The following is a 115,343-nucleotide window of genomic DNA, read 5'->3' as shown; positions in this document are numbered from 1 at the left end:
GGCACGTCGGGCATGGCGTCGAGCAGGATCTCGCGCATCCGCCGCTCATTGGCGCCGTTGAGATAGGCATTCATGAAACAGACGGCGATCGCGGCGACGCCCCGCTTCTTCAGGATGCGGGCGACCTCGCGGGCGCCGTCCTCGTCGAGCGGCTCGACGATCGTGCCGGCGGAATCGACGCGCTCATGCACGGTGAGGCGGTCGCGGCGCGGCACATAGGGCGGCACCACGTCCTTGTAGACGTCCCAAAGGTCTTCCTTGTTGGCGCGGCGGATCTCGATCACGTCGCGGAAGCCGTGGGTGCCCACCACCGCGGTGCGTGGCAGGCGGCGGGTGATCAGCGCATTGGTGGCGACCGTAGTGCCGTGGGAGAACAGCGCCACCTTGGTGAGGTCGATGCCGGCCTTGGCGACGCCACCCATGATCCCGTCGATGGGATCGCGGGTCGAGGAGGTCTTCTCGATCCGGATGAGGCCGGTCGCCTCGTCCATGATGCAGATGTCGGTGAAGGTCCCACCCACATCCACGGCCACACGGAGATTCTGCACGGTGCCGATCCCTCTGTTCCTGCCTGCCCGCTCACGCCCCGACAGGGGCCCGCACAGCCGCCACCGGCGGCCGGGCGCGAGCCCGGACCCCGGCGAGGCGCGGTGCGCAACGCGGTATCGGAGATGTCTGGAACCGGATTAAACGAGGTTTCCCGACGGGACTCTTGACGCTCAGCGCAGGAATTCTTGCGCCTCAGGGCATTTCGCGCCTGCAATAACGGCGGTGCAGAAAACTGATCGAAAAAAGGGCAGGAGAGGTGTCGCAGCCGGACCGCTCCGGTGACGAAGGCGTTCCGGGGAAGCGGCTCGCAAAGAAAAGGCCCGCCCTTTCAGGCAAGCCAGTTCGAGGCGCGTGGCCTCGGGGGAAATGTCGTTCCGGGCGGCCCGAGGAGGATGCCGTCCGTCACTCCCGGCCCGCGGCGCGGGCGTCGCTCGGGGTGCAGCCGAAGCGGGCGCGGTAATTGCGGCTGAACTGGGCCTGGTCGCCGAAGCCCCATTCATAGGCGATCTGCGAAATGGCCTTGCGGCAGGCCGGGTCGCGCAGCATGGCGTCGCAGGCGAACAGGCGCTGGTTGCGGATATAGGCGCAGACAGTCGTGCCCTCGGCCTCGAAGATCTGGTGCAGATAGCGCAGCGAGATGCCGCAGCCATCCGCCACCATCTGCGGCACGAGGCGGGTGTCGCCGAGCCGGGTGCGGATGAACTGCTCGCAGCGGTGCAGATGGGCGTTGCGCACCGAGGAGGAGTTGGAGCCCAGCACCCGCTCGTCGGATTCCACCGCCATCGCCAGCAGGTCGACGAGCTGCCGGCCCATCAGCGCGCGGGCGGCCTCGTCCATCTCCTCCAGCCGGGCGCCGGTGAGGCGCAGCATGTCGACGAACAGCGCGCCGACGCTTCGGGTGGCGTCGAATTGCAGGGTGGCGAGGCGTTCCGGCGAGCCGAGGCGCGCGCGCAGGACCGCGCTCGGGATCTTCAGCACCCACAGCGAGGCGGCGTCGCGGTGGCTGAACTCATAAGGAAGGTGGCTGCGCTCGATGAGGAAGGCGCCGGGCCGGCAGCACACGTCGCGACCGTCCTGCTCGAAGCGGATCTCGGCGAGCTCCGGCACGGTGATGAGGTAGCTTTCCTCGCGCTCGCCGACCAGATGGTGTTCGCTGCGGCGGTAGAGCAGCCCCTCGCACACATTGCGCGACACCGCGACCGGGCCGAGCGACCAGGTTTCCAGCGAGCCGGAGAAGGCCGAGCCGGGGCCGAAGCGCAGATCGAGGGGGAAATAGGTCTTCGAGACGGCGTCCTGCCAGAACGCGCGGCGGGCGACCGGCGCCGCATGGCCGGTGGAGTAGCTGGCACGCATGTCACGCTCTCCCTATCGATGGAAACGACGCCGCTGTAGCGCATGAAGGCACGTCATCCGGGGCGGGGCATTTCCGGCGGCCCCGGAGGCAGGGAACGGGCGCTCCCAGGACCGGGGAGCGCCGGGTCGTTTCCGCGAGCGTCCCTCGCGGCCGGCCGTCGCGTCGCGGAAGGCCCCTTCGCCACCCGACGATAGCGGCTCGCGGCCGTGCTGCCCAGCGACGTGCCGCGCCTCACGCCATCCACGGCTTCAGCGCGGCCTTGAGGGCCATGGCGAGCTCGGCCGCGTTCGGGGTGTCGGAATGGATGCAGATGGTGCTCGCTTCCATCGGGAAGGTGGTGCCCGCGATGGTGGTGGCCTGCTTCGCGCCCATCACCTTCACCGCGCGGCGGGTGACCTCTTCCGGGTCGCGCCAGTCATGGGTGCGGGTGATGATGAGCCGGCCCTCGGCATCATAATCGAGGTCGGCATAATATTCCGACATGAAGCCGAGGCCGCGCGCGGTGTAGACCTCCTCGTGCAGCGTGCCGGCCATGCCGATCACCGGCAGGTCGTAGACGACGGCGGCGTCGGCGATCGCCTCCGCCACCTCCGGCCGGCGCATCGCCGCGCCATAGAGCGCACCGTGCGGCTTCAAATGGTTGAGCTTCAGCCCGGCGGCATCGAGGAAGCCCTTCAGCGCGCCGATCTGGTAGAGCACGCAGGCGGCGAGCTCCTCGCGGCCCATCGCCATGTCGCGCCGGCCGAAGCCCTGCAGGTCCGGGAAGGAGGGGTGGGCGCCGACCGCGACGCCGTGTTCCTTGGCGAGCCGAACGGTCTGCGCCATCACCGCCGGGTCGGAGGCATGGAAGCCGCAGGCGACGTTGCCGATGTCGATATGCGGCATGATCCCGGCATCGTCGCCGCAGCGATAGAGCCCGTAGCCCTCGCCCATGTCGCAATTGATGACGACGCCCATTCGCGTTTTCTCCCGGCTGAACCGTCACGGAGCGTGGCGAGGCGGGCCGGGCGGCGTCAAATCGTATTAAGCGGCCTTCGATATCTCAATTTTCGATAGCCTCCTCCAGCGCCCGCCTCCGCGCCTCCGCGCCCGCCGCGCGGCCCGCTCCGACGCCGGCAACGGCGAAGCGCAGGAAGTCGCGGAAGGCCCCGGTCGCCGGCGAGGGTGCGGCATCGCGCCGCCAGGCGAGGCCCACATCCATGCTCGGCACCTCGTCCTCCAGCACCCGCGTCTCCAGCCGCTGGCCCTCCAGCGACCAGGGCCGGTAGACGAGATCGGACAGGATGGTGACGCCCATGCCGCCCGCCACCATGGAGCGGACGGCCTCCACCGAGGAGGTGCGGAAGATCTCGTGCGGCTCGGTGCCTGCAAGGCTCCAGTAGCGCAGCGCGGTGTGGCGGGCCTCGTCGACGGTGAGCATCACATAGGGGTAGGTCGCGACGTCGGCCAGCGTCACGCTCTCGGCGCGGATGAGGGGATGGTCGGGCGCGGTCCACAGCCGGCGCGAGGAGCGCAGCAGGGTCTCGCTGGCGAGGTTGTCGCCATCCTGCAGATTGGACACGAGAATCACCGCCACATCGAGCGCCCGGTCGACCAGCGCCCGCTCCACCACGTCGCGCGGCGCCTCGAACAGCTCCAGCGTCACGCCCGGGAAGCTGGCCTTGAAGCGCACCAGATGGCGCGGCAGGAAATAGCCGGCCACGGTGTAGGTGGTGCCGACGCGCACCGTGCCGGTGATCGGCTCGGCGCTGCCGCGCACGCCCCGCACCGCATCCTCGACGGCGGCGAGGATCTGACGCCCCTGCAGCAGGAAGCGCCCGCCCTCCAGCGTCACCGCGACGCCCGAGGTGGTGCGCTCCAGAAGCCGGGTGCCGACCATCGCCTCGAGCTGCTGGATCGCGGCGGTGACGGCGGATTGCGAGACGTTCAGCTCCACCGCCGCCTGGCTGATGCGCCCGGTCTCCGCCGCGGCGACGAAATAGCGGATCTGTTTCAGCGAGATCGACACGGCATCAGGCTCCCGGAGCGCGCGGGGCGGCAACCCGGCGCGTCCCGATACCGTCATGCTATCTGATTTTTCGATGTCCCGGATTGCTTAATGCTATTTCTCAGCGCGAGGCGCATTTGCAACTCTCGCGGCGACGCAGATGAGAGGGAAGCCCATCATGACGGTGAAGACGATCCAGGCGCCGCTTCCGGGCACCTTCTACCGGGCTTCCGGTCCCGACGAGCCGGTCTTCAAGTCCGAGGGCGACGCGGTCGCGATCGGCGACACCATCGGGCTGATCGAGGTGATGAAGTCCTTCACCCCGGTCATCGCCGAGGAGGCCGGCACGCTCGTCGCGTTCCATGTCGAGAACGAGGACGCGGTGATGGCCGGTCAGGCCCTCTACGACCTCGACGCCTGACCATGGCGATCCAAAGCCTGTTCATCGCCAATCGCGGCGAGATCGCGGTGCGCATCATCCGCGCCGCCCGTGCGCTCGGCATCCGCACCGTGCAGGCGGTCAGCGCGGCCGACGGCGACATGCTCGCCGCCCGCCTCGCCGATGCCGTCGTGCCGGTCGGCCCTGCCCATGCCAGCAAGTCCTATCTCAACAAGGAGGCGATGGTCCGCGCGGCGGTGGAGAGCGGCTGCGACGCGGTGCATCCCGGCTATGGCTTCCTCTCCGAGAACGCCGATTTCGCCGCCATGGTGGAGGCAGCGGGGCTTATCTTCGTCGGCCCCGCGCCCGAGACGATCCGGCGGATGGGCGACAAGGCGCAGGCCCGCCGCGAGGCCGAGGCCGCTGGCGTTCCCACCGTTCCCGGCACCGACGGCGTCGTCTCCGACCTCGCCGCCGCGCAGGCCGAAGCCGAGCGCATCGGCTGGCCGGTGATGATCAAGGCCGCGGCGGGCGGGGGCGGGCGCGGCATCCGCGTCGCCCGCGACGCCGCGGAGCTCGCCACCCTGTTCCCGCAGGCCAGCGGGGAGGCCCGCGCCGCCTTCGGTGATGGCGGGCTCTATCTGGAGCGCTTCATCGCCCGCGCCCGCCATGTCGAGGTGCAGGTGCTGGGCGACGGCGTGCGCGCCATCCATCTCTATGAGCGCGAATGCTCGCTGCAACGGCGGCGCCAGAAGGTGTGGGAGGAGGCGCCCGCCGCCTGCCTCACGCCCGACCAGCGCGAGGCGCTCTGCGCCTCGGCGGTGCGGCTCGCCGAGCGGGTCGGCTATCGCGGCGCCGGCACGCTGGAATATCTGTTCGACGGCGAGACCGGGGAGTTCTTCTTCATCGAGATGAACACCCGCATCCAGGTCGAGCATCCGGTGACCGAGATGGTGACGGGCATCGACCTCGTGCAGCAGATGATCCGCATCTGCGGCGGGGAGACGCTGGCGCTGGCGCAGGAGGATATCCGGCTCGACGGCCACGCCATCGAGGTGCGGATCTGCGCCGAGGACCCGGACGCCGATTTCCGTCCCTCGCCGGGCACCATCACCGCGCTGGCTGTGCCGGAGGGCGACGGGTTGCGCTTCGACACCATGCTCTTTGCCGGCTATCAGGTTCCGCCCTTCTATGATTCGCTGCTCGGCAAGCTGATCGTCCATGCCCCGACCCGCGCGGCGGCGATCGCGGCGCTGGCCGGCGCGCTGGAAGGGCTCAAGGTGGAGGGGCTGCCCACCACCACGCCGCTGCACAGCGCGCTTGCCGCCGATCCTGAGGTCCAGGCCGGCACCGTGCACACGCGCTGGCTGGAGGGGTGGCTGGAAGGCCGCGCCGCCGGCGCGTCCTCTCCTTCCGCATCGCCCGTCGTTCCCTCTCCGGCCTGAGGAGCCCGCCATGAAGACCCGCTATTCCTTCGGCGGCGACGAGCACGTCTTCGTCGAGATCGACGAGGAGATGTCGCTGGAGGCGTTCTTCAAGAGCCTCTCCATGACCAATGCGGTGCGCGAGGCGAAGATCGCCGGCGTGACCGAAATCTGCCCGGCCAATGCCTCGTTCCAGATCAAGTTCGACCCGGACGTGATCGCCCCCAACGACATGATGGCGGAGCTGAAGGGCTTCGAGGCGGCGGCGGAGAGCGCGGAGAAGACGATCTCCACCCGGATCATCGACATTCCGGTGCTCTATGACGATCCCTGGACCCGCGAGACGCTGATGCGCTTCCGCGAGCGGCACCAGGATCCCTCCGCCACCGATCTCGAATATGCCGCGCGGGTGAACGACTTCCCCGATGTCGACGCCTTCATCGCGGCGCACGCCGCCGCGCCGTGGTTCGTCTCCATGGTCGGCTTCGTCGCCGGGCTGCCCTTCACCTACCAGCTCGTCGAGCGCGAAAAGCAGATCGAGGTGCCGAAATATCTGCGCCCGCGCACCGACACGCCGCGCCTCACGGTCGGCCATGGCGGCTGCTTCGGCTGCATCTATTCGGTGCGCGGTGCCGGCGGCTACCAGATGTTCGGGGTCACCCCGATGCCGATCTACGATCCGAAGGGCGAGATCGGCTACCTGAAGAAGCTGATGCTGTTCCGGCCGGGCGACATCATCAAGTTCCGCGCCATCGACCGCGCGGAATATGACGACACCGTCGCCGCCATCGACGCCGGGAGGTTCGTGCCGCGCATCGCGGAGGCCTCTTTCTCGCTCGATGATTTCACCGCCGACCCCGCCGGCACCAACGCCAAGCTCCTGGAGACGCTCGATGCCTGAGGCGGCCCGCTCCTTCAAGGTCGTGAAGCCAGGCCTCGCCACCACGGTGCAGGACCTCGGCCGGCCCGGCTATTACCATCTCGGCCTGCCCATCTCCGGCGCCATGGACCGCCTCGCCCTGATCGCGGCCAACCGGCTGGTGGGCAATGAAGACGGCGCGGCGGCGCTGGAGGCGGTGTTCCTCGGTCCCGAGCTGACCTTCGCCGCCGACGCGCTGGTCGCGGTGACCGGCGCCGACCTGCCGCCGAAGGTGGACGGCGTCGAGCAGCCGGGCTGGACCGCGTTCACGGTGGCCGCCGGGCAGACGCTCTCCTTCGGCTTCCTGAAGGGCGGCGCGCGCGCCTATGTCGCCATCGCCGGCGGCATCGACGTGCCGGAGGTGCTCGGCTCGCGCTCGACCTACGCGCTCGGCGCGCTGGGCGGTTTCGAGGGGCGGGCCCTGAAGGCGGGCGACGTGGTGCCGCTCGGCACCGCGAACGGGACCGGCCGCGAGGGCGCATCCATCCCCCCCGCCGCGCGCCGTCCGGTGGCGAACGAGATCCGGGTGCTGCCGGGGCTCTACTGGCACCGCATCACGGAAAGCGCGCAGGACGGCTTCTTCGAGGACACGTGGAAGGTCGCCCCCGAAGCGGACCGGATCGGCTACCGCTTCCGCGGCGGGCGCAAGCTCGACTTCGTGCCGCGCGAGCAGCCATTCGGCGCCGGCTCGGACCCCTCCAACATCGTCGACAGCTGCTATCCCTATGGCTCGATCCAGGTGCCCGGCGGCACCGAGCCGATCGTGCTGCACCGGGACGCGGTGTCGGGCGGGGGGTATTTCATGATCGGCGCGGTGATCTCCGCCGACATGGACCTGATCGGCCAGCTTCAGCCGCACCAGGCCGTACGCTTCGCCGCGGTGACGATGGAGGACGCCCTCAAGGCCCGGCACGACGAGACCGCGCGGCTGAAGGCGACGGTTCCGGCCTGATTCAGCCTGCTCGCAGCGCCTCCGCCTCCCGGCCGTCCGCCTCGTCCATCTCGGTGAAGATGCGCGCGAAGGCGGAGATATCGGCGAAATAGGCCGGCTTGATCTTCTCGATCTTGCTGGAATCGATGACGAGATAGGCGGTGCCGGCCCGCGCCAGCACCGCCTGCTTCACCGGCACCTCGTGGAAGTTCGAGCAGGTGACGCCATTCTGCGCGTGCACGCCGCCGGCGGAGAGGAAGGCCTTGCCGATGCCGACACGTTCGAGGCTTCGCAGCGCCTCCTCGCTGGAGAAGGTCTGGGAGGAGGCGTGGAACAGGCCGCCGAGCAGGATCAGGCTGGTATTGGGCCGCATCGCCACCCGCGCCGCGATGTTCATCGCATAGGTGATGACGGTGAGCCGCCCGGTGGTGGGCAGATGCTCGATCATCGCCGGCGTGGTGGTCCCGCAATCGATGAAGACGGTGTCGTCCGGCTCCACGAGCCGCGCCGCCGCGCGCCCGGCCAGCCTCTTGGCCTCGGCATGGGCATCGGCCTCGGCGTCGAGCCGGTAGGTGGTGGCGCGCTCCCCGCCGGCCGGCAGGATGTAGCCCCCCAGATAGCTGAACAGATGCGCCGATGAGGCGAGGTCGCGGCGCACCGTCATCTCCGAGACGCCGAGATGCTCGGCGGCGTCGCGCAGATGCAGCACGCCGGCGGCGCGCAGTCGCTCGTCGAGCTGTCGGATGCGTTCGGACTTCTTCACGGCATTCCCCGGTCTGCCCGTCTTCCATCTCCTGGCGGCCTTGACTCGTCAAGGTGCTTATGAAACGGTCGTCACAAATAATGTGAAGATTATAACATACCAACGCCAAATCCCGCAGGTAGTTGACGACATGACGGACACGGAACAGGTCGGCTCCCGCGATCCGCGCGAGCTTGCGCGGTTCATCGACCATACGGTGCTGAAGGCCGAAGCCTCGCGGGCCGAGGTGGCGCGCTATTGCCAGGAGGCGCGGGCCAACGGCTTCGCCTCGGTCTGCGTGAACGCGGTCCATGCCGGATTCGTGGCGGAGCAGCTCGCCGGCAGCGGGGTGAAGACCTGCGTGGTGGTGGGCTTCCCGCTGGGTGCCAGCGGCGCGGCCGCGAAGGCGGACGAGGCCGCGCTGGCGATCGCGGCCGGCGCGCAGGAAATCGACATGGTGATCGACATCGGTGCGCTGATCGAGGGCGACCTCACCCGGTGCCGCGCCGATCTCGATGCGGTGCGCGCGGCGACGCGAGGGGCGGTGCTGAAGGTCATCATCGAGGCCTGCCTGCTCGACGATGCGCAGAAGGAGACCGCCTGCCGCCTCGCGAAGGAGGCCGGCGCCGATTTCGTGAAGACGTCGACCGGTTTTTCCACCGGCGGCGCCACCCTTGCCGACATCGCGTTGATGCGCCGGGTGGTCGGCCCCGCAATGGGGGTCAAGGCCTCGGGCGGCGTGCGCACCGCCGAGGCCGCCTTCGCCTTTCTCGATGCGGGCGCCACCCGCATCGGCGCCAGCGCCAGCCTCGCCATCGTCGGTGCCGGCAAGATCACGTCCGGCAAGACCACGTCCGGCGACACCGCGCCGGCGGCGGCCGGCGGCTACTGAGCTACGCCTTTCTACGCCTGCACATACAAGCAACGCCTGCAAGCACAAGAATGTCTGGGAGGACATCATGAGAAAGACACTGCTCGCCCTTGCCACGGGCCTCTCGCTCTTCGCCGGCCTGCCCGCGATGGCCGACGGCGTGGTCGACACCAGCCAGCTCCGCAAGGACATCACCTCGGCGGCGACGGGCAAGAAGTTCTCCATCGCCACCGTGGTGAAGGTCGACGGCATCGCCTGGTTCGACCGCATGCGCGACGGGGTCAAGCAGTTCGGCACCGACACCGGCATGGATGTCTGGCAGGTCGGCCCCAGCCAGGCGGACGCGGCCGCGCAGGTGCAGCTTGTCGAGAACCTGATCGCGCAGGGGGTCGATGCCATCTGCATCGTGCCGTTCTCGGTGGAGGCGGTGGAGCCGGTGCTCAAGAAGGCGCGCGACCGCGGCATCGTGGTGATCGCGCATGAGGCTTCGAACCTCAAGAACGCCGACTATGTGCTGGAAGCGTTCGACAACAAGGCCTATGGCGCCAAGCTGATGGAAGTGCTCGGCAAGCAGACCGGCGGCAAGGGCAAATACCTCGCCACGGTGGGCAGCCTCACCTCGCAGTCGCAGAACGAGTGGATCGACGGCGCGATCGCCTACCAGAAGGAACACTTCCCGGGCATGGCGCTCGCCACCCAGCGCCTCGAGACCTATGACGACGCCAACACCGACTACAACCGCCTGTCCGAGGCCCTGACCACCTATCCTGAGGTCAATGGCATCATCGGCGGCCCGATGCCGACCTCGGCCGGCGCCGGTCGCCTGATCGCCGAGCGCGGGCTGAAGGGCAAGGTGTTCTTCTCCGGCACCGGCCTGCCCTCCGTCGCCGGCAAGTACCTGCAGGACGGCGATATCCAGTACATCCAGTTCTGGGATCCCGCCGTTGCCGGCTACGCCATGAACGAACTCGCCGTGCTCGCCCTCACCGGCAAGACGGACGAGATCAAGGCCGGCCTCAATCTCGGGCTGAAGGGCTATGAGAAGCTCACCACCCCGGCCGGCGCCGCGCCGAACCTGCTCTATGGCCAGGGCTGGGTCGGCGTGACCAAGGACAATATGGATCAGTACAAGTTCTGAGGCCGGCGGCACGGCTTCGGGCCGTGCCGTCCGTTCCGACGGTTGCGGTCCTTTGCTGCCCGCTTCGTCCATTGACATCATCTCGGACGGCCATGGGCCGGTCCGGGGTCTTTGGAGGAAGAGCCGGCAATCCCGACTGCCGATCCGGTCGGGATGGTGGCTGGAGGGTGAGGCAGCTCCCTCTCCCCGCGTTGAACGCGACCGTTGCCGCGTTCAACGTCTGGGAATGCCCATGACGGATATATCCCTCATGGGGAAGCGGGACAGGGTGAGGGGGCTTCAATGGCTCAACAGCCGCTTTCCCCCTCACCTACCCGCTTCGCGGACTACCTCTCCTTCGATGTGGGATTTATCCGACATCGACTTTCCAAAAGATCGAGCACGGCAACGGTCGCGTTCGATGCGGGGAGAGGAAGAAGGGGCGGACGTCCATCGGCTCCTTATCTCCCTTGCCGTCTCCATCCCTTTCACGAAGCCCATCCCATGGCCGAACCCCTGATCGAACTGCGCGGCGTCACCAAGCGCTTTCCCGGCATGACGGCGCTGGACGCGATCGACTTCCGCATCGCGCCGGCCGAGATCCTGTGCCTCGCCGGTGAGAACGGCTCGGGCAAGTCGACGCTCATCAAGATCGTCTCGGGCGTCTATGCCTATGACGAGGGCGAATTGCTGATCGACGGCGCGCCGGTCTCCGGCTTCTCGCCGCGCGCGGCCATCGCCGCCGGGGTGCAGGTGATCTATCAGGATTTCTCGCTGTTCCCGAGCCTGACCGTGGCCGAGAACCTCGCCATGGGCCGGCTGCTGAGCGAGAACCGCCGCCTCGTCGCTCCCGCCGAATGCCAGCGCCTCGGCGCCGAGGCGCTGGCCCGGCTGGATGTGACGATGGACCTCGACGCCCGCGTCGGCTCGCTCTCCACTGCCGACCGGCAGATCGTCGCCATCGCCCGCGCTTTGATGAGCCGCACCCGCCTGCTGATCATGGACGAGCCGACCACCGCGCTCACCGGTCGCGAGGTCGAGCGGCTCTTCGCCATCGTCCGCGAGATCAAGGCCAAGGGCATCGCGGTGCTGTTCGTCAGCCACAAGATGCGGGAAATGCTGGAGATCTCCGAGCGCATCTGCGTGTTCCGCAACGGCCGCAAGGTCGAGGAAGGCCCGACCGCCGAATTCACCGAAGGCCGCATTACCCGCGCCATGACCGGGCAGGACATCGGGCAGGAGCGCTATGTCTGGTCCGGCGACATCGCGGCCGAACCGCGCCTGTCGGTGCGCGCGCTCGGCGTCGGCGAACGTGTGCACGACGTCTCCTTCGATCTGCGCGCCGGCGAGATCGTCGGCTTGTCCGGCCTGCTCGGCTCCGGGCGCACCGAACTCGCGCTCGCCCTGTTCGGCATGGAGCCCGGTCATCGCGGCGAGGTGCGGATGGACGGCGCGCCGCTGAAGCTGGAAACCGTGCAGCAGGCGGTCGAGGCCGGCATCGCCTATGTGCCGGAGGACCGCCTCTCCGAAGGCCTGTTCATGACCCAGTCCATCGCCCGCAACATGGTGGCCAGCGCCATCGACCGGGTGACGCACGGCCCCTTCCTCTCTGACGGCGAGGCGACCGCGCTCGCCGAGCGCACCGTCGCCGACATGCGCATCGCGACCACGGATGTCGACAAGCAGGTCGGCAAGCTGTCGGGCGGCAACCAGCAGCGCGTCATCATCGGCCGCTGGCTGCTGACCGGCCCGCGGGTGCTGATCCTGAACGGGCCGACGGTGGGCGTCGACATCGGCTCCAAGGCCGAGATCCACCGCCGCATCCGCGACCTCGCGGTGAAGGACGGGCTCGCCGTGCTGATGATCTCCGACGACGTGCCGGAACTGCTGCAGAACTGCAACCGCATCCTCCTGATGCATCGCGGCGCGATCGAGGCCGATCTCGACCCGCGCGGCCTCGAGGAGGACGACATCCACACCCGCCTGAAGACGCTGCGCTGATGGATCGCCTCAAGACACTCCTGCGCCGCTCGGAAACGGCGGTCTTCGTCATCGTCGTCCTGATCATGGTGCTGATCGGCGCGATCAACCCCGCATTCTGGCAGGCCGACAACCTGTTCAACCTGCTGCGCGCCAACGTCATCATCGGCATCATGGCGCTGAGCGTGCTCACCGTGATGATCTCGGGCGGCATCGACGTGTCGTTTCCAGCCTTCGCGGCGGCGGCGATGTATCTCACCGTGCTCGCCATGGAGGCCACCGGCTATCAGGGCGTCGTGCTGCCCTTCATCGGCGCGACGCTGATCGGGCTGGTGTGCGGGCTGTTCAACGCGGTCTTCATTTCCACCTTCCGCATGATCCCGCTGATCGTCACGCTGGGCTCGGCCTCGGTGGTGCGCGGGCTGCTGCTCGGCCTTGTCGGCACCTCGATCGTCAATATCGACCGCATGCCGCCGGCCCTCATCGCCTTCGGCCGTTCCAGCCTCGACATCGGCGGGGCGAAGCTTTCCGCGATGGTGTTCGTCTATCTCGGGCTCGCCGTGCTGGTATGGCTGTTCCTCACCCGCACCATGACGGGGCGCTCCATCTTCGCCTATGGCGACGACGCGGAATCGGCCAAGCGCGTCGGCTTCAACACGCGGCGCACGGTCTATGTCGCCTATGGCCTCGCCGGCGCGCTGGCGGGCTTCGCCGGGCTGCTGCATTCCTCGATGATCTGGCTCGCCAATCCGCGCGATTTCGTCGGCTACGAGCTGGACGTGATCGCGGCGGTGGTGCTGGGCGGGGCGTCCATCTTCGGCGGGCGCGGCTCGGTGCTGGGCACCGTGCTCGGCGTGTTCCTGCTGGTGCTCATCAAGAACAGCCTCATCATCATGCGCATCGACAACACCTGGCAGGGCGTGGTGGTCGGCTGCGTCATCGTGCTCGCGACCGCGCTCACCGCCTGGCGCGACCGCAAGGCCGCGGCATGAGGGGGAAGGACACCATGGACAAGCGTCTCGACCTCTCGCGCTTCATCAGCCGCGACAACAACATCCTCCAGCTTCTGGTCATCACCGCGCTGATCTTCGCGCTGATGAGCTGGCTGGAGCCCAACAAGTTCCTGCGCTACTACAATTTCGAGTCCATCAGCTTCATCTTTCCCGAGCTCGGCATCGTCGCCATCGCGATGATGCTGGCCATGCTCACCGGCGGTATCGACCTCTCGGTGATCGGCATCGCCAATCTTGCCGGCATCCTCGCCGGGGTGTTCTTCACCCGCATCTATCCCGGCGACCCGTCTGCCGGCATGGCGGGGGAGATCGCCCGCGTCGCGGCGGGCGTGATGCTGGCGCTGGGGGTCGGGCTGATCGCCGGCACGCTGAACGGGCTGCTGATCGCGAAAGGGCGGATCACGCCCATCCTCGCCACGCTCGGCACCGGGCAGATGTTCACCGGCCTGTGCATGGTGCTGACCGGCGGCCCCGCCATCGTCGGCTTCCCGGCCTATTGGGGACTGATCGGAAACGGCAAGCTGTTCGGAATCGCGGTGCCGCTGCTGCTGTTCCTCGCAGTGGCGGTGCTGATCGCGGTGATGCTGACGAAGACGCCCTTCGGCCTCAACCTCTTCCTCATCGGCACCAATCCGCGCGCCGCGGTGTTCGCCGGGCTGAAGACCGAGCGGATGGTGCTCTGGTCCTACATGCTCAGCGGCACGCTGGCGGCGCTGGCCGGCATCGTGCTCTCCGGCCGCACCAATGCGGCGAAGTCCGACTACGGAAACTCGTATCTGCTGCAGGCGGTGCTCATCTGCGTGCTCGGCGGCACCAATCCGGCGGGCGGGCGCGGCACCGTGCTTGGCATCGCGATCGCGGTGATCGCCCTGATGCTGCTGGCCTCCGGCTTCCAGATGATGCGGTTCTCCAACCACCTCATCGACTTCATCTGGGGCGGCTTCCTGCTGCTCGTCATGGTGCTGAACGCCTTCAGGAACCGCGAATGACCCTCATCCATCTCGACCCGCGCGCCTTCGGCGAGAGCGAGACCCTCTTCGTCGAGCATGAGGGCCTCACCGCCACGCTGTGGCGCTATCCCACCGGTGTCGAGGCGGTGCGCCTCGCCAATGAGCGCGGCGCGCTGGTGGTGCTGCCTTTTCTCGGCCAGATGATCTGGTCGGCGGCCTTCGACGGCGTCGACCTCACCATGCAGAGCATCTTCAAGGCGCCGCGCAAGGTGCGCACCATCGCCGAAACCTATGGGTGCTTCGCCTTCCATTCCGGCCTGCTGCGCAACGGCGTGCCGGGGCCGACAGACACCCACCCGGCCCATGGCGAAATGCCCTGCGCGGCGATGGATTCCGCCGGCATCGAGGCGGGAACGGACGGGCGCGGGCCCTATCTGCGCCTGTTCGGGACTTACGAATACGCCATGGGCTTCGGGGCCCACTACATGGCGCGCCCCAGCGTGACGCTCTACGCCGGCTTGGCCCGTTTCGACATGGGAATCGAGGTGGAGAATCTCTCCGCCGGCGACGACATGGACCTGATGTACATGGCGCATGTGAACTACGCTTTCGTCGAGGGCGGCGAGATCCTTCAGCCGGCGCCCTTCGATGCCGCGCACACCCAGGTGCGGCGCGCGGTGCCGGCCCATGTGACGCCGAACCCGGACTATCTCGCCCGCATCGCGGCCCTCGCCGCCGACCCTTCGGGCGCCCGCATCGTCCGCCGGGCGGACGGCTATGATCCCGAGCAGGTGTTCTACCTGCACGGCCTCGCCACCGACGATGAGGGGGCGACCACGCTGATGCTGCGCCGGCCGGAGGGCGACGCTTTCCTCGCGCGCTACCGGCCGGCCGCGTTCCCGCACACGGTGCGCTGGATCCTCGCCGGCCACGACCAGTCGGTCTGCGCCTTCGCGCTGCCCTCGACCTGCGAGCCGGAGGGCTACGCCGCCGAGAAGGCCAAGGGCAACGTCATCCGCCTGCCGGCCGGGGCGTGCTCGCGTTTTTTCGTGGAGCTCGGCCATCTCGATGCGGCCGAATGCGCGGCGCTGGCGGGCGGCAACTGAACCCGGAACAGGGGCGAAGGGGAGAAAACGGGATGTCGAAGATCGCCGTCGTCGGGTCCAACATGATGGACCTCATCACCTATGTGGACCACATGCCGCTGCGCGGCGAGACGGTGGAAGCGCCGAGCTTCGAGATGGGCCACGGCGGCAAGGGCGCCAATCAGGCGATCGCCGCAGCCCGTCTCGGCTCAAAGGTGGCGATGGTCACCCGCGTGGGGGACGACACCTTCGCCGATGCCACCCTCGCCAATTTCCAGCGCAACGGCATCGACGTCGCCCATGTCATCCGCACGCCGGGCCTGCCGTCCGGGGTGGCTCCGATCTTCGTCGAGCCGTCGGGCGAGAATTCGATCCTCATCGTCAAGGGCGCCAATGCAGCGCTCTCGCCCGCCGACGTGGACGCCGCCGCTGATCTCATCCGGGGCTGCGCGCTGATCCTGATGCAGCTCGAGATACCGGTGGAAACGGTCTACCACACGGTGCGCCGGGCACGGGAATGGGGCGTGCCGACCCTGCTGGTGCCGGCCCCCGCGCTGCCGGACCTCGATGTCGCGCAGCTCGCCGACCTCGCCTTCCTTACCCCCAACGAAACCGAGCTCGCCACCCTCACCGGCCTGCAGGTGGAGAGCGAGGCGCAGGCCGAGGCGGCCGCCAAGGCTCTGGTCGGGCGGGGTATCGGCACGGTGATCGTGACCATGGGCGGGCGCGGAGCGCTGCTGGTGACGGACGGGGAGGTCCGCCGCATCGAGCCGGTGAAGGTCGAGCCGGTCGACACCACCGGGGCGGGGGACGCCTTCATCGGCGCCTTCGCGCATTTCGTCACGAGCGGCCTGCCGGTGCCCGAGGCGCTGGGCGAGGCCGGCAGATATGCGGCCGATTCCATCACCCGCCGCGGCACCCAGCGCTCCTACGCCACCGCCGCCGAATTCCGCTCGCGCTTTCCGGGCTGAGCGGGCCGAACGCGGGCTTCAGATGCCTGTCTGGTCGCCGATGCCTGAGCGGTGTTCAGACACGCCTATCCTGTGGGCCGTTCCGATGGCCGCGGATTACAGCGTCCGGAGAACGTCGCCGGCGAGGCGGGCAACGACGTCCACATGCCTTCGCGCCTGCGCGCGCGCCGCGTCCGCGTCACCCGCGCGGATGGCGCCGACGAGGTCGCGCATCTCGCCGATGGCGGCGGCATGGCGGTCGGGTGTCGCGATGGTCATGCCGCGCAGATGGTTGATGCGGGCATTGAGCGAGCGCACCACCTCCCACGCCACCGGCTTGCCGGCGACCCGGAACAGTCCTTCGTAGAAATCCGTGGTCGCCTTCAGCACCATCCGCGCGCCGAGCGAGCGGAAGGCCGCGTCGATCCGGTCGATGGCGGCGTCTAGTTCCGCGAGGTCCTGCACCGTTGCCCGGCCGGCGCAGGCATGGGCAGCCTCGCCTTCCAGAAGGGCGCGGATCTCGTAGATCTGGGCGGCCTGCGCGGCATTCGGCCGGGCGACGGCGGGGCCGTGCTGAGGAATGGTCTCGACCAGCCCCTCCGCTTCCAGATGGCGCAGCACCTCGCGCACCACGCTGCGGCTGACTCCGAGCCTTTCGCACAGTGTCCGCTCCACAAGGCGTTCGCCGGGCTTGAAGCGGAAATCGAGAATGGCGTCGCGCATCTTCTCCAGCGTGAGCGCGCGCAGCGTGGTGACGCTGCGCTCGACCTTCATTTCTGCCGCCGATTCCCGAGCTACTTCCAGCGCCGATGCGGCTGCGGGTGCAGGCGGGTTCCTCGTCTCCATCACCGACATCGCTTTCCCTCCCCCGAACGTTTGGACCCGATGCCGATTCAAAGCAATTGACGGCAGTCTCTTATGGTATACCATCTTATCATAATATTACTCGATGGCCCAGTGGGGTCTCCCGCCCGGACGGAACGGACATGTCGCTTCAGCTTCGCAAGGTCGTCACCTACACCGAGACGACGTTCATTGAGGGTGGCCGCCCCGCGCCGACGCCGCTGCGCCTGTTCGCGGCTGCCGCGGTGCTGAAGAACCCTTGGGCCGGACGCGGCTTCGTCGAGGACCTGAAGCCGGAGATCCATGCCGTGGCACCACGGCTCGGTGCCGAGCTGACGCAGGAGATCCTGAATCTCGCCGGTTCGGGCGAGGCGGTGGAAGCCTATGGCAAGGCGGCGGTGGTCGGGACTTCCGGCGAGGTCGAGCATGCCTCGGCGCTGATCCACACGCTGCGCTTCGGCAACCACTATCGCAAGGCGGTCGGCGCCAGGAGCTACCTCGCCTTCACCAACACCCGCGGCGGCCCGGATTGCCCGATCGTGATTCCACTGATGGACAAGCTCGACGAGGGCCGGCGCTCGCACTACCTCACCATCCAGTTCTCGATCCTCGATGCCCCGGCGCCGGACGAGATCGTGGTCGCGCTCGGCGCTTCCATCGGCGGACGGCCGCACCACCGCATCGGCGACCGCTACCAGGACCTCGAGGAACTCGGCAGCACCCAGGGTCTCGATGCGGCACAAGGTTCCGAGGTTTCACATGGCTGAGCCGGCGGAGAGCGTGCCCCATCTCGCCGGGGCCGGTCTGGTGGTGCATGGCGGTCGCGATGGCGCCCCGGTTCATACCCGTTTCCGCCGTGCCGGCGCGGGCTTGCCGGTGGTGCTGATCCACGGCGTCGGCATGGCGGGCGAGGCGTGGGAGCCACAGATCGCGGCGCTCAGGACCCGCTTCGACGTCATCGCCATCGACATGCTGGGCCATGGAGGTTCCAGCCTGCCGGCGACGGATGCCCGGCTTTCGGACTATGCGGATCAGGTGATCGCGGTGCTCGACGCGCTTGGCTTGCCGGCGGCCGCGGTGATCGGCCATTCCATGGGCGCGCTGGTGGCGCTGGAGACGGCGCTTGCTTATCCGGCCCGCGTCCTCGGCGTTGCTGCGCTGAACGCCGTGTTCTGCCGCACGCAGGAACAGCGCGACGCCGTGCTCGCCCGTGCCGATGCGCTGGCGGCAGAGAATGCGCAGGCGCAGGCTGCCTCTCGCACCGCCTCCCATGATGCTGCCATTGCCCGCTGGTTCGGCGAGCCGGTTCCCGCTTCGCTCGACGCTGCCGCCGCGCAGGTCCGCCGCCTGCTCGCAGCCGGCGATCCGGTCGGCTATGCCCGGACCTATCGCCTGTTCGCGACCTCCGACGACGCCCATGGCGAGCGTCTGTCTAGCCTTGCCGTCCCGGCGCTGTTCCTGACCGCCGAGGACGATCCGAACTCGACGCCGGCGATGTCGGCGGCGATGGCCGCGATCGCGCCGCAAGGGCGCTGCGAGGTGATCGCCGGCGCCCGCCACATGATGAACCTCACCGCGCCGGACGAGGTGACCGGCCGGCTGGTGCGATTCCTCGACGGGCTCAGCGGGGCTTCGGGGGAACGGGCGGCGGCGCTGATCGCCGCCTTCGACACCCGTGCCTTCCGGCAGGCGCTGGGTTCCTTCCTCACCGGCGTCACGGTCGTCACGACCCGGCAGGCCGACGGCGAGCCGCGCGGCTTCACCGCGAACTCCTTTTCCTCCGTCTCGCTCGATCCGCCGCTGGTGCTGGTCTGCCTCGCCAGGACCGCGTCGAGCTTCGAGACCTTCACCGCCGCCGGGCATTTCGCGGTCAGCGTGCTGTCTGCGGTGCAGCGGGACGTCTCCGCGCTGTTCGCTTCCAAGCAGCCGGACAAATTCGCCCAGAGCCGCTGGCATGAAGGCCCCGCCGGCAGCCCCGTGATCGACGGCGCGGCCGCCTGGTTCGACTGCCGCCGGCACAGCATTGTCGAGGCCGGCGACCATGTCATCCTGATCGGTGAGGTGGCGGGCTTCGGCGCGAGCGCGGCGGCGCCTCTCGGCTATTGCCGCGGCGCCTATGTCGATCTCGCCCTGTCGCAGGAGGTGGTCGCCGCGCGCGACGAGCCGGCCAAGGTCGGCGCGATCCTGGAGCGGAACGGGGCCGTGCTGCTGGTCGAGAACGCGGGCGGCCTGTTCGATCTGCCGACCGGCAGCCGGCTGGAGCCGCAGGACAATCCCCGCAGTCTGCGTGCCGCGCTGGACCGCCTCGGCGCGCCCGCGCGGCTCGACTTCCTGTTCGCGGTGTTCGAGACCCCGAATGCCGGGCACGGCGCGGTGTCGATCTATTATCGCGGCGTGCTCGAAGGCGAGCCCGCGGCGGGTTGCGGGGCGCGGCTGGTGACGTTCGACGCCATACCCTGGTCCCGCCTGCCGGACGAGGCGGTGCGCTCCATGCTGGGGCGCTATGTGCGCGAGCGCAGCGAGGACGCCTTCGGCCTTTATGTCGGCGACACCGAGCGCGGCACCATCCACCCGGTCGGGCGGATGCGCTGACGACGCCTCTCAATCTCTTCCCGGCGCGACACGACAGGATTGCGACTGATGAAATTCTCGCTCTTCGTCCATATGGAGCGCGCCGATCCGGCCATCCCGCACCGGCGACTGTTCGACGAACTGGAAGAGCTGGCGCTGATGGCGGAGGACGGCGGCTTCGAGACGGTGTGGATCGGCGAGCATCACGCGATGGAGTTCACCATCGCGCCGAATCCCTTCATCCAGCTCGCGCATCTTGCCGCCCGCACCTCGCGCATCCGGCTCGGCACCGGCAATGTGGTGGCGCCGTTCTGGCATCCGCTGCGGCTCGCCGGCGAGGCGGCGATGACGGACGTCGCCTCCAATGGCCGGCTCGATCTCGGCATCGCGCGCGGGGCCTATGTGTTCGAATATGAGCGCATGCTGCCCGGCCTCGATGCGCTACAGGCCGGTCAGCGCATGCGCGAGATCATTCCGGCGCTGAAGCGGTTGTGGGAGGGCGACTATGCCCATGAGGGCGCATTCTGGTCGTTCCCCGTCTCCACCGCTTCGCCCAAGCCGGTGCAGAAAGGGGGCGTGCCGATCTGGGTGGCGGCGCGCGATCCGGCGAGCCACGATTTCGCGGTGGCCCAGGGCTGCAACGTGCAGGTGACGCCGCTCGCGGCCGGCGACGGCGAGGTGGTGAACCTGATGGCGCGTTTCGATGCGGCGGTCGCCGGTCATCCCGAGATCCCGCGTCCGCAGATCATGCTGCTCCAGCACGCCTATGTCGCCGACAGCGAGGCCGAGGCCGAGGCGATCACCGACGAGCTGTCCTATTTCTACGCCATGTTCGGCGCGTGGTTCGCCAATAAGCGGCCGATCCGGCAGGCGATCATGGACCCGCTCACGCCGGACGAGCGCGCGGCGCTGCCGAACTGTGCTCCAGAGGTGATCCGGCGCAATCTCGTCATCGGCCAGCCGGACGAGGTGATCGCGCGGCTGAAGGGCTATGAGGCGCTGGGCTTCGACCAGTTCTCGCTGTGGATCGACGGCGGGCGCGACCATGCGCGCAAGAAGAAGGCGCTCGACCTCTTCATCCGTCACGTCATGCCGGCCTTCGGCTGAAGGGAGGGGAGCATGGCAACGCTGCGCGACGATTTCCGGCTCTATATCGACGGCGCCTTCGTCGAAGGGGAAGGCCGTTTCGAGAGTATCGACCCCTCCACCGGCGCGCCCTGGGCACGGATGCCGGCGGCCGGCGTGCACGATGTCGAGCGGGCGGTGCAGGCGGCGCACCGGGCCTTCGGCGACCCGGCCTGGGCAGGGCTTACCGCGACCGCGCGCGGCAAGCTGCTGATCCGGCTCGGCGACCTCGTCGCCGCGCATGCGCAGGAACTGGCCGAGCTGGAGACCCGCGACACCGGCAAGATCATCCGGGAAACCCGCGCGCAGATCGGCTATGTCGCGGAATATTATCGGTATTTCGGCGGCCTGGCGGATAAGGTCGAAGGCGCGCACCTGCCCGTCGACAAGCCGGACATGGAAGCCTGGCTGCGCCGCGAGCCGATCGGCGTGGTGGCGGCGGTGGTGCCGTGGAATTCGCAGCTTTTCCTCTCGGCGGTAAAGCTCGGTCCGGCGCTGGCGGCGGGTTGCACCGTGGTGCTGAAGGCCTCCGAGGACGGGCCGGCACCCTTGCTGGCCTTCGCCCGGCTGGTGCGTGAAGCTGGCTTTCCGCCCGGCGTCGTCAACATTGTCACCGGCTTCGGCGAGAAGTGCGGGCGCACGCTCACCGCCCATCCGCTGGTCGCCCGCGTCGCCTTCACCGGGGGCCCGTCGACCGCGCGTCACGTGGTGCGCAACACCGCCGAGAATCTCGCTTTCACAACGCTGGAACTGGGCGGCAAGTCGCCGGTGCTGGTGTTCGACGACGCCGATCTCGAGAGTGCCGCGAACGCCATCGTCGCGGGTATCTTCGCAGCCTCGGGGCAGAGCTGCGTCGCCGGTTCGCGGCTGCTGGTCCAGAAGGGCGTGCACAAGGCGTTGCTCGGTGTGCTCAAGGACAAGGCCGAGCGCATCCGCATCGGCGATCCGCAGGATCCGGCAAGCGAAATGGGTCCGCTCGCGACGCAGCGCCAGCTTGCGCATATCGAAACGGTGGTGGCCGCCAGCATCGAAGCCGGCGCGCGGCTGGTGACCGGCGGCCGACGACCCGAGAAGCTGGCCGAGGGGCTGGCGGCCGGCAGCTATTACGCCCCCACCATTCTCGCCTGCGCCGGCAATGAGCTGCCTTGCGCGGCGGAGGAACTGTTCGGCCCGGTACTCAGCGTCATGCCTTTCACCGATGAAGCGGATGCGGTGGTGAAGGCCAATGACAGCCGGTTCGGGCTTGCCTCGGGTGTGTTCACCCGCGACCTCACCCGTGCCCACCGGCTGATCCGGCGCCTGCGGGCCGGCATCGTGTGGGTGAACACCTATCGCGCGGTCTCGCCCATCGTGCCGTTTGGCGGCTATGGCGAATCCGGCCTCGGGCGTGAGGGCGGGCTCGAATCGATCCGCGACTACACCCGCACAAAGTCGGTCTGGATCCGCACCTCGGACGAGCCGATCGCCGATCCCTTCGTGATGCGCTGAACAGGCAGGACCGATGATCTACGAGATGCGTACCTACCGGCTGAAGACCGGAACCGTGCCGACCTATGTCAAGCTCGTCGCGGAGGAGGGCATCGCCATCCAGAAGGGCCATCTCGGCCAGCTTGTCGGCTATTTCTTCTCGGATATCGGATCGCTCAACGAGATCGTCCACATCTGGGCCTATTCCGGCCTCGATGACCGTGCCGAACGCCGGGCGGCGCTGAACGCCGATCCGGCCTGGCTTGCCTTCCTGCCGAAGATCCAGGCGCTGATCGAGACGATGGAGAACAAGATCCTGCTGCCGACGGCGTTCTCCCCGCTCGCCTGACGGGCGGGGCTGCCGTCATCTTTCGCCGAGATATCGGAACAGGGTCGTCTTCCACCAGTCGGAGTGGGTCGCGTCGAGCAGGGCGATGTCGACGTCGCGGCGCAGCGGGCTGCCCAGTGGCAGCGCGATGCCGTAATTCTGCGGATCGAAAACCACGTCGAGCATGTCGGCCGAGGTGGAAAACTGCTGCAGCACGATCCAGGCCAGCAAGGGCTTGTCATAGACGAACGCGTCGATCCGCTTGTCCTGCATCGCTTTCAGCCCGTCCTGCGCCGTGGCGAAGCCCTGGAAGCGAATGCGCTCGGCGGTGAGGTATTCGACCGTGGCCGAGCCGTTCACCGCTCCCACCCGCACGCGGGAGAGGTCGGCGGCGCTGTTCACCAGTCCCTGCAGTTGGCGCGTGGTGAGCGCGGAGGTGACGCCGGCGGTGAACACCGCGAGCGCGATGACCGAGACCACCATCCACACGATCGCGACGGCCCGGCCGGCCATTGTGGTGGGGGCGACGTGGCCGGTGCTGGCCTGGGTCATCGCTTCGGCGGACCACCAGATGCCGGCGCCGATTCCTTTCCCGGCCGCACCCTTGAAATGATCGTTGCGGTTGCGTTCGAACAGCCAGACCAGCACTCCGACGAGCAGCGCGAGACCGATCAGCGCGCCAACCGCCTGCAGGAAGCCGAACGAGACCAGGGTGTGGACCAGCAGTTCCCACATCGAGGGCGCGGCCAGCGGCACGGCGATGCCGAGCCCGGTCGCGTAGAAGGGCTGGCTGAAATCGACGATCCGCGCCCGCGGAGAGGTGATGGTGATCGCCGCGACGGCCGCGTCATATGTCCCGGCCGCCGTCTGATCAATCAGCGCCTTGACGGTCGGCTCCTCGACCAGCCGATAGTCGAGGTTGAGCTGGCCGGCGATGCGCTTCCACAGATCGATGCTGATGCCGCTCCAGGTGCCGTCCTTGCCCTTCATCGCGAAGGGCGGTGCCTCCTTGGTCGCCACCACGAGCGTGCGGCCCGGCGGTGCCGGGACCGCGGGCGCGTCCTCGGCGTGGAGCGGGAGGGTGAGGGCGAACAGAGCAAGGATGAGGGCTACGAGACGCATGCGCCGCATCCTGCCATTACCGCATGGCGAGGCAAGCGATGTCCTGTGCTGCAGTGCGGGGATCAACAGCCGGCGGCGTCAGGCACCGGCCGGCCGGAAATCATCCTCGATATAGGCGTCGAGAATGGCTTCGAAATCCCGGTCTCCGGCAAAGCCCAGCGCATGGGCGCGCGCCGCGGTGAAGTTCCGCGGCCATCCGCCGACGACGCGGGCGACCGCAGGATCGGGCCGGCGCCGGATCAGGTTGACGGCAGCATCCCCCGCCCGGCGGCGCAGCGCCTCGATCTCGTCGCCGATCGTCACCGACACGCCCGGCATGTTGAGGCTGCGTCGGGCGCCGAGCGGCGCCGTATCGAGGCTCGCGGCATGGACGAGGTAGCCCACCGCCGCGCGGGGCGAGGCGATCCAGACCCGCAGATCGTCGTCGACCGGCAGATCCGCCTCAAGCCCGTTCAGCGGCTCGCGGATGATGCCGGAGATGAAGCCGGACAGCGCGGCATTCGGGCGGCCGGGCCGCACGCAGATCGTCGGCAGCCGGATCGCCACGCCGTCCAGAAATCCCTTGCGGCTGTAATCGGCCAGCAGCAGCTCGGCGATGACCTTCTGCACGCCGTAGCTGGAGGCCGGCGCGGTGAGATAGTCGTCGTCCACCACCTCCGGGAAAGGCGCCCCGAATACCGCGAGCGAGGACGTATAGACAAGGCGCGGCACATAGCCCGGCACGGCCCGGATCGCTTCGTACAGCGCACGCGTACCGTCGAGATTGATCCGGTAGCCCTCCTCGAAGCGCGCTTCGGCCTCGCCAGAGACGATGGAGGCGAGGTGAAAGATGATGTCGGGTCGGGTCGCTATCAGGCGCTCGCCACCGCCGGGGGCCGCGTAATCGCTCGCCAGCACCTCGACGGGGAAGGGCATAGCTGCCGGCGGCGTCGTTTCCACCACATCGTGCAGCACGGCACCCGTGATGGGCACGCCGCTGATCGTGCCTTGCTCTGCGAGATGATCGAGCAGCTTGCGCCCGATCATGCCGGCGGCGCCGAGGATGAGGATCTTCATCGCGGATGGCTCCAGATGTGGGGGCGGGGTGAACGTTCGGGTCCGTGAGGAAGCGCGCCGGAACCAGCACGCTCTGCGGGAACAGGGTGAGAAGCGCAAGCACGATGCGCGGCGCCATGAGGAACGGCCGCACCCTCTCGATGGCGAGCGCAAGGCCGACCTCGTTTCCCTCTTGTGGATCCGGGTGCGCCGTCGAGGGCGCGCCCGAACGGTGGCGTCACTCGATGATGTTGAAGTCCTTCAGATACTCGTCGGACAGTTCGATCCCGAGACCCGGCAGGTCGTCGTCGAGCTGGAGGAAGCCGTTCTCCGGCTGCGGATCGCCCTTGAAGATGTAATAGAAGAGCTCGTTGCCGACCTCGACGTCGTGCACGGGGAAGAACTCGGCCATCGGCGAGGCCAGTGTCGACATGGTGAGATGATAGTTGTGCATCTGGCCGGCATGCGGGATGATCGGGATTGAATAGGCTTCCGCCAGCGCATTGATCTTGCGCGCCGCGGTGAGGCCGCCGACCCGGTTGGTGTCGTACTGGATGACGTCGACGGCACGCTGGTCGACGAGCTGCTGGAATCCGGCCAGCGTGAACTCGTGCTCGCCGCCCGAGATCGGCAGCACGCCAAGCTTCCGCAGCTCCTTGTAGCCCTCGATGTCGTCGGCGATCACCGGCTCCTCGAGCCAGCGGATGTTGAAGGGTTCCAGCAGGCGGAGCATCCGCTTGGCATATTCGAAGGTCCAGCCCATGTAGCATTCGCACATGAGATCGCGGTCGGGGCCGATTACGTCGCGCACGGTGCGCACCAGCTCCAGGTTCTTCTTCATGCCCTCGGGCCCGTCCTGCGGACCCCAGCCGAAGCGCATCTTCACGGACTGGAAGCCCTGGTCGACATAGGACTGGGCCTCCCGTGCCAGTGCATCGAGCGGCTGGCCGTAGAGCTTCGAGGCATAGCAGCGGATCTTGTCTTTGGTCCGCCCGCCGAGCAGCTTGAAGACCGGCTTGCCGACCTCCTTGCCCATCAAGTCCCAGATGGCGATGTCGATGGCGCTCATCGCGGTCATGCCGATGCCCTTGCGGCCCCAGGCATGGGTCCGGCGGTACATCTTCTGCCAGATATATTCGGTATCGAACGGATCCTCGCCGATGACCAGAGCCGCATAATATTCGTCGATCGCCGACTTGGTGACACGGGGAGCAAGCGCCGCATTGCCGATGCCGACCGTGCCGTCCTCGGTCTCGATCTCGCAGACCAGCCAGCCATGGAAGCGGAAACTGCCCATGTTGTCGCCGCGCTCGAACAGCAGGTCGGCGGCGTTGGTGCAGAAATTGCGCGCGGGAGGGACGATCTTGCCCTTCCACTCGAAAACGCGGGTGCGGACGTTCTTGATCTTCATGACAGACACGCGGGTGCTGGCGTTTCAGGGAGGTGTTCAGGCAGCGTCGCGGCGCGATTGCGCCATCGCGCAGAGGATGTTGAAGGCGGCCTGGGTGGCGCCGACATTGGCCTTGCCCTCGCCATAGATGTCGAAGGCGGTGCCGTGAGCCGGGGTGGCGATGGGAATCGGAAAGCCGCCATGCACGGTCACGCCGCGCGAGAAGCCCATGAGCTTCATCGCGATCTGGCCCTGGTCGTGATACATGGTCACGATCGCATCGACATCCTTGGCCCGCAGGAAGATGGTGTCGGCCGGATACATGCCGATCACCGGGTAGCCTTGTGACTGGGCGGCTTCGACCGCGGGTCCGATCACGTCGATCTCTTCCCGCCCGAAGCTGCCATTGTCGCCATTGTGCGGGTTGAGGCCGCACACCGCGATGCGCGGCTCGGCGATGCCGGCCTTGGCGAGCGTGGTGCTGGCAAGGCGAATGGCCCCGAGGATCTTCTGCTCGGTGATGAGGCCGGAAACGTCCTTCAGCGGCACATGGCTGGTGACGCGGCTGGTCCAGAGGCCATCCAGCGTGTTCAGCTCGCCGAACGGACCATTCGGCTGAAGGAGTTCGGCGAACCAGTGGGTCTCGTCGGGATGTGCCAGGCCCGCCATGTGCATGGAGTGCTTGTTCAGCGGCGCGAAACACACGGCGTCGGTAACGCCTTCGACGGTGAGTTCGATGGCCTTCTGCAGCGTGTCGAGCGCATAGCGTCCGCCATTGGCGGTCGAGACCGCGCGCTCGAACGGGGCCTCGCCGCCGCCGCGATAGTCCCACAGGACAGGCGTGCCGGAGGTAAAGTCGCGGGAGCGCGGATTGTCGGTCAGGGTGTAGTCGAAGCGCTGGCCGGCGATCCGCATGCCCTCTTCGAGTTCGGAACGGTCGGCGATGATGAGGAAGTCGGCACGCTCGCGGTTCGCCGCATCGCCGAGAAGACGCGCGACCAGTTCGGGGCCGATGCCGGCGGGATCGCCGAGGACGATGGCGAGGCGGGGCTTCATGGAAGTCTCCTTCAGACGGGGACGCGGCGAGCGCTCATCCAGCCGATGAGGCGTGAGAGGAGCGGCCAGAGGGCGAGGGCGAAGGCGAGCGTGGTCAGGGTGCCGGCGATGGCCGTGCTCCAGAAGATGCCGAGCGAGCCGTTCGACAGGATCATCGACTGGCGGAAGGCATCCTCGGCCTTGTCGCCGAGCACCATGGCAAGGACCAGCGGCGCGATCGGATAGTCGAGCTTTTTGAAGACATAGCCGACGACGCCGAAGATGAGCGCCAGCACCACGTCGAACATGCTGTTTGAAACGGTGTACGCGCCGGTGAGGCACACCACGACGATCAGCGGGCCGATGATCGAGAAGGGCACGCGCAGGATCGCCGAGAACAACGGCACCGTGGCGAGCACCAGGATCACTGCGACGACGTTGGCGAGATACATCGAGGCAATCAGGCCCCAGACGAAGTCGTGCTGCTCGGTGAACAGCATCGGACCGGGCTGGAGGCCCCAGATCATCAGGCCGCCCATCATCACCGCCGCGGTGGCGGAGCCGGGCACGCCGAGGGCCAGCATGGGCAGCAGCGCCGAGACGCCGGCGGAGTGATCCGCCGCCTCCGGCGAGATGATCCCCTCGGGCTCGCCGGAGCCGAAGCGTTCCGGCCTGCGGGAGAAGCGGCGCGCGACGCCATAGGACATAAAGGAGGCTGCGGTCGGGCCGCCGGGCGTGATGCCCATCCAGCAGCCGATCAATGTGGAGCGAACGAGGGCGAGCCAGTAGCGCGGCATGCCGGCCATGGTGCGGAAGACGGTGGCGAGGTCGATCTTGGCGTGGATGCCGTCGAATTTCAGGCCCTGCTCGACCGTGATCAGGATTTCCCCGATGCCGAACAGTCCGATCACCGCGACGAGGAACGTCACGCCCTTCACGAGCGGGTCGTAGCCGAAGGTGAGCCGCATTTCGCCCGACACCGTGTCCATGCCGACCGCCGCCAGCGACAGCCCGATCAGCAGCGCGGCCGCGGTCTTCAGCGGATGGCCGCTGCCCATGCCGATGAAGCTGCAGAAGGCGAGGAGGTAGACGGCGAAATATTCCGGCGAGGAGAAGCGCAGTGCGATGCCGGCGATGGAGTTGGCCAGCAGCGTGACGAGCACCACCCCGACCAGCGCGCCGAAGCCGGCGGCGCTGAAGGCCGTCGCCAGCGCTTCGGTCGGCTTGCCCGCCTTCGCCATGGGATAGCCGTCGAAGGTCGTGGCGACGGACGAGGGCTCGCCGGGGATGTTGAACAGGATCGAGGTGGTCGATCCGCCGAACAGCGCGCCCCAATACATGGAGGAGAGCAGGATGATCGCGCTCACCGGGTCCATCGAGAAGGTGAGCGGCAGCAGCAGCGAGACGCCGTTCGGCGCGCCGAGGCCGGGCAGTACTCCCACCAGGATGCCCAGAAGCACGCCGCCGATCATGAGGGCGACGTGATAGGTGCTGAGCGCGGTCTGGAAGCCGACGAGGAGCGAGGCGAAATCAGACATGGCCAGCGATCCTCAATAGATGCCGAGCATGCTCTCGATCGGTCCCTTTGCCAGTGGCACGCGGAACCAGATCTCGAACACCAGGAAGAACACCGCCATCACCACCGCAGCGAGGGCGATCGAGCGCAGCCAGCTGAAATCGCCATGCCGGCGCATCATGTAGGCGAGATAGACGAAGGAGGGGACGTAGCAGCCCAGCCACGGCATCAGTGCGACCAGCGCCGCGGTCGGCAGGAAGACGGCAAGGCTAGCGCGCAGCTCGGTGGCCGATACGAAGCTTTCGCTCCGGTCCATCCGCAGCGACTGGATGAAGATGCCGGTGCTGACCGCGATCAGCAGAAGGCCGATGCGGAATGGGAAATAGCCCGCGCCGGGCCCCGCCTCGCCCCAGCCGATGTCGTGGCCGAGACTTTCGGTGGCGACGATGCCGCCGAAGATGGCGACCGCTACCGCGGTGCCGAGTTCAATCGATCGCCGTCGAGCCAGCATGGTCGAGCGTCCGGTGATGATGCGGGAAAAGAAAGACGCGGACCAAGGGCCCGCGCCGGGCGAGGAGGATACGGGAACGGGCGTTCCGGCCGACGGAGTGACGGGAGACAGGCGTCAGTTCACCAGCCAGCCATCTTCCGCGAACTGGGCGCGGTTCTTGGTCTCGTCCTGCTTGATCGCATCGGCGAAAGCCGGCCCGGTGACGAAGGCCTCGCTCTGCGAGGTGCGCGCCAGCCAATCCTTCCATTCCGGGGTCTGGCGGACCTTGTCCATCACCGCCGCATAGAAGGCGACCTGCTCATCGCTGGTGCCCTTGGGCAGCCAGACGGTACGCGGCATCTGGTACGTATCGAGCGGAATGCCGGCCTCGACGCAGGTCGGGATGTCGGCCCAGGACTTGCCGTCGGCGACCGGCTCCTTGTAGGCGAGGCGCTTGGAGGAGAAGACGCAGAGCGGACGCACCTTGCCGGCCTTCCACTGACCCACATTCTCCTGCGGGTTGTTGGTGTTGGCCTCGACATGAGCGCCGGCGAGCTGCACCGCCGCCTCGCCGCCCGACTTGAAGGGCACATAGGTGAACTTCACGCCCGTGGCTTTCTCCAGCCGGCGGACGAGGATCTGGTCGGTGTCCTTGGACTGGCTGCCGGCGACCTTCATGCCGCCATTCTGCTTGCGGGCGGATTCGATGAATTCCGCCGCTGTCTGATACGGCGCCTCGCTGTTGGTCCACAGGATGAACTCGTCCACGGCCATGCTGGCGACCGGACGAAGGTCGCTGGAGGCGTAGCCCATCTTGGTCACGAGCGGCAGCAGCCATTCATTGTTGGTGCCGAAGACCACCTTGGTCGGGTCGCCATCGGCGCCCTTGCCGTAGACGAAGGCTTCCGAGCCCGCGCCACCGCCCTTGTTCGAGACGATGACCGGCACCGCCATCAGCTCGTGCTTCTGGATGATGGATTGAACGAGGCGGGCGAACTGGTCGGTACCGCCGCCGGGGCCGGAGGCGACCACGAATTCGACGGGGCGGTTCGGCTGCCAGTCGGCGGATGCGGACGTGGCGGTGAATCCGGCGCCGAGGGCACCGAGCGAAGCGACGGCAAGAGCCGCCGCGACCGGGGAACGCATGGCAATCTCCTTGGATGGTTTCCTCAGGCAACGGTCTTTGCGCCGTCATGTGAGGCACTGTGGCGGGGGTCGTCCAACTTGTCAACTGGATCGGTCACCAGTCCAGTAGACCAGAGGTTATGAATGGCTTAGGCTGATGACATCGCGACCATGTGCTAGATGGTCGGTATCGCAGGCGGTCGGCCGTCAGGGGCGGCGCATCGTCGAACAGATCGGGACGCGCCGGATGCTTCAGAACTTGCCGGATCTCAAACAGCATCTGTCCAAGCGCACCATGCGCGAGCAGATCGCCGAGCGCCTTGCCGGGATGATCCAGTCAGGGCTGCTCAAGATCGGCGACGAATTGCCGAGCGAACGGGAGATTGCCCAGATGCTCGACGTCAGCCGCGAGACCGTGCGCGGCGCGGTGCAGATGCTCGCGGCCATCGGCATGGTGGAAATTTCGCAGGGCGCGCGCACCCGCATCATCGGCACGGAAGGTTTCGGCCGTTCCACATTGCCTGACGCCGCCGAACTCTCCCGCTACGGTGCGGAGGATGTCTACCGCGCACGCTTGCTGATCGAGGTTTTTGTCGTGCGGTCGGCGACGCAACATATCGACGCCGATACGCGGTACCGCCTGCACAGGCTCGTCGAAGCGCAGGCGGAGATGACCGAGGATCCCATCCGCTTCCTGATTTCGGATGCCGAATTCCATCAGCTCATCTTTCGCGCCGGCCGCAACTTGTTGCTGGCGCATTTCCTCGACGAGGCCTATGGCTTCGCCCTCACCTGCCGTCGTCAGGCCCTGCTGGAGCCGGGCGCGGTGGGGCGCAGCGTGGAGGACCATCGCCTCATCGTGAGCGCGTTCGACGCGCGTGATCCGGATGCGGCCGCTGCCGCGATGGAGCGGCACATCACCCGGGTGCACGAAACCACCCTGCAGGTGCTGGAGGCCTAAGCGCCCGGCATCCGTCCCGGCGGCGTGCGGCTGGGCCATCACAGGACCTCCGCCACACGGGAAGCATCCGCCTTCGCTCCGAAGAACGCGGCGTCCTGCTGGACGCGCAACGAGAGCAGCTCGGAGCCGGCTGCGATCTCGATATCGCCGAACGTGATGGCCTGCCCGCGTGCCACGTCGCGGGCGAGCCGGCAATTGGCGGCGAGGTAGAACGGGGCCGGCGTCTGTGCACTGAGCGGTGCGCCGGGGAGCAGTTCGGCCTGCGTGCCTTCGATCGTGTGGTGGTGCCCGCCCATGGCAAGCATGCTGCCGGCCCTGAGATCGTCGGTTGCCCTTGCGATGAGATCAAGATGCGGGCACGGAGCAATCCCCCCACTGGAGGCGCCGAGCAGCGCGGCCTCCAACACGCTGGTCGCGGCCTCGATGCCGAGCAGGTGGCGCGGCAGGTAGACCATGGCGGTTGAGCCGTCGCGGCTGATCGGATGGCCTTTCTCGGAAAGCATGTCCCAGCTCTCCCCGTCGGTGCAGCGCACCAGCACGAAGACGCCGCCGGCAAAGCTCGCCTCGTCGGGCGCACGCAGGCAGTGGAACACGTCGAGGCGTCGCGTGCCCTCGATCAGGCCGCCTTGCGAGCGCTCCGCCAGCAGGCTGGGTACTTCCGGAATACGGGCGATCGGAGCATGCAGATCCGGCTGGTCGGGGTGAAAACCGGTGGCGTTGCCGACGACCAGCAACTCGCACAGATCCGGCACGGCTCGCTGCGGTAGGGCCGCAGCCGCCGCCGCGCGGGCTCGCACGATCTCCGCCGCCGGGCGATCGCCGAGCGCCCAGCACGACGCGAAGTCGGGCGCCGGGATGGTGCGGCCATTGCTGCTCAGCGCTCCCGTCTGCGCGTCGAACACGAAATCATACTCGCTCGCCTTTCCCGCCGCGACGATCTCCAGCCCGAGTGTCTCGGCCCAGCTGATAAGGCCGATGAGCAGGCTCGGCTGATCGCCGTCGACGGGCGTCACGACCCGACCGCGTTCGGCGGCAAGCCGGGCGAGGCCAGGCCCGACCACGCTGTCCACCTCCTTCGAGACGAGCGCGACATGACGGTCGGCTTCGATGGCGAGCCTGGCATGGCGGGCGCCAGCTTCCGGATGGCCGGTAGCCTCGACCACGACCTCGACCGGAAGGTCGAGAACGAGAGAAAGATCGGCGGCGGCAATGAAGTCGCCGGCAGCGAACGCGGCCCGCGCCTCGACTGCGCTGGTGCAGATGCGGATGCGGCGTGGCTCCACCCCGACCGCGCGGAACGCTGCCGCCGCGATCTCCGCGTCACGATCCACGGCGACACGCGCACGCATTTTCGGCACGCGAAGCCCTTGCGCGAGGAAGCTGCGCCCGAAGCCGCCTGTTCCGACGATGCAGGTTTCGACCGGGGGGCGATCGGCAGCAAAATAGCGATGGAGGTTCATGCGGCGCTCCCGATCACCCCCGAGGGGCGATGGATGGGGTGGTGAAAAGAGATGGCAGACATTGCCATGTGCTGGTCAGAAATCGCGAGTAATTGAATGCAATTTATCGCGGAGTAAGAAGCCGACACGGAATTGCCGGCAATAGGGTTTTTCCCACTTCGTTGCATCTCCGATCCAGCAAGGTGCTTTGCAGCGATTTACCAGGTTTGAATGTCGAGTATCGCGCTGCGGACTTATGGGTGGGCGTCGGAAATCACCATATCAGCGGTTGGCGTGGATGGGATGTAAGTGTCTATGATTTATTAGTATTATTCTCATTGTGGATAGATGCGTCCATCGCAACGGGTTCCGGATTTCAGGATCCCAAACGCTCCATGAGCTGATCATGACGGGCTCTTGTGATGGACGTTATCCCTGGGCGTCGCTGCCGGGGATGAAACAGCGTTCTTTATGATCTTCCCATATTGCATGTAATCTTCCGCGTTCGTCAATGGGCTAGACCGAGATTGGCCGATGTGAGATTATTGTTGCATGCAATTTTATGATCCCGCTCCGGTTGATGTTACATGTGGAGCCTCCGAAGGAGGTGTCGGCGTCCGGGGCCGGCGCGCTATGTTCGTGGTCGAGCGGCTGCGCGACATGATCATTGCCGGCGACCTCGCCGCGGGCGCGCGCATCTCCGAGCGCATGGTGACCGAGAAACTCAACGTCACCCGTACGCCGTTGCGCGAAGCGCTGAAGATTCTGGAGGCAGAGGGCCTGGTGCGCATCGTCCCCAATCGGGGAGCCGAGGTCGTCATGCTCTCGCTGGCGGAGGTCGAGGCGGCGATCGAGGTTCTGGTCGGGCTGGAGAGCGTCGCTGCAGAGCTCGCCTGTCTACGCGGCACCGAAGCAGAGTTCGCGGCTATCGAGGAGCGGCATCGGGGCATGGTTGCGCATCAGCAGGCCGGGGACCTGATGGGATATTTCCATCTCAATCAGGAGATTCATCAGCTCATTGTCGACTGCGCGCACAATGAGGCGCTGTCGCGCGTCTACCGTACCGAGTCCGCTCGGATCCGTCGCTACCGCTTTGCCGGCAATCGATTGGCTGAACGCTGGAAGAGGGCCATTGTCGAGCACGAACAGATGCTTGACGCCCTGCAGCATCGCGAAGGGGCGGTGCTGCGTGAGATTTTGCGCAGCCATCACATGAATGGCTGGCGCGTGACCCGAGAGATCCTCGCCGCTACGACAGGCCCGGATAGCTGACCGCGAAACTCAACTCCGGATCCTCGTGCAGGTCCCAATAGTCCTCCCAGATCTGCCGGGTGATGGGGCCGACCTGCCCGCCGCCGACCTGTTTGCCATCGAGCGCCGTGACCGGCATGATACCGGCGGCGGTGGTGCAGAAGAAGATCTCGTCGCAGCGATAGGCGAGGTCTACCGGCACATGCTCAAGCCGGGTTTCGATCCCGCGGGTGGCGGCGATCTCCATAACCGTCCTGCGGGTGACGCCTTCCAGCACGCCGCGCTCCGGCGTGTAGAGAACGCCATCCTTCACCAGCACGACATTGTAGCCGGCGCCTTCGGTGATGTTTCCGTCGCCATCGGTCAGGATCGGGTAGATGGCATCGCGATCCAGCGCCTCCATGAGGCCGCGGGTGAAATCACCCCATTGCAGGTTCTTCACCGTGGGATCGAAGGCGCCCGGCGGCGTGCGCCGGACGGTGCGGGTGATGATGGCCGGCACGCCGGTGCGCTGCATGTGCGGCGGCACCACCCAGACATAGGGCGAGATGAACATGTACAGATTGTTCGTCAGCTCTTCCGGCCGATTACCGCGCACCTGCTTCAGGCCGCGCGTGAGGGTTATGAACACGAAGGCATCCCGGATGCCGCTCTTCGCCGCCATCTCCACCAGCGTGGCATGCAGGCTGGTGCGATCGAGCGGGCAGCGCAGGCGCAGCTTCGCGCAGCTTCGTTCGAAGCGGTCGAGATGGTCATCCAGCCGGAAGAACCGCCCGTTCCAGATCGCGGGCACATCATAGGTGAGATCGGAACGCAGGAAGCCCTGATCCATCAATGGAATGCGGGCCTCGTGGAGCGGCACCATCTCCCCCGCGACCCAGGCAATGCCCTCGGCAAAAGCGTTGCTGCTCGCCTTCAATGCGGCGAGACGGTCCTCATAGCCGGCAAAGACGGCTTCCATGCTGCTCACGACGGGCTCCTGATGGGTATGCCTGTCTCGGCTGGGCCGAGGCGGTGAAAACGATGGACGGTGGCGGTTACGCCGCGCTTGCGCACGGCATCTTACTCAGTCTTCGGAGATGGTCACGGCCATGCTGGCATCCCAGCCGATATCGACACTGGCGCCCGGCGCGAGCAGTTCGATGCCGGGTCGGGAAGGAACGCGTACCGTCAGAACGCCATCGGTTCCGGGGAGACGGATGCGGTAGCGCAGCGTTCCGGTCGTGAACACCGCCTCCTCCACGACACCCAGGAAATGGTTGTCGCGACCCCGCGCCTCGGCGCCGACAAGAATGTTCTCGGGGCGCAGGCACACCGCGCGGCGCTCGCTCACCCGGCTTGGCGCCAGTGCCCTCAAAATCAGCCCCCCGGCGGTGCGCACCCTGACCTCCTGGCCGTCGCGCCCAAGAAGTTCGGCGACGGGAAGCAGGCTCGCCTCGCCGAGGAAGCTCGCGACGAAGTGGGTGCAGGGCATCTCGTAGAGCTGACGCGGCGTGCCGATCTGCTCCAGCATGCCGCCGCGCATCACGGCGAGCCGGTCGGCCAGGAAGGCGGCCTCCTGCTGGTCGTGGGTCACATAGAGGACGGTGGCGCCGAAAGCGCGCTGGAAACGCTTGATCTCGTCCTGCATCTCCTCGCGCAGGTTCTTGTCGAGCGCGCCGAGCGGCTCGTCCATCAGCAACAGCCCGGGATCGTAGACGGCGGCGCGGGCGAGAGCGACGCGCTGCTGCTGGCCGCCGGAGAGTTGCGCCGGCCGACGTTCCCCCAGCGCCTCGAGGCGCACCATGGCGAGCGCTTTCTTCACCCGTTCGCCGATCTCGGCTTTGCCGCAGCCGCGCATCTTGAGAGGGAAGCCGATGTTCTCGGCCACGCTTATGTGAGGGAACAGCGCGTAGTTCTGGAATACCATGCCGATATTCCGGCGATAGGGCGGCACCGCGACGATGTTGGTGCCGTCGATCCGCACCGCGCCGTAGGTCGGCGGGACGAAACCGGCGAGAATGCCGAGCAGCGTCGACTTGCCCGAGCCCGATGGCCCGATCAGGGCGAAGAGTTCGCCCGGTGCGATCTTGAGCGAGGTCTCGTGCAGCACGGTGAGCTCGCCGTAATCCTTGCTCACCCGGTCGAACTCGACCCGGGCGCCGCGCGAGGACGGCCGATCCATTGCGGCACCGTGGGGATGGGAAGCGGAAAGCGCGTTCATCCGGTCACTCCCTCGCGGTGCCGGCCATGCGTCGCCGGGCACTGGCCCCTGCGAGCACGGCAAGGCACAGCAGGCCGATGGTCACGGTGAGGATGACCACGGTCGCGGCGGCGATGATCGGGGTCATCTGGAAATTGAGCTGCTCCCACAGCAGCCGCGGCACCGTGCGCGTGGTGGGGCTGGTGAGGAACATGGCGAGGATCAGTTCGTCGAAGGAGAAGGTCAGCGCGAAGATGAAGCCGACGATCACGCCGGGACGGATCATGGGAAGCGTCACATGGCGGAAGGTGCGCCATGGATTGGCGCCGAGCGTCATCGCTGCGAGCTCGAAGGTGGGGGCATAACTGCGCAGGGCCGCGGAGACGGTGATGAAGACCAGCGGGATCGTGACCACGGCATGGGCCGCCACGATGCCGGGATAGCTGCCGACCAGCCCGACCTTCGCCAGCAGCGGGAACAGGCCGATGGCGAGAACGATCTGCGGCAGCACCAGCGGCGCGATCATCAGCGCGGCCAGCGTCCGGCGGAACGGCATGCTTCCACGCACCACGGCGAGCGCCGCCATGACACCGAGCACGGTCGCGAGCAGCGCTGCGGGCACGCCGATCTTCAGGCTGTTGAGAATGGCGAGCTGGTAGTCGGTGCTGTCGGCGAAGCTTTCATACCAGCGCAGCGAGAAGCCGGAGGGCGGGAAGCGCAAGAAGGTGTCGCTGGAAAAAGACAGCGGCACGATCACCAGCGTCGGCAGAACCAGATAGATGAGCACCAGCACGGCGAAAGCGACGATGCCCGCCGACAGGATCCGCCAGAGCGGCGTGCTGGCGACCCGGCTCATCGCGCCTCTCCCGCGCCGGCCAGCCGACGATTCAGCCGCTCATAGAGCATGAAGAGCAGGCAGGTGAGCACCAGCAGCAGCGTGGCGAGCGCCGAGGCGAGGGGCCAGTCGAGCAGCCGCGAGACCTGTTGCTCGATAGCGACCGCGATCATCTGGCTCGATCCGCCGAGCAGCGCCGGGGTGATGTAGAAGCCGAGCGTCGAGATGAAGACCAGCACGCACCCCGCGCCGACGCCCGGCATGGACAGTGGCAGATAGACGTGCAGGAACTGCCGCCATGGATTCGCACCGAGAATGGCGGCGGCGCGCAGCACGCTCGCGTCGATGCCGCGCATCGCGCTGAGCAGCGGCAGGATCATGAAGGGCAGCATGATCTGCACCATCGCGACATGGGTGCCGATGTCGGTATTGGTCAGTCGAAGCGGACGGTCGATCAGACCGAGTGCCAGCATCATTTCGTTCAGCACGCCTCGCCGCTGCAGCAGCACGAGCCACGCATAGGAGCGGATGACGGCGCTGGTCCAGAACGGCACCAGCACAAACACCATGCCGATGACGAGCCAGCGGCCCTGCGCCCGGCTGATGAGGAAGGCGACGGGATAGCTCAGAACGAGCGCAGCAAGGGTGACGATGGCGGCCGTCTGGAAGGTGTAGGTGAGGGCATTGCGCAGCGCGCTGTCGCCGGCAAGGCGCACATAGCTGTCGAACGGACCCGCGGGCGCGGTAAAGCTCTGGCCGAGCACGACAAGCAGGGGCAGCAGGAAGAACAGCGCGAGCATCGCCAGCGGCAGGGCAAGCAGCAGCAGGCCACCCTTGGCCGGCGACCACGCCGCCGCGCGCTGGCGGGGAGCGGCAAGGCCCGGCGCGGGTGCCGAAGCGCCTGCAACCTTTCCCGCCATGCTCGCCTTGCTCATCCGACCAGCCACTTGTTGAATCGGCCGAAGAGTTCGTCGCCGTGCTCGGCCCAGTAGGCGACATTCTGAAGAACGGCGGTCTTCCCGTTCTCGGGCGAATTGGGCAGCAGCGCCTTGGTCTTGGCGTCGAGCAGCGCGAACGCTTCAGGATTGGTCGGACCATACGGGATGTGCTGGGCGAACACCGCCTGGTTCTTCGCCTCGACCAGATTGGCGAGGAACTCCATCGCCCGCTTCTTGTTCTTGACCCCCTTGGGCACGATGAAGGCGTCGCAGGTGAAGATGCACTGGTCGAATGTGTAGTCGATCGGAGCGCCGTCATTCTTGGGCTTGAACAGGCGTCCGTTCCACGAGGTGCCGACATCGACCTCGCCGGAGGTGAGCAATTGCGCGCTCTGGGCGCCGGAGGTCCACCATGTGAGGTGCGGCTTGATCCTGTCGAGCGAGGCGAAGACCGCGTCGAGGTCGAGCGGATAGAGCTTATCGGGCGCGATGCCGGCCCCGAGCGCGGCGATCTCCATGGTCTGCGGCGCCAGCTTCCACAGGCTGCGCTGGCCGGGCTTGGCGGCTTCGTTGAAGAATTCGGCCCAGCCTTTCGGGCGTGTTTCCGGCGTGAAGGACTGTGTGTTCCAGCCCATCACCGTGCCGGCGACGTCGGAGACGATGTAGTGCTCGTTGGCGGCCCAGCCTTCGAGCGCCTTGCGATCGACGATGTCGTAGTCGATCGGCTCCAGCAGTCCCATCTTGGCGAGCACGGCGGCCTCGGCGAAGTCGATATTCACGGCATCGACGTCCACCGCATTGGCATCGACCATCGCCTTGATGCGCGCGGTGTCCATATAGGGCGCACCGAGGATCTTGGTGCCGGTCTTCGCGGTGAAGGTGTCGAAATAGGCCGCCTTGTACGCTTCCTCGAGGGCTCCACCGGAGTTCGGCACGGTCATGGTGTCGCTGGCTGCGCGCACGATGCCGGGCATGCCCAGGCTCGCCGCCGCTGTTGCGGCCGCCGTGCCGGCAAGAAAACGGCGACGGGAGAGGCCGGAGCCACGAAAGTCGGTCATGATGTGCGTCCTGCGCTCGATCGGGGGAGGGAGACGGCACGCGGCTCGGTTCGGCGCCGGGCCGCCTCGGCAAGGGAGGCACTGCGCAATAGGCCGTTCCACGCCGGCCGGCGGGATCACCCGCGCAGGTTTTCGCGGAAGGTGCGGCCGGTATAGTCCTTGCGGTAGATGCCGCGGCGCTGCAGCTCCGGCACCACCGATTTGACGAAGGAGGTGTAGCCGCTCGGGGTCAGCGAGGGCACGATCACGAAGCCGTCGCAGGCCTCGGATTCGAACAGGTCCTGCATCCGATCGGCGATCATTTCCGGCGTGCCGATGAGCTGGGGCGTCAGCTCACTGATACCGAATTCGCGGCCGGCATCGCGCAGGGTCAGGTTCTTCTTCTGGCTGCCGCGCAGGATGTTGTCGAACACACCGCGCGAACCCTGGTTGATGTCCATGTCCACCAGCGGCTTGTCGAGCGGATAGCCGGAGAGGTCGATGCCCATGGCGTTGGAAATCTCGGCGACGCCGAGTTCCGGGCTGACCAGGGAGTTGAGATACTCGGCCTTTTCCTTTGCGATGCTCTCCGTTTCGCCGACGATGATGTCGACCGCGGGAAGCACAGCGCAGTGGTTGGGCGGACGGTCATGCTGGTCCATCCGGGACTTGATGTCCTGGTAGAAGGTCTGCATTTCCGCCTTGTCATGCTGCAGAGTGAAGAGCACCTCGGCCCAGCGGCCGGCGAAGGCGCGGCCCCGTTCGGAGGAGCCCGCCTGCATCAGCACCGGGCTGGTCTGCGGGGAGCGGGGCGTCTGCAGCGGGCCGCGGCTCTTGACCCACTTGCCCTCGAAATTCACGTAGCGGACCTTGTCGGGGTCGGCCCAGATGCCATTCTTCCGGTCGAGGATCAGCGCGTCCTCGTCCCAGCTGCGCCACAGCGCCTGACAGGCCTCGATCACCTCCTCGGCGTGATCGTAGCGCAGGCCGCGCTCCATCAGCCGGTCCATCCCGAAATTCTGTGCCTCGCGATCATTGGCGGAGGTCACGACATTCCACGCCGCCCGACCGCCGCTGACATGGTCCAGAGTCGCGAAGGCACGGGCGATGTGGAACGGGTGGTAGAAGGCCGTCGACATGGTGGCGGCGAGGCCGAGGTGCCGGGTGACGCGCGCCATGGAGGCCAGCAACTGGAGAGGCTCCAGCAGGAACATCTGTCCCGGCTGGCGCAGATTAGCGGCGAAGTTTCCGCCGAAGCTGTCGAACAGCGTCAGCACGTCGACGAAGAACAGGCCGTCAACCTTCCCCTCTTCGAGAATGCGGGCGATGTTTTCGTAGCGACGCGGATCGAGCGCGTCGATGGCGTCGCTCTCGTCGTGGCGCCAGCTGCCATTGTGGTGCCAATTGGGCCCGGCAATGCAGAACCCGATGAAATGCATCTGCCTCGGCACCGTCGATCACCTCGATACTGGGCACACCCGTCCATCAACGAACAGGTCCGATCAGGCCCTGTCCGCCGCAGGATGGAGCATGCAAACGTCTCTATGGCGTGGACGTTAGTGCTGGATAAATCGATTATCAATCCCAAAATTGTTGCACCGCGCATAAGAATGCATATTTAAACATCGACGCCTATAATTTGAGCATTCCTGTGCCGGCTGCTTAGCAATTCGGCCGCTTGAGTTTCGGAAGCGGCCATGTTCGGTTGTCGTCAGGCTGAGGCAAGCGACGCGGATGTCGTGAAGTGGAGGTGGCGAAAGGTGCGGGGGTCTCGCCAGGCCTCAACGAAGGATCATCGCCGAGTTTCGATCCATTCCGGCAGGTAGCAGCGCAGATAGGCTGTCACGGCAAGAACGGCTTCGTGGACGGCTGCATCGTCGATGCGGCGGTTCTGGCTATAGGACAATGCCCAGATACCGTCCGCGATCGCCACTGACGTTGCGAGTTTTCCGACCCAGTCGCGCACCGGCGGCATCAGGAAGTACCGGTCGAACAGCTCGGCGCGTGTCTGCGAGGCCGCCAGCGTTCCGGCCATGTCGCGTTCCCGCACTTCGGCGCTGATGCTGGCGCCGAGAAACAGTCGCATCAGAGGCAGGTGGGCGTTGTAGAAGTCCGCCAGCGTGCGTATCCGCCAGGCGATCAGGTCCTGCCAGCGTGCCGGGGCGAAGGGCGGAGCTTCGCGCGAACGCTCGACGAGGCGCTCGAGATAGTCTTCGGCCAGCGCTACCAGCGCCGCCTCCTTGTTGGGAAAGAAATGGTAGATCGAAGCGGGCGGCACATTGGCCCGCTCGGCGATCTGGTAGAGTCCCACCTCGCTGACATCGTGTTCCTCGAGTAGCGAATCCGTTGCGTCGATCAGGGCGCGGAGACGGATCTGCCCGCGACGCCGGCGCACGGGCGCCTTTGCGGGGCTGTCCGTGTGAGTTGTCTCTTCCTCGGAGGCCTGGCGGGATATGGATGGGCGCTCGCTCATGCAGACCCTTTTCTTGCGGTAGTCGGAGAGAGGCTAGCGTGCCGCGAGGGGCGTGTGCAATTGCGTTGGCACTGCTCGCATAGGCGATTGATAATCGATAAATCTATCATTATCGTGAGTGCGCATTCTGGGTCATGCCGCCGAAAATGCTGCGCCCGCCGCCATCCTTGTCGGCGCGGCCGTCTCCGTTGATCGCATCCCGAGGTGTTCGTCGATGAGCTGGACCAATCTGCGCAACAGCGAACTGAAGGAGCGCGCCGCCCGGGTCATTCCCGGCGGCATGTACGGGCATGAGTCGACCGCCCTGTTGCCATCGGATTTTCCGCAGTTCTTCCAACGGGCTGAGGGCAGTCGCCTCTGGGATGTCGATGGCAATGAATATATCGACTTCATGTGCGCCTATGGGCCGAATCTGCTTGGCTATCGCGATCCGGAGGTCGAGGCGGCGGTCCAGGCGCAGATGGAGCGCGGCGACACGCTGACCGGTCCGTCCGATGTGATGGTCACGCTGGCGGAGCAGTTGGTCGGGATGCTCAGCCACGCCGAGTGGGCGATGTTCTGCAAGAACGGGACGGATGCCACCTCGATGGCGACGGTGGTGGCGCGCGCTCATACCGGCAAGCGCAAGATCCTTGTCGGCAGGGGAGTCTATCACGGCGCGGCACCGTGGTGTACGCCGGGCCCCGCCGGCATATTGTCGGAGGATCGCGGCCATATCGTCTATTACCGCGACCAGGATCCGCAAAGCCTTGCGGACGCCGTCAAGGCGCATGCCGGTGACATCGCCGCGGTGTTCGCCACGCCCTTCCGCCACGAAACCTTCCGCGACCAGTCCGAGCCGGATCCGACCTTCGCCCGGGAAGCACGCCGCCTGTGCGACATCGAGGGCGCCGTTCTGGTGCTGGACGAGGTACGCGCGGCTTTCCGCCTTTCCCGGGACGGTGCGTGGGCGGCGTTCGGGGTTCGGCCGGACCTGACCTCGATCGGCAAGGTCATCGGAAATGGCCAGCCGATTTCGGCGCTGGTCGGGGCGGAAAATATGCGGAACGCAGCCTCCAGCATTTTCGTCACCGGCTCGTTCTGGTTTTCCGCTGTGCCCATGGCGGCGGCGGTTGCCACGTTGAAGATCATCCGCGAGAGCGACTATCTCGAGCGTTTGGAGCGCATGGGGCAGCTGCTGCGCGAAGGGCTGGCGGCACAAGCCGTGGCGCACGGCTTCGGCCTGCGCCAGACGGGGCCTGTGACCATGCCGCAGATCTTCTTCGCGGATGACCCGGAGATGCGGCTCGGCTATTTCTGGACGGCGGCGGCGGTGAGGCGGGGCGTCTACCTCCACCCCTACCACAATATGTTCATGAATGCCGCGTTGAGCGAGGCCGATATTGCGCAGGTCCTGCAGGCCACTGACGAGGCCTTCGATCTGCTCAAGGCGCAGGATCGTACGCAGCTCCCACTTGAACACCCGCCGGTTCGCGGCCGGCTGGAACGGGCAGCGCTGCTCTCGGCCTGAGCCGAGAGGAAGTCGCCTCATGCTCCCATGCGGGTGTCGGCGCTGATCACCGCAACCCGCTGGCGATTCATGACGGCGTGAGGCCGTGGAGATCGGGGGCGCGAAAAGCGGCAAGCCCGGCGCCTTCCAGCGTCCGGGCGAAGGAAAGAGCCCGTGCATCGGCGAACGGGCGCCCGATGAGCTGAAGCCCGATCGGCAATCCTCGCCGCGACAGAGCGATCGGAACCGACGCAGCACACAAATCGAGCATGTTGACGTAGCGGCCGAAGTGGCCGAGCACCAGACTTGCCTGGTCGATGTCCGCGATCGGTGGAGGTAGAATCGGCATGCCCGGCATCACCAGCAGGTCGAACGGCGCGAAGGCATCGAGAAAGGCCGCCTGCCATTCCCGCTTGAACCAACGCAGTTCCGCGATCTCGTCGGCGGAGATGTCGCGCCCGGCGTTGATCCGCCCGCGAATCTCCGGCGCGACGCTGGTGGTGGAATCCTCGGTGATCGCGCTCAAATTCGCATAGCTTTCCGCCGACATCAGCCGGCCTGCCTTCAGGCACATGAGCGTGAGGGGAGCGGGTGGGGCGATGCGCTCGACAGGACCGAACCGGCTGCCCAGTCGTTCCAGCATTTCGGCGAAGTGCTGGCGCACCTCGTCATCAAGATCTGCAAAGGCGGGATCGTCCAGCGTAGCAAGACGTACCGAAGTGAGGCCCTCCTCGGCACGGCTGCTGAACGGGTCGCAGGCGTGCGGGGAACTCAGCGGATCGCTCGCGTCGGGCCCGGCCAGCGCCTCGGCGACCGCGCGCAGGTCTCGAACGCTGCGTGCCAGCGTGCCGACGGTGTCATGCGAAGGCGACAAATAGCGTGTGCCGCCACGCCCGATCAGCCCGGGCGTCGACTTGTGACCGAACAATCCGCAAAAGGCCGCGGGAATGCGAACCGAACCTCCTGTATCCGTAACCAGCGCAAGCGGCACCATGCCGCTCGCCACGGCCACGGCCGAGCCGCTGCTCGAACCGCCGGGCGCGCGATGGATGTCGAGATCATAAGGGTTCCAGGGCGTTCCGAGCACGGAATTGGTGCCCCAGCCGCCATAGGCGAACTCCACGGTGTGTGTTTTGCCGACAATCACCGCTCCAGCGTCCTCCAGCAGCCGGACAGCCGTGGCAGAGGTTTCCGCACGATGGCCGGAATAGCTCAAGGAGCCCGCGCCGGTGCGGTAACCCTGAATGTCGAACAGATCCTTGACCGCTACAGGAACGCCATGCAGCGGGCCGCGCAGACGACCGGCTTCCCGTTCGGCGTCGCGTTCGGCCGCCATCGCCATCGCCCGCTCGTCGAGGCGCAGGACAAAGGCATGCAGCTGACCGTCGAGACGATCGATCCGGGCAAGGCTTTGCGCGACGGCTTCGCGACTGGTCAGTTTGCCCTGCGCGATCTGTTGGCCGATTTCAATCGCGTCCATTCGGGTGGCATGACGGTGCATGTTTCTGGCCAGGTTCTTTAGCGAGAGGTCGAAAGTATCGATTCAGTCACGGCGCGGCGTCTGCCTTCACGTTTCGTGCCAGCCGCGGGCCAGTATCCGCAGCAGTTCTTCCGGAAGATCTTCACGGGGTCATCCGGGCCGAACCCGTCCATCACCAGCGCGGAGCGGGGACTCTGCTGGTCCCCTGCCTCGGTAAGGCATGCCGTGCATTAGGATGTTGTGGCGGCTCCACAGGGCGAAGGGAGCGCAGGCCGGCCGCGTAGAAGGTCACCAGCGCGGCGAGGACCGGGCAGGGCTCCATCGCGTTCATACTCGATCGGCAGGGCCTTGCGCCATGCGACGCTCCCTGCGACCTGCCAGCGAGTTGCGGCTGCTTTCCGAACGGCCTCGCGGCGCCGTTGAATGTCACTGTTGCCAACCGAGGGCAGCACCGCTTCTCCACGGCAGCGCATTGACCCTTCGGTTCCGAGCTCTCGATAGCTTGTCTGAACCACACCGTTGGCCGTTTCCGGATGCCGCTCCAGTCGCTTGAATCTGGAGCATTTTCCCGCTGACCGGGCCGTCCATGCCTGATGGAAAGGGGCTCTAGGAGGCCGGCTTGATGCTGCCGCTCAAGCCCAACGGCTTCAGGCGGGGCGCCCAGCTGGTCATCGCAGCCTCGGCGGCTGCCTGCATCTGCGGGCCCATCGGACAGGCCCGCCGCTGCACGGTGTCGACGTGCAGCATCATGTGCTCGCCCGTCGCCAGACATGCTGCTGTCGTCGCGTTGACCATATATTGATAGATGTGCAACCGAATGGCGTCGTGACTGATCATGTCGGTGTACACCCGGAAATGCGTGCCGACCTCACATTCTCGCAGATTACGAAGATGTCCTTCGACCGAGAAAAAGCTGAACCCGCCAAGGCGATATTCTTCGGTGAACCCAAAAAATCGAAGAAAACGTTCTCCGGCGTCAGAAAAATCTTGTAATATTGCCATTCGGTCATGTGCCCATTGTAGTCGATCCATGACGCATCGACTTGGCCCTCGAGCGTGAGCAGCGCCGTCTCCTGCGGCCGGTCGTCTTCACAAAGACCTTCGAACGTCGCGCACGGCATGTCAGTCGAGCCCGACCAAATCGGCATCGGCGTCGATGAATGCGCCCGGCGCCACATTGATCCGGGCAACGACCCCCGCCGTTTCGGCGAGGATGGACTGCTCCATCTTCATCGATTCCATGACAGCGACGAGGTCGCCCGGCGCGATGTTCTGGCCCTCGCACACGCAGAGTTCCAGAACGGTGCCGGCAAGCGGGGCCTTGATACCGATACGATAGGCTGGCGGATCATCAAATGCGCTGCTCATCTCCGCGTCGGATGTGCCGGGAAGGGTGGCGATCCGGCCTCGGCTGCGATCCATCGCAGCGGCGGCATCGCTGAGCGCGTCGATGTGCTCATCGATCCATCGTGTATGGACGGCAAAACCTGCGGCGTCGCCCGACGCAAACTCTTTTTGGGACAGGATCGCCCGGTGCAATGGCGCCAGCGTTGCAACGCCTTCGATCTGGAATTCGCCGAGCGCGCGTCGCGCTCGCGTCAGCGCTTCAATTCGATCGCGGCCATGGACGATGATTTTGCCGATCAGGGAGTCGTAATAAGGCGGCACGGTATCGCCGGCTTCATAGCCGAAATCCAAGCGCACGCCGGGACCCCCAGGCAGGGCAAGCCTCGAGATCCGGCCGGGTCTTGGCCTGAAGTCCGAATAGGGGTCTTCGGCGTTGATGCGAAACTCGACGGCGTGGCCGCGCAGCCTCGGAGCCGTCGACGGTAGATGCTCGCCCATCGCTATGCGGAACATTTCGCGGATGAGATCGAAACCAGCGATCTCCTCGGTAACAGGATGCTCGACCTGGATGCGGGTATTCACCTCAAGGAAGAAGATATCGCCCTCTGCCGTGAGCAGGAACTCGCAGGTTGCCGCGCCGCAATAGCCGACGTCCTGCAGAATGGCTGTCGACGCCGCCGCCAGTCGCTCGTTGTGAATGGTGGTCAGGAAGGGGGCAGGCGCTTCTTCGATGATCTTCTGCTGCCGGCGCTGCAGCGTGCAGTCGCGGGTCGAGACGATGAGGACATGGCCGTGCCGGTCGGCCAGACACTGGGTTTCGATGTGGCGGGCATTCTCCAGATAACGTTCAATGAAGCATTCCGGTCGCCCGAAGGCGATCTGGGCCTCGCGCTCGGCTGCGGCGAGCTGGGAAGGCAACTCGCTTTCGTGCCGAACGATCCGCATCCCGCGCCCGCCGCCGCCGTTCTGCGCCTTGACGATAACGGGTAGTCCGTGCGCGGCGATGAATTGGCGTGCTGTATCCAGGGTGAGCGCGCCATCATCGAGCGAAGGAAGCAGCGGAGCGCCGACGCGTCGTGCAATGGCGCGTGCCGCCACCTTGTCGCCAAGCCGGGCGATTGCATCGGCCGAAGGGCCTATCCAGATGAGATCGGAGGCGGTGACGGCGGCAGCGAAGCTCTCGTTCTCCGACAACAGGCCATAGCCGGGGTGCACCGCGTCCGCGCCGGCCTGGCGCGCGATATCGAGGATTGCGGCCTGATTCAGATAGGTCTCGATCGGAGAGGTGCCCTTCAGGCGGTGCACCTCATCGGCCAATCTTGCATGCAGGGCGGTCCTATCGGCATCCGAGGCGATGGCGATGGGCGATAGGCCGGCGTCGCGGCAGGCGCGAATGATCCGGACGGCGATCTCGCCACGATTGGCGATCAAAACCTTCTTCATGAGCCAATTCCGTTCCGTTCAGCGATCGGCCAATGCGACGGCTGAAGGTTGCCAGGTGAGGTAGGCTGTGGTGTCAGCGTTAGGCGGGCGCCATTTGCTGCACTCAACTCTCAGACGTTTTCCATCCGCCGTGCTCACCGTCACCAGCGAGCGACTGCCCAGAAACCGCACATTGTCGATCGTCACCGGTATGCCGGGGGTCGGGATGTCCGAACGATCCGGCGCGGTAACAAGTTCGACGTCCTCCGGGCGCACGATCAATACTCGCTCGCCCGATCCGCCAGGAACGGTCATGCCGGCCGGGAGGGGCACCGCTCCATAGGAGGTGATCGCTACCAACGCGCCCTTTTCGCACGAGCGAAGTTCCACTACATCGATAAGATTGGCTTCACCCAGGAATTCGGCGACGAAACGCGAGGTTGGGTGGAAATAGAGTTCGTCCGGCGTCGCATATTGGAGGATCTCTCCATGGTTCATGATCGCGATGCGATCGGACAGAATGAAGGCTTCCTCCTGATCATGCGTCACATATACGGCGGTGATGCCGGTGCGCTGTTGTATGTCGCGCAGGTCGGCGCCGAGTTGCTGGCGCAGGCGCCTGTCGAGCGCACCCATTGGCTCATCGAGCAGCAGCAGTGAGGGCCGATAAGCGATGGCGCGACCAATGGCGACACGCTGCTGCTGCCCGCCGCTCAGTTCGCCGACCGCGCGCCCCGCGAAGGCCGGAAGCTCGATGAGATCGAGGATTTCCTTAACGCGCGCGGTTCGGTCGGTTGCGGACCACTTGTGGACACGGAGCGGATATTCGATGTTTTCCGCTACGCTCATCGTAGGAAACAGAGCGTAGCTCTGGAAGACGAAGCCGATATTGCGCTCTTGGACCGATACGCGCGTCACGTCTCTCGTCCCGATAAACACGCGTCCCGAGGTCGGGGTGATCAGGCCCGCAATCGTGCGCAGCAAAGTCGTCTTGCCGGAACCGGACGGTCCGAGGAGCGTGCAGAAGCTGCCGCCGGCTATGTGAAGGTCGCTTGGTTTCAGGCCGACCCAGCCATTGGGAAAGGTCAGGCCCAACCCCTGAATTGCGATGCCGTTCGACTGGATGTCACCGGAGCTCAAATCCTCAATCCCTTGAAGAAGGTGATGCCTGCCGAGCGTGGCCGCACCTCGGCCGCCCAGGAGCTTTGCCCGATGGCAAGGCATCCTAAGCGTGGCATCAGCTTTTTTGCAAGACAGGCGTCATAAAAAATACTCGCGCCGATTGCGATTTCATTTTTTTTCGTTACGCTTGTCTTATAACGATGATGGGCCTCCCGATCGGGAACTTCGGAGACTTCGATATGCAGCGCGCATCCAAGTCCGTCCTTGCGTTTGCCGTTACCCTCTGCTCCCACTTTGTTTTCGCTCCGCTCGCGATAGCCGATGTCCTTCCCCCGGATGTAAAGGCCAAGGCCAAAGGCGAAGTCGTCTGGTACGATGGATCGGGGGGAGCCACCACCCGGGCTCGCGATGAAGCGATCTTCAAGGGGTTCTCGGCGGAAACCGGTGTGACGCTTCGTACCGACTTCAGTCCTGATCTCACAAAGTTCTTCGCGGCCATGGATAGCGGCGCCCCGATTCCATGGAGTTTCGTGGAATTCGCAACCAAGAGCGATTTCGTCCGTGCTCGCGAAGCCGGTTATCTTGAGAAGCTTGACCCGAGCATTGTTAAGGTCTCCGATCTCGGAAATGGTGCGTATGACGATTATGGCGTCGATGTCATGCGCTACGGAATCGTTTTTACCTATAATACGGAAAAATTTAGTGGTGAAGGCGCACCAAAGACGGTACGAGACCTTTACGATTTGAAGAAATTTCCGGGAAAGCGCTGCCTTTTCAAATATCCACAATATGGCGGCGTGCTGGAATCTGCGCTTATCGCCGATGGGGCGGATCGAAACAAGCTCTATCCCCTCGATTTGGACCGCGCCTTCAAGAAGCTCGACAGCATAAAGTCGGATGTCATCTGGTGGTCCAATGGGGATGATGCGATCCGTCTGATTTCGAGCGGCGAATGTTCGATGGGCATCGCCTGGAGCGGTCGCGTCTACAGCGCAGTGAAAAACGACAAGGCGCCATTGGCTATCAACTGGAAGGATTCGCTCTACGCACAGGCGGTTTATGCCGTGCCGAAGGGCGCTCCGAACGCGGCTGCCGGGCAGGCCCTGATCGCTTACAATATCGGCGATCTTGAAGGGCAAAAGAAGCTCGTTCGCGCCATTACCTATGCCACTGATATCAAGGCACTGAAACTGTCCGACTATGGTGAGGGGCTCGGGCCGTGGATCGTAGCAGGCGACAATGCTGCCGATGCGATTCAGGAAGATGCCGATTATTATACCAAGCACATCTCCGACGTAATTGATCGCTTCAATCGGTGGGTTGCCTTGAACTGAGGAAGGAGCCAATCATGCCGCGTATCGTGGATCATGATGAAAGACGTCGTCAGATTTGCGATGCGTTGCTGGATGTCACTGCGGAGGTAGGGGTTGCTTCGGCAACCATCCGCGGTGTCGCCGAGCGGTCGGGCTGGTCCACGGGTGTGATCGGGCATTTCTTCAAAAACAGGAAGGATCTTCTTCTTGGTGGTCTGAGGCGTGCGGCCGAAATACACTCGGAACACAATACGCGTATGCTCTCCACGCTCGAAGGACTTCAGGCGCTCGAATCGATACTGGAAGGTGCTATGCCGCTCGACCGGCGGCGCCTCGCGATGTGCCGGATCTTCTTCTTCTTCTACGCCGAGGCCATGTGCGATGAGCAGCTCCGGCTGGAAATCGAGAGTTACCTTGTCGGATGGCGCAGGTCAGTGGCTCGCGCCATTCGGCAGGCGCAGGAAAAGGGGGATCTCCAGCCCCATCTCGACGCCCGCTCGATCTCGGCCGATCTGATCGGGCTCGTGGAGGGGTTGGCGACCCACGCCATGCTCGACCCGTCAGCCTTGGCGCGGCTTCAAGAATTTTCGCCGATCCGCTTCTGGGTCCGACGTCTGGCGCTGCCTTCCGAGGCCGCGCGCGATGATGCCATTTCCGATCCTGTCCATCAGGTGGTCGCCTGACCGCCGACACGCCGTTTTGAAGAGAGTTCCCATGCCAGATCTCGCCCCGCCCGCTCCGGGCTGGACGGTCTCGTCCATCCTTGGCGACTACGGACCGCAGGCGTTTCATCAGAACGACAAGCTCGCCATCGTGTGGGAGCATGGCTCGCGGACGTATGGCACGTTGCGGGACCGCGCTCTGCGCCTTGCCGGTGCCTTGCGCCAGCATGGGCTGGCCACGGGCGATCGGGTGGCGAGCCTCCTTTATAATCGCGGCGAGATCCTCGAACTTTATTGTGCCTGCGCTTATGCCGGCCTCACCTTTGTGCCCGTGAGCTTTCGGCTGACAGCGAGCGAGATCGCCTCGATTCTCGGCGACTGCACGCCGAAGATCGTGTTCACCGAGCCGGAACTCGGTCGGACGCTCGACGACGCACTGGCGCTGGCTGACGCGGTGCCCAGGATCGTCACGCTGGAGGCCACAGCCGAAGGTGAGGCCTATGACGCCCTCTGCACGCATGGGGCGCGGCTTGCCGAACCGGTCGCTAACGACATTCAGATGATCCTCTATACGTCCGGCACGACAGGCAGGCCTAAGGGCGTTGCCATGCGTTCGCTCGCGGTCATGTGGTGCGCTTGGCAACAGATCGCGCAGTTCCGCAATCTCGATTCATCGTCGGTCATGCTGCTGAACGCGCCAATGTACAATACGGCCGCGATGAATGAGAGTTCGATCCCGACGCTGCTTGTCGGTGGCACCGTCGCGATATTGCCCAGCCGCAGCTGGAGCCCGGAGCGGTTGGCCGGCTTCATCAAGGCGTGGGGCGTGACTCACGCGCTGATGTTTCCATCCATGTTCCGTCCGCTCATCCAGGCAGACGAGGCCAACCGGTTGCCGCTCGATACATTGAAGCTCTGGTACACCGGCGGAGAGAATTGTCCTCCGGCGCTGATGAGCGAGGTTCGTCGACGCTGGCCGCATGTCGAGCTGCTGATTTCCTACGGTTCCACCGAGACCGGCGTGCCCGTGCTTATCCGCGGCGAGGATATTGAAAAGCATCCCGGCTCGGTCGGACGTTGCTTGCCGGGCCAGGCGGTTCGCGTCCTTGGCACCGATGGCCGCGAAGTCCCGCCCGGTGAGGTCGGCGAGATCTGGATGGCGGGTCCGTCCGTGATCAGCCATTACTGGAATGCACCGCAGCTCGACGCCGAAACCATTTCCCAGGGTTGGTTCAAGATCGGGGATCTTGGCCGGATGGACGATGATGGCTGGTTCTACATTGTGGGCCGCAGCAAGGACCTGATCATTTCGAAAGGGCAGAACATCTACCCGGCCGAGATCGAGAACGTCATGCGCCAGCACCCGTCTGTCCTGGAGATCGCCGTCGTCGGTGTTCCCGATCCCGAATTCGGCGAGACGGTTTGCGCCGCCGTCATCCTTCGCGAGGAGCTTCCGGCAACGCAGGAAGAGATCATGCATTTCGTGCTGTCGCGGCTCGCCTCCTACAAGAAGCCCCGCCACATGGTGTTCCTGAAGAGTTTTCCGGTCCGCAACGGCACGAAGATCGACAAGAAGGAACTGGCGAGCCAGTGCATCGACCTCCTTGGTCTTGAAAGCACGGCGGCGTGAGAGGTTTCCCATGACACCCCATCCCGAATGGACGCCACTGCTCGAAGAACTCGAGAGGCGGCGCGACGTTGCTTTTGCTTCAGGCGGTCCGCAGCGCATCGCTCGCGAGCATCGCTATAATCGTTCGACGGCGCGCGAGCGTATTCACAAGCTGGTCGACGACGGCAGTTTCCTCGAGATCGGCACTTTCGTGACGACCCCGACCGAGGATGGCTCGCTGCTCGCCTCGACTTTCGTTTGCGGACTTGCGGAGATCGGTGGTCGACCGGTGGCGATCGGCGCTGAGGATTTCTGCGTCGAGGGCGGCGGTACCGGCGTGCACCTTGCCCGCTACAAGGGAGGCTGGGGCGGATTCATCGAGGAATTCGCCTATGGCTACCGCATCCCGCTGGTATTGTTGATAAATGGCGTGGGTGGATCGGTGCTGTTGCAGGATGCCATCGGCTATCCTGAGCTTCAGTCCGCGAACCCTACCTTTCCGGTGTTCGATCTCATGGAGCGGGTGCCGGTACTCACCGCCGTGCTCGGGCCGACGGCGGGGAGCTCGGCGGCCCGCGCCCACGTCGCGCATTTCTCGGTGATGACGAAGGACAATGGCTGCCTGTTCGCTGGCGGCCCGCCCGTGGTCAAGCAGGCACTGGGGCTGGAGATCGACAAATTCGCCCTTGGTGGAGTCGATGTGCAGGTGCGCGCCTCCGGTCTGATCAACAATCAGGCCGCAAACGAGGACGAGGCTCTGGCGTCAATCCGTACCATGCTCGCTTATCTGCCGGATCATGTCGGCGCCCGGCCAGCGGTCCGCGCCGAGTGGATCGCCAACGATCAGGCCGATATTCTCGGCATCGTCCCACCAAGCCCGCGGCGCACCTATGACGTCCATGCCTTGATCCGCTGCATGGTCGATCAGGACAGCTTCTTCGAGATCGCACCGGACTTCGGGCGCTCGGTGCGCACCGGTCTGGCCCGCATCGAGGGGCATGTCGTCGGGATGCTGGCGTCCGACAACCGCTTCCTCGCCGGCTCACTCGATGTGCCATCGTCGCTCAAGCAGACACAGTTCGTCGAACTCTGCGATCGCTTCCACATTCCGATCGTTTACCTGGTAGATGTGCCCGGCTTCCTCGTTGGGCCAAAAGCGGAGGAGGCGGGCGTACTGAAGTTCGGTGCCCAGGCGCTGCGGGCGATCCAGAAGGCGAAAGTGCCCGTCTACACCGTGCAGGTGCGTCGGTCCTACGGCCTCGGCGGAGTCGCCACCGGCAGCACCGACCCCATGAGCCTGCGGTTGATCTGGCCGAGCGCGGCGTGGGGTGACATGCCGATCGAGGGGGGCGTCGAGGCCGCGTTTCGCCGCGAACTCGAAGCAGTGGCACCCGAGGAGCGGGCTGCACTGAAGGAGGCGCTCACCAAGCGCTTCGAGGCGCAGACCTCGATCTGGCGGGCCGTGGAGAATTTCGCGGTCGAGGAGATGGTCGACCCCCGTGACAGCCGCCGCTATCTCGCCCGGCTGATCCGACTTTTCTATCGGCGTCCGCTGTCCGGTCCTGCGGCATGAACAGAGCTGGCACCATAGGCAGTTCCAGGCAAATCGCCGTCTGGGCGGCCGCGGGCAGGGTGCTGACCTATCTTGCGCTTCTTCTGCCGGCGACCGTCGTTCTCGTTCTGTGCGTGGGCTGGCCGCTCTGGAACATCGTGCTGCGGAGCCTCAACGAAAAGGGACGTGTGGCGATCCCTGATCAGCTCTATTGGGGGCACTATCAGGCAATCCTGCATGATGATCTGCTGCGCCAGGTGGTGCTGCATAGTCTGATGCTGTCTGCGATGGCCACCATTGCGACGGTGATGCTGGCTTTCCCGTCCGCCTATCTGATTTCCCGTCTGAGCAAGACGTTGTCCTCGCTGGTCATGGTGGTGATTCTGGCGCCCTTCTGGGTATCCATCATCATCCGCCTGTTCGCCTTCACAACCATTCTTGGCCAGCAGGGCATCATCAACTCGGCGCTGAGCGCGTTGGGCTTCGAGCCGCTGCCCCTGCTTTACAATACCTTTGCGACCGTGGTCGGGATGGTGGCGTATCTGCTCCCCTATCTCATCCTCATCCTCGTGTCGTCGATGATCTCCATCGACATGTCCCTCCTGACCGCGGCGCGCACCATGGGTGCCTCCGAGCGGATGGTCTTCGTCGACATCTATTTCCCACAGGTGCGCCCGGCCTTGCTTGGTGGCAGCGTGCTTGTGTTTGTGCTTGGCCTGAGCTTCTTCCTCACCCCGGTCATTCTCGGTGGTCCTCACGACCTCACCATCCCGGTCTTCATCCAGCAGCAGGTGCTGGCTTTCCAGTGGGGTAAGGCTGCCGCGATGGGCGTAGTCCTGCTCGCCGTATCGGTGCTTGGTTATCTCGTTGCGCTGAAGATCGATGGCAAAGGCCTGCTCGCACCCCCGCAGCAGGGCACACGCGGGACGGCCGCGCGCGAGCCCGTGACCATAACCCCTGCGACAGTCTGCTGCGCTCTCATCCTGGCCTTCTCCATTCTGCTGCTTCTGCTGCCGCTGCTTGTGGTGGTCCCTACCTCCTTCACCGAAACCACGCAGATTCGCTTTCCTCCGGTCGGGTTCAGCCTGAAATGGTATGTCGAGGTATTCACGTCCGAATTGTGGATCAGTGCGTTCTGGAAGAGCGTACGCGTCGGCATTGCCACGGCCATCGTCGCCACCGTGTGCGGTATCTCGCTGGCCCGTATCGCGACGCGCACGTATTTGCCTTTGCCAAAGCTGATCATCCAGGTGCTCTCGATCACTCCTCTGGTGGTGCCTGTCATCCTGCTGGGCATCGGCATCTATGACGTGCAGGGCCGGCTCGGACTGCTCGGCACTGATATCGGGCTTGCCATCGCCCATGCCGCCCTGTGCCTGCCACTCACCTTCCTGGTGATGGCAAACGCACTCAACGCCATAGACATATCGACCGAGCAGGCGGCCTGGACCATGGGCGCAAGCGGCGCGCGCACCTTTCGCACCGTCGTGCTGCCCAGCATGGTGCCGGCGCTGGTGGGCGCCATGCTCATCTCATTCGTGACCTCGTGGGACGAGGCGGTCCTCGCATTGTTCCAAACGCAGTTCGACAAGACCCTTCCGGTTGCCATCTACGGGATGTTGCGCAGCGGCATCACCCCCGCGGTTTCGGCAGTGGCCACCATAGTGACGGTGCCGGTTCTACTCGGCTCGGCCGTCATCGCCGCGCGCGCGCTTGCTGGGCGCCGTAAACAGAAGACGGGATGATCATGACGTCCACCCACCGCTTCCCCCGCGGGTCGGCCTGCATCGTTGGCGCCTTCGAGTCGCCGCGTCGCAAGGCGCCCGGCATTCACCCGTACCAAATCCATGCCGAGGTCATTGCCGAGGCCTTGTCGGATGCCGGGTTGACCGTCGCCGATGTCGACGGTTTCGCCACAGCGGCCTCGTTCCCGTCTGAGGCCGGCTGGCAGATGAACGCCCTTGAGGTTGCCGAGTATGTTGGACTGCGGCCCGGCTGGATCGACAGCACTGACATCGGCGGTGCTTCGACGCTTAGTCACGTCGGCCACGCCATGGCCGCCATCGCGGCAGGCCTCTGTGAAGTCGTGGTCATCAGCTATGCCTCTTCCGGTCGATCCTGGCCGTTGCCGGCTCCGGACTTCAACACCGGCCCCACCGGTCCGGGCCAGTTTGAAGTGCCCTATGGCATGTCGACCATCTCCGCCTATGCGTTGGCGGCGACGCGGTACATGCACGATTTCGGCCTGAAACCGGAGGAACTGGCGCAGATCGCTGTGCAGGCCCGCACTTATGCCGGCCGCAATCCGCACGCCATGTATCGGGATCCACTCACCGTGGACGCTGTCCTCGCCTCGCCAATGATCTCCTCCCCGCTGCACCGCCTCGACTGCTGCGTGGTCAGTGATTCCGGTGGCGCAATCGTGGTGACTTCGCGTGAGCGGGCGCGGGACACCCGGCGTTCCGGCCCCGCGGTGCTCGGTTTCGGCGAAGCGGCCGGCCAGATGCAGATGAACCAGATGGTCGACATGACCACGACTGCGGCGGCGCATTCCGGCAGACGCGCCTTCGCAAGCGCCGGGCTCGGCCCTCAGGATATTCGCGTCGCGCAGATTTACGACAGTTTCACCATAACCGTGGCCCTGACCCTCGAGGCGCTGGGTTTCGTACCGCGCGGCGAGGTTGGAGCCTTCATCGCCAGCGGTGGCATCGGCCCGGACGGACGCCTGCCGATCAACACTGATGGCGGCGGGCTGTCCTCCAATCATTCCGGCCGACGCGGCATGTATGCCGTAATCGAGGGGGTGCGTCAGCTACGCGGCGAAAGCCCGGGCTTCCAGCTTGCTTCTCCGGAACTTTGTCTGGTGAACGGGACGGGAGGCTGGCTGTCGGCCACGGCCACCCTCATCCTCGGAGAGGCATGATGATCGAAATGAACGCGATTCTTCCGGTGAAGGATGCACTGACGACCCCATGGTTCGAGGCCGCAGAACAGGAGCGCCTGCTGATTCAGCGTGATCCGACGACGGGCAAGGTTCAGATGTATCCGCGTGCTCGCATCGCCGGCGCGCCCGAGCGCGAGCCGGAATGGGTTCAGGCTTCCGGCCGCGCGACCCTTTATTCCTTCACGGTGGTGCAGCGCTCGCTGCACCCACAATTTGCCGGCTTGGAACCCTTCGTGATCGCGATGGTCGATCTCGAGGAGGGCGCGCGACTGACCAGCTGGATTGTCGACGTACCGCTCGAACAGTTGCGTTGCGACATGCTCTTGAGAGTTGTGTTCCGGGAGATCCATGCGGGACTGACGATGCCGTGCTTCACCGGGGCGTGAAATGCAAGTGACGTTCGACGATATCGTGGTCGGGGCGGAATATGTCTCGGCCGGCCGCACCATCACAGAGGCCGACATTGTCGGGTTTGCTGGACTGAGTGGAGACTTCAACCCGCTTCACATGGACGAGCAGTGGGTGCGCGCCAACACCCATTATCCCGGACGCATCGCGCATGGCCTGCTTGTTCACGCTATCGGCGAGGGATTGGCATGCAAGGAGATGATGAGCTGGAAGATCCTGGCCTTCGTCGAAACGCAGCGCCGGATGCTGTTGCCTGTCCTTGTGGGGGATCGTCTCTGCCAGACCTACAGAATCACCGCCAAGACTGCCAGCCGCAAGGATTCGTCTCGTGGTATTGTTGAGGTGGAGGTCGCGATACTCAATCAGAACGGTAAAATAGTGCAGTCCGGCTACAATAAATATCTGATCGGAGGAAAACCGTGATGCGTGGCCTGACGGATCGGGTATTCATCGTCACCGGAGCTGCGCAGGGCATCGGTGAAGCGACCGCCCGACGGCTGAATGAAGAGGGTGCCATCGTCGCTCTTGCCGACCGCAACCGCGTGGGCATCGAAGCGCTTGCCGACGAGCTGTCGGCGGCCGGTGGCCGGGCGATTGGCGTGACGCTCGACGTTTCCAGCCGCGACGAATGGATGGCCGGCGTTGGAACAGTGCTTGGTCGCTTCGGACGGATCGACGGTCTCGTCAATAATGCGGGAGTTACACGCGATCGCTCTCTCTTGAAGATGACCGACGAGGATTGGGACCTCGTGATCGATGTCAATCTCAAGAGCGCGTGGCTTGGTTGCCAGAACGTCATTCCGGCCATGACGGCGACCGGTGGTTCGATCGTGAATCTGTCGTCGGAATCGCGCTGGGGTGCGTTCGGACAAGCCAATTATGCTTCGGCGAAGGCCGGGCTGGTCGGGTTGACGCGTACGGTTGCCGTGGAGCATGCACGTCACAACATCAGGTGCAACGCGGTGGCGCCCGGTGCCACCTCGACACCTATGGTGGAAGCTGTGCCGGCCCAGATCCGGCAGGGCTGGCTCGACGCCATTCCCCTCCGACGCGAGGCAGAGCCATCGGAGATCGCCGCCGCCATCGTTTATCTCCTGTCCGGCGATGCGAGCTACGTTACCGGACAGATCCTCGGCGTAAACGGGGGCTCGGCGTTGTGAAAGGCTGGGGTTCTGCTGCGTTGCGTGCGAGCCGTTCGGGATCAATGGCAGCCGTGGGGCGGGGAAGACTTTAATCTCACGCTGACGCAATGTTGGCTGACGAGCGGGCCGCAGCACCCTTTCCCGACATGCGCTGAGGTGAAGTAACTGCCAAGGCGATCCGTTTCGCTCCGCTCGTTGTCGCTCGCGGCTCATTCTCGTCGCGCTGGGCCTGCGTTCTAACCCCACCGGCTGCGCGGCGCGGCCGGTCGGGCGACCGGATTGCCCGATGCGTCCATCACCTTGTATTTCGGCCATTCGCTGGCCCAGGTAAGATCGTTGATCCAGGCCATGAAGGTTGCTGGAGAATAGTGATAGACTTGCCCGTTCAAGGGCAGACGGTCGGCTGCAGGCATGGAGACGTCCCAGGCTTGAGACTGCGCGACGGTCGACCACCAGGGCACCAGCGCCGGGTCGACACCGATCTGCTGAAGTGTGGCCGAGGTTGTTGCATCCGGCGTGCGTGCCCATTCGCTCTGATAGAGCAGGGCTGGCCGCGCCGGCGAGCCGACAACGTTCCAACCGGTCTGATCGGTGATCGCCTGGAAGTCGACAGAAGCGAGCGCGGGGGAGAACACCTCGACCCGCATGCCATGCGTCAATATTCCGGCACCGTCGCGGCGGATCACGCCCGCCTTGCCGAGATAGTCGCCGAGGATCATCTGGATCGGCATCTGGCTTGCCGCCTCATAGGCTTGGCGACTTTGCGAAATCGCCAGGTCGCCCTGCTCCAGTGCATTCAGGAAAGCGCTCAGCGAGATCTGGTCGAGCTGATAGGACTCGGTGAGGGTAGGGCGCGCAAGGCCGCCGGGAGGCCGGCTGAATTCGGCGGCGGGCATTCCCGCCAGAGTGGCATTCATGGCGCCGGTCGCCGGGGGAAAAGCGAGGTCGCACTCCTTGCGGCGGATGATCAGCCGGTTCAGCCATTCGGGATTGGCGTCGGAGATATCCGTGAAGGTCAGGTCGGCTGGACGCAGCAGGTGCATGACCAGCGAATAGACCGTGGTCGGCTCGACGTCGTAGTCGATGCGGCCACCCGGCTGGGGCGTTGCCGCCGGGGGCGTGGTCCCGAGCAGGGGAGCGAGCAGATTGGCGAGGCCACTGACATCGGGCGTGTGGTAGACGTCGTGGCGTACCAGCACGAAACCCATATCCACGGCATTGGCGGGTGTGCGGGGAAACCGTGCTGCGACGATCTCGCCGTTGGCGAGCGCATAGACGGGCGAGTCGGCGTCGAGCTGGTAGGTCGTTGGCGAGGAGGCGGCGCCGTGAATGCCGCCGGCTGTTGCGATCCGGGCGTTCACATTGGCCGCGGTCTCGTGAAAGAAATATTCGCGCAGTGGCGTCGTTCCGCTCGCAGCACGATAATCGCGGATGGGAGCATTGGTGTGGGCATGCCCGGTGTCGAAGTCGAACGGCCACCACCACCAGTCCCACATCTCCCGCGCAAAGCGGTGCCAGTCGAACAGCGGGCCGGGGCAATCGTGGTCATGGAGTGTCGTGCTCGTGAAGGAACTGCTCGCGGTATCAAAACGAGTGAATCCCTGATGGATGTTGCCGCTGAAGCCGTGACCGTGAAATCCGCGATAGACCTTGAAGAACCACAGCCATGCCTTGTTGAGGGCGACGCAGCGCTCCTGCAGCTTCGGCGTGTTGGCGCCGCCCGGGTGGGTGCCCATCATCATCGCGTTGTGCGTGAACCCCCATCCCGGCACGTCTGAATTGGCGGGAACGGCGGCGAGCAGATAATTCGCATCGAAGCTGGCCTCTTGGCCGGCCGTGAAATCGGTGGCCAAGAAAGTGTGCGCCCCGCCCGGAATGGTCAGAAGTTCGCGGACCAGCGTGTCCTTGATGGCATCGACGTTTTCGTCGGCCATCACGATGCGGCGGAAGGTGGCCGCATCGTTTATCGTGGCGGAGCGCTGGACATGGGGCAGCAGCGGGATATTGCGCGGCACCAAGAAGGCTTCCGCCATGTAGCGGGCCAGCAGCGCCCAGGATCGGTATTGCAATTCGTTGAACAACATTCCGGCGGGCACCGCGGCATCACGCTTTGGACCGTTGTAGGTTGCGGTCGGGAACCAGGCCGCGATGATCTCGCTGGGTATGTCGGCGACCTGTCGGAGGACGAAATATTTGCGTCCCGTCAGATCGTTGGCGTCGGTCGAGAGCTGTTCCCAGGCGAAGGAGCGGGGAGGATTGGGAAGGGTGTATCCGGTCCGGTCGTCGCGGTGACCGGTCTCCACGCCCAGCGCCCACTGGTTCACGAACGTCGCATGGCCGGTCATGTCGGGATAATTGACGAGCGGCGTTATCGTCCCGTCCCCCCAGATCGCGACCTGCGGTCCCACCGTGCTAGGACCCGAATAGGCGGTGACCCAGGATTCCGCCTTGTTGCGCGAGGGCCAACCATCCGTCTCGTGAACGACGATGGAGAAAACCTCGCTGATCCCAGGGAAGCGGTTGGCATAACCGGCCGAACTCGTGATCCGCCGCAACGGCAGCCGGGCACTGGTCATGTCGTCCCAGTAAGTCGAATCGAGACGATTTTTCAGGGGCCTTACGACAATCGCGATTTGGGTCATGGAACCTGCCCTATATTGGCACTGCCCCAGAAAACGATATGGCGACTTCTTTATCGGATCAGTATGTGGTAAAAAATCCACGGAGACAATATTTGCAATTTACCTATCGTAAGCTTATTAATGGAATCCGTGCCGTCTTCTCTGCCATCAGAAAATATACTTCGAAACAAAATATTGAAATATGATGGCATTTGTGATTGTCGTATATCTTGAAAAGATGAAATAAAAATAATATCTATAACTGAAATATATATGATGTGTCGCCTATATACTAATATGATATATTGAATTATTCGTCTAAATTACATTGGATCGATGCATATATTCTCCCATTTCGCTGGGGATCCGTCATGGCTGGGACGCTGGCAAGCGTGCTCCGCGACGAGTTGGTAGAGTTTCTGGCGCCTCTCGCCGCGGTCGGTGACACGGCATCCTACGCCAGGATGTTGCGCGCCCTCGGACATATGCCCGCGCTCGCCACGGATGGGGGTCTTCAGGCAGCGCTTGCTCAGGTGGCGAGCGCGATCACACAGCTACAGGGCCTTGATCCCGCTACCCTCGATACGTGGGACGGCGCGGTAAAGGCACTTGCCGTCGCCGAGCAGGCCATTGCGGGCTTTCAGGCGGCAGAGCGTGCGATCACCGATCCGACGCTGGCAGCACAGGCCGAGAGTCTCGGGCTGGAAATCGCCAACCGCCTCGTGAGTGTCTATCTGCGGCGGCGAGCCCCGCGCCTGCATCGTATCGCAGCACTGCTGACGCTCATCGAGGTTCTGGAAATCACCGCACCATCCGCGCTCGAGTTGGCGGGCGGACAGGTCACACGCACGCCCTGGGCCGACGACACGTTCCATTTCGAGCGTCTGGACGGGCTCATGTCACACCCGTGGGCGACGTTGGGCGAGGTCTATTTCCCGAACGGCATGGCGCAGGCCGCCGATGCCCACCGTTCCGCAGCGCTTTTGTTTCCTCTCCTCGTTCACGTGGCGGACGTGATCGGTCTCCGGGTTCGGCAGGATCTGCGCGCACTCGATCCGCCATCGCCCGGTGCGACGCCACCCGAAGATATCGACACCCAGGATCACGCCGACGTCGAGGGTCCCGACGACGTGCAGCCTGCGCCGCTCGACGATCCCGCCGTGTTCCTGCGCCGCAACCTTCCTCGACTGATCCTGATGCTCCCCGGAGCGGACGGCATCGGCCGGATCGGCTTCAGCATCGTGGCATCGGCAACGGAGCATGAGGGCGGGATCGCGGGCCTTATCTTCGGCGCCGCCGGTGCCTTCGCCTGGAATGAGACGCGTGGCGGCTGGAACCTGGAGGCTGCGACGACCGGCGACCTGCCGGTGTTCGTGGTGGGGCCCGACGGCCTCCAACTGCTGGACCCTGCCGCTGCAGGTGCAGGTGCGACGGGCCATATCGGGGCCGCGAGAGCCCGTGGCGCCGAGCCGGCATTTCAGCTCGGCGAATCCGGCGGTAGTCGCATCGAGGTGGGCGATCTGCGGGTTCAGTTCGACTTTGCCCTTTCGCCGACGCAGCAGCGCATCGGCTTCACCGCCAAGGCGGAACATGCCCGTCTCGTGCTCTCGGGCGAGAGCGACGGTTTCCTCGGCGAAGTCCTGCCGCAGGGTGGCGCGCAGGTCGAGTGTGACCTCGCGCTCACCTTCTGGAGCGATGGTGGTCTCGACATCGGCGTCAGTGTGCAGGGAACGCCGCCGTCGGGCGTGGTGCCGGTGGGCAGGTCCATCGGTCCGCTGCTGATCCAGTCGATCACCCGCGACTTCCGCAGCGCCGACACCGCAACGGGTTCGGGCCTCACCTTTGGCCTCGGCGTCAATCTGAGCGTGAAGCTCGGCCCGGTGACCGCAGCTATCGCCGGCCCCGGCGTCGCTGTCGATGTGCTGTGGTCGCTCAAGGATCCCGCTCGCTCGAAGAATCTGGGCGTGCTGCACATCGAAAGGCCGGGCCTGCGTGCGCCCGCCGGCGTAGGGCTCGACATCGATGCGGCGGGTCTCGTGACCGGCGGCGGCTTCCTGTTCCACGACGAGGCGCAATCGCTTTATTTCGGCGACCTGCGGCTCTCCCTGCAGGGCCGGCTGACGCTGAAGGCGTTCGGCCTCATCACCACATCCGCACCCGATGGCGCCCCCGGATTCTCGCTCCTCGTCTTCGTTACCGTCGAGGGGTTCACTCCGGTCCAGCTTGGGATGGGTTTCAAGCTCACGGGCGTGGGGGGCATGCTTGGTGTGCACCGTACCTTCGACGAGGCAGCGATCCGTCAGGGTCTGGCGGCCGACACGCTGGCGGCGCTGCTGTTCCCTCGTGATCCGGCGGCGAATGGCCCCGCCGTGGTGGCGGCGCTGTCGGCAGCCTTCCCGTTCCAGCGCGGCCACTATCTTCTTGGGCTGCTGGTGCAGATTGGCTGGCCGACGCCGACCCTCGTGACGGCCAGTCTCGCGCTCGTCCTGGAGGTGGGTGCGCGCACCCGCCTTCTGGCGCTCGGTCGCATCAGCTGCCTGCTGCCCGAGGCCGACAATGATCTGGTGCGACTGAATCTCGATGCTGTAGGGGTGCTCGACTTCGACGAGGGCACGGTCTCCATTGACGCCGTGCTGGTGGATTCCCGTCTCGCCCACCGGTTCCCCCTCACCGGCAGCATGGCGTTGCGCGCTCGGCTGAAAGCCGGCCCCGGGTCCAGTTTCGTGATGGCGATCGGTGGCCTCAACCAGCGTTTCGCGCCGCCGGAAGGACTGCCGGACCTGCCGAGGATCACCATCGCCCTCAGTTCGGGAGACAATCCGCGGCTGACCTGCGAGGCCTATTTCGCGGTCACCGCCAATACGGTGCAGTTCGGCGCGTGTGCCTCGCTTTATGCGGCGGCGTATGGCTTCAGCATCGAAGGCGATGTGGGTTTCGACGTGCTGATCCAGCTGGTTCCCATCCACTTCATCGCCGACTTCCACGCCTCGGTGCAGCTGAAGCATGGCTCTACCAACCTCTTCAAGCTCTCGGTCGACGGCACGCTGGAGGGTCCGCTGCCGCTGCTGATGAGCGGCAAGGCCTCGTTCGAGATCTTCTGGTGCGACTTCACCATTCGCATCGACCAGACGCTCGTCGCCGGCGATCTGCCATTGCTTTCCGCGGCCATCGACGTCATCTCCGAGCTCAAGCGGGTGTTGGTCGCGGCCGAAAGCTGGGCCACCGAAGGCGGTCAGGGGGCTCATGGCGTGGCGCTACGGAAGGCGTCCGCCGACGGACTGACGCTTGATCCGGGCGGCCGGCTGGTCATGCGCCAGCTGACGGTCCCGCTGAATGCCGGACGCGACATCGATCTGTTCGGCGGGGTGCCGGTCGCAGGCGCACGGAACTTCCAGCTCGCCGGGGCCATCAATGGCGATCCTCAGGATCTGCAACCTGTCATGGACCAGTTCTCGCCGGCGCAGTTCTTTGCCATGAGCGATGACGAGAAGCTCGCCGCGCCTTCCTACGAGATGATGCAGGCGGGCGTTGTATTCGGTGACGCTGTCACCTTCGATGCCAACGAGATCGTCGGCGGACCGCTGACCTACGACACCGTCACATTTGACGATGAGGCCGCCCCGCCCCTGCCCGACCGTCTTCCGTATGCGCTGAGTCCGGATCGGCTGGCGAGCCTGGCCATGAGCGGTGCGGCCGGTCGAGCCGCACCGCGCCGTACCGGACGGGCACGCTTCGCTAATGAAGGCGCTGGGCCGGCCGTAACGGTGCTGTTGGTGCACTGGACGGTGGTTCCTCTTGCCGACGGCGAGGCGCATCCCGTCGCCCCGGATCGGACGTGGACCGAATTGCGCGGCGAGGTCGCGAAACTCAATGTCGGGCGCGCGATGTGGCAGCTGACGCCCGACTACGAGCTGGCGGCCTGAGGAGAGGAGGGCGACGTGCCGGACACGCAAGCCAACCTCAGCTTCCTTCCTTGGGTACGACAGGGCGTAGCAGCCGGCCTTTCCACTGCAGATAATCTCGGTGCCGCTCAGGCCGGTATGGCGAGTGTGGAATTCACCCTCACCCTCAACGCCGAACCGCCTTTGACAGTGGTTTCGCAACTGAGAGGGCCGGCTGATGTAACGGGCATCGACGTCCATCAGGTGATCCGGATGGAGCCGCGACCCTACAGCACGGATTTCGAACCCAACCACTTCGCCAGCGTCGAATTCGACCGTCCGGATTTTCCCTGGCTGTTCACGCCCCTGAAGCCAGGCGATCGCTCGCGGTTGCGGCCGTGGCTCTGTCTCGTCGTAGTGATGCGCCGCGACGGCGTGAGCCTGACACCTCCGGGCACCGGGCCGTTGCCCGAATTGCACATCGGCGGAACGGCTTCTCCCGCGGATGAACTGCCGGATCTCGCGGATGCCTGGGCCTGGGCGCATGCTCAAGCAGCGACGGGCGCGAGCACGCGAGAGGCGGTCAGCGGGGCCCTGAATGGCGGTTCGGAACTCTCGCTCTCCCGACTGCTCTGCTCGCGCCGGTTGCAGGCCAACACGGACTATTTCGCCTGTGTCGTTCCCACCTTCGAGGTCGGTCGCAAGGCCGGCCTCGGCCTGCCCGTGACCAGCTCCGATCTGACGGCCGCGAATGGAAGTCTTGCCCCGGCGTGGTCGCTCACTCCTCAACCGCCGACGGACGTCGTGCTGCCGGTTTACCACTCATGGAGTTTCCGTACTGGCGCGGAAGGAGACTTCGAAGCCCTGGCCAGGCGCCTGATCCCTCGGTTGCCGCCTGATGGGCTTGGCATGCGGGCCGTGGAGATCGCCCATCCCGGATTTGCCCTGCCCGCCGGTTTTCCGATGTCAGTCCTGGTGGACGTACCGGGGGCCCTGCAGCCGGTGGATGCTCCAGACGCCCCGCCTCCCTTGCCACCCGATATTGCCCCACCCTTCCAGACGGCGCTCGCGACGATCGTCAATGCGCCCGGCCGGCTGGAGGCCGCCGATCCGGCTGCCGATCCGTTGCTGGCACCGCCGCTCTATGGCCGCTGGTACGCGGCCCGCACGATCGCGACACCGAGTGCGAGCGTCTGGTTCGATACGCTGAATCTCGACCCACGCTGGCGTAGTATCGCGGCGCTCGGGGTGCGCGTGGTGCAGGAGCATCAGGAAGCCCTCATGGCGTCAGCCTGGCAGCAGGCGGCCGACCTGCGCGCGGCGAACCAGCGCCTGCGGCTGCTGCAGCTCAGCCTTGCGGTCGGGTCGAACGTCCACGCCCGCCATCTGAAGCCCTTGCAGATGGACGCCGTGTTGCGCTTTGCAGCACCGGTGTTCGGACGGATCCGCGCCCCTCTCGGCACCGATCCGCAGCCGCGTACCCTCATCGCCCAGATGACGCGATCGGCGGCGCCCTTTGCGGCCGTGAGCGTCGCCATGCGACGGATTGGCCGGGGGCGCGGGCCGATGACCCGTCGGGTGGCTTCGGAGGCGGTCGCCCGCGTGGCCGGGGGCAACTGGATCAGCATCCTTAACCACGGGCTGGTCGTTCTGCCGCCGCCGCCCGCGACGGGGCCTGCGACCATCCGGGCGGTTCTCGCCCGGATCGGCGGATCGCCCGGCATCCGCGGCTATGCCGAGGTGACCGCCGACCTCGTCGCGGCGACAGCGCCAAGGCCATTGTTCGCCGTTGTCGCGGAGGGGCAACCGGTGCGGGTGGTGGCTCCGCCGCCGCGGCTTCCCCACCAGCCACCATTCGCCGACAGCGAGAGTGCCAAGGCGTTTCGTCAGGCCGCCGTCGCCCATCTGACGCGCCTGAACCCGGGCCGGATGGCGATCATGGTCGGGCCTCCGGCGCCATTGGACGTCGACGGCGTCCGGGCGGCGGTGCTTGGTCACCTTGACCCGCGTGTCACCCTCACGGCTCTGGCGAAGGCCGTGATCGCCTCCGGCCCCGCCGCCACCACGCCTGCTGACACTCCGGCGAGCATGCATGTGGGACTCGACATTGTGATGGCTGCGCCGCGCTTTCCCCAGCCCATGTACGAGCCGCTGCGCGACTTGTCGCAGGACCTGTTGCTCCCGGGGCTCGATGCCGTTCCGCCGGATACGGTGCTCGGCCTCAAGACCAACCGGCCCTTCGTCGAGGCCTACATGGTCGGGTTGAACGGGGAGATGAACGGCGAACTGCTCTGGCGCGGCTTTCCTACGGACCAACGCGCGACGTGCTTCGATCAATTCTGGGACGTGCGCGGCGCCGGTCCGGGCCACGCCGACATCGCTCCGCTCATCACATGGGGCGACAATGCTTTGGGCCACTCGCCAGCCGTGCCGGCCACCGATGCGGACCGGTTCGTCATGCTGGTCAGAAGCGCGCTCCTGCAGCGATATCCCAACGCCGTCATTTACGCGGCCCGCGCGATACGCACGGCGCGTGGCCGCGAGATCAGCGAAGCGCCCGCCGACGAAATCTATCCGATCTTCACCGGCTCGATGCTGCCGGACGTGGCCTTTTTCGGCTTCAATCTGCCGGCGGCGGCGGTTACCGGCGCCGACGGCTCCGAGGGTTGCTACGTCATCATCCAGGAGCATCCCACCGAGCCACGGTTCGGTCTCGATGCCGGGGCTCCTGCGGGACGAATCTCGGCTCTTGGGAATGCACCGGACGGAACCGCGTTGCGCGGCCTGAGCTGGGGCCGGAACGGGGCACATATGGCCGGAATCACCCGCCGGCTTCCCGCGCGCGTCGCCATCCATGGCTCGCGCCTGACGCCACCGGCGAGGCCACCGCTATGAGCCGCCCGCCCTTCCGCACCACCACGGACCTGCCAACGAGGATTTTCGACCCCGGAGCGGCCTCGTCGTCCCCAAATGCTCCTCCATCGCCGGACCTCAGCCAGAAGCTCTGCGCGTCCGACCGGCCGCTTGCACTCCTGCCGGTCCGGCTCGAGACGCGGTTCTTCACCCTGGCTGACGGGTCGCGCGAGCTGCGGGTGCGCATTTATCCGGACAAGATCCATCTCGACAGCTACGAGCCGAAGCTGCTGGCCGCCGAGCGGGAGTGGGGCATCCACTACTGGGAAGCCGATTGGCGGGCCGGCAACGATCTGCCGACGCGCAAAGCCGCGTGGCGGCAGTTGGCCCAACAATACGGGCCGGCGCGGGCGGCCTTTATCGTGCGCGCATTGCGGCCGACCAATCCGGGCGACCGGCCGTCCGCGCCGATGGCTCCCGATCACCCATTCGAGGCCCCCCCGGCCTTCCCGGATGTGATGACCGAGCCATCTGAGCAGACTTCCGCCTGGAGGAGTGCCCCGGCTGCTCGTCTGCTGCCCGCGCGATGGATCGTTGTGCTGCAGGCCGGAGGCATCCCGGTGCTTGCCGCGCAGGGAAGCCCCATCCCGTCTCCCTTGGCGGTCGGACCGGATCCGAAGGGAGCGGTTCCGGCCGACGGTCAGCAGGCTCCGGTCGATGAGGGCATGCGCTGGATGGTGGATTTCGAGACGGCCGAGGCCAAGGGCATGGGCGTCCGCGTCGCCTTGCCCGCGACGATCGGCGCGGATGGGTTCGACAGCCTCATGGTGTTCGGCACGGCCGAGGCGGATGCGGCGGCGAGCTCGGTCATGCTGGCCGACCTTCTCGACGCACATCATTACACCGATGGTCTGGAATTCCTGCGCCTCGGTGCAGTCACCAACAACACCGCCGACGGCCGTACTGCCTATGCCGCATCCGATCCCGGCCAGGAACGCAGTTTCATGCGGGAGATCGCTCCCGATCCGTCGATGCTGGGCAAGGACACGAACGCGCGACAGCTCGGTCTCGCATTGGGTTTGCCGGCAGGCCGCGTCGCTCCCACGCTCGGCTATCTCGGTCAGGCCGACGAATGTCATGAGGCGGACAATCGCAATCTCGGCGCCGCGCTGTGGCCGACGACCTGGGGTTATTTCCTCGACAATATGATCGGGTTCGAGGGCACGGGCCTGACGCCGGACACGGTCGATTGGGTGCGGCGGTACTTCATCGATCACGTGCGTGCGTTCGGGCCGCTGGCCCCGCTGCGCGCAGGGCGTCAACCCTATGGATTGTTGCCCGTCACCTCGCTCGATCTGTTGCAGGCAAAGGCGGATGAGACCGCGGCCTTTGCGCGGAACCTGCAGCTTCGCGACCTTCTGGTGAAGCTGCGCGACCGGGTCTGGCGGCCGCAGCTGGGGCAGGTGCCGCGGCTCGGTGCCCGTACCTCGCCCCCGGATCCGGACGCCGATCTCGCCGACATGATGCAGATGGACGGCGTGTCCGCGGGGGTGCGAACACGTGCCCTGCTGGGACGCCACTATCTCCAGCACCTGCGCGCATTCCTCGGCGAGGATCTGCAGGCTGCCGGATTCATCCAGGCACAGGACGAGATCACGGGGGCCTTGCCCGGTCGGCTCGGCCTGCCGGACCAGGCGCGCCTCGGTCATGTCGCCTATGCCGAACTCACCTGGCCGGTCAACGCGCCGCTCGTGCAGGATGGTCCGATCGCCGCCGATGTCCCGCTCACGCCCAACTACATCACTGCGCTCCTGGCCGCACCGACTCTCGACGCGGTCATCGGCCAGCGCCCGGATCCCGCGGCAACGACGCCTCAGGGCACTCTTCTGCAGACGGTTCTGCGACACGGGCTGCTACGCGAGACAGCGCAGGCGGCCGCCCGGCTGGCGGCGAGCGCCCCTGGCGCGGATCTGGGTGCGCTGTTGCGGGACGCCGAATTGATCGACCTCGTGACCGGTGCCGAGCCGACACCCAGCTTCCGCCGCCAACTGGGCATGATCCCGTCGGCAACGGCGCCGCAAACCATCGGCGCCTTCCTGGAAGCGCAGACCAGCTTCGACAACGAGGCATTGGCGAGCCTCGGGGAATATCGCGGCGCGCTTGCCCAGCTCCAGACCCTCGATGTGGAGCGATTGCAACTTCTGCTTTTGGGCGGGCTGGATCTCGCGGCGAACCGCCTCGATGCCTGGATCACGAGTTTCGCCACCCAGCGTCTGCGGGCCATGCGCGCCGCTGCGCCCGAGGGTATCTATGTGGGTGCTTATGGCTGGATTGAGAACGTTCATCCCGCGCCGGCGCTCCAGCCGGTTCCGCAGCCACCGCCCGGCATGACCGATCCCGTCTTTATGGCTCCGGACGATAGCGGCTTCATCCATGCGCCGTCTCTGACCCACGCCAGCGCCGCAGCTCTGTTGCGGAACGCTCATCTCGGTGCGGACGGTTCTCCCGGTCCCGACAGTCCCTTTGCGATCCGGCTGAGTTCACGTCGTGTTCGCGACGCCGAGCAACTGCTGGCCGGCATGCGACAGGGCCAGCCACTCGGCGCGCTTCTCGGCTATCGGGTCGAGCGTGGCCTGCACGAGCTGGGTCTCGACGCCTGTATCGCACCATTGCGCGAGCTTGCCCCGCTCACGGCCGGGCGGCTGACGCCCGCCGACAAGCCGCTGGAGGCCATCGCTGCCAACAACGTTGTTGACGGGTTGGCCCTCCAGGCTCTGTGGCGAGATCAGAACGCCTCGGTGCGTGCAAAGCTGCAGGCCGCGGGTGCGGATATCGACAAGGCCGCGCGTGAACTCGACCAGCTCGCCGACATGATCGATGGGCTGAGCGACGGCCTCGTTGCTGAAGCCGCCTATCAGATGGCACGCGGCAATCCGACCCGACTGGCGAGCAGTCTGGCAGCCATTGCCCAGGGGGACGGGGCGCCTCCCGAACTGGAGGTCGCTCACATGCCTCGCAGCGGAACCGCACTCACCCATCGCGTGCTGGTCCTGATGTCGGGTTCCGTCCAGCCGGCGGCCGGCTGGCCCTCGGCTGCCAGTTCGGCGCGGGCCAGCGCAGACCCGATGCTGAATGCATGGACATCGCGGCTGCTTGGCGATCCCCGCAACATCCGCTGTTCCATCACGGTGACCGATGCCACCGGCGCGAGCACGATACGGACCCTGCCGTTCAGCGATCTCGGCCTTTCCCCGCTGGATGTTGTCTGCAGTGTGGCGACCGATCCCGCCGCGCGCTCGACCGGCCCGAGCGAGCTGGAGCAGCGGGTGCTTTATGCGGCGCGCCGTATGATAGGGGCGGGCGGAACACTCGGTCTCAATCATGACCGGCCAGCCGATCTGGCAACGGGCGAACGGACCCTGTTCGACATTCTGGAACAGGCGTGCACGGCGCAGCGGCTCCTTTCCGGGGCACGCGCTGCCGAGCCCGAAGACATCGCGCCTCCCCAGCATGCTCCGGCGACCGGCGCGGATCTCGTCGACCTCGAACGGCGCATCGTCGCGGCAGAGGCGGCCTTGGCCGCGATCGGGTCGGAGCCTCAGGACGGGCTTTCTTCGGACGCCTTGCGGGAGTTGATCCTGAAATGCGCGGGGTTCGGCATCGGCCCCGCCGTTCCGGCCTCGGCGAGCGGCGACGATAGCTCGACCCGCGCGGCGCTCGCTGCGCAGGCTCGGGCACTGGCCAAAGCGGTGCAGGCCCGTCTCGATCGCGGTGCGGATCTGCGAAAGATGCCGGCGGCAAGTGATGATCGCGCGAGGGCCCGGCAATTGCGCGAGCGCCTGACCGCCGTGTTCGGCAGCGGCTTTCCGGGCCTTGCCAGCTTCACCTGCGATGCGGCCGGTGCGGCTGAACTCGCCGCGGCGCTGGCCGACGCTCCGGCGCTGTTGCGGGGTGTGCCGGCGGCGGCGGAGGGCTGGCTGTTGCGCGCGTCGCGCGTGCGCGAGCCGCTCTCCCGCCTCGGCGCTTGCCTGCGCGGCGCCGAGGCGCTGGACACCGGCGAAAGGTTGAACCTGCACGTGGCGCAATTGCCGTTCTCCGTCGGCCGGCGCTGGGTCGGATTGCCGATGCTCCCTGGTGAGCCGCTCGCTTTCGGTGCGCTGTCGCTGGTGTTGCAGACCACGGACGGCATTCTCGACGCAACTGCTCCGCTCTGCGGGCTGTGGATCGACGAATGGACGGAGGTCGTGCCTTCCATCGAGGAAACCACGGCACTCACCTTCCAGTTCAATCCGCCCGACGCGATGGCGCCCCAGGCCATCCTGCTCGCCGTGCCGCCGCAGCCCGATCAGGACTGGACCGTCGGCACGCTCTACCGGGTGCTGGCCGAGACGCTGGATCTGGCCAAGCTGCGGGTGGTGGATCCGAACACGCTTGGGGATGCCGCCCACTATCTTCCCGCCGCCTACCTCGCCTTCAACGTCGCAGACGACGTAGCGTCGTCAGATCTGGGGCCGCTGACACGATGAGCGATCCGTCCATCACAAGCTGGGTCCGGCTCGAACCGCAGGCCCGTGATCCGCAGATGACGAACAGTCTCAAGGCGCGGCTGCTTGATCCGCTGTGGCTGCTCTCGCGGCAGTGGCAGATGGGCGAGTTCCAGGCCGAGGACAGCGGCACGCCGGTTCTGGCCACGATGGACGCCACGACGGCGACGTTGACCCGGCAATGGCCGGGCCCGCTGCCGGCCGACACGCAGGCTACCGCGGCAGCCTTCGATCCGTTGGCGCAACCGCTCGAGGCCCTGATCGAACGCCGGCCGATGCGAGCTGAAGCTGCAGATGACCTGCGCCTCCTGCCGTTCTCGGCGGATGCGGGCCAACACTTCCTGCGCATGCTGGCCGCGCAGGCGACATCCAGGGATTATCGCGACATCGTCACCGCCCATTTCGCACTTCAGCTACCCACCGGCGTGGCATCGGATGAGCCGACGCGTCGCTTTATTGCGCTCATGGCAGGCCGGGTACCCGATGGGCGGCGTCTGGCCGCCGCCTTCCGTGCGGGGATCGAGCAGGTCGTCGCCGATGCCGCCCTGGGCATCGAGCCGGGTGATCGGGCCAAGGTCATCACGGCGGCGACAGGCTGGCTCGTCTGGTATGACGGTTTCTGTTCCCAGCCAGCCAATCCGGCGGACACATGGGTCGCCGACCGGCTGGAATATGCGCTGACCCTGACCGCCCGTATCTCCGCCGATCCGATGGACGAGATCAATCTCACCGCATCGGGCATCGACGACGGTCGGGTCGACTGGTGCAGCTTCGATTTGAATGCCGAAGTGAATCTCGGCTCGCTTCCGGACCGCCGTTTCGTCGCAAAGACACACACGGCCGTCCCCGCGCCGGTGACGTTTCGCGGCGCGCCCGCGCCTCGCTACTGGGAGATGGAAGAAGCCGGGCTCGCCTATGGCCTGATGCCCGTCGGACCGACCGACCTCGCCCAACTGATGGCGATCGAATACGCGAGCAGCTTCGGCAATGACTGGTTCGTCGTGCCTCTCACTCTGCCGATCGGGTCCGTGACGCGCATTGACAGCCTGGTGATCACAGACAGCTTCGGCGTGCGAACGATGATCCGCCCGATCGGCGATAGCGGCCTTGCCGCACCGGGGTGGTCGATGTGGAGCCTCGACCACATCCGCTATCCCGGCGAGGAGCCTGCGCCGCTGCCGCATGGCAACCTGTTCTTCCTGCCTTCAACAGCGGGCCGGTTGCTCGACGGGCCCATGCTGGAAGATGTCTTCTTTGCGCGCGACGAGATGGCCAACATGGCCTGGGCCATGGAGCGGTCCATCGAAAGTCCCATGGAGCAGGCGATGCACCGTCCCGGGGACCTCTCCGACACATCATCCGATCTCCCGACCGGCGGGCTGCGCTATCGCCTGGCATCCACCGTGCCGGAAAACTGGATTCCCTTGCTGCCCGTCCAACGGATCGGAGCCGACGGCAAGATGATTCAGCGCCTGCGACGCGGTGCGATCCTGGAGCCTGACGGAAGCCAGATCTCGCATCCGGCGCAAGGCGACATTTTGGCTGGGGTCGCGGATCTGCTCCTGTTCGACGAGGAGATTCCGCGCGAAGGCCTGCGCCTGACCCGCAATCGCCGCATGGCACGGTGGATCGACGGTGGAACCTGGTTGTGGACCGCCTATCGCCGTCAGATCGGCAAAGGTGAAGGATCTGGCGGCTTGCGTTTCGATCAGCTGGATCCTGCTCCCTCGTGAAGCGAACCTTCACGCGGCACCCACGCCGTCGCTCCGGATTTCCGCTGCGACGTACCGTTCGGAAGTCAAAGATCAATAATATCAATATCTTGATTGATTGGCGGAGGGGGTGGGATTCGAACCCACGGTACGCTTGCACGCACAACGGTTTTCGAGACCGTCCCGATCGACCACTCCGGCACCCCTCCGCGCGCGAGGTCGCGGCAGGGCCGCGCCTTGGAGTGGGGCGCTCAATAGCCGAGGCGGGGGATGAGCACAAGACCCGATCGGCGTGCATCCACCGGCAATCTTCCAGAACGCCGATCGGCAAAAAAGATGCGGGCGCCGGAAGACGCCCGCATCCCATGAGCCCGTCAGATATGACGTCTCGCTACCGTTATCAGCGCCGGGGCTGGGACAGCATCCACGCGATGGCCGCGCCGGCGATGCCGGCCGCCACGACAAGCGCCAGCGGATGGTCCTTGGCGCCGCGCTGCAACTGGCGAATACCCTGACCGTAGAGCTGCCGGCCGGTCTCATAGGCGTCGTCCGCGAGATCGGCCGCATGGTCGCGGGCCTGGCCAAGTACCCGGGTGCCATAGCCGACGGCTTCGTCATAGAGACCCTCGGCGCGCAGCGTGCTGTCATTGGTGACATAGCCCGCCGCGTCCTTCAGCCGGCCGACGGTCTGGCGCGCGGCGCCCGTGATGCGGTTCCTGTCCATCTCTCTGATGCTCCTGCGCTTGAGTTTCGCCGGGTAGAACGCGCAAAGGGCAGCAGGGTTTCATGTTCGTCGACCGATATGAGCAGGATCCGGCGGGCTTTTCGTTGACAGGCGGGGCTCCCTCGCTATAAGGGCAGCCTGCGTGGGAAAGGTCCCGCGTATATTTCCACCGACCGAAAGAAGCCGGTCCGTGCCGCAGCAGGTCTCCTGCATGCGGAAGAGGCCGGGCTCGAACGAAAGGACAGAACATGTTCGCGGTCATAAAGTCTGGCGGCAAGCAGTATCGCGTCGCCGCCGATGAAGTCATCACGCTCGGCAAGATCGAAGCCGCGGCGGGTGAGACGGTCTCCTTCCCTGTGCTGATGCTCGGCGGCGATGCCCCGAAGGTCGGCGCTCCACTGGTCGAGGGTGCCACTGTCTCCGCCGAGGTCGTCGAACACACCCGTGGCGGCAAGATCATTGCCTTCAAGAAGCGCCGGCGGCAGAATTCCCGCCGCAAGATCGGTCACCGGCAGGACTTCACCGTGGTCCGCATCACCTCGATCACCGGCGCCTGAGACCGCCACGCGAAGAAATAGGAGAGCACAATGGCTCATAAGAAAGCAGGCGGTTCCTCCCGCAACGGTCGCGACTCGGCCGGTCGTCGTCTTGGCGTGAAGAAGTTCGGCGGCGAAGCTGTGATCGCCGGCAACATTATCGTGCGTCAGCGCGGTACGCGCTGGCACGCCGGTACCAATGTGGGCATGGGCAAAGACCATACCCTTTTCGCCCTTTCCGAAGGCCGTGTCGAATTCCGCAACAAATCCAACGACCGCACCTATGTGTTCGTAGTTCCGGCCGCTGAGGCCGCTGAATAAGACGGTGAGATCCAAGGGTCCCACCGGTCTCGTCAAACCGGTGGAGCCCTGGTCCTGAATCCAGGTGCATGTGAGCTCCGGGGAGGCGAGGCGATCGCCTCCCCGTCTTCGTTCCAAGCACCCTGATCCCAGGCAACAGGAGCCCGCCATGACCATCGTCGAAGCGACCCCCGGGTCGGTCCTCGCAGAGAGCTGTATCCCCGTCCTCGAAACGCCCCGGCTCGTGCTCCGCGCCCCGCGCATCGAGGACATGGCCTGGATCGCCGAGCTGGCGGACAACCGCAAGGTTGCCGAGATGACGGCCAATATTCCCCATCCCTATGGCATGGCGGATGCCGCGGCCTTTATCGCGAACCTGCCGCAGGGCCGCGACTGCGTGACCTTCGCCATCTTCCTCAAGACCGATGGCAGCAACCCGATCGGGCCGCCGATCCCGGTCGGCATGTGCGGTTTCATCCGGCGCGAGGACATGGCGCCGGAGATCGGCTACTGGCTCGGCGAGCCCTATTGGGATCGCGGTATCGCGACCGAGGCGGTGCGTGCCCTCATCGACTATGCCTTCGGCGACCTGGGGCTGGAGGCGTTGGTGGCGTCGGCGCGAGTCGTCAATCCGGCATCGCGGAGGGTGATCGAGAAGTGCGGCTTCCAGTGGACCGGCGCGGGACTGTCCCGCGTCCGTTCCATCGGCGCCTCGGTTCCGGTGGATCGGTTCCGGCTCGACCGGCGTATCTGGGCGTCGATCCGGGCCTGGAGCGCGAGCGCCCGCCCGATCCGTTACGAGATCGACACGCGGCATTGAGCGCCGCTTCTGCTAGGCTGGCGGTCTCCCGGGCGGGGGACCGCCCAACAATGTGAAGTTCGAAACGATGAAGTTTCTCGATCAGGCCAAGATCTATGTGCGCGCCGGCGATGGCGGGGCGGGCTGCCTGTCGTTCCGGCGCGAGAAGTTCATCGAATTCGGCGGCCCGGATGGCGGCGACGGTGGACGCGGCGGCGATGTGTGGATCGAATGCGTCGACGGTCTCAACACCCTGATCGACTATCGCTTTCAGCAGCACTTCAAGGCCAAGAAGGGCGGCTTCGGCATGGGCAAGAACCGCGCGGGTGCCAAGGGCGACGACGTGGTGCTCAAGGTGCCTGCGGGAACCGAGGTGCTGGACGAGGATGGCGAGACGGTGCTCGCCGACCTCACCGCGGTCGGGCAGCGGGTTCGTTTTCTCAAGGGCGGGAATGGCGGCTTCGGCAATGCTCATTTCCAGACCTCCACCAATCAGGCCCCGCGCCGCGCCAATCCCGGGCAGGAGGGTGAGGAGCGCTGGATCTGGCTGCGGCTCAAGCTGATCGCCGATGCCGGCTTGGTCGGCCTGCCCAATGCCGGGAAATCGACCTTCCTCGCCGCGACGACGGCAGCCAAGCCGAAGATCGCGGATTATCCGTTCACCACGCTGCATCCCGGCCTCGGCGTGGTGCGCGTGGATGGGCGCGAATTCGTGCTGGCCGATATTCCAGGGCTTATCGAAGGCGCGCACGAGGGCGTGGGCATCGGCGACCGCTTTCTTGGTCATATCGAGCGCTGTCGCGTCCTGCTGCACCTCGTCGACGGCACCTCCGAGCATGCCGGGAAGACCTACAAGATCGTGCGCAAGGAACTCGAGGCCTATGGTGCTGGCCTTGAGGACAAGCCCGAGATCGTCGCTCTGTCCAAGGCGGACGCGCTCGATCCCGATACGTTGAAAGAGCAGGTGGCCCGTCTGAAACGGGCGGCCAAGCGCACGCCGATCGTGCTCTCCGCGCAGTCCGGCGAGGGCATTCAGGCTGTGCTGCGCCAGCTTCTGGCGGTCATCGACGAGGGACGCGCGCTGGAGGAGGTGCGCGAGGTTCAGGAGCCGTGGCGACCGTGACAGCGCTTCTCCGTCACGCCGGGCTGACCCGCTGATCTCAGATGCCGCTCACAGCGGGTGCGACCGATGCAGCACCTCATGTCCCGACGATGCAGTGGTGGAGACGGCAGGCTCGCCTTGGCGTATGAAGCCGCCACGCTGTAATGCCTCCGCCCGAGACGATCGCCATGTCCGCCTTCCCGTCTGCTTCCCCCCTGTCCACCCCCGATGCCTCCCCGCACATCTCCGCCTTCCGCCGGATCGTGGTGAAGGTTGGGTCGGCGTTGCTGGTGGATTCCGCACGCGGCCGCCTTCGACACGCGTGGCTTGCCGCGCTGGCGGAGGACATCGGCGCGCTGCATCGCGAGGGCAAGGAGGTTCTGGTGGTCTCCTCGGGCGCGATCGCGCTTGGCCGGAACGTGCTGAAACTGCCCCGTCGTCCGCTCAAGCTGGAAGAAAGCCAGGCCGCCGCCGCCGTGGGGCAGATCGCGCTGGCGCGGGCGTGGTCGGAGGCGCTGGCCCATGAAGGACTGACCGCCGGCCAGATCCTGGTGACGCTGGGCGATACCGAGGAACGCCGTCGCTATCTCAACGCCCGCTCCACCATCGGCAAGCTGCTTGAGCTGAAGGCGGTGCCCGTCATCAACGAGAACGACACCGTCGCGACCGCCGAAATCCGCTACGGCGACAATGACCGCCTCGCGGCGCGCGTGGCCGGCATGGCGAGTGCTGATCTCCTCGTGCTGCTCTCCGACATTGATGGCCTTTATACCGCCCCGCCCAATGACGACCCCAATGCTGCTCTCATCCCGATCGTGCCGCGCATCACGGCCGAGATCGAGGCGATGGCCGGAGGGGCCGGCACCGAGCTTTCACGTGGGGGCATGAAGACCAAGATCGAGGCCGGAAAGATCGCCACCACGGCGGGCGCCCACATGGTGATCGCCTCGGGCAAGGTGAAGAACCCGATCCGCGCCATCGAGCAGGACGCACGCTGCACCTGGTTTCTCGCGCCGGCCAATCCCATTGCCTCGCGCAAGCGCTGGATCGCCGGCGCGCTGGAGCCCCACGGCACGCTGCATCTCGACGCCGGCGCGGTCGCGGCGCTCAGGCGCGGCAGCTCGCTTCTGCCGGCGGGAGTCACGCGCGTCGAGGGGCATTTCCAGCGTGGCGACGCGGTGATTCTGCGCGGCCCGGACGGAGGCGAGGTAGGGCGCGGCCTCGTCGCCTATGATCATGACTATGCCGAACGCCTGCGCGGACGCTCCTCGGACGAAATTGCAACCATCACCGGCTTCGAGGGGCGCGCTGCCATGGTGCACCGCGACGATCTGGTGGTCGCGCGGAGCTGATAGCGACGGAGCGAAACGCCCGAGGTTTCGTGTGCCACGCAGACCGAACGGAAAACGCGCCCGAATCTTGGGCGCGAGAGGCCGCACCTGATGAAAACGGCAGCGGCCGTGGGGCTCCGCGTCCTGCGTGCCGTTACGTCGTGAGTGGTCGAACCGGACGCGCCGGGCCACGCTGCTTTCCACCGCTCCCGTGCCGGGCCGTTTTGGCGGCGGTGGCATGCTTCGTGCTCGACAACCTCGATCCCGCCGGTGCGGGCCATCCGAGGAGCCGTGTCGTGACGAAGAAGCCTGATGCCCCGAACTCGACCGTCGAGACCCTTCTCGCCGCCCGAGCCTTCACCCGCCGTACGCTGTTCAAGGGTGCGCTTGCCGCCGGCACGGTCGCCGCGACCGGGCCCTGGATCGTGCGCGACGCATTCTCTTCCTCGGGCGAGCTCAGCCTGCTGAACTGGGACGATGAGCTGCCCAATCCGGTCATCCCGAATTTCGAGAAGAAGACCGGGATCAAGGTGAAGACCACGCCGTTTTCGCAGAATGAGGAGCAGATCAACAAGCTGCAGGCGACCGGTGGCGAGGGCTTCGATCTGTGCGAGCCGACCCGCGACCGTGCCCCGCAATTCAAGGAACTGGATGTCCTCCAGCCCCTCGATACCTCCAGGCTGAAGCTGGACAATCTGCTCCCCGCGATGCTGGAGGGCTCCACCAGCGTGTGGACCTGGGATGGCAAGCTCTACCATGTGCCGCATTGCTGGGGCTCGGAGGCCATCTCCTGGCGCACCGACCAGGCGACGCTTGCCTATAAGGACCTCAGCTACGGCACGCTCTGGAGCGAACCGTTCAAGGGCAAGATGCAGGGGCGCCCGCATTCGCTGCTGCTCGGCATCGGCCTGTGGATGGACCACACCGGCAAGCTGCCCTCGAACCGGATGCTCGATGCATTCAAGGACGAGGACACGATGAAGAAGATCTACGACGTCATCCTCGCCTATGCGATCGCCAACAAGGCCCAGGTGAAGCAGTTCTGGGACTCTGCCGACAACACCAAGTCCGGCTTCATGGAGAATGGTTGCGCCATCGGCCAGACCTGGGACGGGCCGCCTCTCTCGCTGAAGAAGCAGGGCAAGCCCGTCACCTTCATGGCACCGCAGGAAGGTGCGATCACCTGGATCGACGGCTGGGCGATGTCGAAGGGCGCGGCGAATATCGACCAGGCCTATGAGTGGCTGAACTACATCCACTCGCCGGAGGTCTCCGCCTTGGTTGCCGATGGCTCGGGTTACAATCCTGTGGTGAAGGGCGCCGACGCGTTCCTCTCCGACGTCGCCAAGAAGAACTTCGCCGAGGCGTACCCCGAAGACGCCCTGTCCAAGCTGTGGAGCCGGCCGCCGGAGCCGTCCTGGTACGCCGAACTGCGTACCCAGTACGCCGAGAAGTTCAAGGCGGCGTGAGGCGGCAGCCGCCTGTGCGGTAGCTGCGTGATCCGCCTTCCGGTGCCGCCGCGACGCGGCGGCACCTCCATCCTGCACAGAGATGAACCGGAGATCCCATGGCGGCAGCCGTCGAGCTCGAAGGCGTGAATGTCACGTTCGGTGATTTCGTCGCGGTGCGTGATGCCAACCTGACCATCGAGCCTGGGGAGTTCTTCAGCTTCCTCGGCCCTTCCGGTTGCGGCAAGACCACACTCCTGCGGACCATCTCCGCCTTCATCGAACCTACCCGGGGCACGGTGCGCATTGGCGGGCGGGACATGAAGGGAATCGGCCCGAACAAGCGTCCGACCGCACTGATCTTCCAGAACCTCGCTCTGTTCCCCATGATGACGGTGGCCGAGAACATCGGCTACGGTCTCAGGGTGCGCGGCGTGCCGCGGCACGAGCGCGATGAGAAGGTCAAGAACCTTCTCATCCAGATCGCCTTGCCCGAGCACGGCCACAAGCTGGTGTCCGAGCTGTCCGGCGGACAGAGGCAGCGTGTCGCCATAGCCCGCGCGCTTGCGGTCGAACCCTCGGTACTGCTGCTCGACGAGCCGCTCTCCGCGCTCGACCTGAAGCTGCGCCAGCACATGCGGGCCGAGCTGCGGGCCATCCAGAAGCGGGTCGGCATCACCTTCATCTATATCACGCATGACCAGGGCGAGGCCCTGACCATGTCGGATCGCATCGCGGTGATGAATGCCGGCGTGATCGAGCAGGTCGGCAATGGCCGCTCGGTCTATGCCGAACCGCGCACGCCCTTCGTGGCGTCCTTCGTCGGCGAGAACAATGCCATTCGCGGGCGTATCACGCAGGCCGCGAACGGCACGGCGACGCTCGATACGCCGATCGGGCCGCTGACGGGGCGCAATCCCGTGGGCCTGCCCGCCGGCGACGAGGCGCTCATATTCGTGCGGCCCGAGGCTCTGAAGCTCGGCGGGGATCCTCCGTCCGGTTTCGAGGGCGAGGCACTGGACGTCACCTATGAGGGCAGCATCACCCATGTGACCATGCGGGTTCGCACCGGGCAGAAGATCACCCTGTCATTGGGCGGCGGCGCGGCCGGCATCCTGCCGCAGCCGGGCGACATGCTGAAGGTGGGGTTCGAACCGCAGGACGGGCTGCTCCTCGCGCGCCCGGAGCGCTCATGAGCGGCGGACTCACCCTCGTTGTCGCCCTGCCGCTGCTGGCGGCCCTCATCCTCATCCTGCTGAGCCGACTGGAGCGACGCAAGGGCGCCATAGCGGGACCCGGCTTCTTTCAGCGCAACGGCGTCGCCGTGGGCCTCTATCTCGCAGTGGCCGTGGGCTTCTGGGCGTTCTTCATCATCGTGCTGCCCCAGCTCGCGATGGTGGACCTGTCCTTCCGGCCGAAGCTGCCGCCCTCGCAGATGGGCGGTCCGAAGGATATCTTCACGCTGGAGAATTACCGCTACTTCCTGTTCGGCTCGACCACATCGACCGCCAACTGGAACTGGCTGCACATCAAGGCCTTCTTCCTCTCCATCGGCGTGAGCATCCTCATCACCCTGCTCAACCTTGCGATCTGCTACCCGCTCGCCTTCCACATGGCGCAATCGGCTCCGGTGGCGCGGCTGCGGGTGCTGCTTCTGCTGCTCATCATTCCCTACTGGGTCAACGAGATCCTGCGCGCCTTCGCTTTCCGGGTGCTGCTGTCTTCGGGCGGCGTCGTGAACAAGCTGCTCATGGGCGGGGGACTGCTGGACGCGCCGATCGACTTTCTCGGCAACGATGTCGGCCTCTATATGGGCCTCAGCTATGCCTACCTGTTGATGATGATCTTCCCGCTCTACAATGCGATCGAAAGCCTCGACAGGAATCAGATCGAGGCCGCGCGGGATCTCGGTGCGCCCTGGTGGCACATCCATGCCTTCGTGGTGATGCCCCATGCCAAGCCGGGCATCGCCTCGGGCTGCACGCTGGTCTTCATGCTCAGCGCCGGCGCGCTCGCGGCCCCGCTGGTGCTGGGAGGGCCGCGTACGCTGTGGTTCACCCCCATCGTCTATGACCGCTTCTACCAGGCCTTCAACTGGCCGCAGGGGGCGGCCTATGCGCTGATCCTGCTCTTCGCCTGTATCGTCTTCGTGCTGGCGGTGCTGCGCATGTTCCGCCTCAGCCTCGGGGAGATCGCGCGATGAGGGAGGGTATCGTCCAGCGGTTCTCCTTCGCGGTCTATCTCGGGCTGTTCTTCCTCTACCTGCTCGGTCCGCTGGCGGTCATGGCGGTTTCCGCCTTCAACACGCCGGATTATCCGCAGGTCTGGCCGTTCGAAGGCTTCACGCTGGACTGGTTCGGCAAGCTGCTGTCGGACGGGGACATGATGTACGGGCTGCGAACCAGCCTCTGGATCGGCGTGCTCGTCGTACTGGTGTCGGTTCCGATCGGGCTGGCCGGCGCCATCGTCATGACCCAGATCCCGGTGCGGGCGCGCGCGACCTACTACCTCGTCGTCGTCTCGCCCGTACTGACGCCGGGTGTCATCATCGGCATTTCGACCGTAGTGTTCTGGCGCGAGTTCACGACGCTGACCGGCATGAAGTTCATGTATGACGGTATCGTCATGACCGTTCTCGGCCAGGCGAGCTTCATCTCGGCCTACTGCATGCTGATTATCCTCGCCCGGCTGCAGCGCTTCGACCGCTCGCAGGAGGAGGCGGCGCTTGATCTCGGCGCCTCCTATCCGCAGGTCTTCCTGCATGTCCTCCTGCCGTTCCTGAAGCCGGCGCTGTTCTCGGCGGCGGTGCTCGCGTTCCTGTCCTCCTTCGAGAACTACAACACCACGACGTTCTCGATCCTCGCCGACAAGACGCTCACGACCGTCCTCGCGGGCCGCGTTCGGCAGGGCACGACACCGGCGATCAGCGCGCTCGCGGTCTTCATCGTCGCGGTCACGGTTGCCGGTGCTCTGGTCTATGAGGTGATGAAGCGCCGTGAAGACGGACGCATCCGCCGCCGGCAGCAGGTGGCCGCCAAGGCGGAGGAGGCGGAGTTTTCCGGCACGCCGGAGCCGGCCGCGGCCGAATAGGCCGTAGGGCGGATCACCGATCAAAAAGAAGGCCGGCCGCTCGACAAGGTGAACGGCCGGCCCGATGTTCCTGACCGCCGGCTTCCTCTCGCCGGCAGACAGGGGGACGTTTCGTCGGAATGCCGGCTGCGAGCCGACTGGAACGCTGGAGCGGCATCGGAAAGGCATATCCATCGGCTGGCGCTCGCCCGGCTCAGCCGTATCGAAGGCCGCGAGCTGTATCAGGCCGAGCGATGATTGACGTAGGCGAGCGTCACAGCAAACGCGACGAATGCGAGCATGACGCCGGACAGGGTGACGAACGTTTCGACGGGCATGACAACCTCCTGAACCGATGCCCGTAAGAGACGACGTTCCGGACGACAGTGCCTTGATCCCGATCAAGATGGAGCGCGACGCGATGGCTCATCTCGTCGCGGCACAATGATCGTGGCCATGCGTTGGTGCGGCAAAGTGAGGGTGAGTATGGGTGATGTTCTGCGCGCGCCGTGCATCCCACTGCGCGAAAACGGCGTGCATCAGGCGGCGCATGTCGTCACCATGTCGTCGCGTTCCGCGCGAGATGGCATCAGGCATCGCTGCGCCGTCGTGCGTGTCCATCGTTCCCTGCCGAGCCGAGGAGGAAGACCGAGATGACGGAAGTCCGCAACGCCGCCCCAATCACAAGCTCGAGCGAGGCCGTCCGTCCACTGGACACGGCCGAGCGGGACCTGATGCATGCGTGGTGGCGGGCTGCGAATTATCTCTCGGTCGGCCAGATCTATCTGCTGGCCAACCCTCTGCTGCGCACGCCGCTGACGATGGACGACGTGAAGCCCCGGCTGCTCGGCCATTGGGGCACCACGCCGGGGTTGAACTTCATCTACGTCCATCTCAACCGCATCATCCGGCGCGAGGACTGCAGCGTGCTGTTCATCGCGGGGCCGGGCCATGGCGCGCCGGGCGTAGTGGCATCCACCTATCTCGAAGGCACCTATAGCGAACTCTATCCGCAGGTGTCGCAAGACGAGGAAGGTCTGCGCCGGCTGTTCCGGCAGTTCTCCTTCCCGGGCGGCATTCCGAGCCACGCAGCGCCGGAAACGCCCGGGTCGATCCATGAAGGCGGCGAACTAGGCTATTCGCTCGCCCATGCCTATGGTGCGGTCCTCGACAATCCGGATCTGATCGCGGCCTGCGTGGTCGGCGACGGCGAGGCCGAGACCGGGCCGCTCGCGACGAGCTGGCACGCCAACAAGTTTCTCAATCCCGTTACCGACGGCACGGTGCTGCCGATCCTGCACCTCAACGGCTACAAGATCGCAAATCCCACGGTGCTCGCCCGGATCGATCCGGAGGAGCTTGAGGCGCTTTTCATCGGCTATGGACACGACCCGATCTTCGTCGAGGGCGAGGATCCGATGGAGATGCACGGCAGGATGGCGGAGGCGCTCGACATTGCCTTCGCCCGCATCGCCGATATTCGTCGCATCGCGCGTGAGGATGGGGGTGCTCCGCGTCCCCGCTGGCCGATGATCATCCTGCGCAGCCCCAAGGGCTGGACCGGGCCGAAGACGGTGGACGGGCTCAAGACCGAAGGTTTCTGGCGTTCGCATCAGGTGCCGTTCGGCGACATGTCCCATCCTGGCCATCTCAAGCTGCTGGAGGAGTGGCTGCTGAGCTATCGGCCGGAAGAGCTGTTCGACCATGCCGGCGCCCTGCATCCCGACATCGCCGCCATGGCCCCGAGCGGACAGGCGCGCATGAGTGCCAACCCGCATGCCAATGGCGGCGCATTGCGCAAGCCTCTGCGCATGCCCGACTTCACGACGCTCGCGGTGGAAGTGCCGCATCCCGGCGGCGTTGAGGCCGAGGCGACGCGAGTGATGGGGCAGTTCCTGCGCGACGTCATGTCGGCCAATAGCGAGGCGCGCAATTTCCGCGTGTTCGGGCCGGACGAGACCGCCTCCAACCGCCTGCAGGCGCTTTTCGAGGTGACGGGCCGGGCTTGGGATGCGGCGACGCTGCCTTATGACGATCACCTTTCGCCGGATGGCCGGGTGATGGAGATATTGAGCGAGCATTTGTGCCAGGGCTGGTGCGAGGGCTATCTCCTCACGGGTCGCCACGCGTTGTTCTCCTGCTACGAGGCGTTCATTCACATCGTCGATTCGATGTTCAACCAGCACGCCAAATGGCTGAAATCCTCACAGGAGGTACCATGGCGGCTGCCCATCGCCTCGCTGAACTACCTGCTCACCTCCCATGTCTGGCGGCAGGACCATAATGGTTTCAGCCACCAGGATCCCGGCTTCATCGACCATGTGGTGAACAAGAAGGCGGAGATCGTGCGGGTCTACCTGCCGCCGGATGCCAATACCCTGCTGTGCGTGACCGATCACTGCCTGCGAAGCTGGAACCGGGTGAACGTCATCGTCGCCGGCAAGCAGCCTTCACCGCAATGGCTCGACATGGATGCGGCGATCAAGCACTGCGCCGGCGGCATCGGCATCTGGGAGTGGGCCTCGAATGATCGCGGCGCCGAGCCGGACGTCGTCCTCGCCTGTGCCGGCGATGTTCCGACGCTGGAGACCATCGCCGCTGCAGGCCTGCTCCGCGAGTATTTTCCGGAGTTGAAGGTGAGGGTCATCAATGTCGTCGACCTGATGACGCTGCAGCCCAAGAGCGAGCATCCCCACGGCCTCTCGGACGCCGCATTCGATGCGTTGTTCACCACCGACAAGCCGGTGATCTTCGCCTATCACGGCTATCCGTGGCTCATTCATCGCCTCGCCTATCGCCGCACCAACCATGCCAACATGCATGTGCGCGGTTACATCGAGGAAGGCTCGACCACCACGCCCTTCGACATGGTGGTGCGCAACCGGCTGGATCGCTTCCATCTGGTGGCCGATGTCGTCGACCGGGTGCCGAAGCTCGCCAGCGTCGGCGCCTATGCGCGGCAGGCGATCCGCGACAAGCTGGTGGAGCACAACCTCTATATCCGCGCCCATGGCGTCGACCTGCCGGAGGTGCGGGACTGGGCCTGGAAGGGCTAAGCGGGGCCTCGGCGCGGCGGTCAGTCCGCCGCGTCGAGATAGCGCCGCGCCAGATGGGCCTTGAAGACGGCGGCGTCGAGCGGTCGTCCCGTGGCGCGGGTCAGCAGTTCGTCCGTCGAATAGCGCGATCCGAGCGCGTGGATGTGGGTGCGCAGCCAGCCGAGCAGAGGCATGAAATCGCCCCGCCCGATACCCGGCAGTGCATCCGGCTCTGCCCGGCACGCGGCGTCGAAGAGCTGGGCCGCGGTCATGGCGCCGAGCGTGTAGGTGGGGAAATAACCCCAGCCGCCCGAGGGCCAGTGAATGTCCTGCAGGCAACCGAGACGGTCGTTCGGCGGGGTGACGCCGAGCAGCGCCTGCAATCCCTCGTCCCACGCTGCCGGCAGTTCGGCGAGCGGCATCTCGTCGGCGATCAGGGCCTTCTCCAGCCGGTAGCGCAGGATGACGTGGGCCGGATAGGTCACCTCGTCGGCATCCACCCGGATGAAACCGCGCTCGACCCGGGTGTAACGCCGCCAGAGCGCCTCCGCCTCCCAGCCCGGCCCGGACGCGCCGAAGGCCTCGCGCATCAGCGGCGCGGCGAAGGCAAGGAACTCGCGGGTGCGGCAGGCCTGCATCTCCATGAGCAATGACTGGCTTTCATGGATGCTCATGCCGCGCGCTTGCCCGACCGGCTGGTTCATATGGTCCGCTGGCCGGCCCTGCTCATAGAGCGCATGGCCGGTCTCGTGGATGACGCCCATCAGCGCCTTGCTGAAGTCGGCGGCGTCGTAGCGGGTGGTGAGGCGCACATCATTGTCGGCGCCGCCGCAGAAGGGATGGGTCGAGACATCGAGTCGCCCGCGCTCGAAATCATAGCCCAGCGCGGCCATCACCTTCAGGCCGAGGGCGCGCTGCGCCTCGACGGGAAACGGGCCCTCGATCGCGGCGGGTTCCGGCCGGTGCGCCTGCGCCGCCAGCGCCTGCTCGGTGAAACCCGGCAGGAAGGCTGCGAGATCGTCGAACAGTTCATCGATCGCGGCCGCCCGGCCGCCCGGTTCGTAATCATTGAGCAGCGCATCATAGGGCGAGAGCCCGAGCTTCTCGCCCTTGGCGATCCCGGCCTCGCGCTGCAGGCGCAGCACTTCGGTGAGGGAAGGCAACAGGGCCGCGAAATCGGCATCGGCGCGCGCCTGTCGCCATGTCATCTCGCACAGCGAGATAGCCTTGCTGGAGGCTTCCACGAGATCGGCCGGCAATGCCGTCTGCACGGTCCAAACCCGCCGGATCTCGGCGAGATTGGCACGCTCCCAGTCGCCCAGTCCGGTATCCGCATCGGCATCCGCCAGCCAGTCGCCGATGCGTGCGTCGACCGCCATCTCATGGGATAGCACCCGCAGCAGCGCCAGGCTCTCCGCCCGCGTGCCCGCTGCACCCCTCGGCATCATCACGTCGCTGTCCCATTGCAGGATGCCGATGGCGTTGGACATGGCTGCGATGCGGCCGAAATGACCGGCGAGCGAGGCGTAGGCGCTCATGAGGGATCCTCCGAGAGGCGTTCGGCAAGGGTGGCGATCCGGTCGATCTCGTCCGGCCGGGTCAGGAAGGAGCAGACGAAGCGCACCAGCACGTCGCCCGATCCTATGACCGCGAGGCCGGGGCCGTCGCCGGGCCAGTCGTAATAATGGGCGCCTGCGGCGAGCAGGGCTTCATGCAGGGATCGCGGCATCACGGCGAACACCGCATTGGCCTCGACCGGTGCGGCGAGCCGGATGGCGGGGATCGCACCGAGCCGGCCGGCGAGCCGTGTCGCCATGGAATTGGCGTGGCGCGCCGTTTCAAGCCACAGGCCGCCCTCCAGATAGGCGACCATCTGGGCGCCGAGATAACGCCCCTTCGAGATCACGTGGCCGGCGCGCTTGACGAGAAAAGCGAACCGTTCGGCGGGCTTCGGGTCGAAGAAGACCACCGCCTCGACACCCATGGCGCCGTTCTTTGTGGCGCCGAAGGACAACACGTCCACACCCGCCTTCCAGGTCAGCTCCGCCGGGCTGGCGCCGAGTGCGGCCACCGCATTTGCAAAGCGCGCCCCGTCCATGTGCAGGCGCAGCCCCTTGCCGCGGCACCACGCGCCGATCGCCGCGATCTGCTCGGCGGTGTAGAGCGTGCCGAATTCCGTCGCCTGCGTGATGGCCACCGCTGCGGGCAATTGCTGGTGAAAGCCACGGATGAAGGTGGCGTGTGCCGCCTCCAGCGCCTCCGGCGTGATCTTCGCCGCCCGGCCCGCAACCGGCGTCAGCTTGGCACCGCCGGTGAACAGCTCCGGAGCGCCGCATTCGTCCGTATTGATGTGCGCGTCGCCATGGCAAAAAACGGTGCCATAGGGCGGGACGAGGGCGGACAGTGCCAACGCATTGGCGGCGGTGCCGGTCGCCACGAGGCGGACCTGCACCTCGGTCTCGAACAGCTCGGCCAGCCGTGCCGCCGCGCTCGCACTGAAGGGGTCCGCTCCATAGGAGGCGACGGTGCCGTCATTGCAGGCGCCGATCGCGTCGAGGATGCGGGGGTGAACGCCGGAGGTGTTGTCGGATGCGAATTCCATGATCCATGCCTAGACCGATTTGCGCGTGGGTGGAATGCACCGATCGCACAGGACGGCGGCAGAACGCACCGCCGCCGCGCAACGACATCCGGTCTGTCGCGTTAGACGTTCAGATGTCAGCGTTCCTCGTTTAAAAGGTGGCGTCTTCTTCCTTCAGCCGGGCGTGCGCATGGCAGCTTCATCCGATCCGGTGCTCTCGATCCGGGGCCTTTCAAAAACCTATGCAACCGGCCAGCGCGCTCTGGAAAACGTCGATCTCGAGATCCGGCGCGGCGAGATCTTCGCGCTGCTGGGGCCGAACGGCGCGGGAAAGACCACGCTGATCGGTGCCGTCTGCGGGCTCGTGCAGCCGACGGCCGGCACCATCCTGGTGGATGGCCATGACGCCGTGCGCGACTTCCGCGCGGCGCGCGCCCGCATCGGGCTGGTGCCGCAGGAACTGGCGACCGACATGTTCGAGACCGTGCATGCCACCGTCTCCTTCAGCCGCGGGCTGTTCGGCAAACGCCGGGACAGGGCGCTTGTCGAGCGCATCCTGCGCGGCCTTTCGCTGTGGGAGAAGCGGGATGCCGTCATCTCCAGCCTGTCCGGCGGCATGAAGCGGCGCGTCCTCATCGCCAAGGCCCTGGCGCATGAGCCGGTGGTGCTGTTCCTCGACGAGCCGACCGCCGGCGTCGACGTCGAACTGCGCCGCGACATGTGGGCCATGGTTCGCCGGCTGCGCGAGGAGGGAGTCACCATCATACTGACCACCCATTACATCGAGGAGGCCGAGGAAATGGCCGATCGCGTCGGCATCATCGACCGGGGAACGATCGTACTGGTCGAGGAGAAGACCGACCTGATGCGCCGCTATGGCCAGACACGCCTGTCCATCGGGCTTGCCGAACCGCTGGACACCCTGCCGGCGGAACTGGTCGGCGAAGATGTCGCCCTCTCGCAGGATGGCCTGACGCTCACCCTCGTCCAAAGCGGGGCAGGGGGAGCCGGGCTGGAGCCCGCCGAGCTGTTCCGACGCCTCGGTGCGGCTGGGCTTGCCATCAGCTCCGTGGCCACCAGCCGGTCGTCGCTGGAGGACATCTTTGTCGATCTCGTCTCCCATCGGGAGCACCCCCGGCACGAGGTCCGGTCGTGACGTTCAATGTCCCCGCCATCCGCGCCATCTATCTGTTCGAACTGCACCGCACCTGGCGCACCCTGTTCCAGAGCATCGCCTCGCCGGTCATCTCGACCTCGCTCTATGTCATCGTGTTCGGCACGGCCATAGGCCCGCAAATGGCGGCGATCGACGGCGTGCCCTATGCCGCCTTCGTGGTGCCGGGTCTCATCCTGCTTGCGGTGCTCACGGAAAGCGTGTCCAACGCCTCCTTCGGCATCTATCTGCCGCGCTTCACCGGAACGATCTACGAGCTGCTCTCCGCCCCGATCTCGGTCGGCGAGGTGTTGCTCGGTTATGTTGGCGCCGCGGTCACGAAATCGGTGCTGCTGGGCCTCATCATCCTCGGCACGGCACGGCTCTTCGTGACCTTCTCGATCGCTCATCCGCTGGCGATGCTGGCTTTTCTCGTGCTGGTGGCACTCGGCTTCTGCCTGCTCGGCTTTCTTCTGGGGCTATGGGCGGACGGCTTCGAACGGCTGCAGATCGTGCCGGCGCTGGTGCTGACGCCGCTCACCTTTCTCGGCGGCACATTCTATTCGGTTGCGGCGCTGCCGCCGGTCTGGCGCGCGGTGACGATGCTCAATCCCATCGTCTACCTGATCGAAGGCTTCCGCTGGACCTTCTTCGGCACGGCGAGTGTGCACATCGGGGTCAGCGTCTTCATGGCGCTCGCCCTCATATGCGCCTGCCTCGGCGCGATCGTCTTCATCTTCCGCACCGGTCGGCGCCTGCGAGCCTGACCGCGGTCACGGATTGCGTGGCTGGGACCCATAATCCCACTGGGCGCCGATGCCGACGCTGGTCGAACCGTTGGACCCCGTGGCGCCCTGCAGGCGGATGCGCTTGGTGAGGTCGATGTCGACCGTGACCTGGCCGGAGCCGGGTGTCGTGCCCTGCCGGACCCCGAGATAGAGATTGTCGTTGATGCGCCGCCCGAGCCCGACCGAGCCGCCATTGCCGGCCGCATTGGTGCCGACATCGAGACTGTCCACGCCGAGCGCACGACGCATCTGATCCAGCGTGCCCGAACCGCCGCCGGAGAATTGCGCAATGGTCTGAGCCACTTGCAGGGCCTGCCCTCCCGTAAGGGAGCCCGCCGAGCGGCCGAACATCAGCCGCGCCAGCACCTCGTCCTGTGCGAGCTGCGGGGTCGAGGTAAAGGTCACTTCGGGCTGCGATGCCGGACCCGTCACGAGGATCTGCGCGGTGATGTCGTTGGCGGTGGTTTCCGCCACGAAATCGAGCTCGGGATCGAGATTGCCGGTGAAGGTGACGTCGCCCCGTGTAAAGGTGAGCCGCTTGCCGAGGATGTTGAAATAACCGCGCCGCATCTGGAAGGCGCCCTGTGCGACCGGCGCCCGGCTGGTGCCGGTGAGATGGATGTCGCCGCCGAGCTGGGCATCGAGGCCCATGCCGCGCACGAACACGCTGTTCGGGGCCGAGACGGTGAGATCCAGCGGAATGCCGGTGCCGGGATCGACTTTCGGCGGCTGTGCCTTCCGCGTGCCGGGGGAGGCCGAGCCCTGCCCGGGCCGCACATTCACATGACGGACATTCATCGTGCTGACGCCGCCGGGCAGGCGCTCGGCGATGTTCACGTCGAGCGTGCGCAGCACCAGCTTGCCGGTGACCCGCGGTGCCTGGGCGAGCGGGCCTTCGAGCGCCACCTGGCCTTCGGCGACGAGGCGCATCAGGTCGCTGGTGACGAGGCCGGCATTGCGCACGGTGATGTTGATCTTGCCGGGAAAATTGCCGGCGGGATCGAGCGCGACGCTGCCATTCGCCGAGATCGAGCCGCCATTCGTGGTGGCGGCATTGAGCGAGGAGACGGTCAGCGAGCGGTCGGTGCCGGTGATCAGGCCCTCGATACTGCGCAACGAGACGCCGGTGACGCCGTCATTGAACGTGCCGCCGCTGATGCGCAGCGTGCCGCCGACGCGCGGCTCGGCCACGGTGCCGCGCACGGTGGCATCGACGGTGGCGCGGCCCGTCACCTGCTGGGCGGAGGCGGCAAGCAGCGGATTTATCGCTGCAAGATCAAGGACTCCGCGGATGGCGAGGTCGAGTTCGCCGGCGCTGAGTGGGGCCGAGCCGGTGATGGTGACGCCCTGCAGGAAGCGCCCGCCGATGGTGGTGCGGGTGTCGATCCGGCCATTGGCAAGCTTGCCATCGGCGCGGATGTCGAGAATGCCGGTGCCGGCGCGCTGCAGGTCAGGCGTTGAAAGGCGAGCGATATTAAGGCTGTAGGTCCCGTTCGGCGCCGAGGCCGGGCCGGAGAGGCGGGCATTGCCGCTGATGGTGCCGGTGAGGCCGAGGCCGGGCTTGGCGAGTTCGGCGAGAGCGGCGGGCAGGGCGTTGATGTCGACCGTCAGGTCGAGCTGCTGGCCGGCACGTCCCGCGATGGTGGCGCGGCCGCCGCCGCTCGCCAGCGCGAGCCGATCTATGCTGAGATTCCCATTTGACCACAACAGGTTGGACGTTCCCGTCGTGGCCAGCGAGGTCTTGCCGCGGCTGACATTCGCGCGGTCCAGCCTCACCGAAATGTCGTCGCCTTTCTTGGCGACAAGGGCACTCGCGGCGATGTCCATGTCGTTGAAGGTGCCGTCGGCCGTGATCTGCGAGGCCTCACCCATGCCTTTGGCCGTAATCCGCGCCCGGGGAATGGTGACGCCGCCGGCATTGATGGTGCCGAGATCGAGCGAGCCATCGGCGACCAGCGTGCCGGCGGGGTCCGTCACGGCGAGGTCGATGGCGGCGGTGCCGATGCGGTTTCCCGCCGCCAACACATTGGTAGCGCTGCCTTTTATCGCCGCACGCTGCACGCCGTTGACGCGGCTCAAGGTCAGCTTCGCGTCCAGCTTTCCGCCAAGCTCGGTCAGGGCGAGCGCGGAGAGGTCGGCGAGATTGCCCGCGACGATGGCCAATTGGCCCTCCGCGATGGCATCCGTGCCGACGGTGACGTCGCCCTTTGCGGTCACCGAGCCGATGGCGATGTCGAGACCGCTGAGCTGCCGGGCGCCGTTCTCCTCGCTCGTCAGCGTGCCGCTGCCGGTGGCGGGGCGGTCGGCGATGCGGCCGGCGAGGCGGAAGCTGCCCCCGGGCAGCTTCGTAATGTCGGTGCCGTCAAAAGAAAGGTTAAGGCCTTGAATCTTCTGATTCATCGCCGTTCCGGACGGAATCGAGACCTGGGCCTTCAGGCCGAGATCGTCCAGCGTGCCGGAGAAAATGGCGTCGGCATTGACGGCGCCGGAGACGCGCGGATCAAGACGCGCGAGGTCGTTCAGCGCGAGCCGGGCCGTGAGATCCGCCCCATCGCGGGAAAGGCGGCCGTTCATGGTCGTGTCGAGGCCATCGGCGGTCACTTTCAAATCATTGAAACGTATGGCATTTTCGCCGTCGCGCTCGACCCCTCCGGCGATACGGGCGGTGCCGGCGAGCAGCCCGTCGAGCTGGGCGATGCCGGTCCTGATGTCGGTCGTCGTGCCGGTGAGGTCAATCTTTGCGCGATTGAAGTCCGTGCTGGCATCAATCGTCGCATTCATTGCGACGATGCCAGCAAGGGGGCGGCCGGCGAGAGGGCTGAGGGTCGCGAGGTCCAGTCTCTCCAGCACCGCGCGGCCGGCGATCGCGGCCGGATCGGCGTGGCCGTCGAAGCGGACAGTCAGTCCAGTGAGGTGGACAGTCAGTCCAGTCAGCACCGGATTGCCGCTCGCCGGCACGCTGGCCGCGGCGGTGAAGGTGCCGGAGGTGCCGAGCGCGCTCGCGACCTTCGGATCGGAGGCCGACAACCCCCCCGCCTTGCCCTCGACCGCAACAGCGAGGCTGCCATCGCCGGCGGGGGTGGTGCGGGCCGTCAGGTCGAGCGTGCCGGCGCCATAGCCGGCTCCGGTGAGGGAGCGCCCGGTGATGTGGGCGACCGCTTCCGGACGGGTCAGCAGCCCCTTTGCGGTGCCGGTGATGGCGAGGCTCTCCCAGCCGATCGGCGGGGCGATGACGGGCAGCAGCGAGCCGAAGCTGGCGGGCGGGCCGGCGGTGAGGCTGTAGGCGAGGTCGCCGGTCAGCGCCTGGAGGTCGAGCGCGCCGGTTACCTGCCCGCCCAGCGCCCCGGAACGGACGGTCAGCGTCTCGATCTTGGCGCGCGCTTGCGTGTCGATGTCGAAGGTGCCGGCGATCAGGGTCTTCGGTGCGGCGAGGGGGGCGAAGGTCGGGGGCAGCACCTTCGCGATGTCGGCTTCCAGGTTCAGCGTCACCCGGTAGAGATCGGAAGCGAGCGTGCGGATGGCGGAGGTGCCTTCGACGCGGGCCACATCGCCGGCGGCGATGTCGATGCTGCCGTCCCAGTTGTCGAGCGGACCCTTGCCGGCCACATGGGCGCGGATCGCCGGCAGGCCCTCGATCTGCGCGGCGCGGGCGACGAGGCCGCCTTCGGGTTCTTCCGCCGTCAGGTCGAGGTCGAGGATGCGGGTGTCGGGCGCGTAGCCGAGCCGGCCCCTGAGGCTGCCCGGCGCATCGTGGCGTTCGAGGTCGAGCGTCGCGGAGAGGCCTTCGGCCACCGAGGCGAGATCGGCGGCGCCGTTCAGCGAGAGCCGGGCGGCGTGGCCGAGCACGGGCTCGGCGAGGTCGATGCTGTCGATGGCGATGCGGTCGACCCGGATCGGCGGCAGAACCAGCCCGCCCGAGCTGCCGCCGGTGTCCTGCGACGGCGCGGCCGGCGGCATTTCGGGCTTGCGCAGCAGGGCGACGGCGGCGGCCGAAAGGTCTTCCACCTGCACGCGCTGCGACAGCAAAGCGAGCGGGCTCCAGGACAGGTGCGCGCGCTCGACGGTGGCGAAGGTGCCGTCCTTGTCGGCGAGCGCGATGCGCCCGATCGTCATGTCGCTCGGCACGAAGCCGGAAATGTCGGAAATCTCCACTCCGAGCCCGGCCCGCGACGCGAGGGAACTCGCCACGCTTGCCAGCATCGCCTTGCCGGGCGGGGTCTGGATCAGCCCGAACAGCGCCGCCACCAACAGCACGAGCGCCAGCAGCGTCACGCCGATGCCGACGAGGATGCGGGAGAAGAGGCGCAGGACAAAACCCATCAGACTGCAAAATCCATCAGACTGCAAAACCCATCAGAAAGCAGCCCCGGTCAGAAGGACTGCCCCAGGCTGACATAGACGCCATAGGCGGAATCGCCCGGCTCCTTGTTGAGCGGGAAGGCGACGTCGAGGCGAAGCGGGCCGACCGCCGTGAAGTAGCGCAGGCCGAGGCCGGCGGCATATTTGATGCCCGAGAAGTCCGGCGTCTCCGAGGCGAAGGCCGAGCCCATGTCCATGAAGGGCACCACGCCGATCGTGTCGGTGACGCGGATGCGCAACTCCGCGGAGGCTTCGAAGAAGCTCAGGCCGCCGATGATGTCGTCGTTCTCGTCGCGCGGGCTGATGGCCTGGTAGTCATAGCCGCGCACCGAGCCGCCGCCGCCGACGAAGAAGCGCCGCATGGCCGGCACGTCATAGATGTCGTCGACGCCCATCAGGCTGCCGCCGGCGACCCGGCCGGCGAGGATGTAGCGATTGTCCTGGTCGATCCCGTAATAGGTCGAGAAGCTGCCCTGGGCCAGGAACGGCCCGGCCCCGGCGTCGCCGAGCTTGGCGAAGGGCTCGAGCTTGGCGGAGAGGCGGAAGCCTTCGGACGGGTTGAGCAGGTCGTTCGTGGTGTCCCATTTCAGCTCGACCGGGACGCCGACGACGCTGGCATCGTGGGTGCCCTGCGTGTCCTCGACCGTGCCGGTGGCGAGGTCGACGCCGACCTGCACCGAGAGCCGGTCGGAAAAATTGTGCCGGATCCCGGCCAGCAGGGTGCCGCCTTCCTGCACATAGGCGTTCGTCACCTCGCGCAGCACCGCCGCCTCGGCGACGAGATCCTCCTGCGCGGTGATGATGCCCGGCTTGGTGAAGGTGGCGGCCAGCTTGTAGCCGAAGGGATCGGCGTCGGGCACCGCCTCGGGCTTGGTGCCGAACCACGAGGCGGAGGCGTCGAGCCGCAGCGTCTCGGCCCCGCCGAACAGATTGCGGGCGCCCCAATAGCCGTTGATGGCGGAGCCCTCGGTGGTCGAATAGGTGGCCGAGAAGCCGACGTAATAGGGCTCGCGCGGCGAGACCTCGATGGTCACCGGCAGGCGGCCTTGCGCGTCGAGCTTGTCGCCCTCATGGATGCGCACGCTGGCGATGGCCGGTATCTCCAGCAGCCGGCGGCGCAGCCGGTTCAGGAGGTCGGGCGAATAGGGCGTGCCGGGCGCGATCCAGACCCGGTCCTCGATAAAGCGCGGCGGCAGGAAATCCGCGCCGGTGACGCTGAAGGTGCCGAAGGTGGCGTAGGGGCCGGTGTCGAGGGTGAGCGTGACATTGAGCTTCTGCGTCTTGTGGTCGGCCACCACGTCCTTGTTCACGATCCTGGCGAAGGGATAGGAACGCGCGCGCCACACATCGACGAGGCGCGCCTCGGCCCGCACCACATTGTCGGCCAGCGCCGGGGTGCCGGGCTCCAGCCCCAGCGAGCGGAGCGACGGCGCGTTCTGCAGCGGGCCGCGGGTGCGAGCGTCGATCAGGGCGATGGTGCCGAAATTGAACAGCGGTCCCGGATTGACCGTGACCGCGACCTGAACCGGCCCGCGTTTGCGCGCCGCTTCCACGGTGGTGAAGATGTCCGGCGCATCCGGCGGCTTGCCGGCCACGAGGATGCGGATGGTGCCGGCATAATAGCCCGCAGAATAGAGCGCGACGGTGATGCGGTCGAAATCGGCCTGCGCCCGGCGCACCAGGCCGGCGGCCCCGGAGGGCGGGCGCAGCTTCAGGGCTTCGAGATTCGACATGCCCTCGATGGAGGACCGCAGGCTGTAACCGGCGCCGGGCACCTCGATCTTCACCTCATAGGGCGTCGGGTCGCTGGCCGGCGCCTCGCGATCGGCGACGCGCTGCGGGTTGAAGAGATCCTTGATGCTGTCGAGGATGCCCTGCCGCTGCGCGGTTTCCTGCGCGCGGGCCGGGGTGGGATTGATGCCGGAGGCAAAAGCGAGCGCGGCGAGCGCGGTGCCGCACAGCGCCAGGGCGGCGAGCCTGAGCCGGGTGCGGCCGCGCGCAGGCGCTCCGGCCGGGGCGGCCCGGAGCCTGCCCTGCGCGGCCAGGCGTGAGGGAAACCGCGCGGCGGCCGTGGGGAGGTCGCGCTCGCGCTGAATCCGGGTCGTCGGCCGTCGTCTCATCTTGCTCCGCGTCAATCCGTTCGAGGTCCGCCGGAGCCGCGAGGCACCGCCGGGATCAGTCCGGGATGATCGAGGAACAGCCCAATGGCCGTAAACCTCTCCTTGACCACATAGCCCAGTTTCCTGAGCAAAGTCCTAAAAGCCCCCGCGCCCTAGCGTTACCCTGCCGCGGCGCCCGCCTCAACCCTCAATGACATGCCGCACCTGTCGGCGCGCCCTTGCGTGCGGGCGCCGCGGCATCCCGCCGGCGGCGCGGCGAGGGGAGCTGGTTCGGGGGAACAGCTTCGCCGCGAGCGGCGTTCTCGCGAGGCCATCCCGTTTCCGCAACCCGGTCGCCGGCTTCGATTCTCCATCGGCATCCCTCCGGGCGCACTGTCCCTCCAGCCGGCGGAGTCCGCTCCTTGATCACCGACCTCTGGTACAAGAACGCCATCGTCTATTGCCTCTCGGTCGAGAGCTTCATGGATTCCGACGGCGACGGCATCGGCGATTTCCGCGGGCTGATGCGCCGGCTGGACTATCTCCACGGCCTCGGCGTCACCGCGATCTGGCTGATGCCGTTCCAGACCTCGCCGCAGAAGGACGACGGCTACGACGTCGCCGACTATTACAATGTCGATCCGCGCTACGGCACGCTCGGCGATTTCGTGGAGTTCACCCACGCCGCCCGCCAGCGCGGCATGCGGGTCCTGATCGACCTCGTGGTCAACCACACCTCGGACCAGCATCCCTGGTTCCAGTCCGCCCGCGCCGATCCGGATTCGCCCTATCGCGACTGGTATGTGTGGTCGAGGAAGAAGCCGCCCAATGCCAATGAAGGCATGGTGTTCCCCGGCGTGCAGAAGACCACCTGGACCTGGGACGAAAAGGCGCGAGCCTATTATTTCCACCGCTTCTACGACTTCCAGCCCGACCTCAACACCGCCAATCCGCGGGTGCAGGCCGAGATCCTGAAGATCATGGGCTTCTGGATCCAGCTCGGCGTTTCCGGCTTCCGCATGGACGCTGTGCCCTTCGTGATCGCCGACAAGGGCCCGCATGTGGTCGGCGCGCCGAAGGAGAATTTCGACATGCTGCGCGCCTTCCGCGAGTTTCTGCAATGGCGGCGGGGCGACGCCATCATCCTTGCCGAGGCCAACATCCTGCCGAAGGACGACATGAAATATTTCGGTACCGATGGCGACCGCATGCAGATGATGTTCAACTTCCAGCTCAATCAGGGCCTGTTCCATGCGCTGGCGACCGCCGACAACCGGCTGCTGGCGAAGGCGCTGAAGGAAACCCGGCCCGGCTACCCGACCGCGCAATGGGGTATCTTCCTGCGCAACCATGATGAGCTCGACCTCGGCCGCCTGCCTGCGGCGGAGCGTGAGAAGGTGTTCGCCGCTTTCGGGCCCGAGCCCTCGATGCAGCTCTATGACCGCGGCATCCGCCGCCGCCTCGCCCCCATGCTGAAGGGCGACCGCCGCCGGCTGGAACTCGCCTACAGCCTGATGTTCACGCTGCCGGGCACCCCCGTCCTGCGCTATGGCGACGAGATCGGCATGGGCGACGACCTTTCGCTGCCGGAGCGCTATTGCGCCCGAACCGCGATGCAATGGTCCGGCGAGCAGCAGGGCGGCTTCAGCTCCAGCACCGACACCTTCCTGCCGACGATACCGGAGGGCGGCTACGGCTATCTGAAGGTGAACGTCGCCGAGCAGCGCCGCGATCCCGGTTCGCTGCTCAACTGGACCGAGCGCATCATCCGCATGCGGCAGGAGGTGCCGGAGATCGGCTGGGGTGAGTACACGATCATGAACCTGCGCGACCACCGGGTGCTGGGCCTGCGCTACACCTGGCGCAACAACCAGGTGATCGTGCTGCACAATCTCGATCCCGAGGGCCGCACCGTGCGGTTCCGCAGCGAGGTGGCGGCGGGCGACACCGACCGGCTGGTGAACCTGCTCTCCGACGACCATTCGATGCCGGAGGCGGACGGTCGCCATCATGTCACGCTGGAACCCTACGGCTATCGGTGGTTCCGCGTCGGCGGGCTCGATTATGTGGTGAAGCGCAGCGAGAACTGAGCGGGAGAGCCCGGCATGGAATCGACGCTCTGGTGGCAACGCGGGACGATCTACCAGATCTATCCGCGCTCCTTCCTCGACAGCAATGGCGACGGCATCGGCGACCTCGAGGGGATCCGGCAAAGGCTCGGCCATCTGGTCGCGCTGGGCGTGGATGCGGCGTGGATCTCGCCCTTCTTTCCCTCGCCCATGGCCGATTTCGGCTATGACGTCGCCGATTATTGCGGGGTCGATCCGATCTTCGGCACGCTGGAGGACTTCGACCGCCTCATCGCCGAGGCGCACCGTCTGGGGCTGAGGATCATCCTCGACTTCGTGCCCAACCACACCTCCGACCAGCATCCCTGGTTCGTCGAGAGCCGGCAGGGGCGGGACAGCGCGAAGCGCGACTGGTACATCTGGCGCGATCCCGCGCCGGGCGGCGGGCCGCCCAACAACTGGGTGTCGAATTTCGGCGGCAGCGCGTGGCAGTTCGACCCCGCTTCGGGCCAGTATTACTACCACGCCTTCCTGAAGGAGCAGCCCGACCTCAATTGGCGCAACCCCGCGGTGGTCGACGCCATGATGGCCGCGCTGCGCTTCTGGCTGGAGCGCGGGGTGGACGGGTTCCGGGTCGACGTCATCTGGCACCTCATCAAGGACGGCGCCTTCCGCGACAATCCGCCCAATCCCGGCTTCAGCCACGGCCAGCCGGACATCAACCGCTTCCTGCAGATCCATTCCACCGACCAGCCGGAAATCTTCCGCATCATCACCCGGATGCGCGAGACGCTGGCGGCTTATGGCGGCGACCGCGTGCTGATCGGCGAGATCTACCTGCCGGTGGAACGGCTGGTCGCCTATTACGGCGAGCGCCTCGCCGGGGTGCACCTGCCTTTCAACTTCCAGCTCATCCTCGCGAGCTGGAACGCGCGCGGCATCGCCCGGCTGATCGACGACTACGAGCAGGCGCTTCCCGAGGGGGGCTGGCCGAACTGGGTGCTCGGCAATCACGACCAGCGCCGCGTTGCCGGGCGCATCGGCTCGGCGCAGGCGCGCGTCGCCGCCATGCTGCTGCTGACCCTGCGCGGCACGCCGACCATCTATTACGGCGACGAGTTGGGCATGCCCGACGTGCCGGTGCCGCCGGCGCTGGCGCAGGACCCGTGGGAGCGCAACGAGCCGGGCCTCGGCGTCGGGCGCGACCCGGAGCGCACCCCCATGCGCTGGGACGCCTCACCGAAGGCCGGCTTCACCACCGGCGAGCCCTGGCTGCCGATCGGCCCGGAGCGGGAGATCAACGTCGCCGACGAAACCGCCGATCCCCGCTCCATGTTCAGCCTGCACCGCCGGTTGCTGGGCCTGAGGCGCGCGCATGAGGCGCTGTCGCTCGGCCAATTCGAGCTGATACCGACCACGGGCGACCTCATCGCCTATCGCCGCCGGCAGGAAAAAGGGGAGGGGGGCACGGAGGAGGTGCTGACCGTCGTGCTCAATCTCGGCAGCCGGGACGCGGAGCTCGATCTCGGGCAGGGAGCGCTCGGGCATGGCGCACTCGGGCACGGCGCGGTCGGACACAGCACGGGCGCCGGCTGGCGCTGCCTCGTCTCCACCCATCTCGACCGCGAGGGCGCCGAGCCCGCCGGCCCGATCCGCCTGCGGCCGGACGAAGGGTTGGTGCTGGCGGAGGGCTGAGCACATCCGGCCGTCCGCGGAACGCGCCCGCCGCCCCGGCGTTGAGCCTCCAGCGGGCGCTTCCTGCCCGTGCGGCAGGAGGGCTCTTCATGAAGCGGCGCGCCGATATCCGCATCGGTCTTTCGGGCTGGACCTACGCGCCGTGGCGCGGCGCCTTCTATCCCGACGCCCTTCCGCAGCGCGCCGAACTCGCCTTTGCCGCCGCGCAGTTCCGCTCCATCGAGATCAACGGCACCTTCTACGGCCTGCAGAAGCCGGAGGCCTATGGCCGCTGGGCGCAGGAGACGCCGGAGGACTTCGTTTTCGCGGTGAAGGCGCCGCGCTTCATCACCCATGTGAAGCGGCTGGAGGAGCCTTTGGCCCCGCTCGCCAATTTCTTCGGCTCCGGCGTTCTTCGGCTGGGGGCGAAGCTCGGCCCGGTGCTGTGGCAGTTTCCGGCGAGCTTTCCCTTCGATGCCGAGCGGATCGAGCCCTTCCTCGCTTTGCTGCCGCACGACACCGAGGCCGCGCTTGCACTGGCGAAGCGCCATGACGAGCGGCTGAAGGCGCCGTGGCTCGAGATCGGGGAGCATCGCCCCGTCCGCCACGCGATGGAGGTGCGCCATGAGAGCTTCCGCGACCCGCGCTTCGTCGCGCTGCTGCGCAAGCATGACGTCGCGCTGGTCTGTGCCGACACGGTGGAATGGCCGCGCCTCATGGATCTCACCGCCGACTTCGCCTATGTGCGCCTGCACGGTTCCGACGAGCTCTATCGCAGCCGCTATTCGGACGCCGCGCTCGACGGCTGGGCCGCACGCATCGCGGCATGGAGCGAGGGGCGGGCGATCGCGGAGGGCGATTTCGCGGCCCCGGAGGATGTGGCGCGGCCGGCGCGGCGCGAGGTGTTCGTCTATTTCGACAATACCGACAAGCTCCACGCCCCCGAGGACGCCCGCCGCTTGATGCGCCGGCTCGGACAGCCGGTGCCGGACATCCGGCCCGAGGCGGTCGTGGAACAGGTCGGTCACATCACGGGCGAGCGCCCCCGCCATCGGGCTCCCGGGGACGGCAGCCACGCCGCGGCACCATGAAGGCCGCGGCAACATGAAGGCGGCCCGTGACGGTGGTTCGGTCGTTCCTCCGGTTCTCCGGCACCTCCGAATGGTAGGTCGGGAAGCCTCACGCGGATCGTGATCGCGGAAGCGGGAACGGGTGCGGAGCCGGGATGTTCGCCTCTCATGCGGGATGCGGGGGCATCATCAGGAGAGACGATTCATGCCGAACATCCGCGAGGCGCGCATTCTCATTCTCGCCACCAACGGCTTCGAGCAGAGCGAGCTCACCGTTCCGCGCGACGACTTGCGCAAGGCCGGCGCCACCGTCGATGTGGCATCGCCTGACGGCAAGGCGATCCGTGGCTGGGACCAGAAAGACTGGGGCGCGAGCGTCGAGGTCGACCGCGCCATCCCTGATCTCGACCCCGCCGGCTATGACGCGCTGGTGCTGCCGGGCGGCGTGCTGAATCCCGACACCCTGCGCACCGACGCGGCCGCGCTGAAGGTGATCCGGGCCTTCGTCGAATCCGGCAAGGTGGTCGCCGCCATCTGCCACGGTCCGTGGCTGCTGGTCGAGGTCGATGCGGTGCGCGGGCGCAACGTGACCTCGGTGGCCTCGATCCGCACCGATGTGGTGAATGCCGGCGGCAAATGGGCCGACAAGGAGGTGGTGACGGACAAGGGCATTGTCACCTCCCGCACCCCGAAGGACCTGCCGGCCTTCGTCGCCAAGATCATCGAGGAGGTGCAGGAAGGCCGCCACGAGCGCCGTATGGTTGCTTAAGCGGGGGTGGCGCGGTGGCTCCCCGCCCCGCCCCGCCCCTTATCGCCGCGCGGTTTTCCGCCGGCCGGCGCTCGCTCAGGCGTGATGCCGGCGTGCCGTCGCGCCGCGCACATCCCGCACAGCGCCCATGGCGCAGCGGAAAGCGGCGGGCTAGAGAGGGGTATATCGTCCCCTTCCCGGAGCCCCCGATGCCCGACCGCTACGGTACCGTCGCCCGTCTCATTCACTGGGCGGTGGTGGTCCTCATCCTCGTGCAGTTCGCCTCGGCGTGGAGCTGGGGCAATTTCGAGCGGGGCAGCACCGGGCGGTTCCTGCTGTTCACGACCCATCTCTATTCCGGCTACGCGATCCTCGCGCTCGCCGTGCTGCGGATCGTCTGGCGGCTCACCCACGCCGCGCCGCACATGCCGCCGATGGCGAAGCCGATGCGGATCGCGGCACATGCGACGCACGGCCTGCTTTACCTCGCCATCCTGATCCAGCCGATCATCGGCATCGTCATCATCACCGCCTTCGGCAAGTCGCTGCGGCCCTGGCCGAACCTTGCCCATGAAGTGATCGGCTATGCCCTCCTCGTACTGGCGGCGGTGCATGTCGGGGCGGCGCTGTGGCACCAGTTCGTGCTGCGCGACCGGCTGATCGAGCGGATGCTGCCGGCGCGTCGCTAATCCGCGCTCAGGAACCGCAGCGCCCGGCTCATCGCCGGTGCCAGCACCGAGGCGTGATCTTCGCCGGCCAGAACCTCGCTCACGATTCGCGCCTGCGGCCCCAGTTCCCGGCGCGCGGCCTGCGCGAAGCGATGGAGCGTCGTCACCATGGCGCGGCGGGCGCGCCGCTCCGCGATCTCGGCGCTGCCCGCGCGGCCCTGCTGCCACGGGGCGAGGGCCTCCTCATATTCCCCGATCATCAGAGCGAGGCGGGCCGGCGCCGTCCTGTCGCGGGCGGCAAGCCCGGCGAGCAGATGCGGCTCGTCCCACCAGATCGAAGGGCTGACGGCGATGTGGTGGGAGAAGGCGCGCGGCGCGCGGGCAAAGGCCTCCAGCACGAAGGCCCCGCCCAGCGAATGGCCGAACAGCGCCGCGCGCGCCGGGTCGAGCCGCCAGCGCGCCGCGATCGCCGGCCGCAGCCGGTCGAGAAGGAAAGCGAGGAAGGCCGCGCTGCCTCCGGTCGGGCCGACCTCCCGGCCGGGCGGTGCGGCCTCGCGCGCGGGACCCGCGGTGAAATCGAAGCGGCGGCGCTCGCGGTCGTGCGGCGCCTCGGTCGGGTAACCGACGCCGACGATCAGCACCGGCCCGATGCCGGTCGCGCGCGGGCGCACCCCGGCGCGGCGCGCGGTCTCGGCGAAGGATGCGAAGCCCGCATTGGCATCGAGCATCAGCAGCGAGGGATAGCCGGCCTCGGGCGGGGGGGTGTCCGGCACCGCGACGAAGATGCGCCAGCCCGGCCCGCCTTCCGCGCCCGTCAGATCGAACCGCGCCGTGCCCGGCAGGACGACGGGGGCCGGCTCGCTTGCGCCGCTTCCGCCGCCGCTCACGCCGCCGCCCCGTCGCGGGAAGGGCTCCCGGCCCTGCCTGCGCCGGCCGGCTCCGCCATCAGCCGGCTATCGGCCGGCTCCGCCATCAGCGCGCCCTTGGTCGGCTCCGCCTCCAGCACGCCGTCGACGATGACCTGCACCTGCCCGCGCGAGCAGCGCTCCACCCGCGCCGCGACGCCGTAGACGTCGGCCAGCAGCTCCGGGGTGATCGCGACCTCCGGCGGGCCGTCGGCGGCAATGCGGCCCTTGCGCAGCACCACCAGCCGCCGGCACCAGCGGCAGGCCAGCGCGATGTCGTGCAGCACCACCAGCACGATCATGCCGCGCTCGGCCGCGATCTCGCTGACGAGCTGCATCACCCGGTGCTGGTGGCGGATGTCGAGCGCGCTGGTCGGCTCGTCGAGCAGCAGCACCCGCGGCGCGCGCACGAGGCACTGGGCGAGGCTGGCGAGCTGGCGCTGGCCGCCGGAGAGCTCGGAAAGCCCGCGCAGGGCGAGGTCGGCGATGCCGAGCCGCGCCAGCGTGTCGAGCGCCAGCCGCCGCGCCGCCTCCCCGCGCGGCGCGCCGTCGGCGAGGCTTTCCGGCGAGGCGTGGAGCGCGGCGAGATTCGCTTCAAGCACGGTGAGGCCGGAGCGCGGCGGCAGCGCCTGCGGCATGTAGGTGACGAAACGCGCGCGCCCCGCCAGATCGAGCCGCGACAATTCGGTCGAGCCGAGCCGGATTCGTCCCTTGGCCGGGGTGAGGCCGGCGAGCGCGCGCAGCAGCGTGGTCTTGCCCGCCGCATTCGGCCCGATGAGCCCGGTGACGCGACCGGGCGCGATGTCGGAAAGGTCCAGACCCTCGATCACCCGGCGCCGGCCGTAATCGGCATTCAGGCCCTCGACCCGCAGCGTATCCCCGCTCATGACGCGCGCTCCCGGCGCAGCAGGATGAGGGCGAGGAACACCGGAACCCCGATCAGCGCGGTGACCAGACCGACCGGCAGAAGCGTGCCCGGCACGATGAGCTTGCTCGCCACCGAGGCGAGCGACATCACCAGTGCCCCGGTCAGCACGCTGGCCGGCAGCAGGAAGCGATGGTCCTCGCCCACCAGCAGCCGCGCCATATGCGGGCCCACCAGCCCGATGAAGCCTACCGTGCCGACGAAGGCGGTGGCGGTGCCCGCGAGAAGGCTGACCCGGAGCAGGGAGAGGAACCGCAGCCGCGCCACCGAGATGCCGAAGCTGCGCGCCCGGTCCTCGCCCAGCCGCAGGGCGGTCATCTTCCAGCTCGCGCCGAGCGCGAAGGGCAGCGTTGCGGCGAGGATGACGGCCAGCATGGCGAGCCCCTCCCAGGTCGCGCGGGCGAGGCTGCCCATGCTCCAGAACACGAGCTGCTGCAACGCTTCCTGGCTGGCCACGAACTGGATGAGCGCGGTGAGCGCGTTGAAGGTGAACACCAGCGCGATGCCGAACAGCACCAGCGTCTCCACCCCGGTCCCGCGCATCCGCGCCAGCGCCTGCAGCAGCAGCACCGAGCCGAAGGCGAAGAGGAAGGCGTTGACCGGCACGAACCAGTCCGGCGCGAGGCCGGGGAGCCCGAGCCCGAGCACGATGGCGAGCGCCGCCCCGAACGCCGCGGCGGAGGAGACGCCGAGCGTGAAGGGGCTGGCCAGCGGATTGTCGAGGATGGTTTGCATCTCCGCCCCCGCCAGCGAGAGCGCGGCCCCGACCAGCAGCGCCATCAGCGCCGCCGGAAGCCGCACCTGCCAGACGATGATGCGCGAGGGCACATCGCCGGCATGGGGGTCGATGAGCACGGCGAGCACGTCGGAAAGGGCGAGCCGCGACGGGCCGGTCGCGATGTCGAGCACCAGTGCCGCGAAGGTGAGCACCGCCAGCACGCCGACCAGCAGCATCCGCCGCCGGACCAGCCCGGCATACGCGGCGAGCACGGCCGGGGCCCCGGCATCGGCCTCGCCTGTGCGCTGTTCGCCCGGAAGATCCCCGCGGGAGGTGAGGCTCATGAACGGTCTCCGCACGCGCCCGCGCCGGCCGGGCACGCAAGCGCGGTTCATGCATGAGCACGCCGGAGGGGTCAAGCGACTGGCGCGGCTTCCATTTTTAGAGGAGTTCCAGTTGTTGTCCGGCGGACCGACGCGGAACCTTCGCCCGAGAGGGACGGAACGCGACTGGCCTCCCGGAAGGGACTACAGGAATTTGCGCCTATCAATCACATAGCCCGCCTAACCGGGGCCCAGGCGCACCATTGATGGAACTGGGAGTTTTCCGGAACCGTCTAACCGAGACGGCCCGCCGGACCCTACAAACGCAAGCGCCGCCCCGACGGCAATCGGGAGCGGCGCGGAGGTCGGATGCAGCAACCAGCAGATCAAGGCGGTGACTGGTCACAAGACCGACAAGGAGGTGCGCCGCTACACCGCCTAGGCGAACATGGCGCGAACAAAAACTCCCAAACCTAACCCACCAGTTTGGGAAAAGCACGCATTTTATCCAATGGAATCAATGCCAAAAAGTATGGCTGGCCTCCCGGAAGGGATTCGAACCCCTGACCCCAGGTTTAGGAAACCTGTGCTCTATCCTGCTGAGCTACCGGGAGGCAGGCGCAGCGCGCCGGAACCCTCTAGCATGCTGTCGCGCGCAAAGCGACAGGGTGCCCGGCTACGCTGCGACCGAGGCGAACGGCGATGCGGAAAGGACGTGCTGCCGGTGGCGTTCGGCCCTTGCGGCTCCGTCTGGCGCTGCGTGTAAAGGGCGGACGGCCCGGCCGTGCCCGAGCCCGGCGGGCATGTGTGGTCACGAGGGCGGTGGAGAGGCACAGGCTTTCGCACGAGGTCATGCGCGGCAAACGGATCGGGCATCCCCTTCCGCGCGGGGGGCGCGTCCGGCGAAGGCCGGGCTTTGCCTTCCACATGAAGGGATGTCCTGCGCAGGCCGGGTGACGTCACGGGCATCCGCGCGGCGGACGGCATGGCGCGGTCTGTCATCGCGTCATTCCGGTCGCGGAAACGCCGGAGAGCCGGGGTTGCGCGGCGTCCGGCGGTCTGCAGCGGGATCGAACGGTTCGGTGTCTTCGCTCCCCGATCGGCCGGCGACCAAAGACCGTCCGGCGTGACAGAGGGCATCGGCTCACCCACGGCGGCCTCTTCATCCTTGCAATTCTCCTCCCACCTCACTGCGCGAATGCTGCAGAGCGGCACAATCCGCGCTAGACTGGATCTCATCGGGCTGGGAAGCTGCGGCGAGGCATGAGAGGACGGGCTTCAAGGGCTGTCGGTGAACGGCGAAAGCACGGGGCGGCTGCCCCGGTGTATGTGCGCCCGCGCGCCCGCTCGGTGCTCGCCTCCGGTGTGGCATGGCGCGTCCTCATGGCCGTCGCTTTGCTTTTGTTCGCCTTGCCGGGTCCCGCACGGGCCGAGGCGGCGTGCGGGGGCGAGATGGCGGGCACGGCGCAGGAAAGCCCGCAAGGCAGCCCGCAAGAAAGCTCAATCGTCGGCCAGATCGTCCGTCGCGTGGAAGGCAGCGACCTTCGGCTCGCTGATGGCCGCCTGGTCCGGCTCGCCGGCATCGTCGCGCAGGATGAGGGCGGCGTGCCGGGCCTGCCGGCGGATGGCCTCGCCGGGCACCGGGTGAGCCTCACGGTGCTCGACGTGCCCGATCGCTATGGCCGGCTGGTCGCGCTGGTGCAGACGGGGCCGGACGAGGGTGCCGCCGGCCTTCAGGTGCGCCTGCTGGAGCAGGGCCTCGCCGTGCTGGCGCCGGACAGCGTGCCGGCCGGCTGCCGCACCCGTCTTGTGGAAGCCGAGAGGCGTGGACGGATTGCGCAGGCCGGTGTGTGGCAGGTCTTCCCGCTCGACGCGCGGGATGCCGCCGCGCTCGCCCGTTTCTCGGGTCGCTTCGCGGTGCTGGCCGGCGAGGTGGTGCGGGTCGGCCGGACGCAGGCGCGGGACTATCTCGATTTCGGCCGGCAATGGCGCAAGGACGTGACCGTGGAGGTGCCCCGCGCTTCCCGCGCGGCCTTTTCCGGGGCCGGTAAAGACTCGCAACGCCTTGTGATGCACAGGATCGAGGCGCGCGGGCTAATCTTCGCCAGCGGTGGGCCGGCTCTCGAAGCCTGGACCCCCGAGCAGATGGACGATGTCGAACCGGCGGCCGCGCGAGAAGGACGCGCAGGCCGCATTTTGACTCGGGAAGGTGACGAGCCATGAGCCTCGGCGGGAGAAGCCCGGGCAGGACCCAGGACGCGTTGTCGCCTCGCGGCGGCGCTGCGCCCGCACGCAGGCTCGTGCGCGGGCTGGTGGCCCGCGTCGCCGGCCTCGCCATGGCCGGTCTGTTGCTGGCCGGCTGCGCCAAGCTCGAGGCGCAGGCCGACGCGCCCGCGGCCGCTTCGGCGAGCCGCATCTCCTCCTTCGAGGATTCGCTGACGCCGGCCCAGCGCAAGGAGCATGAGCGGCTGGTGCAGAGCTATGGCGGTGCCTATAACGACCCCAAGCTTCAGGCGCTTATCCAGGACACCATCTCCCGGCTCGTCGCCGCTTCGGAGCGGCCGGAGCTGAACTACCGGGTGACGGTGCTGAACTCGCCCGCCGTGAACGCCTTCGCGCTGCCCAACGGCTCGCTCTATGTGACGCGCGGCCTCGTCGCGCTGGCCGACGACCGGGCTGAACTCGCCTCGGTGCTGGCGCACGAGATGGGGCACGTCATCGCCAATCATGCCGCGATCCGCGAAGACCAGATGAAGCAGGCCATCCTCGTCAGCCGCGTCATCTCCAATGTGGTGAACGACGCCGATCTCGGTGCGCTGGCCTTGGAGAAGAGCCGGCAGTCGCTGGCGAGCTTCTCCCGCGCGCAGGAACTGGAGGCCGACGCCATCGGGGTCGGCATCAGCGCCCGCGCCGGCTTCGATCCCTATGGCGCCTCGCGCTTCCTCACCGCCATGGGCCGGCAGGCGGCGCTGCGCTCCGGCGACGCCACCAAGAGCGCGGCGAACGACCCCACCGCCGACTTCCTCGCCAGCCACCCGGCGACGCCGGAGCGCATCTCCATCGCCATCGCCAATGCCCGCGAATATGCCGCTCCCGACAAGGAGGGCGAGCGCGACCGCGACGAATATCTCTCCGCCATCAATGGCATGGTCTATGGCGACGACCCGAAGGAAGGCTTCATCCGCGGCCGCCGCTTCTTCCATCCCAAGCTGGGCTTCACCTTCACCGCGCCGGAAAACTTCACGCTGGAGAACACCCCGCAAGCGGTGCTCGGGGCCACCTCGGACGGGCGCGAGGCGTTGAGGCTCGATGCGGTGCGGGTGACCGGCGACCAGTCGCTGGCGCAATATCTTTCGTCCGGCTGGATCGACGGGGTCGAGATCAATTCAGTCGAAAGCCTGGTGCTGAACGGCTTCCCGGCGGCGACGGCGGTGGCGCGGGGCGACCAGTGGTCGTTCCGTATGTTCGCCATCCGCTTCGGCAGCGACGTCTACCGCATGATCTTCGCCGCCCGCGAGCTGACGCCGGACATCGATGCCTCCTTCCGCGCCGCCGCCTCAACCTTCCGCCGGGTCTCGATCGACGAGGCCGACAAGGTGCAGCCGCAGCGCGTGCGGGTGGTGAGCGTCGGCCTCACCGACACCATCGACAAGCTTGCGGCGCGCATGGACGTGCCGGACAAGCCGGTAGAGCGGTTCCTCGTGCTCAACGGCATGGACCGCGCCGACAAGCTCTCCTATGGCGACAAGGTGAAGATCATCTCGGCTGATTGAGAAAGCGCGGGCCCGAAAAGGCGCAGGCCGAAGAGGGTCGGCCGGACGTCGAATGAACAAGCCGCCGTCGGGCCCGTGGGCCGGACGGCGGCTTGTTTCATCGGGCTTCGCGCGGCGTCTCAGGCAAAGGCGTTGAGAGGTGCGCCGACATGCTGGGCCAGCGCGAGGCGCAGCTTCTCGATCGCGCGGTTCTCGATCTGCCGGACGCGCTCCTTGGAAATGCCCATCCGCGCGCCCAGCGCTTCCAGCGTCGCGCCTTCCTCGGTGAGGCGGCGGGCGCGGATGATGCGGATCTCGCGCTCGTTGAGGTCGCGCAGGGCGGCGGCGAGCCAGCGACGGCGGCGCTCTCCGTCGATGCGCAGCGACGCGGCCTCGTCGGGAAGCGGATCGTCCGCCACGAGCTGGTCGATGCGCTCGGAGGCGCCGTTCTCATCCTGCCCGACCGGCATGTTGAGCGAGATGTCGTGGCCGGCAAGCCGCGCATCCATCCGCGCCACGTCCTCGAGATTGACGCCGAGCGACGTCGCTATGGACCGCAGCACCTCCTGGTGACCGCCTTCGGCGGGCGCGCCGCCGGCCCGTTCCAGCCGGGCGCGGATACGGCGCAGGTTGAAGAACAGCGCCTTCTGGCCGGAAGAGGTGCCGCCGCGCACGATGGACCAGTTGCGCAGCACATAGTCCTGTATCGCGGCGCGGATCCACCAACTGGCATAGGTGGAGAAACGGACCTCGCGGTCAGGCTCGAAGCGCGCCGCGGCTTCGAGCAGGCCGACATGGCCCTCCTGCACAAGGTCGGCCATCGGAAGCCCGTAATTGCGGAAACGTCGGGCGATGGCGCCGACGAGCCGCATGTGGGAGCGGATCAGCGTGTGCAGGGCGGCCTTGTCGCCGCTTTTCAGCCAGCGGATCGCCAGCTGCTGCTCCTCGCTGCGTTCCAGCAGCGGGGCCGCCATGGCCGCGCGCGCCAACGGATTATGCCCGGCGTGATGATGCCCCACCGACTGGTCGGTCATATGCCTCTCCCGCAGCGACGGCCGTCCGGTGGCCCGCGAGATGCCCGCGGCTCCGGGCGGCAAAGCCCTGCCGGCTAACGCGGGCCTGCGGTTCCGGTTCCATCGCGCCACGGATGCGGGAGAAAAAGCGCAGGCGCCGCCACGAAAAAGCCCGGCACGAGGCCGGGCTTGATCTGTCGGGAAAAGGGTACGGCGGCGAAATCAGGCCGCGGCTTCCTCGGTCTCCGTGTCGGCTTCAGCCTCGGTCTCGGTCTCCTCGACCTCCTCGACCTCGCCCTTGCCGGGGCGGCGGGGCCCCTTCATGAGATTGGCCTCGATCACCTTGATCGACTCGGTCTCGGTGAGGTTGTCGACGGCGGCGAGCTCGCGGGCCATGCGGTCGAGGGCGGCCTCATAGAGCTGGCGCTCGCTGTAGGACTGCTCGGGCTGGGCGTCGGAGCGATACAGGTCGCGGACCACCTCGGAGATGGCGACGAGATCGCCGGAATTGATCTTGGCCTCATATTCCTGCGCGCGGCGGCTCCACATGGTGCGCTTCACGCGGGCGCGGCCCTTCAGGGTTTCCAGCGCCTTCTTCACGATGGTGGGCTCGGACAGCTTGCGCATGCCGACGGACGCGATCTTGGGGACCGGGACCCGCAGCGTCATCTTGTCTTTTTCGAAGTGGATGACGAACAGTTCGAGCTTGAAGCCGGCGACTTCCTGCTCTTCGATCGCCACGATGCGCCCCACGCCATGGGACGGGTACACGATATGCTCACCCGTCTTGAAACCCTGGCGGATGTTGGACGGCTTCTTTGTCGACATGCTGAGCCTGCTCCTGGGTCCGGTCAGAACGGCACCGCGCGACCTCGACAACGCGGCGTCGGCTCACGGACAGGCGCGTCCGCGGGCAAGAAAAATGGCGTCTCCGGCAAAACCGGAGGCGTTGGTTCAGTCGACAGCGGAAATCTGGCGCTCGCCCGTCCTGTGCCATTCCGCACCGGACGGACTGAAAGCTGATTCAAATTCCTGGGGGATCGCTCCAATGGCGGAGCGCTGCCTCATAGCAAACCCGATCGACTGTACGTGGGTCTGTATATCACAATATGCCAAAAAATCAAAGCACTCCCGCGCCGCAACGGCGCAGGAGCAGCGTATGCCGATCAGCTTGCGTGCAGGGATCGACGGGGCTCGCGGGCAAAGGGCGCGAACCGGGGCGACGCACGGTCAGTCCTGATTACCCGGTTCGCTGGAGAGATACTGTAGCTTGTCCGCCACACCATCCCACTCCTTGGCGTCGGGCAGGGCATCCTTCTTCTGGGTGATGTTGGGCCACACCTTGGCGTAGTCGGCATTGAGGGTGAGCCACTTCTCGAGGCCCGGTTCGGTGTCGGGCTTGATAGCCTCGGCCGGGCATTCGGGTTCGCACACCCCGCAGTCGATACATTCGTCCGGGTGGATCACGAGGAAGTTCTCGCCCTCATAGAAACAGTCGACGGGGCACACCGACACGCAGTCCGTGTACTTGCACTTGATGCAATTATCCGTAACGACGTAGGGCATTCCAGCAGTCTCCAGACGGAGCGTGTGATTTAGTCGGACGGCATCCCGTAGCGCAGCCATCCGCGCGGCGCAAGGCATGAGCGCGCAGAGGCGCCATGTGCGAACGCCGTGGCGAAAGCGATGCGGCGAGCCGCCGGCGCTGCAGGAACGCCGCCGGTATGTCCCGCCGTGCCGAACCGCCGCAGGGCGCTCAGGTGGGATCCTCCTGCCGTCCGGCATCGGACGTACCGTCCGACATCTCGATATAGAGCGCGGAGGCGGCGTCGGCATCACCCCGCCGTTCGGCGAAGCCGGTGACGCGGAGCACCCGCACGCGGGAATCGAGCGCCACCGTGACCACGTCGTCGAGCCGCACCATATGCGCCGGCGCCCTGGTGCGGACGCCGTTGACCCGCACCCGCCCCGCCTTCACCAGATCGGCCGCCGCGCTGCGGGTGCGCACGCAGCGGGCGTGCCAGAGCCACACATCGAGGCGCGGGCGCTCCGCCGACACCGGCGCCCGGCTCCTCAGCCGCCGTTCTTGTCCGCCTCCATGCGGGCCTTGAGGGCCAGCAGGGCGGCGAAGGGCGAATCGGGGTCGACCGGCCGCTCGGGACGGCCCTCGCGGCGCGGCTCATTGCGCGGCGGACGGTCATTGCGCGGCCGTTCACCCTCGTTCTGGGCGCGGTCGGGACGGCCCTCGCGCCGGAACTCGCCGCGCCCCTCGGAACGGTTGCCATCGGGACGGCGGTTGTTGCGCTCGCCGTCCTCGCGGCGCGGGCCACGCTGTTCGGAACGCTCGCCCCGGTTGGGGGCGCGGTTGTCGGCGCGACCGGGTTCGTTGCGGCTGCCTTCGCTGCGCCCAGCCTCGCGGCGCGCATCGGGCCGACCTTCGGCCGGCGCGGCTTCGCTGCGCACGCCGCGGTCGGGACGATCTCCGCCTGCCGGCTGGCGGCCGCGACCCTGGCCGCGATGGTTCGGACGCTGCTGGCCCGGCGGACGGCCGGGACGCCAGACCTCGATCATCGCCGGCTCGGCCGGCTCGGCTTCAGCCGCCACAGCTTCGGCCGGCGCGACGTCGGCAGACACCGCTTCCGCTGGGATCGCTTCTGCGGAGGACGCTTCCGCCGAGGCGGAGGCATCGCCGGCATCGGCAGAAAGCTTTGCGACATCCGGCTGGAGCGTCTCCGCGGGGGTGGCGGCTTCCGCTTCGGTCACGGTCGGCTCGACCCCATCCGATTCGGCTGCAACAGGCCCGGCCTCGGTGGCCTCGGCCGGCGCGGCTTCCACCGCATCGGCAGGAGCCTCGGGCGCAGCCTCAATAGCAGCCGGTGCCTCGGTCGTTTCGGGGGCAGGTTCCGGCGCGGGCGCGGGACGGCGCTCCATGCGGTAGCCGAGCGAGCGCAGGATGGAGGCGAAGTCTTCGCCCGCGCAGCCGGCCAGTGAGGTCATCGCCACGGTGGCGAGGAAGCCGGTGCCGTCGATCGCGCCCGCCGGCTTCTCACCGGGCATGCCCGGCTTCCAGGCCAGCGCCGGGCGGATGAGGTCGGCGAGACGCTCGAGGATGTCGACGCGCACCGCCCGCTCGCCCGCCACGCGGAAGCCGACCGCGCGATAGAGGCCCTTCTGGATCTCCGGGTCGACCGGGATCGAGGTGCGTCCGGAGGAGGCGAGGTGGGGCAGCTCGTCCAGCCCCTTCTGTTGCAGCCCGCCATGCTTCAGCGCCCAGAGCTGGGCGGCGAGCGTACGCGGCGCCGGCTTCAGCAGCGCCGGCAGGTAGATGTGATGGGCCCCGAAGCGCACGCCGTGGCCGCGCAGCAGCGCCCGCGCCTCCTGGGGCAGCGCCTTCATCTCTTCGGCGACCTTGTGTCGCTCCAGCACGCCGAGTGCCTCGACGATCTGGAAGGCGATGCCGCGGGCGATGCCGGTGAGGTCCTCGGCACGGCCGAGCCCGTTCAGCGCCCCGAGCAGCTTCTCGACATGGCTCTTGAGCCAGAGGTCCAGCCGCGCCTGCACGCCGTCGCGCGCCGTGCCGGTGAGATGCTCGTCGGCGATGATCTTGAGGCGGGGGTCCAGCACCTCCTCGCCGGAGATGAGCTTGGCGACCGGATCGCCGACCCAGCGCACCGTGCCGTCGGTCGACAGCACGAAGGCGTCGTCGCCGGCTTCCGCGAGCTTGGCCGCGCGGGCCTCGATCTCGCCGGCCAGCGCCTTCTGGGCGGTGGCGCGCAAGGCCTTGGCCTCCGGGCCGCCGGCCGAAGGATCGGCGGCGAACTGGAAGCCGAGGAGGCGGCCGATCACATGGCCTTCGACGACCACGTCGCCACTCTTGGTAATTTCAGTCTCGAGCATCGTGTTTTCTCGCAGGCGTCGCATCAGGACGCTGGTCCGGCGATCTATGAAACGGTGGGCTAGCCGCTCATGCAGTGCATCCGACAGCCGGTCTTCCACACGCCGCGTGACACCTTGCCAGTGCTCCGGGTCTTCCAGCCAATCCGGACGGTTCGCCGCGAAGGTCCAGGTGCGGACCTGCGCGATGCGTCCCGACAGCGTGTCTATGTCACCTTCCGTCCGGTCCGCCAAGGCCACTTGTTTGGCAAACCAGTCTGTGGCGATACGACCTTCGCGCATCAGATACCCGTAAACGGTGATGACGAGGTCGCTGTGGGAGGCCGGGGATACCTTCCGGTAGTCCGGCAGCTGGCAGGCTTCCCACAGCCGCTCGACGCCGGGTCGATCGGTCGCGAAGCGTTGCACCACCTCGTCCCGCGCCGCCGCCTCCAGCACCCGGACGTCGTCCGCGGTGGGCGCGCGGGTGAGGCCGTCCTCGTGCGGGGATTCGCCGAGGGAGCGCAGGAGCGCGGGCACGGAACGATAATCGAGCGCCGTATTGCGCCATTGCAGCACGCGGTGCGGGGCGAAGCTGTGGGTTTCAAGCTGCTCGACCAGCTCGGCGTCGAAGGGCTCGCAGCGTCCGGTGGTGCCGAAGGTGCCGTCGCGCTGGGCGCGTCCGGCGCGTCCGGCGATCTGCGCGATCTCGCCGGGATTCAGCCGGCGGAACTGCCAGCCGTCGAATTTCACGTCGCCGGCGAAG

Annotated in this window: 90 protein-coding genes and 2 tRNA genes (2 of these 92 only partly in view); 51 read left to right on the top strand and 41 right to left on the bottom strand. The window is 66.6% G+C overall.

Annotated elements, in window-relative coordinates:
* The 4 genes from MWN34_RS14770 to MWN34_RS14755 form a co-directional block, all read right to left on the bottom strand.
* Positions 1 to 548: the beginning of a hydantoinase/oxoprolinase family protein gene (locus tag MWN34_RS14770; RefSeq protein WP_247030073.1), read on the bottom strand. The gene continues 1,477 nt to the left of window position 1, outside the view; the window shows 548 of its 2,025 coding nt (coding positions 1-548); the start codon lies at positions 546 to 548; the stop codon falls past the left edge of the window.
* Positions 549 to 951: 403 nt separating this feature from the next.
* Entirely contained in the window at positions 952 to 1,902 is a 951-nt protein-coding gene (locus MWN34_RS14765; RefSeq protein ID WP_247030072.1) for an AraC-like ligand-binding domain-containing protein, read from the bottom strand.
* Positions 1,903 to 2,134: 232 nt separating this feature from the next.
* Entirely contained in the window at positions 2,135 to 2,860 is a 726-nt protein-coding gene (gene pxpA / locus MWN34_RS14760; protein WP_247030071.1) for a 5-oxoprolinase subunit PxpA, read from the bottom strand.
* Between the two features lie 85 nt (positions 2,861 to 2,945).
* The gene (locus tag MWN34_RS14755; protein ID WP_247030070.1) at positions 2,946 to 3,911 is read right to left on the bottom strand and encodes a LysR family transcriptional regulator; all 966 of its coding nucleotides are present in this window, start codon (positions 3,909 to 3,911) and stop codon (positions 2,946 to 2,948) included.
* A 157-nt stretch (positions 3,912 to 4,068) separates the two neighbouring features.
* Between MWN34_RS14755 and MWN34_RS14750 the strand changes: the two genes are divergently transcribed.
* Genes MWN34_RS14750 through MWN34_RS14735 form a run of 4 tightly spaced genes read left to right on the top strand, consistent with a single transcriptional unit; the run spans position 4,069 to position 7,564 of the window.
* Positions 4,069 to 4,311, top strand: coding sequence for an acetyl-CoA carboxylase (locus MWN34_RS14750; RefSeq protein ID WP_247030069.1), 243 nt, complete (start codon positions 4,069 to 4,071; stop codon positions 4,309 to 4,311).
* Between the two features lie 2 nt (positions 4,312 to 4,313).
* On the top strand, positions 4,314 to 5,714 hold the full coding sequence (locus MWN34_RS14745) for an acetyl-CoA carboxylase biotin carboxylase subunit (RefSeq protein WP_247030068.1): 1,401 nt from the start codon (positions 4,314 to 4,316) through the stop codon (positions 5,712 to 5,714).
* Between the two features lie 10 nt (positions 5,715 to 5,724).
* Positions 5,725 to 6,594: a 5-oxoprolinase subunit B family protein gene (locus MWN34_RS14740; protein WP_247030067.1), complete on the top strand. Its 870-nt coding sequence runs from the start codon at positions 5,725 to 5,727 to the stop codon at positions 6,592 to 6,594.
* Positions 6,587 to 7,564: a 5-oxoprolinase subunit C family protein gene (locus tag MWN34_RS14735; RefSeq protein ID WP_247030066.1), complete on the top strand. Its 978-nt coding sequence runs from the start codon at positions 6,587 to 6,589 to the stop codon at positions 7,562 to 7,564. Before MWN34_RS14740 ends, MWN34_RS14735 begins: the two co-directional genes overlap by 8 nt.
* 1 nt (position 7,565) lies before the next feature.
* Here the strand turns inward: MWN34_RS14735 and MWN34_RS14730 are convergent, their stop codons facing one another.
* Positions 7,566 to 8,306, bottom strand: a complete 741-nt coding sequence (locus MWN34_RS14730) for a DeoR/GlpR family DNA-binding transcription regulator (protein ID WP_247030065.1) — start codon at positions 8,304 to 8,306, stop codon at positions 7,566 to 7,568.
* Positions 8,307 to 8,436: 130 nt separating this feature from the next.
* Here MWN34_RS14730 and deoC point away from each other — a divergent pair, with 130 nt between their 5' ends.
* The 7 genes from deoC (at position 8,437) to rbsK (ending at position 16,272) form a co-directional block, all read left to right on the top strand.
* Positions 8,437 to 9,177, top strand: coding sequence for a deoxyribose-phosphate aldolase (deoC, locus tag MWN34_RS14725; protein WP_247030064.1), 741 nt, complete (start codon positions 8,437 to 8,439; stop codon positions 9,175 to 9,177).
* Positions 9,178 to 9,244: 67 nt separating this feature from the next.
* Positions 9,245 to 10,294 carry an autoinducer 2 ABC transporter substrate-binding protein gene (locus MWN34_RS14720; protein WP_247030063.1) on the top strand — a complete coding sequence of 350 codons (1,050 nt, stop codon included), beginning with the start codon at positions 9,245 to 9,247 and terminating at the stop codon, positions 10,292 to 10,294.
* A 483-nt stretch (positions 10,295 to 10,777) separates the two neighbouring features.
* Positions 10,778 to 12,274 (top strand): sugar ABC transporter ATP-binding protein, encoded by a 1,497-nt coding sequence (locus MWN34_RS14715; protein WP_247030062.1) that lies wholly within the window; start codon positions 10,778 to 10,780, stop codon positions 12,272 to 12,274.
* On the top strand, positions 12,274 to 13,245 hold the full coding sequence (locus MWN34_RS14710; RefSeq protein WP_247030061.1) for an ABC transporter permease: 972 nt from the start codon (positions 12,274 to 12,276) through the stop codon (positions 13,243 to 13,245). The genes MWN34_RS14715 and MWN34_RS14710 overlap by 1 nt, the downstream gene beginning before the upstream one ends.
* Before the next feature lie 14 nt (positions 13,246 to 13,259).
* Complete coding sequence (locus MWN34_RS14705; RefSeq protein ID WP_247030060.1) at positions 13,260 to 14,255, top strand: ABC transporter permease; 996 nt, start codon at positions 13,260 to 13,262, stop codon at positions 14,253 to 14,255.
* Complete coding sequence (locus MWN34_RS14700) at positions 14,252 to 15,322, top strand: DUF4432 family protein (RefSeq protein ID WP_247030059.1); 1,071 nt, start codon at positions 14,252 to 14,254, stop codon at positions 15,320 to 15,322. Before MWN34_RS14705 ends, MWN34_RS14700 begins: the two co-directional genes overlap by 4 nt.
* Before the next feature lie 32 nt (positions 15,323 to 15,354).
* Positions 15,355 to 16,272, top strand: coding sequence for a ribokinase (rbsK, locus tag MWN34_RS14695; protein ID WP_247030058.1), 918 nt, complete (start codon positions 15,355 to 15,357; stop codon positions 16,270 to 16,272).
* Positions 16,273 to 16,368: 96 nt separating this feature from the next.
* On the opposite strand, the gene MWN34_RS14690 is transcribed toward rbsK, so the two are convergent.
* Positions 16,369 to 17,025 carry a GntR family transcriptional regulator gene (locus tag MWN34_RS14690; protein WP_247030110.1) on the bottom strand — a complete coding sequence of 219 codons (657 nt, stop codon included), beginning with the start codon at positions 17,023 to 17,025 and terminating at the stop codon, positions 16,369 to 16,371.
* Between the two features lie 212 nt (positions 17,026 to 17,237).
* Between MWN34_RS14690 and MWN34_RS14685 the strand changes: the two genes are divergently transcribed.
* Genes MWN34_RS14685 through MWN34_RS14665 form a run of 5 tightly spaced genes read left to right on the top strand, consistent with a single transcriptional unit; the run spans position 17,238 to position 22,606 of the window.
* Positions 17,238 to 17,861 (top strand): amino acid synthesis family protein, encoded by a 624-nt coding sequence (locus tag MWN34_RS14685; protein ID WP_247030057.1) that lies wholly within the window; start codon positions 17,238 to 17,240, stop codon positions 17,859 to 17,861.
* Entirely contained in the window at positions 17,854 to 19,686 is a 1,833-nt protein-coding gene (locus MWN34_RS14680; protein WP_247030056.1) for an alpha/beta fold hydrolase, read from the top strand. Before MWN34_RS14685 ends, MWN34_RS14680 begins: the two co-directional genes overlap by 8 nt.
* A 48-nt stretch (positions 19,687 to 19,734) precedes the next feature.
* Complete coding sequence (locus MWN34_RS14675) at positions 19,735 to 20,772, top strand: LLM class flavin-dependent oxidoreductase (RefSeq protein ID WP_247030055.1); 1,038 nt, start codon at positions 19,735 to 19,737, stop codon at positions 20,770 to 20,772.
* A 12-nt stretch (positions 20,773 to 20,784) separates the two neighbouring features.
* Positions 20,785 to 22,278: an aldehyde dehydrogenase gene (locus MWN34_RS14670; protein ID WP_247030054.1), complete on the top strand. Its 1,494-nt coding sequence runs from the start codon at positions 20,785 to 20,787 to the stop codon at positions 22,276 to 22,278.
* 13 nt (positions 22,279 to 22,291) lie between these two features.
* The gene (locus tag MWN34_RS14665) at positions 22,292 to 22,606 is read left to right on the top strand and encodes an NIPSNAP family protein (RefSeq protein WP_247030053.1); all 315 of its coding nucleotides are present in this window, start codon (positions 22,292 to 22,294) and stop codon (positions 22,604 to 22,606) included.
* Between the two features lie 15 nt (positions 22,607 to 22,621).
* Here MWN34_RS14665 and MWN34_RS14660 read toward each other — a convergent pair whose 3' ends face one another.
* From MWN34_RS14660 to MWN34_RS14630, 7 genes are all read right to left on the bottom strand, one after another.
* Positions 22,622 to 23,707 carry a transporter substrate-binding domain-containing protein gene (locus MWN34_RS14660; RefSeq protein ID WP_247030052.1) on the bottom strand — a complete coding sequence of 362 codons (1,086 nt, stop codon included), beginning with the start codon at positions 23,705 to 23,707 and terminating at the stop codon, positions 22,622 to 22,624.
* Between the two features lie 78 nt (positions 23,708 to 23,785).
* Positions 23,786 to 24,763 carry a D-erythronate dehydrogenase gene (denD, locus tag MWN34_RS14655; RefSeq protein ID WP_247030051.1) on the bottom strand — a complete coding sequence of 326 codons (978 nt, stop codon included), beginning with the start codon at positions 24,761 to 24,763 and terminating at the stop codon, positions 23,786 to 23,788.
* Between the two features lie 217 nt (positions 24,764 to 24,980).
* A complete protein-coding gene (locus MWN34_RS14650; RefSeq protein ID WP_247030050.1) occupies positions 24,981 to 26,153 on the bottom strand; it encodes an L-rhamnonate dehydratase in 1,173 nt (390 codons plus the stop codon).
* A 36-nt stretch (positions 26,154 to 26,189) separates the two neighbouring features.
* Positions 26,190 to 27,188 carry a 4-hydroxythreonine-4-phosphate dehydrogenase PdxA gene (locus MWN34_RS14645; protein WP_247030049.1) on the bottom strand — a complete coding sequence of 333 codons (999 nt, stop codon included), beginning with the start codon at positions 27,186 to 27,188 and terminating at the stop codon, positions 26,190 to 26,192.
* A gap of 11 nt (positions 27,189 to 27,199) precedes the next feature.
* On the bottom strand, positions 27,200 to 28,705 hold the full coding sequence (locus MWN34_RS14640; RefSeq protein WP_247030048.1) for a tripartite tricarboxylate transporter permease: 1,506 nt from the start codon (positions 28,703 to 28,705) through the stop codon (positions 27,200 to 27,202).
* Positions 28,706 to 28,717: 12 nt separating this feature from the next.
* Positions 28,718 to 29,194, bottom strand: coding sequence for a tripartite tricarboxylate transporter TctB family protein (locus MWN34_RS14635; RefSeq protein ID WP_247030047.1), 477 nt, complete (start codon positions 29,192 to 29,194; stop codon positions 28,718 to 28,720).
* A gap of 114 nt (positions 29,195 to 29,308) precedes the next feature.
* Complete coding sequence (locus MWN34_RS14630; protein ID WP_247030046.1) at positions 29,309 to 30,319, bottom strand: Bug family tripartite tricarboxylate transporter substrate binding protein; 1,011 nt, start codon at positions 30,317 to 30,319, stop codon at positions 29,309 to 29,311.
* A gap of 274 nt (positions 30,320 to 30,593) precedes the next feature.
* On the opposite strand from MWN34_RS14630, the gene MWN34_RS14625 reads away from it, so the two are divergent.
* The gene (locus MWN34_RS14625) at positions 30,594 to 31,259 is read left to right on the top strand and encodes a FadR/GntR family transcriptional regulator (protein WP_247030045.1); all 666 of its coding nucleotides are present in this window, start codon (positions 30,594 to 30,596) and stop codon (positions 31,257 to 31,259) included.
* A gap of 38 nt (positions 31,260 to 31,297) precedes the next feature.
* Here the strand turns inward: MWN34_RS14625 and MWN34_RS14620 are convergent, their stop codons facing one another.
* Positions 31,298 to 32,719, bottom strand: a complete 1,422-nt coding sequence (locus MWN34_RS14620) for an NAD(P)H-dependent oxidoreductase (protein WP_247030044.1) — start codon at positions 32,717 to 32,719, stop codon at positions 31,298 to 31,300.
* Positions 32,720 to 33,331: 612 nt separating this feature from the next.
* Here MWN34_RS14620 and MWN34_RS14615 point away from each other — a divergent pair.
* Complete coding sequence (locus tag MWN34_RS14615) at positions 33,332 to 33,970, top strand: GntR family transcriptional regulator (RefSeq protein WP_247030043.1); 639 nt, start codon at positions 33,332 to 33,334, stop codon at positions 33,968 to 33,970.
* Here the strand turns inward: MWN34_RS14615 and MWN34_RS14610 are convergent.
* The 7 genes from MWN34_RS14610 to MWN34_RS14580 form a co-directional block, all read right to left on the bottom strand.
* The gene (locus tag MWN34_RS14610; protein ID WP_247030109.1) at positions 33,948 to 34,910 is read right to left on the bottom strand and encodes an aminotransferase class IV; all 963 of its coding nucleotides are present in this window, start codon (positions 34,908 to 34,910) and stop codon (positions 33,948 to 33,950) included. The two genes, MWN34_RS14615 and MWN34_RS14610, sit on opposite strands and share 23 nt — an antisense overlap.
* Before the next feature lie 105 nt (positions 34,911 to 35,015).
* Positions 35,016 to 36,152 carry an ABC transporter ATP-binding protein gene (locus tag MWN34_RS14605; protein WP_247030042.1) on the bottom strand — a complete coding sequence of 379 codons (1,137 nt, stop codon included), beginning with the start codon at positions 36,150 to 36,152 and terminating at the stop codon, positions 35,016 to 35,018.
* A 4-nt stretch (positions 36,153 to 36,156) separates the two neighbouring features.
* Positions 36,157 to 36,987 carry an ABC transporter permease gene (locus MWN34_RS14600; RefSeq protein WP_247030041.1) on the bottom strand — a complete coding sequence of 277 codons (831 nt, stop codon included), beginning with the start codon at positions 36,985 to 36,987 and terminating at the stop codon, positions 36,157 to 36,159.
* Positions 36,984 to 37,901, bottom strand: a complete 918-nt coding sequence (locus MWN34_RS14595) for an ABC transporter permease (protein ID WP_247030040.1) — start codon at positions 37,899 to 37,901, stop codon at positions 36,984 to 36,986. Before MWN34_RS14595 ends, MWN34_RS14600 begins: the two co-directional genes overlap by 4 nt.
* On the bottom strand, positions 37,898 to 38,962 hold the full coding sequence (locus MWN34_RS14590; protein ID WP_247030039.1) for an ABC transporter substrate-binding protein: 1,065 nt from the start codon (positions 38,960 to 38,962) through the stop codon (positions 37,898 to 37,900). Before MWN34_RS14590 ends, MWN34_RS14595 begins: the two co-directional genes overlap by 4 nt.
* Before the next feature lie 116 nt (positions 38,963 to 39,078).
* The gene (locus tag MWN34_RS14585) at positions 39,079 to 40,392 is read right to left on the bottom strand and encodes an LLM class flavin-dependent oxidoreductase (protein WP_247030038.1); all 1,314 of its coding nucleotides are present in this window, start codon (positions 40,390 to 40,392) and stop codon (positions 39,079 to 39,081) included.
* A gap of 341 nt (positions 40,393 to 40,733) precedes the next feature.
* Positions 40,734 to 41,336 carry a TetR/AcrR family transcriptional regulator gene (locus tag MWN34_RS14580; protein WP_247030037.1) on the bottom strand — a complete coding sequence of 201 codons (603 nt, stop codon included), beginning with the start codon at positions 41,334 to 41,336 and terminating at the stop codon, positions 40,734 to 40,736.
* 292 nt (positions 41,337 to 41,628) lie between these two features.
* Between MWN34_RS14580 and MWN34_RS14575 the strand changes: the two genes are divergently transcribed.
* Positions 41,629 to 42,924 (top strand): aminotransferase class III-fold pyridoxal phosphate-dependent enzyme, encoded by a 1,296-nt coding sequence (locus MWN34_RS14575; protein ID WP_247030036.1) that lies wholly within the window; start codon positions 41,629 to 41,631, stop codon positions 42,922 to 42,924.
* A gap of 67 nt (positions 42,925 to 42,991) precedes the next feature.
* On the opposite strand, the gene MWN34_RS14570 is transcribed toward MWN34_RS14575, so the two are convergent.
* From MWN34_RS14570 to MWN34_RS14555, 4 genes are all read right to left on the bottom strand, one after another.
* A complete protein-coding gene (locus MWN34_RS14570; RefSeq protein WP_247030035.1) occupies positions 42,992 to 44,404 on the bottom strand; it encodes an amidase in 1,413 nt (470 codons plus the stop codon).
* A gap of 585 nt (positions 44,405 to 44,989) precedes the next feature.
* Entirely contained in the window at positions 44,990 to 45,415 is a 426-nt protein-coding gene (locus tag MWN34_RS14565) for a thioesterase family protein (protein ID WP_247030034.1), read from the bottom strand.
* 90 nt (positions 45,416 to 45,505) lie between these two features.
* On the bottom strand, positions 45,506 to 47,173 hold the full coding sequence (locus MWN34_RS14560; RefSeq protein ID WP_247030033.1) for an acetyl/propionyl/methylcrotonyl-CoA carboxylase subunit alpha: 1,668 nt from the start codon (positions 47,171 to 47,173) through the stop codon (positions 45,506 to 45,508).
* An 18-nt stretch (positions 47,174 to 47,191) separates the two neighbouring features.
* Positions 47,192 to 48,292 (bottom strand): ABC transporter ATP-binding protein, encoded by a 1,101-nt coding sequence (locus tag MWN34_RS14555; protein WP_247030032.1) that lies wholly within the window; start codon positions 48,290 to 48,292, stop codon positions 47,192 to 47,194.
* A gap of 221 nt (positions 48,293 to 48,513) precedes the next feature.
* Here MWN34_RS14555 and MWN34_RS14550 point away from each other — a divergent pair, with 221 nt between their 5' ends.
* From MWN34_RS14550 to MWN34_RS14510, 9 genes are read left to right on the top strand one after another with little or no spacing between them, the layout of a single operon-like run.
* Positions 48,514 to 49,608 carry an extracellular solute-binding protein gene (locus MWN34_RS14550; protein ID WP_247030031.1) on the top strand — a complete coding sequence of 365 codons (1,095 nt, stop codon included), beginning with the start codon at positions 48,514 to 48,516 and terminating at the stop codon, positions 49,606 to 49,608.
* Positions 49,609 to 49,622: 14 nt separating this feature from the next.
* A complete protein-coding gene (locus MWN34_RS14545) occupies positions 49,623 to 50,270 on the top strand; it encodes a TetR/AcrR family transcriptional regulator (RefSeq protein ID WP_247030030.1) in 648 nt (215 codons plus the stop codon).
* Positions 50,230 to 51,879, top strand: a complete 1,650-nt coding sequence (locus tag MWN34_RS14540) for a class I adenylate-forming enzyme family protein (RefSeq protein WP_247030029.1) — start codon at positions 50,230 to 50,232, stop codon at positions 51,877 to 51,879. The genes MWN34_RS14545 and MWN34_RS14540 overlap by 41 nt, the downstream gene beginning before the upstream one ends.
* On the top strand, positions 51,860 to 53,431 hold the full coding sequence (locus tag MWN34_RS14535; RefSeq protein ID WP_247030028.1) for an acyl-CoA carboxylase subunit beta: 1,572 nt from the start codon (positions 51,860 to 51,862) through the stop codon (positions 53,429 to 53,431). Before MWN34_RS14540 ends, MWN34_RS14535 begins: the two co-directional genes overlap by 20 nt.
* Positions 53,432 to 53,490: 59 nt before the next feature.
* Positions 53,491 to 55,155 carry an ABC transporter permease subunit gene (locus MWN34_RS14530; RefSeq protein WP_247030027.1) on the top strand — a complete coding sequence of 555 codons (1,665 nt, stop codon included), beginning with the start codon at positions 53,491 to 53,493 and terminating at the stop codon, positions 55,153 to 55,155.
* On the top strand, positions 55,152 to 56,333 hold the full coding sequence (locus MWN34_RS14525) for a thiolase C-terminal domain-containing protein (protein ID WP_247030026.1): 1,182 nt from the start codon (positions 55,152 to 55,154) through the stop codon (positions 56,331 to 56,333). Before MWN34_RS14530 ends, MWN34_RS14525 begins: the two co-directional genes overlap by 4 nt.
* Positions 56,330 to 56,740, top strand: coding sequence for a Zn-ribbon domain-containing OB-fold protein (locus tag MWN34_RS14520; protein WP_247030025.1), 411 nt, complete (start codon positions 56,330 to 56,332; stop codon positions 56,738 to 56,740). Before MWN34_RS14525 ends, MWN34_RS14520 begins: the two co-directional genes overlap by 4 nt.
* 7 nt (positions 56,741 to 56,747) lie before the next feature.
* Positions 56,748 to 57,185, top strand: coding sequence for a MaoC family dehydratase (locus MWN34_RS14515; RefSeq protein WP_247030024.1), 438 nt, complete (start codon positions 56,748 to 56,750; stop codon positions 57,183 to 57,185).
* The gene (locus MWN34_RS14510; RefSeq protein ID WP_247030023.1) at positions 57,185 to 57,922 is read left to right on the top strand and encodes an SDR family NAD(P)-dependent oxidoreductase; all 738 of its coding nucleotides are present in this window, start codon (positions 57,185 to 57,187) and stop codon (positions 57,920 to 57,922) included. The genes MWN34_RS14515 and MWN34_RS14510 overlap by 1 nt, the downstream gene beginning before the upstream one ends.
* Positions 57,923 to 58,140: 218 nt before the next feature.
* On the opposite strand, the gene MWN34_RS14505 is transcribed toward MWN34_RS14510, so the two are convergent.
* Positions 58,141 to 60,546, bottom strand: a complete 2,406-nt coding sequence (locus MWN34_RS14505) for an N-acetylmuramoyl-L-alanine amidase (protein WP_247030022.1) — start codon at positions 60,544 to 60,546, stop codon at positions 58,141 to 58,143.
* 350 nt (positions 60,547 to 60,896) lie between these two features.
* Between MWN34_RS14505 and MWN34_RS14500 the strand changes: the two genes are divergently transcribed.
* From MWN34_RS14500 to MWN34_RS14485, 4 genes are read left to right on the top strand one after another with little or no spacing between them, the layout of a single operon-like run.
* Positions 60,897 to 64,448, top strand: a complete 3,552-nt coding sequence (locus MWN34_RS14500; RefSeq protein ID WP_247030021.1) for a DUF6603 domain-containing protein — start codon at positions 60,897 to 60,899, stop codon at positions 64,446 to 64,448.
* Between the two features lie 15 nt (positions 64,449 to 64,463).
* Positions 64,464 to 67,301 (top strand): hypothetical protein, encoded by a 2,838-nt coding sequence (locus MWN34_RS14495; protein ID WP_247030020.1) that lies wholly within the window; start codon positions 64,464 to 64,466, stop codon positions 67,299 to 67,301.
* Complete coding sequence (locus MWN34_RS14490) at positions 67,298 to 71,785, top strand: hypothetical protein (protein WP_247030019.1); 4,488 nt, start codon at positions 67,298 to 67,300, stop codon at positions 71,783 to 71,785. Before MWN34_RS14495 ends, MWN34_RS14490 begins: the two co-directional genes overlap by 4 nt.
* On the top strand, positions 71,782 to 73,536 hold the full coding sequence (locus tag MWN34_RS14485) for a hypothetical protein (protein WP_247030018.1): 1,755 nt from the start codon (positions 71,782 to 71,784) through the stop codon (positions 73,534 to 73,536). The genes MWN34_RS14490 and MWN34_RS14485 overlap by 4 nt, the downstream gene beginning before the upstream one ends.
* A 98-nt stretch (positions 73,537 to 73,634) precedes the next feature.
* Here the strand turns inward: MWN34_RS14485 and MWN34_RS14480 are convergent.
* Positions 73,635 to 73,724, bottom strand: a tRNA-Ser gene (locus MWN34_RS14480).
* Between the two features lie 191 nt (positions 73,725 to 73,915).
* Positions 73,916 to 74,239: a CsbD family protein gene (locus tag MWN34_RS14475; RefSeq protein WP_247030017.1), complete on the bottom strand. Its 324-nt coding sequence runs from the start codon at positions 74,237 to 74,239 to the stop codon at positions 73,916 to 73,918.
* A gap of 248 nt (positions 74,240 to 74,487) precedes the next feature.
* Here MWN34_RS14475 and rplU point away from each other — a divergent pair, with 248 nt between their 5' ends.
* The 10 genes from rplU to MWN34_RS14425 all read left to right on the top strand — a co-directional run bounded on the left by rplU (position 74,488) and on the right by MWN34_RS14425 (position 85,880).
* Positions 74,488 to 74,796, top strand: a complete 309-nt coding sequence (rplU, locus tag MWN34_RS14470; RefSeq protein ID WP_247030016.1) for a 50S ribosomal protein L21 — start codon at positions 74,488 to 74,490, stop codon at positions 74,794 to 74,796.
* Between the two features lie 30 nt (positions 74,797 to 74,826).
* On the top strand, positions 74,827 to 75,096 hold the full coding sequence (gene rpmA / locus MWN34_RS14465) for a 50S ribosomal protein L27 (RefSeq protein ID WP_247030015.1): 270 nt from the start codon (positions 74,827 to 74,829) through the stop codon (positions 75,094 to 75,096).
* 148 nt (positions 75,097 to 75,244) lie between these two features.
* A complete protein-coding gene (locus MWN34_RS14460) occupies positions 75,245 to 75,895 on the top strand; it encodes a GNAT family N-acetyltransferase (protein ID WP_247030014.1) in 651 nt (216 codons plus the stop codon).
* Between the two features lie 67 nt (positions 75,896 to 75,962).
* Entirely contained in the window at positions 75,963 to 76,997 is a 1,035-nt protein-coding gene (gene obgE / locus MWN34_RS14455; RefSeq protein WP_247030013.1) for a GTPase ObgE, read from the top strand.
* A 167-nt stretch (positions 76,998 to 77,164) separates the two neighbouring features.
* A complete protein-coding gene (gene proB / locus MWN34_RS14450; protein ID WP_247030012.1) occupies positions 77,165 to 78,328 on the top strand; it encodes a glutamate 5-kinase in 1,164 nt (387 codons plus the stop codon).
* Positions 78,329 to 78,603: 275 nt separating this feature from the next.
* A complete protein-coding gene (locus MWN34_RS14445; RefSeq protein ID WP_247030011.1) occupies positions 78,604 to 79,776 on the top strand; it encodes an extracellular solute-binding protein in 1,173 nt (390 codons plus the stop codon).
* Positions 79,777 to 79,874: 98 nt separating this feature from the next.
* The gene (locus tag MWN34_RS14440) at positions 79,875 to 80,951 is read left to right on the top strand and encodes an ABC transporter ATP-binding protein (protein WP_247030010.1); all 1,077 of its coding nucleotides are present in this window, start codon (positions 79,875 to 79,877) and stop codon (positions 80,949 to 80,951) included.
* Positions 80,948 to 81,958 carry an ABC transporter permease gene (locus MWN34_RS14435; RefSeq protein WP_247030009.1) on the top strand — a complete coding sequence of 337 codons (1,011 nt, stop codon included), beginning with the start codon at positions 80,948 to 80,950 and terminating at the stop codon, positions 81,956 to 81,958. Before MWN34_RS14440 ends, MWN34_RS14435 begins: the two co-directional genes overlap by 4 nt.
* A complete protein-coding gene (locus MWN34_RS14430; protein ID WP_247030008.1) occupies positions 81,955 to 82,845 on the top strand; it encodes an ABC transporter permease in 891 nt (296 codons plus the stop codon). The genes MWN34_RS14435 and MWN34_RS14430 overlap by 4 nt, the downstream gene beginning before the upstream one ends.
* A 632-nt stretch (positions 82,846 to 83,477) precedes the next feature.
* Entirely contained in the window at positions 83,478 to 85,880 is a 2,403-nt protein-coding gene (locus MWN34_RS14425) for a phosphoketolase family protein (RefSeq protein WP_486187719.1), read from the top strand.
* Positions 85,881 to 85,900: 20 nt separating this feature from the next.
* Here the strand turns inward: MWN34_RS14425 and MWN34_RS14420 are convergent, their stop codons facing one another.
* The gene (locus MWN34_RS14420) at positions 85,901 to 87,397 is read right to left on the bottom strand and encodes a carboxypeptidase M32 (protein WP_247030007.1); all 1,497 of its coding nucleotides are present in this window, start codon (positions 87,395 to 87,397) and stop codon (positions 85,901 to 85,903) included.
* Positions 87,394 to 88,461 (bottom strand): threonine aldolase family protein, encoded by a 1,068-nt coding sequence (locus MWN34_RS14415; protein WP_247030006.1) that lies wholly within the window; start codon positions 88,459 to 88,461, stop codon positions 87,394 to 87,396. Before MWN34_RS14415 ends, MWN34_RS14420 begins: the two co-directional genes overlap by 4 nt.
* Before the next feature lie 169 nt (positions 88,462 to 88,630).
* Here MWN34_RS14415 and MWN34_RS14410 point away from each other — a divergent pair, with 169 nt between their 5' ends.
* Both MWN34_RS14410 and MWN34_RS14405 read left to right on the top strand, forming a co-directional pair.
* Entirely contained in the window at positions 88,631 to 89,596 is a 966-nt protein-coding gene (locus MWN34_RS14410) for an ABC transporter ATP-binding protein (protein ID WP_247030005.1), read from the top strand.
* Positions 89,593 to 90,360, top strand: coding sequence for an ABC transporter permease (locus tag MWN34_RS14405; RefSeq protein ID WP_247030004.1), 768 nt, complete (start codon positions 89,593 to 89,595; stop codon positions 90,358 to 90,360). The genes MWN34_RS14410 and MWN34_RS14405 overlap by 4 nt, the downstream gene beginning before the upstream one ends.
* A 6-nt stretch (positions 90,361 to 90,366) precedes the next feature.
* On the opposite strand, the gene MWN34_RS14400 is transcribed toward MWN34_RS14405, so the two are convergent.
* Positions 90,367 to 94,701 (bottom strand): translocation/assembly module TamB domain-containing protein, encoded by a 4,335-nt coding sequence (locus MWN34_RS14400; protein WP_247030003.1) that lies wholly within the window; start codon positions 94,699 to 94,701, stop codon positions 90,367 to 90,369.
* 50 nt (positions 94,702 to 94,751) lie between these two features.
* Positions 94,752 to 96,860 (bottom strand): autotransporter assembly complex protein TamA, encoded by a 2,109-nt coding sequence (locus MWN34_RS14395; protein WP_247030002.1) that lies wholly within the window; start codon positions 96,858 to 96,860, stop codon positions 94,752 to 94,754.
* 401 nt (positions 96,861 to 97,261) lie between these two features.
* On the opposite strand from MWN34_RS14395, the gene MWN34_RS14390 reads away from it, so the two are divergent.
* The 5 genes from MWN34_RS14390 to MWN34_RS14370 all read left to right on the top strand — a co-directional run bounded on the left by MWN34_RS14390 (position 97,262) and on the right by MWN34_RS14370 (position 103,089).
* Positions 97,262 to 98,929, top strand: a complete 1,668-nt coding sequence (locus MWN34_RS14390; RefSeq protein ID WP_247030001.1) for an alpha-amylase family protein — start codon at positions 97,262 to 97,264, stop codon at positions 98,927 to 98,929.
* A 15-nt stretch (positions 98,930 to 98,944) separates the two neighbouring features.
* The gene (locus tag MWN34_RS14385; RefSeq protein ID WP_247030000.1) at positions 98,945 to 100,603 is read left to right on the top strand and encodes an alpha-amylase family glycosyl hydrolase; all 1,659 of its coding nucleotides are present in this window, start codon (positions 98,945 to 98,947) and stop codon (positions 100,601 to 100,603) included.
* An 89-nt stretch (positions 100,604 to 100,692) separates the two neighbouring features.
* Entirely contained in the window at positions 100,693 to 101,673 is a 981-nt protein-coding gene (locus MWN34_RS14380; protein WP_247029999.1) for a DUF72 domain-containing protein, read from the top strand.
* Positions 101,674 to 101,857: 184 nt separating this feature from the next.
* Entirely contained in the window at positions 101,858 to 102,421 is a 564-nt protein-coding gene (locus MWN34_RS14375) for a type 1 glutamine amidotransferase domain-containing protein (protein ID WP_247029998.1), read from the top strand.
* 188 nt (positions 102,422 to 102,609) lie between these two features.
* Positions 102,610 to 103,089 (top strand): cytochrome b, encoded by a 480-nt coding sequence (locus tag MWN34_RS14370; protein ID WP_247029997.1) that lies wholly within the window; start codon positions 102,610 to 102,612, stop codon positions 103,087 to 103,089.
* Here the strand turns inward: MWN34_RS14370 and MWN34_RS14365 are convergent.
* The 4 genes from MWN34_RS14365 to MWN34_RS14350 form a co-directional block, all read right to left on the bottom strand.
* Complete coding sequence (locus MWN34_RS14365) at positions 103,086 to 103,955, bottom strand: alpha/beta hydrolase (protein ID WP_247029996.1); 870 nt, start codon at positions 103,953 to 103,955, stop codon at positions 103,086 to 103,088. The genes MWN34_RS14370 and MWN34_RS14365 overlap by 4 nt on opposite strands.
* Complete coding sequence (locus MWN34_RS14360) at positions 103,952 to 104,860, bottom strand: ABC transporter ATP-binding protein (RefSeq protein WP_247029995.1); 909 nt, start codon at positions 104,858 to 104,860, stop codon at positions 103,952 to 103,954. The genes MWN34_RS14365 and MWN34_RS14360 overlap by 4 nt, the downstream gene beginning before the upstream one ends.
* Positions 104,857 to 105,960, bottom strand: a complete 1,104-nt coding sequence (locus MWN34_RS14355; protein ID WP_247029994.1) for a FecCD family ABC transporter permease — start codon at positions 105,958 to 105,960, stop codon at positions 104,857 to 104,859. The genes MWN34_RS14360 and MWN34_RS14355 overlap by 4 nt, the downstream gene beginning before the upstream one ends.
* 516 nt (positions 105,961 to 106,476) lie before the next feature.
* Positions 106,477 to 106,553 (bottom strand) — tRNA-Arg (locus tag MWN34_RS14350).
* A 769-nt stretch (positions 106,554 to 107,322) separates the two neighbouring features.
* On the opposite strand from MWN34_RS14350, the gene MWN34_RS14345 reads away from it, so the two are divergent.
* Complete coding sequence (locus tag MWN34_RS14345; RefSeq protein WP_247029993.1) at positions 107,323 to 108,162, top strand: thermonuclease family protein; 840 nt, start codon at positions 107,323 to 107,325, stop codon at positions 108,160 to 108,162.
* 113 nt (positions 108,163 to 108,275) lie between these two features.
* Positions 108,276 to 109,712 carry a M48 family metalloprotease gene (locus MWN34_RS14340; RefSeq protein ID WP_425532121.1) on the top strand — a complete coding sequence of 479 codons (1,437 nt, stop codon included), beginning with the start codon at positions 108,276 to 108,278 and terminating at the stop codon, positions 109,710 to 109,712.
* Positions 109,713 to 109,831: 119 nt separating this feature from the next.
* Here MWN34_RS14340 and MWN34_RS14335 read toward each other — a convergent pair whose 3' ends face one another.
* The 5 genes from MWN34_RS14335 to MWN34_RS14315 all read right to left on the bottom strand — a co-directional run.
* Positions 109,832 to 110,725 carry an RNA polymerase factor sigma-32 gene (locus tag MWN34_RS14335; RefSeq protein ID WP_247029991.1) on the bottom strand — a complete coding sequence of 298 codons (894 nt, stop codon included), beginning with the start codon at positions 110,723 to 110,725 and terminating at the stop codon, positions 109,832 to 109,834.
* Positions 110,726 to 110,926: 201 nt separating this feature from the next.
* On the bottom strand, positions 110,927 to 111,532 hold the full coding sequence (locus MWN34_RS14330; protein WP_247029990.1) for a CarD family transcriptional regulator: 606 nt from the start codon (positions 111,530 to 111,532) through the stop codon (positions 110,927 to 110,929).
* Positions 111,533 to 111,934: 402 nt separating this feature from the next.
* Positions 111,935 to 112,270 (bottom strand): ferredoxin FdxA, encoded by a 336-nt coding sequence (gene fdxA / locus MWN34_RS14325; RefSeq protein ID WP_247029989.1) that lies wholly within the window; start codon positions 112,268 to 112,270, stop codon positions 111,935 to 111,937.
* A 190-nt stretch (positions 112,271 to 112,460) separates the two neighbouring features.
* On the bottom strand, positions 112,461 to 112,763 hold the full coding sequence (locus MWN34_RS14320) for an RNA-binding S4 domain-containing protein (RefSeq protein ID WP_247029988.1): 303 nt from the start codon (positions 112,761 to 112,763) through the stop codon (positions 112,461 to 112,463).
* Positions 112,764 to 112,777: 14 nt separating this feature from the next.
* Positions 112,778 to 115,343 carry the 3' portion of a helicase-related protein gene (locus tag MWN34_RS14315; RefSeq protein ID WP_247029987.1) on the bottom strand. It continues 749 nt past the right edge of the window, so the window shows 2,566 of its 3,315 coding nt (coding positions 750-3,315); the start codon falls outside the window, past its right edge — the gene reads right to left on this strand; it ends in the stop codon at positions 112,778 to 112,780.

The sequence above is a fragment of the Ancylobacter crimeensis genome (genome assembly GCF_023016805.1).
GTDB classification, from domain to species: domain Bacteria; phylum Pseudomonadota; class Alphaproteobacteria; order Rhizobiales; family Xanthobacteraceae; genus Ancylobacter; species Ancylobacter crimeensis.
Note: the sequence above shows the minus strand (reverse complement) of the source record. Positions and strands in the feature narration are given on the sequence as shown.

Coding starts and splice junctions, on each gene's coding strand:
- rplU (WP_247030016.1), top strand. CDS start 74,488: ATGTTCGCGGTCATAAAGTCTGGCGGCAAGCAGTATCGCGTCGCCGCC.
- MWN34_RS14545 (WP_247030030.1), top strand. CDS start 49,623: ATGCCGCGTATCGTGGATCATGATGAAAGACGTCGTCAGATTTGCGAT.
- MWN34_RS14575 (WP_247030036.1), top strand. CDS start 41,629: ATGAGCTGGACCAATCTGCGCAACAGCGAACTGAAGGAGCGCGCCGCC.
- MWN34_RS14485 (WP_247030018.1), top strand. CDS start 71,782: ATGAGCGATCCGTCCATCACAAGCTGGGTCCGGCTCGAACCGCAGGCC.
- MWN34_RS14675 (WP_247030055.1), top strand. CDS start 19,735: ATGAAATTCTCGCTCTTCGTCCATATGGAGCGCGCCGATCCGGCCATC.
- MWN34_RS14435 (WP_247030009.1), top strand. CDS start 80,948: ATGAGCGGCGGACTCACCCTCGTTGTCGCCCTGCCGCTGCTGGCGGCC.
- MWN34_RS14475 (WP_247030017.1), bottom strand. CDS start 74,239: ATGGACAGGAACCGCATCACGGGCGCCGCGCGCCAGACCGTCGGCCGG.
- rbsK (WP_247030058.1), top strand. CDS start 15,355: ATGTCGAAGATCGCCGTCGTCGGGTCCAACATGATGGACCTCATCACC.
- MWN34_RS14610 (WP_247030109.1), bottom strand. CDS start 34,910: ATGGAAGCCGTCTTTGCCGGCTATGAGGACCGTCTCGCCGCATTGAAG.
- MWN34_RS14400 (WP_247030003.1), bottom strand. CDS start 94,701: ATGGGTTTTGTCCTGCGCCTCTTCTCCCGCATCCTCGTCGGCATCGGC.
- MWN34_RS14565 (WP_247030034.1), bottom strand. CDS start 45,415: ATGGATCGACTACAATGGGCACATGACCGAATGGCAATATTACAAGAT.
- MWN34_RS14415 (WP_247030006.1), bottom strand. CDS start 88,461: ATGGAATTCGCATCCGACAACACCTCCGGCGTTCACCCCCGCATCCTC.
- MWN34_RS14745 (WP_247030068.1), top strand. CDS start 4,314: ATGGCGATCCAAAGCCTGTTCATCGCCAATCGCGGCGAGATCGCGGTG.
- MWN34_RS14740 (WP_247030067.1), top strand. CDS start 5,725: ATGAAGACCCGCTATTCCTTCGGCGGCGACGAGCACGTCTTCGTCGAG.
- MWN34_RS14700 (WP_247030059.1), top strand. CDS start 14,252: ATGACCCTCATCCATCTCGACCCGCGCGCCTTCGGCGAGAGCGAGACC.
- MWN34_RS14525 (WP_247030026.1), top strand. CDS start 55,152: ATGATCATGACGTCCACCCACCGCTTCCCCCGCGGGTCGGCCTGCATC.
- MWN34_RS14570 (WP_247030035.1), bottom strand. CDS start 44,404: ATGCACCGTCATGCCACCCGAATGGACGCGATTGAAATCGGCCAACAG.
- MWN34_RS14335 (WP_247029991.1), bottom strand. CDS start 110,725: ATGACCGACCAGTCGGTGGGGCATCATCACGCCGGGCATAATCCGTTG.
- MWN34_RS14380 (WP_247029999.1), top strand. CDS start 100,693: ATGAAGCGGCGCGCCGATATCCGCATCGGTCTTTCGGGCTGGACCTAC.
- MWN34_RS14340 (WP_425532121.1), top strand. CDS start 108,276: ATGGCCGGTCTGTTGCTGGCCGGCTGCGCCAAGCTCGAGGCGCAGGCC.
- MWN34_RS14665 (WP_247030053.1), top strand. CDS start 22,292: ATGATCTACGAGATGCGTACCTACCGGCTGAAGACCGGAACCGTGCCG.
- MWN34_RS14620 (WP_247030044.1), bottom strand. CDS start 32,719: ATGAACCTCCATCGCTATTTTGCTGCCGATCGCCCCCCGGTCGAAACC.
- MWN34_RS14460 (WP_247030014.1), top strand. CDS start 75,245: ATGACCATCGTCGAAGCGACCCCCGGGTCGGTCCTCGCAGAGAGCTGT.
- proB (WP_247030012.1), top strand. CDS start 77,165: ATGTCCGCCTTCCCGTCTGCTTCCCCCCTGTCCACCCCCGATGCCTCC.
- denD (WP_247030051.1), bottom strand. CDS start 24,763: ATGAAGATCCTCATCCTCGGCGCCGCCGGCATGATCGGGCGCAAGCTG.
- MWN34_RS14645 (WP_247030049.1), bottom strand. CDS start 27,188: ATGAAGCCCCGCCTCGCCATCGTCCTCGGCGATCCCGCCGGCATCGGC.
- MWN34_RS14360 (WP_247029995.1), bottom strand. CDS start 104,860: ATGAGCGGGGATACGCTGCGGGTCGAGGGCCTGAATGCCGATTACGGC.
- MWN34_RS14630 (WP_247030046.1), bottom strand. CDS start 30,319: ATGCGTTCCCCGGTCGCGGCGGCTCTTGCCGTCGCTTCGCTCGGTGCC.
- MWN34_RS14355 (WP_247029994.1), bottom strand. CDS start 105,960: ATGAGCCTCACCTCCCGCGGGGATCTTCCGGGCGAACAGCGCACAGGC.
- MWN34_RS14640 (WP_247030048.1), bottom strand. CDS start 28,705: ATGTCTGATTTCGCCTCGCTCCTCGTCGGCTTCCAGACCGCGCTCAGC.
- MWN34_RS14395 (WP_247030002.1), bottom strand. CDS start 96,860: ATGAGACGACGGCCGACGACCCGGATTCAGCGCGAGCGCGACCTCCCC.
- MWN34_RS14440 (WP_247030010.1), top strand. CDS start 79,875: ATGGCGGCAGCCGTCGAGCTCGAAGGCGTGAATGTCACGTTCGGTGAT.
- MWN34_RS14510 (WP_247030023.1), top strand. CDS start 57,185: ATGCGTGGCCTGACGGATCGGGTATTCATCGTCACCGGAGCTGCGCAG.
- MWN34_RS14520 (WP_247030025.1), top strand. CDS start 56,330: ATGATGATCGAAATGAACGCGATTCTTCCGGTGAAGGATGCACTGACG.
- MWN34_RS14430 (WP_247030008.1), top strand. CDS start 81,955: ATGAGGGAGGGTATCGTCCAGCGGTTCTCCTTCGCGGTCTATCTCGGG.
- MWN34_RS14595 (WP_247030040.1), bottom strand. CDS start 37,901: ATGAGCAAGGCGAGCATGGCGGGAAAGGTTGCAGGCGCTTCGGCACCC.
- MWN34_RS14505 (WP_247030022.1), bottom strand. CDS start 60,546: ATGACCCAAATCGCGATTGTCGTAAGGCCCCTGAAAAATCGTCTCGAT.
- MWN34_RS14370 (WP_247029997.1), top strand. CDS start 102,610: ATGCCCGACCGCTACGGTACCGTCGCCCGTCTCATTCACTGGGCGGTG.
- MWN34_RS14615 (WP_247030043.1), top strand. CDS start 33,332: ATGTTCGTGGTCGAGCGGCTGCGCGACATGATCATTGCCGGCGACCTC.
- MWN34_RS14720 (WP_247030063.1), top strand. CDS start 9,245: ATGAGAAAGACACTGCTCGCCCTTGCCACGGGCCTCTCGCTCTTCGCC.
- pxpA (WP_247030071.1), bottom strand. CDS start 2,860: ATGGGCGTCGTCATCAATTGCGACATGGGCGAGGGCTACGGGCTCTAT.
- fdxA (WP_247029989.1), bottom strand. CDS start 112,270: ATGCCCTACGTCGTTACGGATAATTGCATCAAGTGCAAGTACACGGAC.
- MWN34_RS14765 (WP_247030072.1), bottom strand. CDS start 1,902: ATGCGTGCCAGCTACTCCACCGGCCATGCGGCGCCGGTCGCCCGCCGC.
- MWN34_RS14500 (WP_247030021.1), top strand. CDS start 60,897: ATGGCTGGGACGCTGGCAAGCGTGCTCCGCGACGAGTTGGTAGAGTTT.
- MWN34_RS14670 (WP_247030054.1), top strand. CDS start 20,785: ATGGCAACGCTGCGCGACGATTTCCGGCTCTATATCGACGGCGCCTTC.
- MWN34_RS14540 (WP_247030029.1), top strand. CDS start 50,230: ATGATGCCATTTCCGATCCTGTCCATCAGGTGGTCGCCTGACCGCCGA.
- MWN34_RS14385 (WP_247030000.1), top strand. CDS start 98,945: ATGGAATCGACGCTCTGGTGGCAACGCGGGACGATCTACCAGATCTAT.
- MWN34_RS14750 (WP_247030069.1), top strand. CDS start 4,069: ATGACGGTGAAGACGATCCAGGCGCCGCTTCCGGGCACCTTCTACCGG.
- MWN34_RS14680 (WP_247030056.1), top strand. CDS start 17,854: ATGGCTGAGCCGGCGGAGAGCGTGCCCCATCTCGCCGGGGCCGGTCTG.
- MWN34_RS14690 (WP_247030110.1), bottom strand. CDS start 17,025: ATGAAGGTCGAGCGCAGCGTCACCACGCTGCGCGCGCTCACGCTGGAG.
- MWN34_RS14375 (WP_247029998.1), top strand. CDS start 101,858: ATGCCGAACATCCGCGAGGCGCGCATTCTCATTCTCGCCACCAACGGC.
- MWN34_RS14330 (WP_247029990.1), bottom strand. CDS start 111,532: ATGTCGACAAAGAAGCCGTCCAACATCCGCCAGGGTTTCAAGACGGGT.
- MWN34_RS14650 (WP_247030050.1), bottom strand. CDS start 26,153: ATGAAGATCAAGAACGTCCGCACCCGCGTTTTCGAGTGGAAGGGCAAG.
- rpmA (WP_247030015.1), top strand. CDS start 74,827: ATGGCTCATAAGAAAGCAGGCGGTTCCTCCCGCAACGGTCGCGACTCG.
- MWN34_RS14425 (WP_486187719.1), top strand. CDS start 83,478: ATGACGGAAGTCCGCAACGCCGCCCCAATCACAAGCTCGAGCGAGGCC.
- MWN34_RS14710 (WP_247030061.1), top strand. CDS start 12,274: ATGGATCGCCTCAAGACACTCCTGCGCCGCTCGGAAACGGCGGTCTTC.
- MWN34_RS14600 (WP_247030041.1), bottom strand. CDS start 36,987: ATGAGCCGGGTCGCCAGCACGCCGCTCTGGCGGATCCTGTCGGCGGGC.
- MWN34_RS14605 (WP_247030042.1), bottom strand. CDS start 36,152: ATGAACGCGCTTTCCGCTTCCCATCCCCACGGTGCCGCAATGGATCGG.
- MWN34_RS14625 (WP_247030045.1), top strand. CDS start 30,594: ATGCGCGAGCAGATCGCCGAGCGCCTTGCCGGGATGATCCAGTCAGGG.
- MWN34_RS14735 (WP_247030066.1), top strand. CDS start 6,587: ATGCCTGAGGCGGCCCGCTCCTTCAAGGTCGTGAAGCCAGGCCTCGCC.
- MWN34_RS14715 (WP_247030062.1), top strand. CDS start 10,778: ATGGCCGAACCCCTGATCGAACTGCGCGGCGTCACCAAGCGCTTTCCC.
- MWN34_RS14550 (WP_247030031.1), top strand. CDS start 48,514: ATGCAGCGCGCATCCAAGTCCGTCCTTGCGTTTGCCGTTACCCTCTGC.
- MWN34_RS14635 (WP_247030047.1), bottom strand. CDS start 29,194: ATGCTGGCTCGACGGCGATCGATTGAACTCGGCACCGCGGTAGCGGTC.
- MWN34_RS14660 (WP_247030052.1), bottom strand. CDS start 23,707: ATGCGTCTCGTAGCCCTCATCCTTGCTCTGTTCGCCCTCACCCTCCCG.
- MWN34_RS14490 (WP_247030019.1), top strand. CDS start 67,298: ATGAGCCGCCCGCCCTTCCGCACCACCACGGACCTGCCAACGAGGATT.
- MWN34_RS14420 (WP_247030007.1), bottom strand. CDS start 87,397: ATGAGCGCCTACGCCTCGCTCGCCGGTCATTTCGGCCGCATCGCAGCC.
- MWN34_RS14705 (WP_247030060.1), top strand. CDS start 13,260: ATGGACAAGCGTCTCGACCTCTCGCGCTTCATCAGCCGCGACAACAAC.
- deoC (WP_247030064.1), top strand. CDS start 8,437: ATGACGGACACGGAACAGGTCGGCTCCCGCGATCCGCGCGAGCTTGCG.
- MWN34_RS14410 (WP_247030005.1), top strand. CDS start 88,631: ATGGCAGCTTCATCCGATCCGGTGCTCTCGATCCGGGGCCTTTCAAAA.
- MWN34_RS14685 (WP_247030057.1), top strand. CDS start 17,238: ATGTCGCTTCAGCTTCGCAAGGTCGTCACCTACACCGAGACGACGTTC.
- obgE (WP_247030013.1), top strand. CDS start 75,963: ATGAAGTTTCTCGATCAGGCCAAGATCTATGTGCGCGCCGGCGATGGC.
- MWN34_RS14345 (WP_247029993.1), top strand. CDS start 107,323: ATGGCCGTCGCTTTGCTTTTGTTCGCCTTGCCGGGTCCCGCACGGGCC.
- MWN34_RS14590 (WP_247030039.1), bottom strand. CDS start 38,962: ATGACCGACTTTCGTGGCTCCGGCCTCTCCCGTCGCCGTTTTCTTGCC.
- MWN34_RS14560 (WP_247030033.1), bottom strand. CDS start 47,173: ATGAAGAAGGTTTTGATCGCCAATCGTGGCGAGATCGCCGTCCGGATC.